Here is a 115,343-nt window from a genome sequence, read left to right as displayed (position 1 = left end):
ACGCGTTTCATGTTGGCGCACAAGGCGCCGTTCCCGGGAGTGGCCGCGCAGTTCAGCGTGAGCGTGCCAATCGGCATCAACTCACGGACTTCCGCCAAGAATGCCTGGTCAATCTGTTCGGTTCCAGGCCGCAACGTCCCGGCGCAGGCGCGCAGAAAAGTATTGGCTGTCAGTTGCTCGGCAACCAGCTCGTTGTCCGTCATCCAGAAAGCCAGCGAATAGATCCGGTGGCAGTATTTCTTGTAGGTGTCACTGTAAGCAGCGGCGTGTCTCTCCGCTGGCGGCGCTACGACTCTGGTATTGTCCAACGTTCCCTGGAAACTGCTTGCCATTGATTTGACCTACCTCGTTTTCTGTCCCCTGGGGGTCTTTTTCCTTGCGATCCTTTCAGTGGCACGCACCAATACACGAGTGCAATCAGTCTTCCCAAAGAACGCCAATGCCTATGATTTTTTGCAGAGGAAAACTAAGTGATTGATTTTGCAAGGACAAAACTGAAAATGCCCGGTTTCACGCACTTAATCCCCCGGGAGGAGCGTCGCCGCAGCAGCGCGGAATCCGCCATGTTGGGCATGGACGTACCACTTCTCGGCATGCTGGAGGCAAGTGCAGGAAAATGAAACTGAGTAAAATCTACCGCGTTTTAAGGCCCTAGCGGACGACAACAACTTCGCGCAGGTTATCGCGACCCAGGTAGAAGGTCTTGGAAGCAAAATCCTTGAACAGGTTTTCAATGTGGCGGTTGTTGAAGACCCGCTGCAGGCGCGAGTTGCTGCGCGACTGCAGTTGCAGCGTGTCCGCCTGGGCGATGTCATAGCGGTAGTAGGGCGACTCCGGCCCGGTATCGCGCGTGTGAAAGAAAGCCAGCAGAACGCCCCCAGGCTTCAACATGCGGTGGATTCGGCCTACGAGCGGCTTGACCAGGCTCTCCGGCAGGTAGTCGGGAGCGTCCCAGCATAAGATGGCGTCAAAGTGGTTATCGGGATAGCAGACGTTCTCCGCGAAAAACTTGTCCAAATCCAGCTGCTCGCTGCCGTCGTCAGCGCGGACCAGATATTCCGGCTGGCGCACTTCGCGCATGAGATCTTCGTTATAGACCCGCATTTCACGGTCGGTAAGAAAGGCAATGTTGGCGGGAGAAGTAGGCCCCAAATCCAGGACGCAGAGCTTCTGCTTGGCATCCGGGCTCAGAGTACGCAGAAATTCGCCCAGGCCGATAGACCGGCGGCTAGTCCACGAACCATTCCTGGCAGGAGCGGCAGGTCTGGTGGCCGATGGCTCTGGAGTTCGGAACCAGCGCATTAAGCTAAGATTGGGGGAGCTCATGCACCCCCAATCTTACCCTATTTTTGTCCTGAAAACTAACCCTAAAGGAACGCTTCGAAGTGTCCTTTAGGACGAGCTGGCGCTGTACGCGGGGGCAGCACCTACGCTCACACCAGAGGAACTGGAAACCACGGGTTTGCGGGAATCCGAGCGGTTTTCCTTGTTTTCCTTGATGTCAATTGCACCCTTAAAGTAGGCGCCATCTTCAATCACAATGCGCTGGGTGCTGACGTCGCCCACCAGCGAGCAGGACTTTTTGAGCTCCACGCGCTCGGTTGCCGAGATGTTGCCTTCCACCCGCCCGTGCAGGACGATGTCCCGGGCCGTGATGGTGGCCTTGATCTTGCCGTTAGGCCCGATCACCAGCTTGTGGTCGCGGAGATCGATGTTGCCTTCGATTTCCCCATCCAGATAGAGGTCTTCATTGCCGGTCAGTTCGCCGCGGATGACCACGGATTTTCCGATGTGACCCACGTCCGCACGGTCTGAATAAGAGGCGGCGGCTTTCTGGGTGTCTTTAGGGGTGTTCATGTTGGACGTTGTCGCGGTGGCGGCGACAGGAGACGCTGCGGCCGAATGCAAGGGCTGCTGCGGATTCGTGTTGAGGGGGTTGTTCTCTTCGGGTCTAGCTTTCCACATAGGACTTCCCATCCTTGGTTCGTTATTTGATGTCGCTTGCGCTCCAAACCGCTCCAGCACCCGTCTCCTACCCTGAGCTTGTTTCAGCTCCTGTAGCAGCGCCGTCCAGCACGCAAGCCGGCCGTACGGCTGAATCACTTCTCAATGCTGTTGTCGCTTGCGCTCCAAGCCGCTCCAGTACCCGTCTCCCAAGCTGAGCTTGTTTAAGCTCCTGCAGCAGCGCCGTCCGGTACGCAAGCTGGCCGTACGGCATTCAGATTTTTTCCCAACATCTTTTTTCCCAACATCATGGCTCGATTCGACCCGAACAAACGGGAGAATCCAGCGCAACCACTCCCCGTCAACCATGGACAATTCAGTATTTCCCGCTAGTTTAGCGTTCTTGATCGCTGGACTGTTAGTTACTCAAGGGTTGCTCCGCAGGGTGGCTCCTTGCCCCGGTTGTGCCTGGCTGGAGCCTTGCTTCTATGTCACATGAGTAAACGGGTTACCGTACAGTAATCCTCCGGGGCGACTTCGTCAATTGCTCTCTTCCTGTATTTCGGCCGATGCCTACCCCTGGTAACTCCCCGGAACCAAGCCACATATGTACATTTGAGTAATAGCTCTGCCGATAGCCTTGGTGAGCCGTTGCGGGCCGCCGTCCGGTACTCGGCTTCCGTGACTCTGGACTGCCTCCAGCTCCGGAAGTGGCTTAAAATGCAACTGGCGGCCCCGGAGCGGCGTCTAATGCAGTAGCGAAAAGCAAGCATTTATGGCCAGCAGAAATCTAATTCGGGTAGCGGTGTGGCTATGCGTGGCTGCCGCCCTGGCCGGGACGGCCTGGCCACAGACGCCGCAGTCCGCCGCGAACCACGCCCAGTCGCAGTCGGCGCCTTCGCCCGGACTTCCCCAGGATCCGGACCAGTACGTTCGCCAGGTGATCCAGCATGATCTTGACGTCCGCGCCGCCGACCATAGTCTCTGGCGCTACCGTTTTCATCGCGAATCCGACCGCATCGTATACGACCGCGACGTCATTGAGACCAAGGATGGCCAGCTCGCCCGCACTTTGCTCATCAACGGGCAGCCGCTTACCCCTGCGCAGATCGCCGACGACGAAGCCCGCCTGCAGCGCCTGATGAATGACCCCGAAGACCGCGCCAAACATAACAAGCGCCTGAAAGACGATGACGACAAGGCCAAGCGGATGATGAAAGCCATCCCCGACGCCTTCGATTTCAAATATGACGGCGCCGAGGACGGCCTGGTGCGGCTCCGCTTCACTCCCAACCCGCGCTATGACCCGCCCACCCGCGACCTGCAGGTCTTCCACTCCATGACCGGCACGCTGTGGATTGACCGCGCCGGCGCCCGCCTGGCGCGCATTGACGGCACGCTGACGGAAGACGTGACCTTTGGCTGGGGCTTGCTGGGCCGTCTGAAAAAAGGCGGAACGTTCAAAGTTGTCCAGAAGCAAGTGGCGCCGGGGCATTGGGAAATTGTGTCGCTGGACGTGAACATGACCGGCTACGCCGTGATCTTCAAGAACATCAGCGTGAAGCAGCACCAACTCCAGAGCGATTTCCGCCGCGTCCCTGACGATGTGACCCTGCCGGTGGCTTACGAGATGCTGAAGAAAGATCCTCTACCGTCGATGACCGCGGCAACAACCCGATGACCTCTGCGTAGCAACGTAGCCGCTACGTCTCCTTCCCCGCACCCACGACAATCTCAACGTAGAGACGTAGCGACCGCTACGTCTCACTCTCTGCATCACGAAAACCACAATTGAAAAACCATGTGTCATCCCGAATCCCCTGCGGCGAACCGCAGGCGAGCCATAGCGGGTGAGGGATCTGCTCCGCCGACCACCGTCTCCAAGGATGAATTGACGGAGGGAGTAACCATTCTGCTATTGTCGGATCGGTAATCCCACCCCCCACCCCTCCCCTAAGGCCTACGTTGCAAACAAACAACTTATCGCATTCGACCCAACGGTCACCCAACTGTTTATTGAGTAGTAAAATTCACCCCTAACCCGCAGCCCAGCAAATAGTTAGCTCTATTCTGGAAAACACCCGTTCCCGTGCTGAATGCTGAGCGCTAACTGCTGACTGCTTCTTAATTCAGTTGTCAAAGACCCGGACTCTCGGTTCGCGATTTGCAAATCAGATCATCATACCGTATTTTATTCGCTAACGCCAGCGCGAAAAAGGACAGTGTCAGCACGGGAGGGCTGGAATCTGTCGGGTGGTCCACGCTTTCGCCGCTTTTGGCGAAGCGTGGGAACGAGAGCGCCTTCCTCCCCTGAAGATAGGCACTACTTCTTCTTCTTCCCTTCCTTCTTCTCGTCTTTCTTCTCCGCCGGCGCTTCCTTCTCCAAACCTAAATCCACCAGGATCTTCGGCGTCTTCTCGCCGGAGACCAGCAGGTTGTGGCACGCGCTGCAATCCTGCGTAATCGTCTTACCGTCGGTGGTCGAGTGCGACTCATCATGGCAGCGGAAGCAGCCTGTGGAGTCGGTATGGCCCAGGTTGTTGGCGTACGTGCCCCAGGAAACTTTCATGTCGGGGAAGACGTTGCCCAGATAGATGGCGGCCACCGCGGCGCCGGAACGTTTCACTTCGTCGCCACGCTGGGCGTAGATCTGCGGATAGTTGGTCTTGTAGTAGTCCTCAAAAGCCTTGGAGATTTGCGCTGACGCCTCATCGCGGCCGGCGTAGGCCTGCTTCAGCAGCGCGACGCCCTGCTTCTTGGCGAACGGCAGCGCCGCGGAAACTCGTTTATCGGTCAGCGCGTTGTCCATGGCGCGTTCCGGCAATTCGTAGATGTGGGTAGGCCGGTTGTGGCAGTCAATGCAGTCCATCACCCGGATCTTGGTGGAGTCCAGCTTGGCGCCTGCGGCCGCGTACACGCTGGTGGTCCCGCCGGCGGTGTATTCCACCCAGGGAATGGTCTCGCGCTTGTCGTCCGTAGCGTAATAGCGGACAGTCACGCCTTCGCCCAGATGCCGTCCGTGGATCCCGATGCGATTCGCCCCTCCACCCAGATGCAGCATGAGCACGGTGTGGGTGAGCGTGTTCTGTTCGTCGTCAGCGTAGGTGGGGAGGTCGCGCAGGCGGTCTTCGTCAAACTTCTGCGGCCAGTGGCAGGTCTCACACGTTTCGCGCGCGGGACGCAAGTTGCGGACAGGCGCTGGTATCGGCCGCGGGTAGGTGTTGAACACCACGGCAAAGACCTGGCCGGCGCCGGAGAGTTTGCTGCGCACAAACCACGACGCGCCCGGCCCAATGTGGCAGCTCACGCACTCCACCCGCGAGTGGGGCGAACGCTGGTGCGCCGTAAACTCCGGCTGCATCACGGTGTGGCAGGTCTGGCCGCAAAAGGTAACGCTGTCCATGTAATTGACGGCGCTGTAAGCGAACTGGCTGGCCAGAATCACATTCAACACGGTGGTGACGGCAATGAAGCCCACCAGCTTCCGCAGTTCCGGGTTCTTGGCGTCCAGCGGCGGAAACTCCGGCGGCATCAGGCCCTTGGCCAGACGGCTTCTGCGGTTCCACCAGATGCCGATAGGGATCAGCAGCAAACCGAAGATGAACACGGCGGGCAGCAACAGAAACACGGCGATCCCGAAGTACGGGTGCATGGTCCCCCCGCGCATGGTGATGGGCAGAAAACCTATCCACAGCACCGTGGAGGCGGTAACCAGAATTACGCCGATAAGACTTACATAATTGTTCGAAAGATAAACGACCGATTTAACCCAGTCGCGCAGTTTGTTCATAAGGCCGAGTCTCCTGTTTTTGCGGCTGCGGCAAAACGTTCATTATGAAACGAACCAGTCTAGACCGCTGTGACCAAAATCACAAAAACGCTGGAAGTCGGCGCTGCAATGAAAGCACTCTTAGTTTGCAAAGCTTAGCGGTAGGCGAAAATCATGGCGTAAATGATCCAGACCACGATGCCGAAGCCCGTCCACAGCGCGATCCAGGCAAACACGCGAATCACTTTCACCACGATGGGCGGGTGCGGCTCCGCCAAGTGCCGCTGCAGTTGGCCGCTGGCCACCAGTTGTTCGTATTCGCGCGGCTTGTCGCGCTTCAACTCCGCCAGCGGCATGTGGCCGGTAAAGACCGTGGTGTCCATGGGAAATTTTTCCGGCCGCAGGTGCGTGTTGAAGAAGTGGATGGTGAAAATAAATCCCGTGGCCAGCAGCGCTTCGTCGCTGTGGATGATGGTGGCCACGTTGATGACCCAGCCCGGCAGGAAGCGTGTGAAGAAGATGGGGAACCACAACGTCAAGCCCGTGGCCCCGATGACAAAGATGCCCCAGAACACCGCGAAGTAGTCGAATTTCTCCCAGTAGGTCCAGCGGCCGTAGCGCGGACGCTTCCCGGCGCCGACAAACCATTTCATGGTGGCGATGAACTCGCGGAAATCCTGGCGGTTAAACAGCATGGTGTCCGGCCCAAACAATAGCTTCCGCCACGAGCCATATTCCTCCCGCTTCAGGCGGATGAGGTCAGAGATGTGCACGACGAACGCAGTGAACATCACGAAAGCGGCCACGCGGTGAATGACCCCGGCGGTCTGAAAGCCTCCCAGCAGATGCGAGAGTTTGGAGGCCCAACCGGTGTAAGAGAACTTCAAAGACATTCCGGTCAGCGCCAGAGTGATAAAGCTGACCACCATAGAGGCATGTAGCGCGCGATGCAGCGGCCGGAAGCGGACAAACTCCAGCTTCTGCGGCCTGGGCGACGTAACCGGCACATGTTCCTGCACCGGCGGGAGCTGGAGTTCGGGTTCTTTCGTGGGTACAGGCATCAGTGGTCCTCGCCGGAAGCAGAATCGCCGGAGGGCTTGGTTGCATCGCCGTTGGACCCGTTTTTCAATTCCAGGGCAGCCTGTTCAGCCACCAGTTCGCGGCGCATCTGGAAGGCGCGTGGCAACCACATCAATGTATGAAGGCCGCTGATGGCGAACGTGCCGACCAGCAACGCCGTCATGCCCCAGAACGTCCAGAACAGGAACGGATACTTCTTAGGATCGTGGTGCGTGGCGTGAGTCAGATAGCCGGCAAATCGCCGCGTGGCGCCGGTGTGGCACTTCTGGCAAGTCGCCAGAACGTTGGCCCGGCTCAGGTGCGACTGCGGATCACTTACCCGGCGGATATCGTGCGATCCGTGGCAGTCAAAGCATTTGGCCGTGTTGGTGTAGCCCAGGCGCGAGACTTTGCCGTGGTAGGTATCAAAATACGTGGCGGCAATGGCTTCATGGCAGCGCCCGCACCGGTTCATGATCTCCAGCCTGAACTGGTCCTGGTCGGCGCGCTGGATGGTGTGCGCGGTATGGCAGTCGCTGCAGACCGGAAGCTGCTTACCGGTGTGCGTCACCGATGCTGAATGGACGCTGTCCACAAACTGTTCCTGAATCCCGTGATGGCACACGCCGCAGGTGGTGGGCACGTTCTTGGGATTCACGGTGGATTCCGGATCCGACGCCGGCAGTTCGCGATGCGCCGTGTGGCAACTGGTGCAGGTGGCGGTGACGGTGAGGCCACTCTTGAGCAGGCCTTTGCCGTGAATGCTCTCCGTGTAGTGTCCGATGATCTCGTGCTGCTGGCCTTTGTAGGCCACGGCCGCCTTCTGCCCTTCGCGATGGCAGCTCGCGCAAAGCTTCGGGACGTTGGTGGGAAACGTGGCGGATTCGGTGTCGCGCTTGCCGAGAACATGGTGCGTTCCGTGGCAGACGACGCAGGTGGGCGCGTTGCGGTCCGCCTTGGCGAACTTCTGTCCGTGCACGCTGCGCTGATACTGCTGGCCGACCTCGGCGTGGCAGGCGGTGCAATCCACTTTCTTCTTTATGGTCTCGCACGGCCGCTCGCGCGATGCGTTCACGTCTGAGTGGCATTGGCTGCAGGCCACCTTGGCGTGGCGCGAACTGGCGTGCTCGCTCTCTTTGACGAACAGCAAACGGCCGTCGCCGGCCTTGAGGCGTTCGTCGCTGTGGCAGCGCAGGCAATCGGCATCCGCCGCGCCTTGCGCGTAAAACACCCGGCGGATCTTGTGCGGCGCGTGGCAATCGATGCAAGCCGGTAGTACGTTGGCTTGCTTCTCCCATAACTCGCCGCGAATCGTTTTGCGGTGCACCGCTTCAATCTGCCCGTGGCACTTGGTGCAGGTGGCGGCGATGTTCTTGCGCGAAATGGACGACTCCGGGTCCGTGTGCGGCAAAATGCTGTGCGCCGTGTGGCACGACGCGCAGTTGGGCGCCACGGTAAGGCCGCGCTTCAACAGCCCTTGCCCGTGGATGCTCTCAGAATAGTTTTCCAGAATGTCGTGCTCGGGAATGTTGCGCGTCTTTGAGACCGGCGTGCCTTCCTGGTGGCACTTGCCGCAGGTAAACGGGATCTTCAGCGGGGCCACCGGCGAGCGCGGGTCTTTTACCGGAACAATATCGTGGTTGCCATGGCAGCTCATGCAACGTGGCGCCAGCGGATCGCCGCGGGCCAGCGCCTTGCCGTGCAGAGATTTGTCATGTTTGGCCTTCTCATCCGCGTGGCAGGCGCCGCAATTCACTTTTGCCGGCGGGGGATGAGGAATGTCCTTGCCTTCCAGATCAGCGTGGCAGCCGGTGCAGGACAACGCGGCATGGACCGACGCGGCAAAGCGCTTGCCATCCACGTAAATGGACACAGTCTGCTTGCCGTGCTGGGTGGTCATGGTCTTGTCGCTGTGGCACGCCAGGCAGGTGTCGTCGTCGCCGGCGGCGCGCGCCGTCGCCACCAGCAAGAATGCCAGGCTGGCGATGAACAACGCCGCGTACACCAAGGTTCCCGGCCGCAAGCGCGGATTGACCGGTTGCTCCTCGGCGATGTTCGGCCTAATCACCCGCAGGCTCCTTGCGCGGAGACTTGCCGGTCAGCCAAGCAGAGTCCATGGGATAGACGTCGGGATCAAAGATGACAAAATAGAAATGCCACACCACAATGGCCAGCGACGCCAGCACCGCTTCGTAAAAATGGATGGACGTGGCGGCATCCAGGACCACTTTGGGCAGCCAGCGAAGCATGAGGTCATTGGCCCAAAGCATGACGCCGGTGACCACCATGATCGCCGAGCCCCATACCAGCGCCCAGTACTCCGCTTTCTCCACGTAACTATGCGGCGCGCGCGCGGGGACGCGGCTGCTTAGACCAACGTTGTAGGTAAAGTTCGCCGCGGCTTCGCGCAGGTCGCTGGCTTTGGGCCAGAGCGAACGCCAGTGATCGCGCAGGGGCTTGCTGAAGATCAGAGACAACAAGTGCGCCAGCGCCGCGGACATGAACACCACCGACGCAGAGCGATGAACAATGCCGCGGGCCGAATGCGAGTTCTCCCAAAGCAGCGCGGGACGCGCCCACCACTGGTCGGGAAACTTCAGGGCAAAACCGGTCCAAGCCAATACGATGAAAGAAATCGCCAGCGTGGCGTGTTCAATGCGCTCGAAGGGCAAGGTGCGCAGCGGCGCGTCTTGCGGGATAACAGCGCCGGCTTCCGCCGCGTTGCCGTTAAAGCGCAGACGCCGGAGTTTGCGCAGCCAGTCGCCGAAGTTGTGTAGGAACATGAACCCGATGGTCAGCGGAATCACCAGCAGGTAAAACCAACGCACCCAGCGCAAGGCCGCGCGCTCTTCATGTCCGTTCACCGTATGGATGGTCCCCAGCGCAAAGCGATTTCCTGCACCCTCATGGCATTTGCCGCAGGTCTTGGCCAGGTTGGCGGGATAAATCGTGGACTTGGGGTCCGACGACGCGCGGATGTTGTGCACGCCGTGGCAACTGGCGCAATTGGCCACAATCTGCGCGCCGGACTTGGACGCCAGGCCGTGGTAAGAAGCGTCAAAACTGATGATGCGGTCGCTGGGCAGGCCAAAGCGCCGGGACAGCGCTACGCTGTTGTGGCATCCCCCGCAAGTGTCGCGAACGTGGTTGGCGTTGACCGACGATGCCGCATCCTTGGGCGGCAGGATCGAGTGCTCGCCGTGGCAGTCCGTGCACACCGGCGCTTGCACAATGCCTTTGTGCACGGCACGGCCGTGGACGCTGTCGCCATATTCTTCAGCGATATCGGCGTGGCACGCCCCGCAGAGTTGGGGAACGCTGTTGCGAAACTGCGGCGTCTTGGTGCTTTCCAGTTCGTGCGCCTTGCCGTGGCAGACCGAGCAGTCCGGCGCGGCCGCGTTGCCGGCCTTGATCGCCTGGGCATGCGCGCTACGCGCGTAGTCCTTGGCCATATTCGAGTGGCAAGTAGCGCACGCCGGTTTGGGCACGCCTTCCGGATGCGGATACTCCTCATGTTTCAGGTGGCAGCTCTGGCACGCGACGGAGCCGTGCACCTGCTTTTTGATTTTGTCGGCGACATCACTATGGCAGGAAATACAGAGGTCGCTGTTGGGAGCGGGACTGGGAGCGGGATCGGCGCTGGGGAAGAGTCCGGCGGGAGCGGGGGCACTGAGGGCTATCAGGGTTGCGACTCCCCGCCCCGCCGCTGGCGCCACGCCGGCGCCATGACTTTGGGCCGCGCAGGCTGCCAAGACGAACAACAACCAAGCTCTAATCCCGTTCATTTTTCTCCGGTCTGCTTTCTTCGGGACTACTTGCCTTTGGTCAAGCCACGGGCAAACTTGACCAGGTCTTTGATCTGATCGTCGGTCAGCTTACCGTCGTATTTCGGCATTTTGTTCTTGCCGTTCTTGGTGATCTCGGTCCAAGTGGCGTCACTATTCTTGGCGACGTCTGGATCGCTAAAGTCCTTGGCCCCCATCTTCTGTCCGATGGCAGTAGCCTTGCCGTCGGCTCCGTGGCAGGAAGCACATTTGGTCTTGTACAGGTCGCCGGCCTGCGCGAAGGCGGTAGTAGTCAGCATCGCAGCCACGGCGCATGCGGCGCCGAAAGCCAGAATTTTCCGGAAGATTGCGTTCATCGTTTATCAGCCTCGTTCTTTCACAGATTGGATCTTCGTTGCAGTTCTTGACGCGGCCCGACCGGACCCCAACCGAAACGGTCTTGTTCGCAGTTGAGGGCGATGAAATCCCGGAAGAAGCGCCTTTCAGTCCGGTCCAAGCCGCGGGAGGCAGCCTTTCGGCTTCCTCCAAGTCTTCCTAACTTGCAACCAACCATCATGGGTGAAACTGCAAATGCTAGCTGTGACGCGGGTCACGGGCCGGCACGAAAACCAGTTAGGCTGCTGATTTCGCCCGCAGGACGTGTCTTAGGTCGAGGACGCGCAACAGCTGTGATGATGGTCACATGCGCCGTGTGGCCCAGGCCTTAAGATTGTTTGCTGTGACACTAGCTTTTTGAGGACGAGCGGACCATGAATGCTAATTTTGATCTGAATAAATGCCCTCTTATCGTGATCTGGGAAGCCACCCAGGCCTGTGATCTCTCTTGTTGCCATTGCCGGGCATGCGCGCAGCCGAAACGGCATCCCCTGGAATTGACCACGACGGAAGCCGAGAAGCTGATTCGCGACGTTGCCGACCTGCGGCCGCCCATCTTTATCTTTACCGGCGGCGATCCGCTGAAGCGCGCGGACATCTTCGATCTGGTCCGTTATGCCGCAGACCTCAACCTGCATCCCGCCATGACGCCCAGCGCCACTCCGTTGTTGACCAAGCATGCCATCGCTGAGTTGAAGAAGGCCGGGCTGGTCCGGCTGGCGGTGAGCCTGGACGGCTCCGTCCCCGAACTGCATGACACGTTCCGTGGCGTCGCCGGCTCTTACGCCCGCACCCTGCAAGCCATCCAGTGGGCCAATGAAGTGGGTCTGCCCATACAGATCAACACCAGCTTGCACAACCGCAACCTGCACGACCTGGACAACATGGCGGAGCTGGTGAAGAATTTCAAATTGGTTTTGTGGAGCCTGTTCTTCCTGGTGCCCACCGGCCGCGGCCAGACCAACGATCTTCCGACGGCGGAAGAATTTGAAGCTACCTTCGCCAAGCTTTACAAGTTTTCCCAGGAGATGCCCTTCCGCGTGAAAACCACGGAAGCGCAACACTACCGCCGCTTCGTTCTGCAGCAGCGCAGCGCCAAGAAGTCCAGCGCCGTCCAGGAGCTGACCGCCGACGCGGTACAAGGCATTCCCGGACTGCTGCCTATCAACGACGGCAAAGGGTTTGTTTTTGTCTCGCACGTCGGCGAGGTTTATCCCAGCGGGTTCCTGCCCATCAGCGCCGGCAGCGTGCGCACGCAAAGTCTCACGGAGATCTACCAGAAGTCAGAGCTGCTGGTGTCTCTGCGCAACACCGCCAACTTGCACGGCAAATGCCACGAGTGCGAATTCAAGGAAATCTGCGGCGGGTCGCGCGCGCGGGCCTACGCCGTGACGGGAGACCTCTTCGCGGAAGATCCCTGCTGCAGCTACATCCCGCAGGCCGTCGCCCGGGCAAGAGCGCACAAGCTGGCGATGATGCCGATTCAAGCAACGTAGTTTCAGACAACCCAAGTTTGGAGTAAGCCTGCTTGGTTAAAGCAATAAGGGCAGAAGGAATGAGCCACTTCTGCCCTGCTCGTTTTTCTAAGGGAGTGCGTCCGGGGCCGCGCTCAACAGGCGTCAATCAATTTTCTTGAGCTTGAGCGTCTTCATGCACGCCGAGATGGCTTGCCCGGCGTCTTCGTATTGGGTGCGGGCCAGTTGATCAATGAGGCGGGCGGTGCGCGGCGTCAGCTTGTAGGTCATGCGCATGAGCAGATCGGGATCGGGCGGCGCCACCGGCGGCCGCTTCTTCATGCGCACCAGGATTTCCGAGGCCACCTGCAAGGCCCGGCCCTGAGAACCGTATTCCTTGGCCACGCGGCGAATCTCCAGGATCACCGGAAACGGCAGGGTGTAGCTCTTGGGAATGGTGGGCGCAATGTCGCTTGGGCCCCGGCGACGAGGCTCCAGCTTGCGACTCTTGCCGCTTCCTTTGCCGCCTTTGGAGATACGTGGCGTCATCGCTTTCTGAAAACCGGAAAAACCGTCTTAGAGATACCCGAATCATGCTACCCGGAGGTAGCCAAGTCAAGAACAGGCCTTCGTGCCTTCGCAGGTCTCATGGGACAGACCAGCTCTCCGTAAGATTCCCAGGGAAAAACTCTTGATTTTATCAAACAGAATCACCTGTCGGCTGGTGTTTTCAGAAACCGTGGTCCTGCCACATCGTCCACTTCCAACATGAGAAAGGGCTTATCCTCTCCTCAAACTCGTGGTCATTCCCCACATCACACAAAAGGAGCAAAACATGAAACAAGTCGTTCGTATTCTCGCAGTTACGCTGTTACTGGTGGCCTGGGGCTCGATTCCTGCTTTGGCAGGCAGCCCGGTTCCGGCACCTATTAAGCCACCCTCGGATCCGATCTTGGTGGGCAGCCCCCTTCCAATGCCAATCCCGCCGGCCCCAGCTCCGGTTTTAACGGGCAGCCCGATTCCGGTGCCTCTACCGCCCCCAGCCCTTGGCCCTGCAAAGTAAGTTGTTGCTTGTGAGTGGCTGGTTTAAGCTGGCCACTCACAAGTATGGGGCGATTTGACTTATTCGTGAGTCTTACGGGAGATATCTTGCTCGTTGGCCTTGCCGTTCTCCTTGTACGGCGCAGGCTTTGCAGGAAATACCCCTTCTTCTGGGCCTATATTGCGTTTTCGGTCCTGGCCACGACGGCCGGCATATCTGTGAGCGGCAGTTTTCAGCTGCTGTTCAGAGTCTATTGGATCACCGAGGCTCTCCACTCTGTCTTGGCCCTCCTGGCCCTGCACGAAGCTTTCCACGACGTTTTCATCCAGGACTTTCGCGATTGGTGGTGGTTCAGGATGGTCTTCCCGGCGACAGTGCTTATGCTGAGCGTTGTCTTTATCGGAAACGCCCTGCTGCATCCCCCGGTGCAGACGTCGCCACTGGGCGTGGTGATCTACTCCTTTGGGACGGTCGTAAACTGCGTGGTGGGCGGACTGTTCTTGATGTTTCTGGTTTCTGCCTGGCTGCTGCTGGGCGAAAGCTGGCTGACCTACCCCTACGGCGTTGTAACCGGGTTCGCGGTTTCCGCGCTGGGATCGGTGGTGGCCTTCTGGGCGCGTTCTATTTTTGGAACAAAGTTTGATCTATTGGCAAAGTACGGCCCAGCAGTGGCATACATAGTGGCCGTCGTTGTCTGGATCGCGAGTTGCTATCTTCCAGCCGAACCTAAGAACCGGTGGGCGAACTTTACGGACCCGGAGGGCGGCGTGGCGACGGTGCGGCAGTACATGAAAGCCCTGAAGTGGATTGCGGGGAAAAGATAACGGGGTAAGGATAAAAGATAACGGGGTAAAGCTAACGGGGTAAAGACAAGCGGAGGAAGGATAAAAGACAGATGATCGTTGCCCTACTCGTTCTCGCGCTGTTGCTGGCTGCGGCTGTCGTCATTTTCCGCAAAGCGATGCGGCTTTCCGAGCCTTCCGCCAACGACGTCCCCCTGTTCCTGCAAAAGATTGAGATGGACGCGCTATACGGGGCCTTTCATCCCGAAGCCGAACAGCGCTTCCGCGACGCCTTGCCCGCGGATGAGTTCAAGCACGTGCAGTGGAAGCGCATCCATCTGGCAATCCATTACTGCAATATCCTCACGGTGAATGCCTTGATCTTTCAGGGCTGGACCAGATACGAGCGCCGCGTGAACTGGGAAGCGCTGGATACCCAAGCCCAGGAGACGTTGTTTTCGCTCCGCGACGCCTGCCTGCAATGCCGCATGTCCGCGTTTGTGGTCCGCCTGCGGCTGCGCTGGTGGCTGGTGAAGATGGCGCTGCTTCCCTTTCTCGCGCCGCCCAGCTTTGATTCCCTGCTGCGCATGGGCAGCGGAAGCATGATCGCCTTCTACGAAAACGCCAAGACGCAGGCCGAAGCCTTCAGTCATGCCTACGGCGAAGAATATCATCAGAAGCTGGCGCAGGCGCTGTAGATCGCGCGTCATCGTCGCCATTGCCGGGATGTCCTGTATCTTGCGCTTCTCTTAGCGCGCTCCGCTACGCAGGACTTCATTCAGTCGCGCTGCCCTGCTCGTCTTTCTGGCGGCTATTCTTTCTCACTTAGTTCCATTGAGCCATGTTTGCCAGAACATCTGGTGCACCGCTCTTCCTTTAACGAGCAAACCTCCGCTACGGCATCTTGATCTAACCCAAAGCGCTGCTTCTGACGACTCGCACGGCCGCAGGAAGGCCGGGCGGTCACAGGAGAATGCAAAATGAAAAAGACTTATCTGATCACCGCCGTCCTGCTGTTGTCCGTGGTGTGGGTAGCAGCGCAGCAAACTCCGTCCGCTCCGCAGCCCGCGGGACGGAACGCAACGCAAACTTCGTCGGCGAACCCGCAGACCTCCAGCCCGGAACAGTCGGCGCCGTCCAAGGATGATGCCACCATCCAGGGTTGCCTGGCCGGATCCAACGACAGTTTCACGCTGACCGATAAGGCGGGCAAAACCTACCAGCTCGAAGGCGACAGCGCCAAGCTGGGCCCGCACGTGGGACATGAGATACAGGTCATCGGCTCGCAGTCTTCGAATCAAAACTCCGGGGGCGGAGCAGGCTCTTCCGACGCACCGGTTGTGATCACCGTGAAGAAGATCAACATGCTGGCCAGCAGTTGTTCCAAGTAAGCCAACCAACACGACAGCTTCAGAGTGCAAAAACCCCAGCGTTAGAGCGGCGCTGGGGTTTTGAATTCTCAAATGAGATCTACAGCTTTCTATCCTATTCAGGCACCACGGTAATTGTCTTGAGCCAACACCGCTCCGGCCTGCCCGACTCTCCCACCAACCAGACGAAATGTAGCTCCTCAGTCACACTCATGTGCTCCCGTTTGATTGGGAGGTGATACACCACAGCATTTCCTTCCCGAGGCCTGGAAGCCGGTGCTGGAGTAATTACCATTGGTACTACTTGAACCGTGATATGGAGCCGGCTCTGTCCGGTGGTCCCGCCATTGCCAGCGTTCTGCGCAAGAGCGCACGTTGCGGCACAAAGAAGCACGAGTGTCGCTGCGATGTTCGATGCAACTCTCGTCATGAATGATCCGTGTCATTGCCAGCGGGATGATCCTCGTTCCCTGTCCAACCCGCTGGCAGGCTGCGTGCAGTGAATATCGCCCTATCCGATTTGAACTGGGGCAGGAACGCAGCGGAGAGAGGGACACCATACGGGTAAAATCGGAATTCCCTTTCCAGATACTGAAGAGCTGGAAATGACAAGCAGGCGTCAATGTAGTGGCGAACGCAAAGCGCAGTTTCCTGCTTGATGCCGCGGTCCACCGTGCCCACGATTCTCCAGGCGCTCTTGTCGCATTCACTACAATGTGGCAAAGTGGGTTCAAGCGCCGGACTAATTGAAAAAACTATCAATTCGTTACTGCCTAGTTGCATGGGCCACTCCAATCGACGCGTGCTCTCCTCTTTTTTCATCGCTCCAACGCGATGCGTGTTCACACAACAGTGAGTTCAGCCAGGCTTGGAAGTGCTGTTCTGGACCAATGTTGGTAAAACAAATCCCGGCACGGCCCGAAAGGTGAGACCAGATGACGTTGCCGGAAACTTGTATGATCTCGCCGCCGGGCACCGGGAAACGGATTTCAAGCGCCGCACCCTGCGGCAGCATTTCTCCCGTCTGCAGACAAAGGCCGGTCCCGCTTATGTTGACGATCGTTGCAGCCTGCAGAGGCTGGGTTTCACCTTGATCGGTCCATTTGCAGGACAGAGTGGCGATAGAAACGTGGTGCCGAAAATTCAATCGCCTTTCCCATGTAATGGGACCACAAGCAGCCCTGATGGTTCTCGCCAAGATATTGCTGGTAAAGGGCTTTTGCACCATGAACTGGATGCGCTTGCCCGTGACCTCATTCATCTTTCCAGATCCAATCAGGCCAATGACTATGCGGGGCGGTCTCATCGGCATGCGCGAGCCGGCCAGTTCCAGCACGCCGGAGCAATCCTGGTCATAGATGGCCAGGTCAAACGTCGCGTTGCCGCATAGCCGGGCAGCCATTTCCGCATTCGCCGCCAGGGTCACATTGAATCCGTTCGATTCAAGAAGCCTTCCGCAAAGGGACTGGATTGCTCGATCCTCGGAAGAAAGCAGTGCTGTAAGTGGTGCCGCAGAAACTCTCATTGACATCCCGCCCTCTCACTATCAGGTTCCGGAAAGGGAATGAGCTTCGCCAACTCCAGCGGATATTCGGGTCTCTTCATAGGATTTGTAGGAACTGGATTTGTAGGAACTTCCTTTATCGCCTGCTCCCAATGGCTCTTGCAGAGCGGAACTTTCCTGGCCTGTGCGCTGCTCGCGCTCAGGACAATGAGGATCGTGAAGTGCGCGGGGTGCTGGCATTGTTTGCAGGTTTCGCGAATCAGGAACAAGTGTTGCGGAACTGATGCCCCGATGAATTCGCCTTCGCTTAGTAACATGACTTGCTTTCCTCCGTGAACTCAGAGGAAAGTATCACGGCAAAATACTGAATAATGTGAGCTCTATCACACAATATCACGACTATAACTAAAGTAATAATGAAGTTCTAATGTTGATATTTAAAGTTACTAATATTTCGGGATTCCCTAAAAAAAGCTGTTTCTAATCTCGAGCGACTGAAAGTTGCAACGTGCCCTAAAGGACTTACGCCGCTTCGCGGCCTTCATTTTCGGAATTTGCCAATCTGTGAAAACTCTTATCAGTTCTTCTTGCACTTGGGCGCATCAATGCGAAGGCTCGCCACTAAGCAATTCGCCGAGCAGTTTTGTTGGCCGGAGCTGTTTTTGTCTCTCGCCCTTGAAGCAGGGGCAAGCCAACCCGTGGGGAAAACGGGCAGATTTGCTTTGAAAATTCTCTGGCCGTGCGAAGGCGCACTCCTGCAATTAACGACGCACTTGACTAGGTATTCACGTGCAGGCGGCCGTCGCGCAGGACGGTGCATTTGCGGTCGCGCCACACGATGGTGTCGCCCAGGAAGCCGCCCATCCACACCAGGAGTCCGAGAACGTCCTGAAGCGGCAGCAGCCACCACTGTCGGCGGAATAGAGGATCACGCAGGACCACGGCGGCGGTGGCCACAGCGGCTCCGGCGCGCAACACCAAGGTAAGCAGGACCAGGGGCCACGCCTTGGGCCAGGCGGCCCACAAGAGCAGCGCCAGCGGCAACGGATACGTGAAGATCTGTCCCCAATAGCCCATGGGACGCGAACGCCGCGTGCTGCGCGCCCAACGCAGGCGATGGGTGAGATTGGGCAGCATGTTCTGGCTGCCGATGCGGTGCTCAATGACGGAGGAGGAAAGAAGCACCTGGTGTCCCATTTGCGCGGCGCGCTGGCCGATGACGAAATCTTCCGCCAGATATTCCTGCAAGTAGCCGAAGCCGCCCATGGCTTCCAGCACGCTGCGGCGCACCGCCAGGGTGCAGCCCAGGGCGAAGCGCATTCCTTCCAGCATGCGGGCCACCAGCACGCCGCCCAGCAACTCTGTGTTCATGCCGATGGCTTCCAGGCGCGACCACACGCTCTTCCCCGCCACCGCAGCGTAGGGACAGGTGATCAACCCGATGCGTGAACCTTCGCTTTGGCCTTGGAACTCGCGGGCCAGATGCTGGAGCAGATCAGGTTTGACGCGCACGTCACTGTCACTCATCACCAGCAAGTCGTGTTTGGCTTCGCGCACCAGGCGGTCCAGGCTGTAGGCCTTGGCGTTAGGGATAGAAGACTCTCCAGTCACCACCAGCCGCGCGTTCACGCGTCCGGAAAATTCGTTCATGATGCGTTCAGTGAGCGTGGCCGCGGGGTCGTCCGCGCGATGAACGCCGAAGATGATTTCAAAATCCGGGTAGTCCTGGACAAAGAAGCTGCGGACGTTCTCTTCCAGGCCTTCGTCCTGCCCGCACAGCGGCTTGAGAATGCTGATGGCGGGCGCGGGGCCGGGCTGGGGCGCGGGCAGACCCACGGCTTTGTAGCGCTGCGCAGCGATCATGACCAGCACGCAATACACCAGCGAACCGGCCAGCAGGACGGACAAGATGGCTTCAATGATTACCATATCGCGTGCACGTTCTCCTTCTCCAAGGAGCTGCCCGCAGTCGCGCCGGACAAGTCATTAGTCAAAAGCAATTTGCCGCCGCTGCCGGCGACCTCACGCACTTTTTCGGTCCCCAGCAGCCGCTCCACCCGCGCCAGTTGCCCGGCGTCAGTGACCAGATAGCAGCGCGGACCCGCCGACCACAGTTTCACAAATTCACTATCGCCGATAAAAACCTGCGGCGCGCCGGGCGCGTAAGACCCGTATTCCAGATTGTTCTTGCGGCCGTTCAACAGCAATGCCGGGCGATCCGCGTAAAACATCACCGATGAGTACGGATAGTACGCGCCGTCCACGATCAACCGTCCCTCAGGCGCATGGAGCAGCGCTTCGGCCAGCGGGCGCGACCCCAGATACGGATCAAACACCGTCAGGGCCATGCGGCTGGCGTGGAACAGCACTACCATCATAGCCACTTGGGCGAAGATCGCGCGCCGTCCGGAAGACAGCCATGATCCTGCGGCGCCCACCAGAAACGCTCCTGCAGCCAAGCCGAGCGGCGCACGCAAGTAGGCAAAAGCGGGGATGGTGAGGTCCCCTAAGTGGCCGAGCGAAAGTGTATAAGCACTGGGGTCCTGCCGCAAGGCCCGTGATATATCACCGATGGCCGAAACATTCCGCACCGCATACAGCAAACCCCCTACGGCCACGACCGCGGCCGCCGCCAGCGCCCCCAGGACCCTTCGACCGTGCTTGAGCCAGATGCCTTCCTGGTCCTGGACTCCGTTGGCGTCGCGGGCGATGGCGCAGCCCAGCAGCAGAGCGAGCGCGGGATAGATGGGCACGGAATAATATTCCTGCGTGGTGGAAAAGGTGAAAAAGACCAACAAAAACGCTATCGCACACAAGGCCAGCAGACGGGTGCGGCTGTCGCGGGCTGCGGACCGGTAGTCCAGCTTCAGCGCCGCCGGCAGATAAACGGTCCAGGGGAACAGCCACACCAGGTTCAGCAGCCAGAAAGCGACGCGAGGCACGGTGTTGTAGTCCCGCGGATAGCGCTGGCCCAGGAAGCGCAAGACGTGCTCATTCATGAAATAGAACCAGAAGAAGCCGTGATACTCGCCGGGCGCGCTGTGCATGGTGGAAGCAAAGTACGGAGGCATACGCAGTGTGGCCAGAACATGCCAGGGCGCGGCGATGGCCAGGAAAATCAGCGCTCCACTCAGCAAGTGCAGCCGCCGCCAGCTTTGCCGCGAGAAAATCTGACGCGTCAATCCCAGGTAAAGCAGCGCAGCGCCGGCGGGAATGACCACAGCGATCAGCCCCTTGAGCAGCACACCCACGCCCAGGCTGGCAGCCATCACAGCGGCCCAGCGGCGGGGGTGAGACTCGTCGCCATCTTCATTCAGTGCGCGCTGAAAGGCCCAAAGGCCCAGACAAATGCACAGGGCCAGCATGGCGTCAGGAATCAAAATGCGAGTGAAGAGAAACAGGCCAACGCAGGTGGCCAGGACCAACCCGGCGTAGAATCCCGCGCGCTCGCCAAAGGCCCAGCGGCCGTAGCGAGCAGTAACCCAGCACAGCAACACTGCGGCCAGCGCAAAGGGGAGACGCGCCGCCCAATCATGAGCTCCGAACGCAAGATACGAGACGGCGATCAGCCAGTACGGCAGCGAGGCTTTTTCCATGTAGGCGATGCCGTCGAGACGGGGGACCACCCAGTCGCCGGAGTGGACCATGTTGCGCGCCAGCTGCGCATGGGCCGCGTCCACGTCGTCCATCAAGCCAGGCGGTGAGACCATGCAGCCGACGAACACGATAGCGGCTATGGCTACCAGCGCCAATTGGTAGCGCCAAGCCAGGGCAGGATTCGCTTCCGCCCCAGGGCGACCAGCGAGCTGCGGGGGCTCCAGGATTTCAGTAACAGCGCTAATGCGTGACCCCTTCTTGTTGCAGATGCGTTTCAGTTGTGTGCCCGGCACGTTTAAGGAGCGGGCAGAAGCTTTAGAACTCTTCCATCGCTACGGGTGGCGCCGCGCGTGTGACAGGCCGCCTTTGATCCAAAAAGCTTCGGGAAACAAGTCCGGGCGCAAACTCACCGGGCGGCAGCCTTTGGCAACATGAATCTTCTTATGTTTTGGGCGATTGAGTTGTAAAAAATTGTAAATGATGCGATGGCGCAATACCTATTGGCTTTCGCAGCGGGGCCGGGAGCCATTCGCCACTGCGCGAAAGCGCTCTCACTCTTGTCCGTTAGCACGATGCTGCTGTATGTCCGTAAGTAAGCCGCGGCTGGAAAAGCTGACAGCTTCTTCCGCCGCTAAGCGCAAGTGGGCGCCACATTCTGAGATTCGCGTAATCCCCCGGACAACGCTGCTCCAACGCCGGGAAAGTGCGTGAAAAAGCCCCGCCATGCGGCGGGGCTGATTTTGTCGAATCCGCGAGCGGCTCACGGCGCGGTAGACCCGCCCGACGTGCTGCCACTTGTGCTGGAAGTTGTGGTTGAGCTCGCGGGACACGGTCCCAGGTTCAAGCCGATCAACGCCTGGCAGAGATCAATTCGTCCGTGGCCCATCTGCTGCACTGCCTGGGCATGAGATACCGCGTTGGCGACGTCACCAGGATGCATTGTCGGCTTCGCCTGCAGCAGCATCGCCGCTTCGCCGGCCACCAGAGGGGCGCTGAACGAAGTCCCCCATCCCGCAGCGTAATTGCCGCCAGGATACGAGGTGATTACGCCTTCTCCCGGAGCCGCTACGTAAATAGCGTTGGTGGCGAAGTTGGTAAAGACGCTCTTGGCGTCCTGGTTGCTGGTGGAACCTACGCCGATCACATTGCCGTAAGCGGCGGGATATACCAGAATCTGCTGGCCATCGTTGCCGGAGGCAGCCACAATCGCCACATTCTTGCTCAAGGCGTACTGGATGGCGTTCTGCAGCGCAGGCGAGCTCTGGGTGATCTCAAAGCTCATGCTGATGACGTTGGCCCCGTGGTCGGCAGCGTAGTAGATGGCGCGGATAATGTTAAACAGGTCAGAGTTGCCGTCTGCGCTGAACGCCTTCAGCGGCATGATCTTTGCGCCAGGCGCGACCAGGTGGACCAAACCCGCCGTCATGGTGCCGTGGCCGAAGGCCTTGGGAACGATGCCTTCCAGGATGCCGGCGGTGGACTGGGTCAGGATGGCCACCGTGGACGCATTTAACTGGACCAGGTTCTGGCCTTCCAGGATGCCCGCGGTGGACTGGGTCAAGGACGCGGCCACCGTTGGGTCCAGATCAAGCAGCTCAGACGCTGAGCCGCTCAGGTTACGCGTGAAATCAAATCCAGGGACGAGCACCGGACTCAGCAAAGGATGGCTGGGGTCCACGCCGGTATCAATAATCGCAACCACAATTCCTGTGCCGCTAAGCTTGGAGCCCTGCGCGTCTGACAGGCGGACGATCGCGGCCGCTGTCTGTTGCACATAGTTACTCGGTACGCTGGCGCCGAAGTAGCTGACCACTGTCCGTCCCGGCAGGGTCTCAAGGATTCCGGCGGTGGATTGGGTCAGGCTTGCGATGGTAGCGCCGGAGAGCTCAGGTACGCCCAGGGCCCGGTTGGGCTCGAAACTGGTGACGGAGGAATCGGTAGCTATCGTGGGATCAACGGAAAAGGTGGAAACCAGGTAAACCCCGGCGGAGGAGCTGCTGGAGACCTGGGAAACTTGTGTCAAGCCATGTTTGCCGCACACATCGCTCACTTTGGATGGCGAGGTCACCAGGACAAACTTGTCCTGGGCCAGCAGGGAGGCACTCCCCAGCAAGCAAACAGCCTGCAAAATAGTTAGCAATAATCTGTGTTTCAACATTTTCCGTCAATCTTCTTTTCCGGCGGTCGTTCCGTCGCGACGCCGAAAGGTAAAACCCTGCCTTCTCAGAAGGCTGGCCTTGATGCGAGGACAGTATAGCCACAGTGTCCAGCCCTTGTTTCGGCTTTAATGTTGGGCAAACTCAGGGACGCTTTGGAGACGAAACTGCAACTAGAAATCAGCGGTTAAAGTATTTTACGAATAACCACTGATTGCTTATGTTTTTAAAGGTCTTATGCATGGTTTGTTGACATATCGTCAGCAGACGCTGGGCTTGCCGGAAGACTTTGGGGAAGGTGGACTGATCCAAGATTGGCCTTTTTTCGCCGGTTCAAGTGTCCTAAGGTTACCAGTGGATTAAAGACGCTAATAAATTTGTGCAGGTGAGCAAAAGTGGTCACAAAAGCGCGGAGAAGGTCAACGTGAAGGGGCGGAATTACGGCTTGGAGGAGCCACCGCTGGTACTGCCGCTGGTGTTGCTTCCGGATGTCCCAGAGATTGATGACGAGCCGCCTATGACGCTGTTGAGGGCCTGATAGAGATCAATACGGCCGTAGCCCATATCGCTGATCTGCTTGGCCTTGGAAAGAGCGTTGAGCACGTCACCCGGCTTGCTGGCCGGACGCGCCTGGAGGACCAGCGAAGCCGCTCCAGCCACCATGGGAGCGCTAAAAGAAGTCCCCCATCCCGCAGCGTAGTTGCCGCCGGGATAGGTGGTAATCACGCCTTCACCGGGCGCAGCCAGGAGCACAACTCCGGAGCCATAATTGGAAAACGCGCTGCGGCCATCAGCGTTGGTGGTAGAGCCTACGCCGTGTACTCCGCCAATGCTTGCCGGATAAACCAGGGTCTTCAGGCCGTCATTGCCGGATGAGGCAACCACTACGATGTTCTTGCCCAGCGCGTACTGAATTGCAGCCTGCAGGCTGGGCGAATTGGCCGGCATGCTGAAGCTCATGCTGATGACGTTGGCGCCGTTGTCAGCCGCAAAATAGATAGCGCGGATGATGTCGCTGGCGGTGGCCATGCCGTCAATCGTGAAGGCTTTGAGCGGCATGATCTTCGCCGTAGGCGCAATCAGGTGCGCAACACCCGCGGTCATGGTGCCATGCCCGAAATCCTGCGGAACCAAACCTTCCAGAATCCCGGCCGTGGACTGGTCCAGAATGGCGGCCGTGTACGAATTCAAGGGAACTACGTTCTGTGCTTCCAGAATGCCGGCGGTGGACTGCTCCAGAATGCCGGCGGTGGACTGTTCCAGGATCCCGGCCGTGGACTGGTTGATCAGGGCGGCGTCACTGAACTCAGAAGGAATGCCGCTGGTGTTGTGGACGAAATCGAACCCCGGCACCAGGACGCCGGCCAGAGCGGGATGCTGCGGGTCTACGCCGGTATCAATGATGGCGATGATCCCAGCGCCGGTGACTGGATACGCCGCGCGCGCGTCCGGGAGCCGAATAATCGTGGTGGCGGTCTGTGTAATGTAGTTGCTGGGTACCGTGCTGCCGAAAAACGTGACCAGGGTGCGACCGGGCAGAGTTTCAAGAATCCCAGCGGTAGACTGGGTCAGGACTGGACCGGTCAGGCCGTTCAGGGTCTCGGGCAGGGAGATGGGCGCGTTGGCCTCAAAGCTGGTGACCCGAACATCTGTTTCCACTTCGGTTTCAACGCCCGTCACATCCGAGGAGGCGGAAGTCACAACATAGACACAGTTCGTCCCATCATGGATTTCCCGGACCACGGTCAGGCCGTGGCTGGCTGCGAAACTCTGGACGTCAACGGTGGCGGGGATGGTGAGGACGTAGCTGGTCTGTGCCGTCGCGGGTAACGCGAGCGCCAGCAACGCGCCGAAAATGACGAAAAGACGCAGTGTCCTCATGTCTAGAACTTCCACTTACAGATTGTCTTTTGGCTCCAAAAAACTTAAGCCTGCGGCGCCTGCCCCAGCAAGACTTCTAATTCTTGCCCGTGAGATTCCAGCGGCACCAGCAGACGGAGATCAGTATCGGGGACGTACTCCATCTGAAATTCACCGAATGAGTTGCTCATGGAGCGGGCCAATTCGCGCTGGCCTGCCAACAGGATCACCGGCAGGTGGGCCATGGGATCCTCGGGGGCGTTCTGGTTGGAGATCTGTCCTACCAGAACCATGCTGGCCGAGCCTTTTTCATGCTCAAAGCGCAGATCAACCGAGTACTCGCCGGCATGGAACAGCACTTGGCGGCTGATCTGGTGCGTTCCGCGGACTCCTACCGGCTGGGGATCATTCAAACTGTCATACACCAGAGAGGCGAACATGCGCTGCAGCGGGGAGCGACGCGGCTCCCTTCCTATGCTGATCAGAGCTTTCACCTGCCGCTCTGTGCTCTCCGGGATCTGGTATGCGCCTTCACGGGCGCAGACTTTTGCAAATTTCAGAAATAGCTGCTCAATCTTTCCGCATTTGGAACATCCAGCGGCAAGATGGGCCAACATCTGCCCTTGTTGCTCGGGCGGAGCCAGGTTCCTGGCGTAATCAGCCCACTCAGTGATATCGAAATGGCGCGCGGCTTGAGGCATATCTTCTTTTTCGTCTCTATTAAATCCAAAGGGAACACAGCTTCCGGGTCTGTGTTCCCCTTTTTAGCAGTCGACGGATGAGCCTGCTTCTGTAATACAAGAGTCAGAAGCAGGGCTAAAAATATAGATATCTCAGACTTTACAAAGCTTTACTTATTTCCTTAAGAAAACTTACCAACCAAGCAAAACGCCGCCCAATAGTAAGGGTGAGGCCGCTTTTGCCTTAGATTAGCAACCGCACGCTGCAAGGCTTGTGCCTTGTTGGGCAGTTCGCGATACGCGGCATAGAAATCCCTCATGAATTCAGCCGTGCTTTGATCGTGAACTTCCCACAAACTCACCATCAGGGTCTGGGCGCCGGCGTACAACAGCCCGCGCACCAAGCCGATCAGTTCATCACCGCCAATGACCACGTTCATCCCGGTCCCGCAGCCGCTCAGGGTGACCAGTTCCGCATTGAACTGCAACTGGTAAAGGTCAAACAAGCTCAGCAGCGAGTTGCCCAGCCGGATGGAGGAGAACATGGGATTGTCCTGGCGAAAATAGCCGTGCGTAGCGATATGAATGTAGCGGCTCTGCGAACCGTAGGTGCGCAAACGCTCCTCGGTGGCTTCTTCGCCCAGGAACAGCCGCGCGTTGTCCATGCTGGCGGCAACGAACCGGCCTTCCTCTTCTATATAGGGAGCGCGCGCGTCGGGAACGGCCAGCACCAGGGTCTCTCCCGGTCCTTCCGGCAAAGCCTTTTCCTGGCAAATAGCAAAGATGCTGCCGCTGGGAGCATACGAAATGGAAAAATCATCAATCAGACAGCGGCGACCGTCCGACAATGCATGGAACGGCAAGTAGTGCAGAAAGCTGTGGGGAACTATCACCAGATTCGCCGCCTGGAGCTGGCTGCGGATGGGCCGGATGAGCAGATCGTACAGTTCCTCCAGATGGGCTTGCGTGGCCTGTAAGAGCGACTTTTCGCGGGGTTTGATGTAGTCATCGCCCAGGCGGAATTTCGCCAGTTGCAACTGCAACAGGCGGAGCTTGGTGCGCACGGCGCCGGCATCGGCCACCGGCAGAATCTTCAGGCGGTCGCGCGAAGCCAGGCATACGTAAAACTGGTTGCGCGCCAGGTAGAACTCCAACATCTGGGTATTGGGGGGCAGGACGCGCTGCAGCTCGGCGGCGGAAATAGTCTTGGCATTCTGCAGATTGGCGAACTCAACGTCAGTGCTTTGCAGGTGAGAAAAGGCCTTGACCAGGGCGTCTTCGTATTCGCGGCCCTGAAGACGCAGCTGCGCGATGCGCGCTTGGTGCGTGTCCCCTTCCGGACTGAGTTCCTGCAACTCGATTTGGTGATAGGTCCAATTCAGTTTTTGGCGAAGGTCGCGGTACTGGGCCATGGCCGGCGACTGTTCCAGCGTGCGGCCGGTGAGCGTGGAAGCGCGGAAAGCGATCAAGTCCGCCAGACTGCGCGATTTGGCCTGCTCTATGTATTCGAACGTGTCGTGCTCGGTGCAGGCCAGCGAGTGCACGGCCAGAGAAGTTACGACCAATCCTTCGTAAACCGTGAGTTTGTTCTTGAGAAACGCGATCTTCAGCTCTTCTTTGCCCAGGTGGCTGCGCAGGTCTTCCAGCTTGTGATAGGCCTTCTCATACGCCTGGCGGGCCAGCTCAGTGTTGCCGCTGGTTTCTTCCGCCTGGCCCAGCATGAAGTACGCCTGGTAAGTGGCCGGGGAATCAATATGCAGCAAGCGGGACAGCGCAGAGCTGCAATAACGGCGGGCTTCGTCGGCGTCTGAGCCGCGGACTTCAATGGCCGCCAGCAGCAATTCGCACAGCGCGGCTTTGGCCGGCAGCAAGGACGGACCGAAGTACTCCAGCGCCGAAAGCGCCAGGTCTTCAGCTTCGTCGTCTTGTCCGGCCTCGTAAAGCACCAGCGCCTTGTAGAGATCAATCAGCGCCGGCCAGAGCCGGTTCAGCTCTTCGATAAACAGCGCGCGCGCCTGATCAAAGACGCGCAGCGACTGGCGATAATGCCCCTGCTGGCTGACGGCGATGGCGGAAAACGTGGCCGCTTTGGCCGCCTCATAACGCATGCCCAGTTGGCGGAACGCCAGAAACGCCTGTTGTGCCAGCTCGGTGCCGCCTTCGGTCAGGTTCAGCTCCAGGTAGATTTCGGATTGGTCCAGATCGCAGAGCGCCTGATGATATTTGTCGCCCAGGGTGAGACAGAAGTTGCGCGTCTGGTCATACATCTCGATAGCGCGCAGGTATTCGCCCTTGAGATAGTGGAGATAAGCAATGTTGTAATCGGCTTCCGCCACCAGCAGCGAAAAGCCATGCTGTTCACAATGCCGCCGCGCCAGTTGGTAGGTTTCCTGGGCGAGCGCGAACTCGTTCAGGCTAATGTAGCAAACCGCAAGGTTCCTGAGGACGATGGCGATGTCCATGGGCTCGCCGCAGGTGAGGAAGTCGCGGTACGCGCTCTCATAAAGCTCCTGGGCTTCGCGGAAGCGGTCCTGGCGGTAATAGATGTTGGCAACGTTGCTGTCCAGTCGTGCCAGTCGCAATTGGTCGCCGTGCGCCGCGAACACCGCGCGGGCCTTGGCGCCCAGGGCCAGAGCCCGTTCATATTGACCATCGTAAATCAGGCTTTGCAGCGCTCCATTGATGGTCAGCGACGCGTCAAAATCAGACCCCAGCGCGTCAAACCCGGCAATGGAGGTCTCATACTCCTTGATGGCCTCGCGATAGTTGCCCTTGAGCGAGACCACGTGGCCCGTGGCGCGGGCGCACTTGGCGGAAATGTAAGGATCGTTGAGTTCCACGGCGATCCAGCGGCAGGCTTCCGCCAGGCGCTCTGACCGCTCCAGGTTGGCGCGAAGGTTGGCGATGACCCCGCGATACAGTTGGTCGAAAGTTTCGCGGCTGAGAAAGTCCGGGCGCTGCGCCAGCAGAGCGCGACGCTGCGCGGGATCAGAAAGCTCTGAGGCTTCGACGATCCATGGTTCCAGCTCCGCCGGACTGCCAATGCGGTCCACGATCAGAACCCCAGCTCCGCCAGGATCTTTTGCAGGCGATTCAAGCAGCGGCCGCGGATAAAGCCGATGGACCCGGTGGCCAGTCCCAGTTTCTGCGCCACTTCGTTGTAAGGCACCGGCGGCTGCTCAAAGAAGAGGAGCTGGACCAGTTGAGCGCACCGCGGCGAGAGCTTGACGATGGCGTCGCGCACCGCCTGTTCTTCCTGGATTTCCTGCAGCACTTCCGGCGCCGGGGCGATTTCTTCCGCCATCTCCTGCTCCATGGCGTCCAGCTCCACGTCCTGGCCGCGCTGCTGTTTCTTGAAATGAAAACACTTGTGGGTGGCCACGGTGATCAGCCAGGAACGCAGGGACTCAACCTTCCGCAGTTTGGAAAGATTGGTGAACAGGTCCACACACACGTTCTGAAAGACGTCGGAGGCGTCGTCAGGGCTCATCCGGTACTTGACGGGAACGGAGTAGATCAGCCGTTTGTATTTCTCAATGAGACGGTTCCACGCCCGCTCATCGCCGTTCAAGCACTCCTGTACCAGCCGCTCATCTTCCGCCGCTGCGTCCTTAGGCGTGGGTATGGATATCTCTTTGGCGTTGTCGTCCATTCAGCTTCAATGTTTTCCAGTGGGGGTGTGCCAAAAAAGTTCGTCTGCGTTCCAGAGAATATAGTTATCAATTATAGCTGGGCGCACATTACCCAAGTCCTGGTACGCTCCCACCAGGATACTCGGGCTGGCCAGGAAGACCACCGGCATCTCCGCGGCCATGACCTCCTGCACCCGGTCATACAGTTTCTTGCGTTGGCGATAATTCACGGTGACCAGCTGCTGCTGCATCAGTTTGTCAATCTCAGCTTCCCAGGGCGTGGCCGGCTGCTTTTCATCGAGACTCCAGAGATGGCTTTGTCCGCTGGAAAGCAAAAAGCTCATGTCGGAGTTGGGATCGGCGTCGCCGCTGCCCAGCCCCATCACCGCGGTTTCGTAGTCGTGCGACTGCAAAACGCGGTCCACCATGGAGCGGAACTCCAGTCCCACTACGTGTACGTTCATCCCCAGTTTTTTCAAGTCGTCCTGAATTAACGTCGCCATCTGGCTGCGCTGGACGTTGCTGGAGCTAACCAAAATGCTGAACTCCACCGCCTGCCCCGAGGAATCGAGCAACCCGCCGTCTCGATTCCAGGAGAAGCCAGCGGCCTGCAGGAGCTTGCGCGCCGCGGCTTCAGAGTGTTCTGTAGGTTTCAGCGCTGAATTGATCCAAAGCTTGTTGCCGCCGGTGACGTTGGTGGCCAGCGCCGCCCCACGGTTGCGATACACCAGCCGCAACAGCGCCGCGCGGTCCACGGCTGCGGACACCGCCTGGCGGAAACGCGGATCAAGAAACCACTTTTGCCGGCGGGCGACCACCGGAAGCTTGCTTTCCAGACCGGCATTCAAATTGAACAGAAGAAAGTTGTATTCCATGCCGGGACCAACGTCGAACAGCTTGTAGTGACGGGCCTGCTGCTCCGGTTCGAGGGCGGCAAAATTTTCCGCGCTGAGCGGGCTGATGGCCTGGGTCTCACCCGCCTGGAAGCGCGCCACTTGTGCGTCGCGGCTGGGCACGGTGAGGAAGACCAGTTCGTCCAGATACGGCAGCTTCTGGCCTTTCGCGTCCTTTCTCCAATAATAGGGATTACGTTCCAGGACGATTCGCTCGCCAGGGACCACCTGTTTGAGCCGGAAAGGACCGAGTCCGGCAATTTTGTCGGGCGATGTGGCCAGGGTCCAGGCTTTGGCGATTCCACCTTCCTGATAGTCCTTTTCCAAGAGGTGACGCGGCAGGATGGCCAGGCTGTCAAACACTCGTTCGGCCACGGCGTAGGGAGCGGCAAAGGAGAAGCGGACCGAATACGGCCCGAGCTTCTCCACCCGCATGGGCTGGCCGGCGACGATCAGCAGGTCGCGCTGCGGCGAATGTATTTTCTCGTCGAGATAGAGCTTGTAGGAGAAGACAACGTCGTCGGCATCAAAAGGAGCGCCGTCAGAAAATCGCAGGCCGCGTCGAAGCTGCACGGTAAGGCTCTTGCCGTCGCGCGTGGCGGTCCAGGATTTGGCTAGCGCCGGGACGGTCTTCTGCGAGTCGCGCTCAATGTGGACCAGATCGGCCGTCAGACGGCGAATCACGTCGCGCGACGGCTGGTCCAGAGCGGTAACTGGATTGAGGGTTTTGGGTTCAGATGACTGGGCGACAACCAAACGTCCGCCCTGCCGTCCGGTTTCCGCAGGCGGGCGAAGCATGTCGTCTTGACCAACCGCAGGCGAGCAGAAAGCTGCCGCCAAAGCCAGTCCGGCTAGTGCACATAGTGCGGTCCGCTTGATCGTCTCAGGCATCCCATTTACTCCGTCACAAAAAAATCTAGACTGCCGTTTTCAGTTTTTCCTGAAACACATCGGCCAGGGCCTGGCATGCCAAAAAGACCGGCGCCGGAGCCAGACCCGGCAATAACATCCACCAATAAGATGAAATTACGTGAAACTGCTGTGCGTTGGCCAGCATGTTGCCCCAACTGGGAAACGGTTCGCCCACACCAAGCCCCAGATACGAAAGAGTAACTTCCGCCATCATAAACAAAGGCACCAGCAGCGCCATCTGCGTGAGCACAACGCCCATGGCCGCGGGCAGGATGTGGCGGCGCATCAGGTAGAACTTGCCGGCGCCAAATCCGCGCGCCGCCAGAACGAAATTGCGTTCGCGCGCGCTCAGCACAATGCCGCGCACCAGGCGCGCGGGACGTCCCCAGCCGACCAGGCCGATCACCATCACCACCAAAGTGAACGCCGCCACCGCGCTCATCTGCAAAGGAAGAAACGCGCGCACAGAGATGAGCAGGTACAGCCAGGGCAGCGCGATGAAGATTTCGCCCACGCGCATGATGATGTCATCCAGCGGACGGCCGAACATTCCAGCGACCATCCCCAGGAACAGCCCCGCGGCTGCGGAAAAAACCGCGGCCAGAATGCCGGCAAACAGCGATACCTGACCGCCGTACAGCATGCGCGAAAACTGGTCGCGGCCAAAACCGTCTGCTCCCAGCAGGAAGATGCACGCGGGGGCGGCGACGCCGAACAGATGCGTGTGACCGCGGAAGATCCCAAGTACTTTGTACGAATCTCCAGCGACAAAGAGCCTTACGGGATAAATCCGCGATAGGTCTTCCTGGTACTCCGTCAGGCTGCCTTCGCGATTTTTTGTCGCGAAGACGAATGGGCGGATGTGCCATTTACCTTGGCCATCCACAAAATGCACGCGCGATGGCCGGGCGTAAGGATGGTCACGGTCCTGCGTGTCATAGCTGTATGGCGCAAAGAAGCCGGCAAAGATGACCACCAGGAGTAAGACCGCCAGGAACCAGGTGGCCCACGCGAGTTTGGTTGAGCGCTTCATGCTTGCACCCGTATGCGCGGGTCCACGGCATAGAGCAGGATGTCCGCAAAAAGGTTGCCGAGCACCAACAGCAACGTGGACAGCATGACCGCGCCGATCACGATAAACAGGTCGCGGCCCATAATGGCTTCCAGCAGCAGCGGCCCGATTCCGGGCCAGCTCATCACGACTTCCACCAGCAGTCCGACGCTGAGCAGCACGGCAACGGAGAGTCCAAAGAGCGAGATCAGCGGATTTGCCGCGGCGGGCAGCGCGTGGCGGAACAGCAGAGTGAACTTGCGCAGGCCGTGTCCTTGCGCCGCGCGCATGAACGGCGAATCCAGCACTTCACTCATGCTGGCGCGCACCTGGCGGAGAATGGGCGCGAGCGAACCGATCACGATCACCGCAACCGGCAGCGCCATGTGCCAGCCCAGGTCAGTGAATCGCGACCATAATCCCATTTCTTGCGCGGTGAGGGAATGCATGCCGCCCACGGGAAACTTGTTGGTCCGCATGGCAATCACCAGCGCCAGCAAAGCCAGCAAAAGATCGGGCAGGGCCAGCAAGACCGAGGTACCAGCCGACAAAAAGCGGTCAAGCCAGCCGCCTCGCCACGCCGCGGACAGAACTCCCAGAGGCACGGCGATCAGCCAAGAAATGATCAGCGCAGGGACGGTCAGCAGCAGCGTGTTCAACGCGCGGGGCCACAGCAGCGACGATGCCGACACGTTGTAAGCGAAAGAATATCCCAACTCACCCTTGACGACAGACATCAACCATCGGGCGTAACGCTTGGGCAGCGGTTGGTCCATGCCGTATTGGGCGCGCAAGGCCTTGACCGTTTCTTCCGAGATCTGCGGATTCAGTTTGGCGTCCGTGAAGAACTCGCCCGGAGCCGCTTGCTGCAGGAGAAACAGCAACAAGGACACGCCGAACAGAATCACCACGCCGTGGCCGAGCCGGAGAGCGAGATAGCGAATCATGCCAGGTTCTCCACGCCGGGCTCATGCAGGCGTTCCGCCGCGCGGACCAGCAATTGTGTGGCCGGCTCAGCGCTTTCGCGCATGCGTCGCGGCGTTGTGCGCTCCACGATTTTGCCTTCATCCATCACCACAACTTCGCGGGCAAACAGCGAAATGAAATTCAGGTCATGGGTGATAAACAGATACGCCAGTCCGTGACGCGATTGCAGGTCCAGCAGCAACTTGATCATTTGCGCCTGCAACGGCACGTCCAGGCCGGAAAAAGATTCGTCGAGGATGAGCAGCTTGGGATCGGCGGCCAGGGCGCGGGCCAGAGCCAAGCGCTGCCGCTGGCCTCCGCTGAATTCGCCCGCCAGCCGGCCGTACCAGTCGGGATCAAGCCCAACTTCTTCCAACAACTGCACCGCGCGCTGGCGGCGCTCGAGTTCTGTGCCGCGGCCGGCGACCACCAGCGGTTCGTAAATCAACTCGGCCGCAGTGAATCCGGGGTTCAGCGCGGTGCCTGCGTCCTGAAAAATCATCTGCACCTGGCGGCGCAACTCCGGGGTTGATGCCCGCGACGCTGAGCCTTGAAACAGGATTTCACCTTGGCCGGCGCGCTCAAAGCCGGCGATGCAACGCGCCAGAGTTGATTTGCCGGAACCCGACCGTCCAATCACCGCGGTTGACGATCCTTCTTGCAACAGCAGGTCCACGTTGTCGAGCGCACGCACCGCAAACTTTTTGCTGGAGAGAAAGCTGCGCTGAACGAATTGCTTGCTCAAGCTGAGGACTTCCAGTAGGGGCGTGGCGGCGTCGTTGTTGGTTGATCCCGGCGCGAGACGCGAAGCCGGCCTCGGAAAGGCCAACGTTCTTTCGGCGCGCAGCGTTTCTTCCGGCTGCAGCGTTTCTTCAGGATGCAGCGTTTCTTCAGGATGCATCAGGCTGCGGACGTAAGGATCGGAGTTGCGGCGAAGTTCGGCGATGCTGCCGGAAGCTGCCGCCTGGCCATCGCGCAGGACGATCACTCGGTCCGCCAGTGTGGAAAGCACGCCGGCATCGTGGGTGATGAACAGCATGGCCAGCTTCAGTTCGCGACGCAGGCGCTGCAACAGCCGCAAGACTTCAGATTGAGTCACAGCGTCCAGCGAACTCAAAGGTTCATCGGCAATGAGCAAGGCCGGCTGGCAGATGAGCGCCTGGGTGATGGCCGCGCGCTGGCGCTCACCGCCGCTGAGCTGGTGGGGATAGGCGCGTAGCACGCGCTCCGGGTCGTCAAATCCCACGTCGCGCAGCATGGCCAGGGCTTTCTCGCGGCACTGGGTTTCGTCCAGCTTGAAGTGCGCCTGCAGGACGTCTTGAATCTGGCGGCCCAGGGGCAACACCGGATTCAAAGCCAGGGCGGGCTCCTGCGAAATCAGCGCGATCTCCGCGCCGCGCACGCGCCGCAATTCGCCGCGCGATAGCGCCGCCAATGACCGTCCGCGAAACTGAACGTCTCCGGCGGTGACGCGGGCGTTGGCGGGAAGCAGGCGCAACAACGCTTGCGCCAGCGAACTTTTTCCCGAACCCGATTCGCCCAGCACGCCCACGCATTCCTGCTCGGCGATGGCCACGTCCACGCCGCGCAGCGCGTGCACCATGCTGCCGCTGGCGGCGGTGTAGTCCACGCACAGGCCGCGCACCTGCAGGAATGGCCCCGTGTTCAGGGAGACTGCGTCCAGGGAGGTCAAGATGGTTGCGTCCGAGCTCCTTCCGTCGATTTGGAGGCTTGGTGTCATTCAATTATGCCGCAGCGGGCAATCAGGCAGCAGTGACGACCCCCCTGCGTTCACTTTCCTGGTTTTTGGGTGCTCAACCCGCTCGGCCGGCCAGACCGAGGCACACTCTCACTTTTGAGACATCTGGTTCGCAATTGACGGAACAACCAATCTCAAGTGGCGGAGCGGCGCGGTCACGACGGAACGCCGCAGGAACCCAAATTCTTCTCCGAATAAATTCTTCTCCGAACAATCTTGGGCAGCCGACTGAAGCGGCTGTGGCTCCTTGCTTCTTTGGACAAGATTTTCGCAAACTTGTTGATGATAAACAAGTTACTTTTGGTTTATACCCCGTTCGCAGGAAAAGAAAAGAACGCGCGGAGAGCAGCTAGCGGACGAAAGTATCCGCCTGGAAGCTGCTTCGGCGGGGACCTCTCCGGGCGCTACTCGTAATGCAGTGCGACCATGGGGTCCACCTTGGCCGCGCGCTGTGCGGGGATGTAGCTGGCCACCAGGCCGACGGCGGCAAGCACCAGGGCGGTGGCGCCGTACGTCAGGGGCGAGGTCACCTTCACGCCGTAAAGCAGGTTGCCCAGCTCGGCCATCCAAATCCGAGCCAGCACAAAAGCCACAATAAGTCCCACTGCCAGACCAATGGCCGTGGTCAGTGCGCTCTGGCGAATCACCATCATCAACACGTGCTGCGGCTGAGCGCCCAGAGCCAGGCGGATGCCAAATTCGCGGACGCGCTGCCGGACGGAGTATCCGACTACGCCGTAGATCCCCACGGCACACAGGAGCATGGCCACGGCGGCGAAGACCGCCAGCAAGCTGGCCTCAAAGCGCGCCGCCCACAGCGCCTGCGAGATCACTTCTCCAATCGGCCAGACGTTGGTCAGAGGCAAGTTGCGGTCCAGGGCCTGCACCTCCGCCCGCGCCGTGCTGAGCACCGAGCCGGGATCGCCCTTGGTGCGGAAGAACAGTGTCACCGCGGTGCTGGGGTTTTGTATTAGCGGCAGATACATGTACGGCAGGGGCTGCTCTCCCAGCGAGTTGTATTTGGAGTCGCGCACCACGCCGATGACCTGCGTCCAACCGGTGTCTTTGAAATACTTAAAGCGCTTGCCGACGGGGTCCTGGTTCGGCCAGAACTGCTTGGCCGCAGTTTCATTGATGATGGCCACGCGCGGGCTGTCTTCGCGATCAGAACTGTCAAACCCGCGCCCTTTGACCATGGGAATGCCCATGGTCGGCAGGTAGTCCTGGGCCACCGTGCCCATCTGGGTGAATTTTCCGTTCTGCCCGTTGTTGGTGTCTTCGCCTTCCACAAACGTAGTGCGGCCAAAGCCGCCGTTGAACAGCGGAACAATGTTGGCCAGCGTGGCGGACTTCACGCCTGGAGCGTTTTGTACCGTCTCCAGCGCGCGACGCTGAAGTTCCTTGGCGCGCGCCGCGTCATAGTTCAGCGAGCCCGCGTCAAAACTGAGCATGGCAAGATTGCGCGTATCAAAGCCGGGGTCCAGTTCCTGGGCATGGCGCAAGCTCAACAGGAACAGGCCGGCGCCCACCAGCGCGATCATGCAAATGGCCACTTGCACCACCACCAGCACGTCGCGCAGCTTGAAGCGGCGGCCGCCGGTCAACTCTCCGCCCGCGCGCTCTTTCAATTCTGAAACCAAATCAGGACGCGAGGCCTGCAAGGCCGGCGCCAGCCCAAAGATGATTCCAGTGCCAATCGCGACGAAGAATGTAAAGAGCAGAACGTGTGTGTCCAAAGACAAATCCAGCGCCCCAGCCGGCAACTGCGAAGGACGGAACTTCCATAGCAAGTTTCGTCCGACCACCGCCAGTCCCAGTCCCAGCGCGCCTCCGGCGACGGCCAGCACCAGGGCTTCAGTGAGCAACTGCGCCACGATGCGGTTGCGCGACGCGCCCACGGCCGCGCGGATGGACATCTCGCGCTTGCGTCCTGAGGCCCGCGCCAGCAGCAGGTTGGCGATGTTGAAGCAGGCAATCAGCAGGACAATGCCCACCACGCCCATCAGGATGGCGCCGGCGGCCTGGAAAAATCCTTTGAAATTGGGATTCAGCGCCGATTCCAGCAGCGGAATTGCGACGAACGTTCGGCCCTTGTTGGCCAGGGGAAAATCGCGCTCCAGGTCCAAGGCAATGTTCTTCAGCTCGGCGCCCGCCTGCTGCACGGTTGCGCCGGGCTTCAGGCGCGCCACCACGTTGAAGCCGAGAAAGCGGCGTTCATTGAAAAACACCTTGGTCAGCCCGGTGATGATAGGGTCATGCATGGACATGGGGATCCACATGTCCGGCCCGCCGATGGAATTGGTCCCCTGAAAGCCCGCAGGGGCCACGCCGATGATGGTGAAGCCCTGCCCGTTCAGCAGCACGCTCTGGCCGATTACGCTGCGGTCGCCGGCAAACTTGCGCTGCCAGAAACCATGGTTCAGCACGATCACCGGGCCGGCTCCAAGCTCGGCGTCTTCCGCGGGCAGGAACGTCCGGCCCAGGGCGGGCTTCACGCCCAGAACGTCAAAATAATTTCCGGAAACCAGTTGAGCGAAATATTGGTCAGGCACGCCGTTGATGGTCATGCTCACGCCCGCGCCGGTGCTGAGCGTGACGCCGGAAAACGACTGCGCGCGTTGCTGAATGTCCTGCCCGTTGGGGAAGGACACGGGAAAATAGGTTATACCGTTGACGCCCAGATTTGCGTTGGTGAAGACCTCAGCCAGGGTCTCCGGTTTTTCCACCGGAATGGGATGAAAGAACACGGCGTTGACGGCGGTGAAAATGGCGGTGTTGGCCCCGATCCCGAGCGCCAAAGTTAGGATGGCGATGGCGGCAAATCCCGGCGACTTGCGCATGGTCCGCAAGGCGTAGCGGACGTCCTGGATCAGGTTGTTCATGGAGCCTCCAAAAGGATCAGTGTACGCTCGCGGGCGATCTATGAAGAGACGGCGGAGAGCGAGGAGGGTTAGCAGGGGAGAATGCTTCGTTTGTTTCCTGGCTTCAGACCTACCAATTCTAAAAATTCGCTCAGGTAATTCGGGGCAAATCTCGTTATTGTTTCATAAGAAGTGAAAGGAGCAACTAACGATGGCTTGCAATCTCAAACTGAGTCCCACTCCTGATGCGGACTTTGTTGGACCCGTAGACGCTACGTCGACCCTTACGCTGAAGGCACCGGCTGGTGTTGCTGCGGATATTGTCGTGCTCACCTACGCAGGAAAGCCCATTTCAGCGCCTCCGTTCAAGTTCACCATCAAGGCCGGCTTCATTCGGATGGTGGTGCTGGCGGAAGCGTCCTTGGCGGGCGCTCTGCTCCAACTATGCGAGGACTGTGGCGGCAACACGCAAGTGCTCGATACCTTCCATTTTGACCCAGAAAACCCCGCGGTGGGATACACAGTAAAAGGCGTTTAGGAGAGAAATTCATGACCAAACGTGCGATTCAGTTCCTGAGCTTGTTGGCTGCAACAACCTCGTGCTTTGCCCAGCAGGCAATTGACCAATACATCCGCAACCAAGGCGACTACAACGACGTCGTCCAGGCCGCTGCGGCTAGCCGCACGGACATGCAGGTAAAACGCATTTTGCCGGCGCGTTTGTCCATGAGGTTCGTCCAGTATGCCGCAATCAAGAATGATGCGATCAGCAAACAACTGGCTGAAAACCTGCTTGCGGACACTGAAAAGCTGTTAATGAACAAGCAGGCGGGAAGCCCGTCGGGCGCCTCCGGCATCACCAATGTGGTCTCACATGTTGCGGCCCCAGCACTTATTGGAGTAGGCGTGGAGTACGGCAACATCCTCCAGAACACCACCGGAAACACCACTACCTTGCGGGCCAATTTGCTTGGGGTTTCCAGATTGTTGCTTGGCGCGCAACAGTTCCCCTATTGTCCAGTGATCAACCAGCCCGGCTGTACCCCGGCTTCCCGATGGCTGCGAAGATTTTCTGGAGTGGCTGCCTTTGAAAACACGAATAACAACACTGCAGCCGGCGCCGCATCTATTCCGACCTCGACAACACCCGTCAGTGTGAATCTGTTCGGCAATGGATTTCGCATGGCGTCCTGGGGAGCGCGGTTTGATATCACCCACAACGACCCTCACGACCCGAAGTTCGTAAGCAGGTTTCCGGGCATCATCGCGCAACTTCGCACAAACGCCGCATCTCAGGCCTTGGCAGTCGCCGCCAGCCAGTTGTTCAGTGACGCTTCGACCGGAGCTGTGGATCCTGCGTATACCCAATGGGAGGGAACAGCAATCGCAGCCCTCAAGGCAGCTGCAACACCGGACGAGTTCAAACATACCCTGGAAACCCAACTCGATGCCCTGATTCCCATCATGATGAACGCTCATCAGGACTTTCCCACGCGTGTTGCCACGCTCATGAAGGCTTCTGAGAACTACTTTGCGCAGCGGGACGCCTTGCTGCAAACCATTCAAACTCACCAATTCAGCCTGGAATATACCAACCAGCATCCTCAAAACCAGCCGTCCACATCCAACGTCAGGCTGATCTACTCCCACCAGCCGTCGGTGGCGCCGACGCTGATCACTTTCAACGCCGCGGTGACATGGTACAACTCGCTTCCAGCGGCGCCGGCAGCCACCCGCCTGCGGGATGTTCAGGCGTCTGGGCAAGTTGAACGGCGGCTGGGCGTGATTCCCAATCTGGGGAACGCGGTAGCCACGTTCGCCGGTTATTACCAGTGGATGAAAGAGGACGCGCTGATCACGATTGGCCCCGGAAACGTGGCCCCCGGAAGTGGCATCGTGCTGCCTGACACCGCCGCCAAGCTGCTGGGAACCAAAGGCAACATCGGCGTGGTCCAGGGGAGGCTGACTTTACCGCTGAACAGCACGCTCAAGATCCCGATTTCAGTCACTTGGTCGAACCGGACTGAGCTCATCAAGGAGAGCGACGTTCGCGGACAGGTGGGCATTACCCTGGACGTGGATAACCTATTCAAATAACGGCCGCGGATTCGCCCCAGTGCGGATGGTGAAACGGGTCTTTGCAAATCAGCAAATAGCAATTGGCAACGAACGGATAGGTATTTGTGACTATTGGCACCCACGCACTGTTCGCAGGAGCTGTTACTTTTATTTTGGCTCACGAGTTTGGAATTGGCCGACATGCAATTCGTGCTCTGCGCAGTCGCAGGCTGCACGCAACTGGCCCACAGGAGGATTGCGAGAAGCGTGCCCGCGAGTTTCATTGGACCCTCCGCAATTGGCAGTGCAAAGAGACCGCCGTGATCTCCGCCTCCATTTCCTTCATGTAGTCTCTTAATAACTGGCTGCCAGTAGTGTGCGAGTGGAAAGCACGCTGCCATTTCGCGCTTGATTAAATGGCGAATAAATGGTAAAGCATAAGACTTTCGGCCAGCAGTTCTTGGCCTTCCGAAAGAGCAGTCCGCCCCAGGGCGGATGGTCGGATGGGTCTTTGACAAAAAGCAGCACCTAGCCATTAGCAGTTGGCCATTAGCAAGAGCTGGCAGCCCCCTCACTTCAGGGGTTCACCGTTCACAATCACATGTGTGGGATAAACTTTCTGTCTCACTTCAAGGGTGCACCTCAAAATCCTTATTTTTCGGGGATGAACGGGGATGGGTAGGGGCCAGGAAGAATCGCCGACATCGCCGTGATCGCACGTCATCGCGCGAGATCGGAAACCCAACCCCGGCGATGAATCGTGTAAGCCCTTTAGAATCCTAGTTGTGGGCAACCTGGGGGAGGGGCTAGGAGATTGCCAGAATTGCCAAGATTGCCAAAATCCACGGCTTCGCCGGGGACAGGTCGCCGGAATTGCGCGTGCATCGGAACAGCCACAGCGCTCAGGGTGTAGTTGGGCTAGGAAGGGGTTTCTCCGGCTGCAGCGATTTCAACTCTTCCAGGTTCTTCAGTGTCTTGGCCCGCTCTTCCGGTTTCTTCTTGTTGAAGTTGGGGGCATTGGGGTTCTGGTAGAAGGCCAAGATGTTCTCCCGCAGCGCGGGCGGCATGTCGGCAAACTTGGCTTTCGCCAGCTTGTCGAGCAGCTTGCCGTAAGCCTCGTCGGTCAGGCGGTATTCGCCTTCCGCGGTCAGCTTCCCGGTATCGAAGTCCTTGTTCACCAGCGTTAGCTTTCCCGCTTTCGCGTCCTGAAGATAGATTCGATACTGGTCCACCGTGCTGTTGATGCTCTTCAGGTACAGCGTCTCGGTCTCCGGGCTGGGCATCTTGAAACCGATGGCCTTGAATGGCCCGATCTTGGGGACGAGCATAAACAAAAAGGACAGCAAGTGCGCTCCGCATCCCGGTTTTTGATAGCTCTTGCCCCATTGTTTTTCATACTCGCTGCGCTTCAGGTTGTAGAGAAACTTCTTGCGGGCAAAGGTGGGGTCTTCTTTGACCATCTCATCTTTTTTCGTGAGCAGCGCAACCCGGGTCATCTGCGGAATCACGCCGCTGATGGAGCGGCGAAAGGTGCCGATGGACAGGTCCACGCTGCCGAAAACATCCCCCAGTTTGATGCCGTAAGTCTTGAGAAACGCGCGTTCCAGAACCGGCTTGGACACTTCGAACCCGATGAAGTCGTGGTAGGCATCTGACGTATAGCGCTGCTTGGACACCTGCACCACGTCAAACCCGAACTCGGTTTGAATGTGGGCTTTGGGATTTTGCTCGTACGTGACCAACGGCCCATACTTGGTTTTCAGCTTGGGGAAATTCTGAGCCACGGCCGCATTGACGTAGGGATGCCCGGTAATGTCAGAGGCGTAGTGTGACAGCGCTCCCAGGGCGAAGGCGTATTCATTGATGTCGCTGGCTTCTTCCAGGAGCGCAATGACAAAATCGCCGCTGCGAACATAGTGGACCATATCGCTGAAGAGCTTGTTCCCGAACGGGTAATATCCCATGTCCTGGATGAGACATCCGCCGTAGGCATAGGCATGGGCCTTTTTCAAGTCGTCTTCTGACGCGCCCGGATATCTCTGCAGCAACAGGGGCTTGATCTGGTCACTCCAGAGCAAGTCAATGAACTCTTCATGGGTCAGCACGGAATATCCGCTGCTGACTCCGCTAAGAGTACAAACGAGCACTAACAATGCCATCAACGATTTCGTAGCGTTTTGCATGAGCTCAATTCCAGTCTGGATCTTCCGCGACTTGGTTCTATTTTAGACCATTTAGATGCGGGTGATCTCGGTCCGGAGTGCTCACTTTGCCACTCAAAGCTTCTGAAGTTTCGAAACCCAGGGGTCGCGGTTCGCCCAAACCGTTTCCCCAGGGTCCAGCGAAATTTCAGAGCATACGCAGTTCGTGGTCCGCTAGCCGACGAAGACGTTTATGGCAATGCGAACGCCGGGATGGCGGCGGTTGTACATGTAATACCCATCGCCGTAGTAGTCGATGTACACATCATCGGTTTCGTACCAATCGTCCGACCACGTTTCCGGCCACGGGTCAACCAGACTGAACCAAAAGCCGCCGTACTGGAAGCGCGGAGACTCGCCGACTATCAACACAGGCAAGCTGTAGATACGGAAGCTGTGGACCTCACCAAAGGAGATGCTGAAAGTTGCTTCAGGAATGCGGTAGCCGGTGTAACCGCCGCGCTGCTGCCAAGTGCGGTGCTCCGACTCCCAGCTGCGCGCGCGATGCTCCTGCCAGGCGCCACGTTGTTCCACGGCGTGCGAGTGTTGCTCTTGCTGTGAAGGCCGGCTGGCTTGCTGCTGAGGCTGCTGCCGTTCTTCTTGGCGCGCGGGCTGCTTGCTCTGCTCTTGGGGTTGCGCCTGCTGATGTTGGGGTTGCTGCTTAGGCTCGTCCTGGCGCGCCGCCTGCTTGCCTTGGTCTTGCTTCTGAGGCTGCATGTCCGGCCTGGCTTCCTGCCGATTGTCCGGCTTTGCCGCAGGCTCTGGCTTCTCAGGCCTTGCCTCCTGTTGTTTACCGGGCTTGGCCTCTGGTTGTTGCTTTTCCGGCTTACTGTCTTTTTCGTGTTTGTCGGTCTGCTCCTGCTTATCTTTATCCTGCTTGTTGTCTTTCTCTTGGGCTCCAGCCGGAGCAGTAATTCCAAGAACCAGGAACAGGGCTGCGGTTGTACTGATGATTCCAATTCGTTTCACGGTATTGCCTCCATTACAGCGTTATTTCTGCGCGCGTCCATCGCCGGCGAAAGACGCGGCCATTTTGGTCTTACGATGATTCCCGAGCGCCATTTTCCAGGACCAGCAAACAGGCCGACGGCCAGTTTTGGCGGGCTACATGCACCGGCGTCGCCGCAATGCGGGAAACCTACACGGCTGTCCTGCAACGGGGAAGAACTACAACGACTTCAAATACTCCACCAGGTCCTTCTTCTCCCGTTCAGCAAGTCCCAGCTTCAAATGCTGGTCATAGTGGTTCACGACGTCGCCCAGTGTCGGGAAACGGCCATCGTGGTAGAACCCGCCTTTTTGGTGGCTCCAGAGGCCGCGCAGCGGCGTGGTCCGGTACTCCTTGGTGGGAGACCGGGAGGACTGGAAATCGTCAATGCCGATCTCTTGCGGCGTGTGCAGGCTCGATCCGGGTTCAATGTACAGGGGCGGCACGTGGCAAGTGGCGCATTTCGCCTTGCCCGCGAACAGGGCCTGGCCTCGGGAAGCTTCCACATTGTTGTAGCTACCCTTGGGCGCTTTGGGCGCGGGGATGGCCAGTTGATAAAACTGCAGGGCCGCAAGTTTTGAAGTGATGCGGTCGTCAGGGTTGCGAACCTGGTTGAAATGAGCTTTGGCGCCCACCGGGAACTGTCCGCCGGTCAGCAAAGGTTCGGAAAATGCGCCTTTGCCGTGCATCTGGGTATTGGCAACATAGGCATTCCAGTAGGTCACGGAGCCCCATCCGGTATACGTGCCATTGTTTACTCCGGCCTGGCCAAAAGCCGCGGGGAGCAATGTTGCCGCTGATTTCCCATCGGGACGGAACGCTTTGCCGTCCTGATCGAGCTCGGCGTCGTATTTGCCTGGGCCCCAGCTGGCCAGGACTTTTTTCACCGTGGGGACATCCACACCCAACAAATCTGCGACGGGCTGAAGGTCAGGAGACAAAGAGACAATGGCGCCAACATTCAGGTCACGATTGGCCCAGCCGTCCAGGCGATGACCAATGCCCGCGGTAAGAGAATCGTCCACGGTGGAATGGCAAAACGCGCACTGTATCCCGAGCGACTCCAGCTTGTCCTGCTTATTGAAGAAGCCGGTCACCCCAACCACAGAGTTCAGTTTGAGCAAGGCCAGCGTGGTTGCTGGATCGTCGAGATTTACTTTTCCCGCTTTGAGTTGTTCCACGAGGCTGGCAGGCAGAGCATCCACGTCAACTTTCAAGCCCACCGCCAGCGCCGTTTTTGGGCTCACGCCAGGGCCTACGCCTCCCAGCTTTTCGCCGGCAATGGCCTGGTGGAGATGCAGAGCGCCGCCCCAAAAGGCCTCGTCGCCGAAGGTGTCGAAGCGAAAGATTTGTCTGCCCTGATTGAACGTTTCGAGCATGTTGTTGCTGATGAGCAGGTCATTGGCTGACTGCTGTTGCTGCGAACCTGCTTTGGCAGATGCCTTCGCGGTTCCCTTCTTCGACTTAGCGCCCCAAGACAAAGCAACAAACACCAACACTAGCAGGCATACTCCCAACAGTGCTGCCGTTCTCTTCCAGTTACGCATACCATCCCAACCTTTCTTCTGGGCGCCAGCCCGGTTGAAGCGCTCAATCCGGAAATCAGCGCGGATATTGTTCAGGCAACTTCAAAGAGCTCCAGCCCGAAGGCGAACGCAACTGCTCACGGTTGAACAGTTGCGCGCTTGCACGGGATTCGAATCTTTTCGACTGCAAACTCTTTGCTTACTTACTCTCTTCGCGAGCTTCCTGCACTTTGGCTTTGTGGGAAGCGTGTCCCACTGCATTCATGAACTCTTTGGCAACGTCCGGTGTTGCAACCTTGCCGTGCAAAACGGACTTGAATGACGCGTTGTGTCCATAGACAGACTCAGTGGAATCGTTGTCTTGTTGGACGACCGCGCCTTCCAGGGTTATACCTGCAAAAAGTCCTTTGGAGCGCGAGTACGTCAGCATCTCGGTTTCCATCTTCCAATCGGTACCGGCGGACGCGTGACGGCCGACCGGGCCGGCTGCTGCCGATCCTTCACCGCTGATCTGGAACTTGCTGGAGAGCAAGCGTTCCATGCCCTTGTCATTCATGATCAACATGACCAGGTCCACGCCCTCTACGCCAATCTGCAGGCCCCAGCTTCCTCCGCCGATCGAGATAAAAGCAGGTGCGCTCCATCCCTCTGCCGTGCGGCAGGTTGCCACGCCGCGGCCATGCTTGCCGCCGAAGATGAACCCGCCCTTGATCAGGTGCGGAACCACGGCGATGCATTTGGCGTCGTTCAGCACTTCTTCGGGGATGCCCTTGTCCGGCTCGGCGCCCATCTGCTGCAGTACTTCCGTGGCCATCTTCAAGCGTTCAGCTACGTCCTTCTGCTGTTCGCCTGCCCAGGCAAAGCTTCCCAAACATCCCATTAACACCAACACGATGATCTTTTTCATATCTATTGCTCCTTGATTCCGTTTTCTGTCCAGTTGAATTTGATTTTTGATGGCGCCGGCGAGTTGCCCACCTGTCTGGTTGAGCTTTCCGGTCTGGGTTAGCTATCTGACCCGTATCATTTAACGAAGGGTTGCCCGACAAAACGGTTTCTTGTCTTCACAATCGCGGCGCCAGTCTGTCGCGTTCGGCCGGAAACCCATTCAGTCCTCTATTATGGTGTCACTTCACGGCGTGCAAATCTGGTCTACTTTGCACACTTTTCTGTCTTCCCAGGCATTGAGCCGAGCGGCCTTAAAGCAGATGGTCAGCTAGAAGACTTGGCGTGACCGAAGCATGACACACCGGCACGGCCCAGAACTGGTCAATCAAGCTCAGTATTGTTCCGTTGCATGTGCCATCTTTGTTGGGTGAGTCGCCGATGCCCGCTTTCTTTCGCGTCTTCGACTCGACGCAAGCGTTTTTACGTGCTCAACACGCGCGTTGGAGGGTCAAAGTGCTTTGGACAATCGTAGCAATTCTTTTGATTCTGTGGCTTCTCGGCTTCAGTTTCCATGTTGGGGGAGCCCTGGTCCACCTGATTTTGGTCGTGGCCTTGGTTGTTGTCGTCATTAACCTGGTGAGTGGACGACGCGGGTAAGCAGCCTTGGGGCCGGTCCGGTGGCATACCCTGCAGGGCCTCTCCCGCCATTCGCCGTTAATTGGTTAGCGAGCTTGCGCTCACGTGAGATTTAGTAAGGCAGGAAGGAAGAAGGAGCAATTCATGAAGAATTTGTTTTGGATCGGGGTAGTGCTGTTGGTACTTGGCGTTGCGTCCTTGTTTATTCCCTTGCCCCACACGGAACGGGAAGGCATGAAGGCCGGCGGTATTTCGCTGGGCATTGAAACGCGGCATGAAGAAAAGCTGCCGCCCATCGTTAGCGGGCTGATGATGGTGGCCGGCGCCGGCTTGATGATCGCCGGGAAGAGCCGTACCACCAGCTAGCGGCCGCGAGTCCTTTTCGGCGCAGCCGGAAGTCACTTCTGGTAGCGATCGTGGTGCCTCACCCAGCCCGGTCCGATTCCTGCTTCATCGCGCCCTTTGGGCGTCAAGTCGAGGTAATTGTAGGTGGCGTTCAGCAGGTCAATGCCGCGCGCGTAGCACGAGTAGGTATGGAAAACGGCGCCGCTCGCGTCCTGGTAGAACACGCTGACGGCCTCGCGGTCGGTGGAGTCTTTCTGGCCTTTGCGGTAGTTGTAGAAGGCCCCGCCGCTCTCCAGTTCTTGCGGTGTGAACGACGCGTAGTAGTCGAAATTGAAGTCGTTCGGAAACGATGAGACCCACTTGAAGCTCCATCCCATGCGCTTCTTGAAGGCTTCCAGTTTGGCCAGCGGCGCGCGGGAGATGGCCACAAAGCTGACGTCACGATGCTGCAGGTGAATTGGGACGCCGTTGAACGTGTCCGCCCAGTGCGAACACTGTTCGCATCCCTGGTCCCATTCGGGAGCAAACATGAAGTGATAGACCACCAGCTGGCTCTTGCCGGCAAAAAGCTCCGCCAGGGTCTGTTGCCCTTCAGGACCTTCGAACACATACTGCTTGGGAACGGCTTCCCACGGCAGTTCACGCCGTTGGCGGCTCAGCTCGTCGCGGAGCCGGGTGAATTCTTTTTCTTTTGCCAGGAATTCCATTCGCGCAGACAGCCATTCCTGATGCGAAACCACGCGGTGGTTCTTGAGATTGCCGCCGTCGCTGGCCATGCTTGCTCCTTTCTAGCAAATTCAACCAAATTTGAGGACGCAAAGGGTGCAATGGAGCAGGCTATTGCGGCTGACTCTCCGCCGGCTTCGCCGTCTCCAGGGCCTTCACAATCTCCGGCGACCACGTGGGCTTGCCGCGCGCCTGGCCGACAGGCATGGACTTTAACTGTTCTTCAATCGCTTCGTTATACGCCGCCAGGACTGAGCCATCGCACATGGAGTCAATCAGGCGCTGGCGGCCGAAGGCGGCTTCAACGGTCGTCGCCATACGGTAGCCGACGGTGTACCACGGCCCTTGATAGCCAAAGTAAGTAAAGGCCTGGGCATCAGCTTTGTCGCCGGTGAGCTCGCCTTTCAGCACGCTCATGAAGAAGCTGTCCAGCTCGATGCGGTTTTGGTAGAACCGGCCCATGTCCATATCCCACTTTTCGTGTTTCTCCTGGCTGGCGGTGGCGCGGGGATGCACGTCCGGCCCGCCGGCAGCGGCCAGCATGGCAAAGCCTTCACCAAAGGCGCTCACCCACTTGCGCAACATCTGTGCCGGCGCAGGCTGCTTGGCGGTGTCGGCAGCCACTTCTTTCGGCGGACAGGCCGTGCCGTAGCCGATGTGATGCAGCTCGTGGGCCAGCGTGTTCTCAAATTCCTCACGGGTCACTTCCGGGTCAAGATAAAGGAAGATGGCCGGGTCGGTGGCCACTTCAAACACAAAAGAGTTGTCATGCGGTTTGATGGAAGGATAGATGGTAGCGCGGATGGTGGCCGACTCGGGCAGATAGGCCAGCGCAAGTTCCGCGGGGACGGTGACGTCGGCCTGCTTCCAGGAATCCAGGGTTTCCTGCAGGCGCTCTGCCTTCGCCAGGAGTTCCGGCGAGAGCACGAATTTTTTGAAGTCATCGTCAGTGAATGCGCGCTTCATAGCGGCTTCGCGCTTCTTCAGGCGGCGATAGCCTTCCGAGGAGAAGAGTTTTTGCCAGTCGGCGTCAGTGATTTCGGCGCTGGCGGCGGGCGCGGCATCGGGCGTGTCGGCGGTTTTGGCTTCAGTCTTGGCTCCAAGTTTGGACAAGATGGCCAGCACGGCTTCCGGCTCGTCGGTGACCATGCGTACCTGGACGCGCTGAGCAGCGGATGGGGCAGCTTGTGCATCCGCTTGCGCGGCGGCAGGAATTGGAGGAATGAACAGCACACTCAGGATTGCAGGAAGCAGCATTTTCACTTAGACAGGATAACGCGAAGGCGGGTTAGTATGCGCGGGTTCCGCCTGCCATCAAGAGAATTAGGGATTCGCGACTGGTATAAAATGCCGCCAGCCCAGGCGTTTCGTCCGCCACATGTTATAGGCGCACCCATTTTTATGGAGACCCGAGCGTCGCTCACCGATCTTATGAACACCCCATCTACTCACACCGGCTCTGCTCACACCGGATCTACGCACACAATGATGAACACGCCGCTTACGCTCACCGCCATCCTGGAGCGCGCCGGACGATACTTCCCTCACGTTGAGGTAGTTTCGCGGGTGGCGGCGACGGGGCTGCACCGCTGCACCTGGGGCAACGTCTACCAGCGGGCGCGCCAACTGGCGGAATGCCTGTCCACCGCGGGCCTGAAGCGGGGCGACCGCGTCGCCACCCTGATGTGGAACCACTACGCGCACCTGGAAGCCTACATGGGTGTTCCCGCAGCGGGCGGAGTTCTCCATGCGCTGAATCTGCGGCTACATCCGGACGAGATCGCCTACACCGCCAACCACGCGGAAGACCGCTTCCTGATCTGCGATGACATCCTGCTGCCAGTGCTGGAAAAGTTCAAAGACAAGGTGAAATTTGAGCGGATATTCGCGGTGCGGCATGGCGATGCGGCCAGTCCTCAGCCCGGCGGAATCGCTGAAGCCGCGCGGAGCAGCGCAGAGTTGTCGAGCGGTTCTAAAGAACGTTATGAAGACTACAACGCCTGGCTCGCCACCGCCACCGGCAGCTACCAGTTCCCCGATCTCAGCGAACAGGACGCCGCCACCATGTGCTTCACCTCCGGCACCACCGGCAATCCCAAGGGCGTGCTCTACTCGCATCGCGCACTGGTGCTGCACACGCTGGGCCTGGCCATGGCCGATTCCAGCGCCATCTCCCAGCACGATTCCGTCCTGCTGATCTCCCCCATGTTTCACGTAAACGGTTGGGGGCTTTGCTTCACCGCGGCCATGGTCGGCGCCAAAATGGTATTGCCCGGGCCTTTTCTGGACGCGGCCAACCTGCTGGACCTGATCGTCAGCGAGCAGGTCACCATGAGTTGCGCGGTGCCCACCGTCTGGCTGGCCGTGCTGGCGGAGATGGACAAGCGCGGCGCGGAGTGGCGTCCGCCAATGGACGTCCGCATCCTTTGCGGCGGCACCGCCCCGCCGGAGAGCCTGATGCGCGGCCTGGACCGCCACGGCCTGCACCTGAACCACTCCTGGGGGATGACGGAAACTTCCCCGCTGGCGACTACCGGCCATCTCAAACCGGCCATGCTCGCCTGGCCGGCGGACAAGCAGTACGCGCAGCGCAAGAAACAAGGCTGGCCAGTGCCGTTTGTGGAAACGCGCATCGCCAACGACCAGGGCATCGCGCCGTGGGACGGCCAGACCGTGGGCGAACTGGAAGTCCGCGGGCCGTGGGTGGCCGGCGGTTATTACAACGCGCCTGACACCAAAGACCGCTGGACCGCCGACGGCTGGTTCCGCACCGGCGACGTTGCTGCCATTGATCCCGATGGCTGCGTCCGCCTGGTGGACCGCAGCAAGGACCTGGTGAAATCCGGCGGCGAATGGATCAGCTCAGTTGATCTGGAAAACACTTTGATGAGCCATCCCGCGGTGCGCGAAGCCGGCGTGATCGCCGTGCGCCATGAGAAATGGCAGGAACGTCCGCTGGCCGTGGTGGTGCTGAAACCCGGCGCCAGCGCCAACGCAGATGAGTTGCGCGAATTTCTTGCCGCCAAGTTTGCCAAATGGCAGTTGCCGGACGACTTTGTGTTCGTTCCTGAGCTGCCGCATACGTCCACCGGTAAATTGCTCAAGGCCGAACTGAGAAAAAGATATGCCGAGTGGCAGTGGCGCGAATAGCGCTGCTCAGGCGAGAGAATTCTGCGGTTTGACCGCTAGCGTGTTCGGATATACTCCGCTGCAACGCTCACATTGGAAAACGCTGAATGGCCTCGCCTCCTGTTCAATCCGATTCGGCTGCCCACCAGGAAGCTACTTCCTGTCCCAACTGCGGTAAGGAATTGCAGGGAAAGTACTGCCACGACTGTGGCGAGAAGAAGGTCCACGGCCACGATCTCACACTAAAGCATTTCTTGCAGCACGCGCTGCATGAGTTCACTCACCTGGACTCCAAGGTGTTCGCCACGGTGCGCTATCTCTTCACACGCCCCGGGTTCCTCAGCCAGGAGTTTGTCGCCGGGCGCAGATTGCGCTACATGAAGCCGCTGAGCCTGTTCCTGATTGCCAGCGCGGTGTTCCTGGTGGTTGGTTCCTTCGTCATGCTTTCCGGCTTTGACGTTCGCCAACTGTCCAAAGCGGACAAGAAGGGCCAGTTGGACGCTGCCTGGGAAAAGATTGCTGCGAAAAAACATCTCCCCAAGGAGGTGATCGTTGATCGCGTCCAGGAAACCATGCACAAGGTGACAACCGCGCTTCAGTTGGCTGACGTGCTGGCCATGGCCGGGCTGCTAGCCTTGTTGTTTCGCGGCCGCTATTTTGTCGAGCACCTGGTGTTCTCGCTGCATTACTTTTCGTTTACCTATCTGGCCGCGGTGCTGGCCGCGCCTCTCTATGCAATCGTAACGCCGTTCACCTGGCAGTCCTTTACGCTGTCAGTGTGTTCCACGCTGGTGTTCTTTACTTACTTGACGATTGGCTTGCGCCGGTTTTACGGCCACAGCGCGGCCGCGACTGTTGTGAAAGCCATTGTTACGTACACGATTACTCAGGCTGTAATCATTTCCACCTTGATTGTTGCTTTTGTTGTCGCCGTCGTCCGTGCTGCAAAATCCTGAACCAGCGCCCGGACGCGGCAGGCACCTCGTCAATAAAAAAGCGCAGCGTGCTGCTGCGCTTTCACGGCTGGTCGTTTATCGCGAAGAGGAATTTGCCGCCGCTAAAAGCGTATCCCGATCCCAAAGCTGGCAATGGGATAGAACTTGACGATGGAAACGTCCTTGTTCAGCTTGGTTTGCTCGTTCAGGATCTGGGCCTGGATGGTCGGGTCGGTGGCCGCGTTCACGCACGCCAAACCCGTCACCGGATCGCACGCCGTGCCGGCCAGGCTGAGCGTGGTTTTAGGCGCACCCTGGAACACGATGCCGAAATCGTGAAAGATGGTGAAGTGATGGTTGTGCGGAATGGGGTTGCCAAAGCCGAACATGACCATTGGCGCGCCCTTGTTCACCGTCAGCTTGCCCGTCCCGTGGATGGGATCAGCCGGGCTGCTGCGCACGCTGATGTTGCCCAGGTCAAAATTTTGCCCGCCGGGCACGTTGGCCGTGGCGATGATCTGGTTGTTGTTGTAGATGAGAGCGCCGGGGCTGATGTGGAACAAGTCGCCCAACGGCGTGATGTCCACCAGGACTTCGGCGGAACGATATTGCAGCGTGGCGTCATAGTGCACGCCGCTGGCGTTGAATCCGTGGCTCACGTTCAAGCCGTTGAAGCCGCCGCGGACGTTGAGAAACCGGTTGATGGAAACGCCGGCATCCACGCCGGCTCCCAGCGAAGAGAATTTCAGGACCAAGCCAAAACGTGGCTTGAACACCAGGTCTTCGCCGACGATCGGCAGCGGCATGGCCGCGGGCCGGGGCTCAGGAGCGTTGGGTAGAGCGTCGCTCGCGACTGCGGGAACTGCGGTAGGCGAACTGTCATCGCCCAGCGCACTCGCCGGACGGGCGGCGGCAAAAGCCATTACCAACATTAAGGTGGTAAACAGAAATCTTGGTTTCACGGTACTCCTTGCCCCGGGGATTCTCGGGCAGCACCTTCCAGATTTAGGGGCTGTTTTTCCCGTGATTATGTTCGTCAATCCAAGGCGGTCAAATGACGATGGGACAAAGGCCAGGTAACCGCCGGAAGGGGCCTGAGATCGCCGCAATCGGAAAAGCAAATGCTCACCACGGAGGCACGGAGACACGGAGAAAAGCAAAAGGGGCAAAATGGAGTAACGGCGTCAGGAGCCTTGAACGAATGGCTAACGGCTAACCAAAAAATCTAACGACCAATTACCAAATACCATTTATTTCTCCATGCGATGTGGCAAGGAAGGGGCGAACCATTTACTATGTCCAGCGTCCAAAGAGTTCCCTGCTGGACCTATATTCAGGCCAAGGGGTAGTGCAATGAAAAAGATCAGTGTCACAGTGAATGGGACTACGCGCCAGAGCGAGATTGAACCGCGGCTGCTGCTGGTCCACTATCTGCGCGATGTTCTAGGCCTTACCGGCACGCACGTGGGCTGCGAGACGTCACTCTGCGGCGCGTGCACCATCATGGTGGATGGACAAGCCGTGAAGTCCTGCACCGTGCTGGCCGCGCAAGCCGACGGCTCCAACGTCACCACCATTGAAGGCTTCGCCGACGGCGGCACGCTGCATCCCGTTCAGCAGGCGTTCTGGGAGCATCACGGGCTGCAATGCGGATACTGCACGCCCGGCATGATCGTGGCCGCCACGCAGATACTGCAGCGCAACCCCGATCCCAGCGAAGAAGAAATCCGGCAAGGCCTGGAGGGCAACCTCTGCCGCTGCACCGGATACCAGCACATTGTCCAGGCGGTGCAGTGCGCCGCCAAAAAGATGAAGTCCAAGCCAGCGGCTACGGCCCGATAAGGCGGCCTTTGAGGTGAAGACATGGCGGAAAAGTTTGTAGGCAAAAGCGTAAAGCGCACTGAAGATCCCCGGCTGATCCAGGGCCTGGCCCACTACGTTGACGACATCAAACTGCCGGACACGCTGCACGCCGTGTTCGTGCGCTCCATCTACGCGCACGCGCGCATCAAGAAGATTGATACCAACGCGGCTTCGAAGACCGCGGGCGTGGTCGCGGTGTACACCGGCAAAGACATCTCGCAAAAAATTGGCCCGGTGCCGTGCGGCGCGGCGATTCCTGATATGAAGGTCCCGGACCATCGCGTGCTGGCCACCAGCAAGGTCTACTGGGTCGGACATCCTGTGGCCGTGGTGATCGCCGAGAACAAATACATCGCCCGCGACGCTGCCGACCTCATCCAGATTGATTACGACGAACTGCCGCCGGTGCTCGACGAAGAAAAAGCCGCCGACCCCAAGAGCCCGGTCATCCACGAGCAATTTGGCAGCAACATCGCGTACAAGCTCACCGCCGGTGAAGGCGACATTGAAGCGGCGCTGAAGTCCGCCGACAAAATTGTGAAGCAGAAGATCTATCACAAGCGGCTGGCGCCCATCGCCATGGAGACGCGCGGCGTGCTGGCCCGCTACTATCCTGGCGAACAGGAGCTCACGCTGTGGACCTCCACCCAGATTCCTCACCTGGCGCGCACGCAAATCTCCATCATGCTGGGCATGCCGGAGAACAAGCTGCGCCTCATCGCTCCGGAAGTGGGCGGCGGGTTCGGCTCCAAGCTGAACGTTTACGCCGAAGAAGCGGTCATGGGTTACGCGTCTATGCAACTAGGCCGTCCGGTGAAGTGGATTGAAGGCCGCCGCGAAAATATCCAGGGCACCATCCACGGCCGCGGACAGGTTGGCTACGTGGAAATCGGCTGCAAGAAAGATGGCACCATCACCGGCTTCCGCTACAACGTATTTGCTGACATGGGTTCGTACTTCCAGCTGCTCACGCCGGCCATCCCCACGCTGACTGGGCTGATGCTTTCCGGCTGCTACAAAATTCCCGCCATCCAGATGAATGTGACGGCCTGCTTTACCAACAAGATGTCCACGGACGCCTATCGCGGCGCCGGACGTCCGGAAGCAACCTATGTGATCGAACGCGCCATGGACCTGGTGGCCGCCGAACTCGGCATGGACGTGGTGGAAGTCCGCCGCAAGAACTTCCCTGCTCCCTTTGGCGGCGACAACATGTTCAAAACCGCCACCGGCCTGTTCTATGACAGCGGCAACTATCAGGCCGCGCTGGATAAAGCCCTGAAGATGGCCGACTACACCAAGCTGCGCGAAGAGCAGAAAAAAGCCCGCGCGGAAGGCCGCCTCATCGGCGTGGGCGTTTCCACGTACGTTGAAATCTGCGCCATGGGTCCCTCACCCGCGCTGCCTGCCGGCGGATGGGAGTCGGCCACCGTGCGCATTGAGCCCACGTGCAAAGTTACCATCATGACCGGATCTTCTCCGCACGGTCAGGGACAGGAAACCTCGTTCTCGCAGATCGCCGCGGACGAGCTGGGCGTGACCGTGAACGACTGCACGGTGATCCACGGCGACACGGCAATCGTGCAGTATGGCATCGGCACCTTCGGCAGCCGCGCAACGGCCGTCGGTGGCACCGCCGTGTACATGGCGCTGCAGAAGCTCAAAACCAAAGCCACCACGCTGGCCGCGCATATGCTTGGCGTCGACGCAAAAACCGTCACCTTCGCTGACGGCAAGTTCTCCAGCGGCGGCAAGAGCGTGACCATTCAGGAAGTCGCGCTGAACGCCCACCTGGCCAAAAACATTCCGGCGGACATGGAACCCGGGCTTTCCGCAACATCGTTTTTTGAACCCAAGAATTTCACGTTCCCGTTTGGCACGCATATCTGCATCGTGGAGATTGACCGCGAGACCGGGGAGATCCACTTCAAGCGATACATCGCCGTAGACGACTGCGGCAAACAGATCAACCCGCTGCTGGTCCACGGACAGGTGCACGGCGGCATTGTGCAATCGCTGGGCCAGGCTTTGTTTGAGCAAGTTGTGTATGACGATCAGGGCCAGCTGGTCAGCGGCTCGCTGATGGATTACGCTGTGCCCAAGGCCGCGCAATTGCCGTGGTTCGAACTGGACAGCACGGAGACGCCGTCGCCGGTGAATCCGCTGGGCGTGAAAGGCGTGGGCGAAGCCGGCAGCATCGGCGCCACGCCGGCCATCGTCGCCGCGGTGGTGGACGCGCTGGCGCCCTTCGGCATCCGCCACATGGATATGCCCATCAAGCCTGAGCATGTCTGGAACATCATCAAGAAGGGCAAAGCGGGCGCGGCATAACAGGAGGAGAACATGATTCCGGCAAACTTTGATTACATCGCAGCCAAGAGCCTGGACGAAGCACTCTCTCTCCTGGCCAAGTACAAAGACGACGCCAAGATTCTGGCCGGCGGCCACAGCCTGCTGCCCGCCATGAAGCTGCGCCTGATGCAGCCCAAGGTGCTCATTGATATCGGCAGGATCAAAGATCTTTCTTATATCAAGGAAGAAGGCGGCCAAGTGCGCATCGGCGCCATGACCACGCACTTCCAGATTGAAACTTCTGCTGTGCTGCAACGCGTGTGTCCTCTGTTGCCGGAAACGGCCACCCACCTGGGCGACATGCAAGTGCGCAACAAAGGCACCATCGGCGGCAGCGTTGCTCATGCAGACCCCGCGGCTGATTGGCCCGCTGCGGTCATCGCGCTGGGCGCGGAGATCGTGGCCGTCGGCCCCAAGGGCGAACGCGCCATCAAAGCCGACGACTTCTTTGTGGACATGCTCACCACCGCTCTGCAACCCGGCGAACTGGTCAAGGAAATCCGCTTCGCCGCGGCGAAGGGAAAAGTCGGGCAGGCATACATGAAGGTCCGGCATCCGGCGTCAGGCTTTGCCGTGGTCGGCATCGCCGTTACGCTCACCGCCGACGGCGGCAAGTGCAGCGCATGTGGCGTGGGCGTAACCGGAGTTTCACCCAAGCCCTATCGCGCCAAAAGCGTGGAAGCCGGACTGAAAGGCAACGCGCTTGACGCTAAGACCTTCGCAGCCGCCGCTGCACACGCCGCCGATGGCGTGGACACCAACACTGACCTCTACGCCTCCGGCGACTATCGCAAGCACCTGGCGGAAATTTATACTCGCCGCGCGCTGGAAACGGCAGCTTCGAGGATCAAGTAAACCGATTTTGCCGACGCCGGTACGTTCAGTGAGGGGGAGTCGTTCATGACTGAATCGGAGCTCATTTGGGCAATATTTGGCTTTGTGGCGTTCCTGGCACTGATGATGCTGTTCCCTATTTGCATCCGGCTCGGGCACATTCGGGATCTGCTGCGCAAACAGCAGGAGCCGCATGCCCCAGCGCGGCAAGGCCCCGCAACTCTGGAAATAGGCGCGCGTGGCCCGGTGAAATAGACAAGTAATCGTGAAATCCAAATTACCCGATTACGAAATTACTCAATTACCCGATTTCGTATGACCATCGACGGCACCCACAAAATCAACGCCTCGCGTGAGCGGATCTTTGATCTGCTCACCAACCCCACTCTCTTGCAGAAGTGCATTCCCGGCTGCGAGAAGATGGAAAAGACCGGCGAGAACCAATACAACGCCCAGTTGTCGGTGGGAATCGGGCCGATCAAAGGCCAGTTCACAGCAACCGTCACACTGCAGGATTTGCGCCGCCCGGAGCATTACGGCCTGGCCATGGAAGGCAAAGGCCAACCGGGATTTGTAAAAGGATCAGGCCAGTTGACCTTTACTGACGATGACGGGGCAACTTCCGTCCACTTCACCGGAGAAGTCCACGTAGGCGGATTGCTGGCCAGCGTGGGCCAGCGCATGATCCAGGGCGCAGGCAAGATGATGGCGGAACGCTTCTTCGTGGCTCTTGAAAACGAAGCCAAGGCCAGCCAGAAAGCTTCCTAAGTCGCCAAACTTACTTGTTCATGATTGTTTGCCCGTTCGCGAATCTGCGCCACTGACTGCGTGAACAAAACTTCGCCATCGCGGAACACCGGACGCAACCGGTCTTCCCAATCCGTTTCTCCTGGCCGGGACCTGCGGGTTGACCACTCGCCGTTCAAGAAATGCAGCGCCAGGCGCCCGCGCTTGGAGACTTTGTCGTGGCCCTCCACCGGATCCTTGAAGACTTCGCGGTCCCGGCCGTTCACGGTGACGTTGGAGCACTTGAAGGCGAACTTCTGTGTATCGCGGTTGAGTTGTTGCAGCAGTGCGCCGCCCATGCCGAACGTGATGTTGTCCGCCGCCCAGCCTGCGCGGCTCATGGCCACCAGCGTGTCCTGGATGGTCCAGTAGTTCACGCCGTCGCCCTGGATCACGCGCACTTTGGGGTTCAGCACGCGATAGCCTTTGGCGTTGATCTGGTAGCTGAACTTCTCTCCCAGAATCTCCAGAACCTTGAGCACCGTCTCGCGCGGATTGCCGGAGTCTGGCCGCACCACCAGCGTGCCTTCGCGCGCCAGCACTTTGTCATGGAGCACGTCGCCCCACAGCTTCTCGCAAGCGTCATAGACGTTGTAGGAGTCGCTGACCACCGCCACAATGCCCGCGGGAAACTGCGTGAGCATGTTGTTGTACGCCAGCACCTCATTCTCGCGTCCCCAAGCGGTGATGGTGGAATGTTCCGCAGCCGGCACGCTGAAGCCTTCCATTTCGTTCGACTGGTAATAGTGTTGAAGCACGCGGATGCCTGCCACCGTGTCCGTGCCCTTGAAGTTGATCAGGTGCGCCGCCGCGCCGATGCCCGCGGTCTCTTCGCTGGAGGCACCGCGATAGCCGAAGTCATGCAGCTTGAAGTCAATCAACGCCGGATCGCCGGTACGCTCCAGCGCGGTCAGGAAAACTTTGCGGATCGCCCGTGAAAGCGTGGCCACGGTGATCGGATACCAGACTTTCAGCAGCAGCGTCTCCAGGTAATTGGGCAACCAGTAGCATTTGGGATCAGTATTCTCAATGGTCATCAGGACGTTTTGCACGTCCACGATGCTGCCTTCTTCGATTGCTTTGATCTCCACCGGCAGTCTGCCGCGGTGTTCGCCGACAATGTGCATCCAGCCTTCGGCATTGAACATGCCCGGACCAAGATGCTGGTCCACGAACTTCTGGGCCTCATGCACGTCGTCTTCGCGCACGACCGCGCCGGCAAGGTACTTCAGCAGGTAATACTGCAAGCCAAAGAACACAACTTGGCCGAACATGCCGCCGCGCGATTCCAGATAGCTATAAACGCGCTCCGTCCCCGGCGGATACTGCTTCCAGTGGGTGAACTTATAACTGTCGGTTTGCAGGATGAGGTTGTGCGCTTCTGGAGCCGGCATCGCCTTGCATGGTCTCATGCAGGATGATTGTGCGCAACTTCAGGGTTAGCGATGGCTGTTCAGCTTGGCCAGTTTCCCGTCAATTTCACTGAGGGCTTGCCGCAGGGATTGCGTGTAGCGCTCGTTGGTGGAGGATTCAATTTGACGCAGCACGTAGGCGCGGGAAAGCTGCAGACTGGCAATTTCGTGCTGGACTTTCTTTTCCTCGTCGCTGCGCGCCCGGCCAGGTCCGGCAGCCTTGTCGTTTGCGCTATCCATCTGGGACTCAACCGATTTGCTCTCCCAACCTCGGGCCATGTTCTTGATTATAAACCGCGGTTCTATGAAAAAAGCGGCCCGGTTCGTGGCCGGGCCGCTTCTCAACGTGCGTTGCTGAACCTGCCGATCTTACATCTTGTTCTTCAACGAGTAGCCAATGGAAACCGCGAACCGCTGCACGCGCGGGCCGCTGAATTCCACGTTGTTCCTGACAAAATACAAATGGGCTTCAGGGCGGATGAAGATGCTGTTGGTCACGTAAAACCTGAGGCCGCCGCCAACGTGGGTCATGAAATGGTTGCTGCTGACAAAATTGGTGCAGCCGCTGAAGGTGCCGCAGGTCAAGAACGGCGTGTAGAATCGCAGACTCTCCAGTCCCACGCCTCCCTGCAACTCCGCCTGGACTTTCTTCCCCAGTTCCGGAGCATAGACGGCGTTGAAGTCGTAAAGAATCGGGCGATAGGGCTGCAGAAAGATGTCAGTGTTCTGACTGCTGCGCCAGGAAACTGCCATGCCAACGCCCAGTCCCTTGTGGAAGAGAAAATCCCCGCTTAGGGTTGGATAGGCTCCGCCGCTGATCGTCTGTTGGAAATGGTTGATGGTGGTAGCGGTAGGCGGATCACCGTCCGATGCAGGCTGGCCGGTAATCGTGCCTACACCGAATGCCAGATCCACCTGTTGGGCCTGGACCGCGCTGGCTGCAAACAAAACCATGCAAAAAGCCGCAACTGCTAACGATAGTCTTTTCAAGGTAGTCTCCAAGCAAATAAGGCTTAGCCAGGCGGCACGTTGTGCCGGCCCAACCTTTACCTGTCTCTATGATCCATCTGAATGCGATTATCCTCCCCGCTGCAAGGGAAAGTCCAGCCATCGGTTAGCACCCGGATAGAAGGAACCAAACCAGATACCAACACCCTTCAGAGATGAAAGTTTCGGGCCATAGGTTGGCCGCTGAGAAGGCGGAAAAGGACCTGCTGTTATGCTGGAAAGTGATCATTACTTGCCTGGCAGTCCTCTTTGATCTGGACGGCGTCCTGGTGGATTCCACGCCGGCCGTCTCCCGCGTCTGGGGGCGCTGGGCGCAACAGCATGGGCTCGATTCTCAACGGGTCATCGCCACCGCGCATGGACGCCGCAGCATTGAGACCATTCGCATGGTCGCGCCGCTTCTGGATGCCGAGCGGGAAAACCTGACGGTCGAACGCCGGGAGATCGCTGAAAGAGAAGGTGTGACGGCTTTGCCCGGCTCCGCCGCCCTGCTGCATGCTTTGCCCGTGGACCGCTTTGCGATTGTCACGTCCGCCACGCGGGCTTTGGCCTTGGCACGGCTGGGCTACGCCGGCCTGCCTGCGCCCGGCCGATTGATCACCGCTGATGATGTTGTTCGGGGCAAGCCTTCACCGGAACCTTATCTCAAAGGCGCGGCGCTCCTGGGCGCGGCTCCGGCTGATTGCCTGGTTTTTGAAGACACGCCCGCTGGAATCCAGGCGGCGCGCGCCGCAGGGATGAAAGCGGTCGCATTGCTAACCACCTATCCCGCACAGGACCTCGCGCAAGCTGACGCGCTGGTGGCGTCGCTGGCCGAGGTGAAGATGGATTTCGACGGGCGATTGCTGCGATTCAAGATCGCTCAAGGTTGAGCGAAAGGCCGGCCGTCATGCGGGACCAGCCCAGGATCGTTCCGCGCTATTCCCCGTCTGCTCAGTTCCCGTTTACAATCTCCCTGACTTTATTTCAGGAGAAAAACTCATGCAACGCAATGCAAGCGCGCACTGGAGCGGCGGTCTGAAAGACGGCAAAGGCACACTCACTTCGCCCAGCGGGGTCCTTAAACAGACGCCGTATTCATTTGCCACCCGTTTTGAAACGCAGCCGGGAACGAATCCGGAAGAACTCGTCGCCGCGGCGCACGCCGGATGCTTCAGCATGGCCCTCTCCGGCCAACTCGGCGCCGCCGGCATGACCGCGCAATCCATTGACACCATTTCCACAGTGACTCTGGAGAAACTGGACTCCGGGTTCGCCATCACCACCGTGCATCTTCAAGTGAAGGTGAAGATCCCCGGCGCCGACAAAGCCAAGTTTGACGAAGCCGCCAAGAACGCCAAGGAAGGCTGTCCGATATCCAAGCTGTTTAACGCCAAGATCACCATGGACGCGCAGTTGGAAAGCTAGAAGCACGCGACCGCGCTTCCCGGAGGAAACTTGTGAACAAACGATTCATCATCTCCCTCATCGTGATGTACGTGATGGTGCTGGCACTGGGGTTTGTGGTTCACGCCCTGCTGCTCCACTCTGATTACGCCCAAATCCCCAACGTGATGCGGACCGAAGCTGATTCGGCGAAATACTTCCCGTATATGTTCACAGGCCAGCTCTTTTTCGCGGTGGCCTTCACCTGGATCTATCAGCGCGGCAAAGAAGATAAGCCCTTCGTGGCCCAGGGCCTGCGCTACGGACTGGCCATGGCGGCGCTCACCGTGGTGGCCAAGTTCCTGATCTATTACGCGGTGGAGCCGTTGCCCGGAATTCTGGTTTGCAAGCAAATCATCTTTGACTCCATTGGGATTGTACTGATGGGCGTGGTCCTGGCGGCCCTCAACAAATAGCGCGCGCGGACGAACGCCTGCCGCCGATGGTCGCTTACTCCTGCCCTGCGTAGAAGCGGTGTCTGCTCACGACAGGCGGAGAGGCTCGTCTAATCCTGCGTCTGCCGTGAGTCTTTGGCCCATAGATCAATCCCAACGTTCTGGAGACGTGTATCATGCGGAAATATTTATCGGCGGCCGTGTTGATGGCCGCAACTTTCTTCTTTCAAGCGACTGACGCCGCCGCGCAATCGGCTGTGGTGGATGTGCCCCGCGGCAGCCAGCACGCCACGGTGATGCAGCGGATCGGCATTACCAACATCACCATCAACTACCACCGCCCGCTGGTCAACGGTCGCAAAGTCTGGGGCGGCCTGGTTCCCTACGGCCAAGTCTGGCGCGCCGGCGCCAATGAGAACACCACCATCGAATTCACGGACCCGGTCACTGTGGAAGGCCAACCTCTGGCCAAAGGGATTTACGGCCTGCACATGCTGCCCGGCGAGAATGAGTGGACCGTGATCTTCTCCAAGATGAACTCTGCCTGGGGCAGCTTCAGCTACGACCAGAAAGAAGATGCGCTACGCGTGACGGTAAAGCCGCAACCATCGGAAATGCATGAAGCCGTGACCTACGACTTTGATGATCCCAAGCCTGATGCCGTCACCGTAACTCTGCGCTGGGAGAGGCTGGCCGTCCCGTTCAAGATCGGCGTGAATACGCATGAGATTGTTACCGAGAGCCTGCACCAACAGCTTCGCGGACTGGCCCAGTACACATTTGAAGGCTGGGACGATTCAGCCAACTACTTCCTGGCGGAAAAGTACAACCTGGAAGAAGCCCTGAAATATTCTGACCGCTCCATCGGCGTGGAAGAGCGCTTTGACAACCTGATGACCAAAGCGTCCATTCTGGACGCGCTCAACCGCAAGACGGACGCTGAAGCGGCGCGCAAACGGGCCCTCCCGCTGGCCAGTGCGCAACAGCTCCACAATTACGGACGCCAGCTCCAGATGCAGGGCAAGCAGGAAGAAGCGTTCAGCGTGTTCCACGAAAACATGAAGAAGAACCCCAACCACTGGACCGCCCACAATGAAGCCTCCCGCATCGCGGTGGCCAAGGGCGATTTTGACGGCGCGGTAAAGGAAATGAAGCTCGCCAAGGACGTTGCCCCGGAGCAAATCAAGGCCCCGCTGGACGGCATCGTCAAGCGGCTGGAAAAGAAAGAGGACATCAACAAGTAAGTTCACGTGCCCGACTTTGGGCGCAAGGAACGGAGTGTCCCGCAGTCCTGTCATCACCTAACCTCTTGTTGTCAGGGCAATGTTTTCGACCAAGCCTGACGACAAGGAGTTAGAACAGATGACAGGATTTCGTATTTTTGCGATTGAAGATTCCATTGCCGATGCGGTGCGTGAAACGTTGAAATCTCCGCAGTACGGGCACCCCGCCCACGTGGAACCCGCCACAGGCTACGGACCTTGCCGCAGCTGCCTCCGGCAATTTCAGACCGGCGAACAACGGATTCTTTTCACGTATAACCCTTTCGCGGGGCTGGACAAGTATCCTTCTCCCGGGCCGGTGTTTATCCACGCTGAACCTTGCCGCGCGTTCGACGCAATCTCCGAATGGCCGGCTGAACTGCGGAGCTTGCCTCTTACGTTGGAAGCTTATGGACCGGACCGGCATATTGTCGCGCGGGCCAGACCGGAACCGCACAGTCTGGAAACGTCCACGCAAGACCTGCTGCAAACGCCGGGAACCAAATACATCCACGTCAGGAATACAGAAGCCGGTTGCTATATCGCCCGGATTGAAAGATGGGAAGCGGCTGGCGGTGCAGGGATTCCAGCCTGACTAAGGCAACTGGATTCTGCTCTGCGGTATGATGGTCAGCGATTACGCACCTCTTTCCGTGGAGACGAATCAATCATGCACCGTGCGTTTCGCACGCTTCTTTTGCTGGTGTTGACGGCTGTTGCAGCGCCGCTTCCTGGCTCTGCCCAGGCCATCCAGATCCCCAACGATCCCGGTCCGCTGGCTAAACAGGTCCGCTCAGAATTTCTACAAGCCTGGAACGCTTACAAGCAGTACGCCTGGGGGCATGACGAGCTCATGCCGCTCACCAAGAGTTCGCATGACTGGTACGGCGTTTCGCTCTACATGACGCCGGTGGACGCCCTGGACACCATGGTCCTGATGGGCCTTAACGATGAAGCCGACAAGGCCCGCGAGCTGATTGATAAGGACCTCTCTTTCGACCAGGACATTTCCGTCAAGACCTTTGAAGTGACCATCCGTCTGCTGGGCGGGCTGTTGAGCAGCTACCAGCTCACCGGGGACAAGCGGCTGTTGGAACTGGCGCAAGACCTGGGCAACCGACTGCTGCCGGCCTTCAGTTCGCCCACCGGCATGCCTTACATGTACGTGAACCTCAAAACGGGAAAGACCAGCGGCGCAGTGAGCAATCCGGCGGAGATCGGCACGCTGCTGCTGGAGTTCGGCACGCTGAGCAAGCTGACCGGGAACCCCGCCTTTTACGACAAAGCCAAGCGCGCGCTGACCGAGCTTTACAGCCGCCGGTCGAAGATTGGCCTGGTGGGTTCCACCATCAACGTGGAGACCGGGGCCTGGGTGGACACCACCAGCCACATCAGTGGTGGCATTGATTCCTATTACGAATATCTTCTCAAGTCGTGGCTGCTGTTTGGCGACAAAGATTGCGAGAAGATGTGGAAGTCCAGCGTGGACGCCGTGAACAAACATCTGGCGGACAACACGCGCACCGGCCTGTGGTACGCACAGGTGGACATGACCACGGGGAAAAAAGTCTCCACGCACTTTGGCGCGCTGGACGCTTTCTTCCCCGCCGTGCTGGCCCGTGACGGCGATCTTGACCGCGCGCGCAAGCTGGAGGACTCAGCTTACAAGATGTGGACCACCTTCGGCATTGAACCGGAGGAGATGGACTACACCACCATGAAGATCGTCTCGCCCGGATATCCGCTCCGTCCCGAGGTGATTGAGTCCGCCTACTATCTTTATTTCTATACCAAGGAAGACCGCTACCAGGAGATGGCCGCCACTTTCCTCAGCAGCCTGGTGCGCTATTGCAAATCAGAATCCGGCTACGCCGCGTTGCGTAGCGTGGAGTCCCGCGAAAAAGCTGACCGCATGGAAAGCTATTTCCTGGCCGAAACTTTGAAGTATCTTTATTTGTTGTATGCGCCGAGAGAAACCGTAGATTTGAACAAAGTGGTCTTCAATACGGAAGCCCATCCTCTGAGAAAAACCTGGTAGCAGACCATTGCAGAAACCTCCCAAGGAAAAAGGCCGGGCAGTTTGCGAGACTGCCCGGTAAGTGTTTGCTCGTTTGTTATCTACCTACACCTGAGAAGAGAGGGTTGTACTTTGACTTGTCAGTCCGGCCGTTTAACCGGATTTACAGCTAGGGTCGCTTGCGTTCAAATCACCGCTACTACAATTGCGCTTTGATGCTTAGCTGTACCACTCAGCATTGGCTCATCGCTACCGGCGCTCCCGCTATCTGTCTCTTGCTCAACTTTGCCCTAACATCTGATAGCCGGCGCTCAACTTAGCTTTCCCGTCTGCCTGTTCATAATGCAGGCGGGCTGCCAAACGCATGCAGTCGCAAGCTATTGAAAGCAATGGGCAACGGTCCGCGCAAGGAACAGCCGCCTGTGACACAATGTCACAGGGCTGCGACAGCGTGTCTCGCCACCAAGCTCTTTTGGGTCATAAGAGGAGAATCCATGCGGGAAAAAACTGTGGTCATTACCGGAGCCACTTCCGGCATCGGCTTGGTCGCTGCCGAGGAACTCGCCAAAAAAGGCGCGCGCCTGGTGCTGGTGGCGCGCGATAAGACTCGCGCCGAGCAAGTGTTGTCAAAGCTGCGTGAGCTGGCGCCGGACATCAATCACACCGTTCATTACGCCGATCTCTCGCGCCTGCAGGAGATGAAGCGCGTGGCTGCGGAGATTGCCGCCGCCGAACCGCGCATTGACGTGTTCATCAACAACGCCGGCGCGTTGTTCAATTCGCGCCAAGTCACGGAAGACGGCCTGGAACTCACCTTTGCCCTCAATCACATGTCGTACTTTGTGATGGCCCATGGCTTGCGCGAGCGCCTGGTCGCTTCGGCGCCCTCGCGGGTCATCAACACCGCGTCCGACGCGCACAAAGGCAACCAGCTGGACTTCAACGATTTGCAGTCCTCCGGCAGCTATCGCGGCATGAAAGTTTACGGGCGCTCCAAGCTCTGCAACATCCTGTTTACCCGCGAGCTGGCGCGGCGATGGGCGGGAACGCACGTAACCGTCAACACGCTGCATCCCGGCTTTGTGTCCACGCGTTTCGGGGACCAGAGCGGCGGCTTCTTTTCTTACGTGGTGCGTGCCGCGAAACTTTTTGCCATCTCGCCGGAAAAAGGCGCTGAGACCATTGTGTATCTGGCGTCGTCCGACGCCGTGACCCGCGTGAGCGGCCAGTATTTCTACAAATGCCGCGTCGCCACGCCGACCAAAGAAGCCCAGGACGACGCTGCCGCCCAGCGGCTTTGGGCGGAAACCGCAAAGCTGGCGGGAATCGGGATATAAAGACCGCCAACCTGCTCGATCTCAGGTTGATCTTCCGCGCTTTCGTTCGTCAAAAAAAAGTGCGCGGACCCTCTTGACAATTCCTGCTAATGTACTAGCATGTGCTAGTGCACTAGCACAATAGTGAGACTCATCGGAGCCCCATGCCACAAGAAAAGCGCAGCGAACAACCTCTCCAACTGGGCCGACGCGAGCGCCAGATTATGGACGTGATCTACCGCCGCGGCAAAGCCTCTGTCTCGGAAGTGCGCGGTGATTTGCCGGACCCGCCCAGCTACTCGGCCGTCCGCGCCATGCTGGGTTTTCTGGAAGACAAGGGCTACTTGCGGCATGAGCAAGAAGGCCTCAAATACGTCTACCTTCCGGCGCAGGACACAGGCCAGGTCCGCGAGTCCGCACTGCAGCATATGGTGAAGACTTTCTTTGGCGGATCGCCGGAGCGGGCCGTGGCGGCGTTGCTGGAAATGTCAGACGCCAAACTTTCCGCCCGCGAGAAACAGTACCTGTCACAGATGATCAAGAAAGCGCAGCAGGAGGGCCGGTAAACATGAGCACGCTTGTTTCTATCTCCGCACTCATTCTGGATACAACCGTGAAAGCAACCGTGCTGCTGGCGCTGGCCTGGGCTGCCGGATGGCTCCTCAAGCAGCGTTCTGCATCCGCGCGCCACATGGTGCGGACCATTGTTCTCAGCGCTTTGCTCCTGCTTCCTTTCTCCGGACATCTCTTGCCCGCGTGGCACGTGAAAGGCATTCCGGATTTCATGCCGGCGACTGCTCTGCAGCCTGCGACCGCGAGTACTTTGCCAGCGGACGTTGCACCCGTCGCGACTTTTCAGGCAGAGCATTTCGCCGTAACCTCTCTTTCGACAGACAGGACCATGGCTTCACCCTCAGCCGACGCCGCCGGTACTCTGCCCCACAACCGCAGAATCGCGCGCGTTGCCAAGCCATCGCCTCCCGCCAGAACGTCACATGAAGTCCAGACCTGGAGAGCGGTTGACACCTCTGCCCCAACTTCGGCCGTCGCGCGACCGGCGCTCGCCGCAGTCTCCTCAATTCCCGTAGAGCAGAAATTTACTGTGAACTGGCCGGCTCTTGCGCTGGTATGGCTGCTTGGGACTTTGTTGTTTGCTACTCGATGGATTGCCGCAGTGCTCCGCGTGACCCGGCTGGTTCGCCGCGCTACTCCGCTCTACCACGAAGCACCCGTATACCAGGCTGACGAATTGGCGCGCGCGCTGGGAATCCGGCGCCGCGTCGCACTGCGCGTGAGCGATGAAGTGGATGTTCCCCTTGCAGTTGGAACGCTGCATCCCATCATCATCTTGCCGCCCGACCATCACGAGTGGTCAGAGTTGCGGCGGACCGCGATTCTCAATCATGAACTCGCGCACATCGGCCGCCTGGACTCTCTGGCGCAGGCTGTGGCGCAAGTGGCCGCCGCTCTGTACTGGTTCCATCCTCTGGTATGGCTCAACGTCCGCGCCATGCGCGCCGAACGCGAGCATGCTTGCGATGATCACGTGCTGGCCACCGGAACCAAGGCTTCTGACTACGCGCATGAATTGCTGGACATTGTGTCTGAACTTCGCCGGCCGCAGTTGAACGCAGCGCTGGCCATGGCCCGACGCTCGCAGCTTGAAGGACGCGTCCTGGCCGTGCTGAACCCAGCAGCGCGCCGGGGCGCGGTTTCCCGCGGCAGCGCGATCGCTATCGCCGCGCTGGTCCTGGCGGTTGTGCTGCCGCTGGGCGCCATGCGCCCCGCGCAGACCAGCACTCCTGCCGCCCCAATTGGCGCGCAGAAAGCAAGCTCGGGAACCGCGGCTTCGACACCGGCCGTCGCCGCAGACCCGAGCAGCGCGAGCGCACCGTTGGCTGTGTTGGACGGTTCTGGACCGGTCTTGGCGGAAGCTCCTGTCGCTACAACTTCAGATGATGGACGCCTCGCCGAGTTGCGCGCTCGCCTGGCTGAGCTGCAAGCCAGGATGCAAGACAAACAAGGCAGTGCCGAAGAATTGCAGGCGCGTGTTGCTGACCTTCGCGCGCAACTGGCCCTCCTGGATCAATTCCAGCTGGTTGAAGCCGAGCGCGCGGCGCTGGTCGCGCAAGCTGCGCCAAGCGCTCCATCAGCCCCTGCTGTTCCTGCGGCCCCAGGAGTTCCATCTGCGCCCGCGGCGCCCGCAGCGCCCTCAGCTCCCGCGGCTCCTGGCGCGGGTGATCTCAACGTCTGCGGCACGCGCGCCAAGCTCCATCACATGAACATGGAGAGCAACAACAATGGCGGCTACAGGCGCTGGACCGCCAGTTGGTCAGGCGACGACTGCAGCGTTGATCTTCGCTCCGAAGGAGAGATCACTTTCAACGCTGACGCCATGGAGATCCAGAGCATCTCTTCCGGCGGCTACTTTGAAGTGAGTGAACGGAAGGGTTCAACTTTGCGTTACATAAAAGTCACTCCTTCGAGCAGCGGGCTGCAGTACGTCTATAAGATCAATGACAAGCAGCAGCCGTTTGAAGGCGAAGCCAAGACCTGGTTCTCCAGTTTCTTGCTGGCTTTGGAGCGCAGCACCGGCTTCGCGGCCGATACGCGCGTGCCCAGGCTGCTGGCCAAGGGCGGCCCCAATGCTGTCCTGGATGAAATCAACAACCTGCAGGGCGACTTCGTCCGCGGGCGCTATTTCCGCAAACTGCTGGAGCAGCCCAAGCTGCCGGGACCCATCGTTGTTCGCATCATCAACCAGGCCGGCCAGCAGATCACCAGCGACTTTGAACTGGCCCGCGTGCTCATGGAAGTGAGCAAGCAATACGACCTCGCCGACGAAGCTTCCCGCAGCGCCTTTCTCAACGCGACGGGCAAGCTCAAGAGCGACTTCGAGCACTCGCGCGTACTGATCGAACTGCTCAAGCGGCCAAACCTTTCCAAAGAGAACGTTCGCCTGGCGCTGGATTCAGCCGCCAGCATCAAGAGCGACTTCGAGAAGTCACGCATTCTCCTCTCGCTGCTCAACCTGCCCTCGTTTGACCAGTCCTACCTGGACCTCTATCTCAAGATGGTTGCTTCCATTAAGTCTGACTACGAAAAGTCGCGTGATCTGCTGGCTCCCATGCAGAAGTACCAACTGGCTCTCAATCAGACCAACCAGATCATGGACGCCACGGCGACCATCAGCTCCGATTACGAGAAGTCGCGCCTGCTGCTGGTCCTGACGCAAAAAGGCAAGTTGGACGAAAAACAGACCGCCAGCTACCTGAACACGGTGGACTCCATGAAGTCCGACTTTGAGCGTTCTCGCAGCTTGCTGGCCTTGCTGGAGAGCACCAAGCTCAGCAACGCCAACCTGGGGAAACTGATTGATGCCGCCGGCCGCATCAAGAGCGATTTTGAAAAATCACGCGTGCTGCAGGCCGTAGCCAGGAAATATCCGCTGGAAGGCGCCTTGCGCGAGAATTACATCAGGATCGCGGACTCCATCCGCAGCGAGTTCGAACGTAACCGCGTGCTGGCGGGCATCGTGCACAGGGCCACGCTGTAACTTTATTCGTGTTCCTTCGCGTGCATTCGCGGCAAACTGCATCATGGTAACGATAGGGCTCCCTCGCTCCGCTCGGGATGAAGAAAGAGCTAGGGCGTAATCGCAATCACCCTCAACGGGCTCCCTGATCCATTCACTATCTTCAGCGGAGCGGCGATCACCACCGCGCCGGTGGCCGGAAGCTGGTCGAGATTGCAAAGTCCGGCCAGGCCGAACTTGCCGCTGCCGTGCATGATGTAGTGATTGGGAAATGGCGGATCAAACATCGCCGCGCGCCCGGCGTCGGTGCCCACGGTTTCCACGCCCACGCCCAGCACGTCGCGCTCCTTGGACAAGAACTCTGAACACTCTTTCACGAAACCCGGCGTGTGCGGTCCGTCTTTTTGCAGATTGATGTACCGCTCGGGATCGGTGCGCTTGGACCATCCGGTGCGAAACAGCACCCAGGCTCCGGCGGGAATCCGTCCATTCTGCGACTCCCACTGCTTCACCCGCTCCACGGTGAGCAGGAAGTCGGGGTCTTTAGCGACGTCGGCCACCACGTCAATCACGCACGCCGGGCCGACAAACTTCCGCGGATTGATCTTGTCCACGCTGTTCTCCGGCAGGTCTTTGCCGCTCACCCAGTGGATGGGCGCGTCAAAGTGCGTGCCGGTATGCTCGCCGGTCTCAAAACCGTTCCAGTACCACGCGGGACCGCGATCGTCATAGCGGGAGATCTCCCACATCTTGAACTGCGGCGTGTTCGGCCACTGCGGCGGCAAGGGCAGCAGCGGCGTCTGCGCGCTGAGCGGTTGCGTTAGATCCACCACGCGAAGCGTGCCCTGGTTCAACTGCGCGACAAGTTCTGTGAGGACGTTGGCCATGATTGGGCTCCTTTTACGACGCAACGAACACTTCTACCACGGAGGCACTGAGACACGGAGAACAACACGGCAGGCAGCTTCAAATCCTTGATCAATCTCACGACGCACGGTGCCAAACTCGCGGACTCGCCGGAAAAGTCGCCGCCACAAATGCAAATCCCCTACTTCCTCCGTGCCTCCGTGTCTCCGTGGTGAGATTTTGCCGCCAGATTCTCAATATGCCGCTTGAACTGAAACCTGTTTTCCAGCAACGACAAGCCAGTGACGTATGCCTTCGGCCCCACGGCTTCCACTTTGGCTACGATGCAGCTTAGATCGTTGGCCCGCATCGCTTCGTCAAAGGCCCGCGTGAACTCCTCCATGGTAGTCACCGTTTGTGCGTGGGGGACCCCGGAAGCGCGTGCGATGCCGGCCAGATCGCTGCCGGTTGACGTCGCCGTGGGAAATCCGCCGACAGACAACAGGCTCTCATTATCAAAAATCACGTGGACAAAATTCCTCGGGCGATAGCGCGCCAGCGTGGTAAAGCCGCCCAGGTTCATCAGGACGGAGCCGTCGCCATCGAAGACCACAACTTTCTGGTCAGGCAGGCAAAGCGCCAGACCCAGTCCGGTGGAAGAGGCCAGCCCCATGGCGTGCTGCAGGTAGAAAAAGTTGGGCCGGTGGCCGATGGACTGCAACTCCGCGGCCACGGCGCCCATGATGGTCACCACCAGGCAGTTATCCAGCTGGCTGTGAATTGCCCGCATGCATTCCACGCGTTGCATCATCACGCTTCCTCCCACATGAGGTCGCGCATGAGCAGCAGCGCCACGGGATGCAGCCGACTGTAGGCCAGGGTCTGTGCGTCGGCGATGCGTTTCTCCACTTTGGCCGGGTCGTCGAGAAAGTCATAGGGGATTCCCAGCGAATGCAGCACAGGTTCGGTGACGCTGCCGCCCTGGGTCTGCCAGGGATCGCGCTCGCCAAAGTGTCCGCGATAGCTGATCAGCATGAGCAGCGGCATCCGGTACAGTTGGGCAAAGCTGACAATGCCGTTCACGCTGGCCAGGAAGCCGTGGTTCTGCATGAGCATGGCGGACTTGACTCCGGCAAAATGCGCTCCGGCGGAAATTCCCACGCCTTCTTCTTCTTTGGCCAGACGGACCAGGATCATCTGCGGGTCGTCTTCCGCCATTCGGATCAGGTGCACCAGCCAGGTCTCCGGCAGAGCGGACACCAGCCCGATGCCGCATTTCTTGAGGGCATCGTAGACCACGCGCGAATTGTTCAGCGATACGGGCATAGGAAGAAGGAGGAGTTTACAAGAAATCAGGCGAAGCGCAAAGCAGGCGCGTGACTGACGTCGTCCGCCGCACGAGATTCGCGCTTTCCGCCGCCCCGGGTGCAGCCTGCGTTGTAAAATGAAGATCTCGGAGACCCCATGCCACCTACTACCACTGCTGCCGAACTCAAGTCCTGTCCTCTTTACATTGACGGGAAACCGGTCATTTCCCGCGGCCCCAAAGACATTCAATACAACCCGGCGACGGGCGAGGCCGTGGCAGAGATACCGCGCACCACGCCAGAGGAAATTTCCGCGGCGGTGGCGTCAGCGCACAAGGCGTTTCCCGCGTGGAGCAAGACTCCGGTCATCCAGCGCTGCAAAGTACTGTTCAAGTATCGCGAACTGCTGGAGGCGCACGCGGACGAATTGGTCGCGCTGATCGTCGAAGAAAATGGCAAGACCCTGGCCGAAGCGCGCGGATCGTTCGATCGCGGCATTGAGTGCGTGGAGTTTGCCTGCGGCGCGCCTACTTTGATGATGGGCGAAACCGTGGACCGCGTCGGCACCGGCGTGGACGGATGGTCCACGCGCAACGCCATCGGCGTATGCGTGGGCATCACTCCGTTCAACTTCCCTTTCATGGTCCCCATGTGGATGTTTCCCATGGCCATCGCCTGCGGCAACACGTTTGTGCTCAAGCCGTCCGATAGAGTCCCGCGCACCGCGGTCCGCATGGTGGAGCTGGCGCATGAAGCCGGGTTGCCGGCCGGCGTACTCAACCTGGTGCATGGCGCCAAGAGCACGGTGGACCAGTTGCTGACAGACGCGCGCGTGAAGGCGGTGTCGTTCGTCGGCTCCAGCGCGATTGCGCGTTACATTTATCAAACCGCCGCCAACAACGGGAAACGCGTGCAAGCCCTGGGCGGAGCCAAGAACCATTCTGTGGTGCTGCCGGACGCGGACATGAAGTCCACCGTTGCGGCCATCATGGGATCGGGCTTTGGCTGCGCCGGTGAGCGATGCCTGGCCACCAGCGTCGTGGTGGCCGTGGGCGAAGTGGGCGATCCGCTGGTGAAAGAGCTGGTCCGCGCCGCCGACAACCTCAGCGTGGGTGCGGGATGCGAACCCAAGACGCAAATGGGCCCGGTCATCACCGAGGAATCCAGGAAACGGATTCTCAGCTACATTGAACTGGGCGAAAAGGAAGGCGCGGTGCTGGCCCGCGATGGTCGCAAAGACGCCGTCAGCAAGGGCGCGGGGTATTTCGTCGGCCCGACCATCCTGGACAAAGTGAATCCCAATTCCCGCGTAGCGAAAGAAGAAATTTTTGGTCCGGTGCTTTCGGTGGTCCGGGTGAAGGACTTGCAGGAAGCTCTGGAAGTGATTGGCAAGTCAGAGTACGGCAACGCGGCGTCGGTGTTTACCCGCTCGGGCGGCGCGGCGCGCGAGTTCACCCAGAACGTGGGCGCCGGCATGGTGGGCATCAACGTAGGCGTCCCGGCGCCGGTGGCGTTCTTTTCATTTTCTGGCTGGAAGAACTCGTTCTTCGGCGACTTGCATGCTCTGGGCAAGGACGCCGTGCACTTCTACACCGAGCAGCGCGTGGTAACGTGCCGCTGGCCGGAATAGGCGACGCCCACCGGAATGACATTGCCTTTCAATCGTCAATTTTTGGCAATTCCGGCGATTATGGCAATCTTGTTGCCGCCCTACCCCCCGGCCTCCAACGGGAAATATATACTTGACGAATCAAAGAATCAAGAGGATGATGGGGGTACGCCTGATGACGAGGGTGAACTTGATGGGTATTTTTCCGTCCCCCACGACGATCCTCCAAAGTGGCTATTTATGTATACCGCATACCTAGACGAAACCGGACAGGACGCCCAAGACTGGGTATTCATTGCTGGCTTCATGGGCAAGAAGGAGCATTGGGGCGCTTTAGTATCGCCATGGAAAGAAGGCCTTGGGCCGCAACGGAAGAGCCTCCACATGGCAGAATTGCGATTCAAGAAGGATAAGGATAATGAAAAAAACATGCTTGAGCGTCTATCGAATATTCCTGTCCAGTCTGGTTTGATTCCAGTTATCGGCGGAATCTGCGTTCACCATTTCAAAGACTTGCTTATGGGAAATCCATTTTTGGAGAAATTACACAATGGCTATGTATCAGCATTGATGCCGCTGGTTATACAGGTACTGGATTGGTTGCCGTCAAATGAGAGAGTGGAGATTGTATTCGAGCAACAAGATCGTTATTTTGGTCTGGCCGATTTCGTTTTTAGTGAAATGATTAGACACGGAGCAATGCCGTACACTCTCGATGGAAAGCCAAAACTGGCAAAATGGAGTTCTGTTCCGAAGGGGAGCACTTGCCTTACAGAGCCCGCCGACTACTACGCTTATGCGATAGCGCAAGATACCAAAGACAGAACGTCCATACGGGCGCAATGGACCAAGCCGATTCTCGATAGTATAGATACTGTTCAGACCGTTGGTCGCGTGATGGACAGAGGTGAGGCAAGAACTGCGATAACGCGTCTACTAAAACAAGTGAAACTGGAAAACATCTTACTCCCTGGAAGCGATGAGGCGTTTGAAAAATTCAGGGAATTAAGTAATCGCGTGTCTAAAATTCCATTAGAGGAACGACAGAAGATCGAAAAGGAAATAGACGATGAAGAGCCGGGAATTTGAAAATTTTGACCGCGCCATGGAGCAGCTTTTAAAAGTGCCCCATAGCGAGATCAAGAAACAACTGGATGCGGAAAAAGAGGAAAAGCGAAAACGCAAGGCCGCTAAGAAGCGAAGCAAGGAAAACAAATGACTACAGAAACCAGAACTACCATTGAACTGAAAGATATATTGGCAGTCGAGTTTGAGTGTCCAAAATGTCATTCCCGCGTCACAAGGCCCGTCACTGAAGATAATGTATATTCCGCAGAGGTGCAGTCGCGGATGTGATCCGCAATGGATGGTGGCTGAAAGCAGGGACTATACCGATCTTCTCTTTTTGCTGAATATGATTGGAGCGTATTCAAAAATGGAGAATCGCCCTTTCTCTCTTCGATTTGAGATTAAGGGTTTGGCTAACATGCGCGCATAGGGCTTACCATCTGACGCGCCGCTTCCCGCGATTCTGACGGCGGTACTTAGTTGGCTTGCGTTTCCAAGCCCCGTCCGATTAGTTGCTGATAGGTAATACGTTTGCCAGCCACACCGGACAGGGCGATATCGAATCGCTCACGGTCAGTCAATTTGACCTTACCGTCTTTGCGATTGTTGAAACGGAAAGACTGTTCATCAAGGTAACGGAACAAATGAAAAGGCTCGACAGAAACGTAAGTTCCATGCAGACCGCGCTTCACCAAAGACCAAAAGTTTTCAATGCCATTGGTATGCACTTTTCCGCTCACGTAAGTCTCAGCGTGGTTGACGATCTCATGCAGGTACTCTCTGTAGAGTCCCCAATAGCCGTAAAAATCGTCAGTGTGCAGAGTTGCGCCGGACTCGACATGCGCCTTAACCAAAGTCTGCAAGGTACGCATAGAGCGGTTTTCGATCACCTGAGTTTTTACTTTCCCGTCACCTTCCAACATTCCAGCGACAATGACCTTGTTGTCAAAGCCCATATTGTCCAGTTTGGCTCTCTTGATCTTGTGCATGTTCCGGGCTTTCCCGCCGATGAAAGTCTCATCCACCTGGACAGGACTTCCGCTTCCACCAAGTTTCATCAAAGAGCCGTTCTGCATTGCCAGCCGGATGCGGTGAAGCATGAACCATGCCGACTTCTGAGTTACGCCGATAGTCCGGGCGATCTCGCAAGAGGAAACTCCGTTGCGGCAATTGGAAAGCATCCACATCACAGGCAGCCACTTCTCAAGAGGAATCGGAGAATCCTCAAAGATGGTTCCGACCTTTGCGGAAAATTGCCGCTTGGGATGGACGCTCTTGCATTGCCACTTGCGCTGAGTCTTCAGGAACACAACATCCTTGCGGCCACAGGCAGGGCAGGCGACTCCATTTGGCCACAACTTATTAGCCATGTAGTCCAGAGAGTTATCAGGGTCGGAGAAGTAAACGACCGCATCCTGCAAGGTCTTGATTCGCTGAGCATTACGTTTCATAAGAGAAATTATCGGCTATTCTGTCTGATTTGTCAAGTATATAATTACCCCTCCAACTAGGATTCCAAAAGGCTTACACAATTCATCCCCAAGAATCACAATTCATCCCCAAGAATGCTGTGGAGCGCAGGTGCCCTCGCCTGCGTCGTTTACCGCCGAGGCATTAACCACAGAGGTAATCCCACCCCCACCCCTCCCCTAAGGCCCGCGTTGCAAACAAAACCGGTTATCGCATTCGACCCAACGGTCACCCAACTGTTTACTAGCCAGTAAATTTTCTCCCTAACTTACTGATGTCATAAGCCTTAGCGGCCCTTTGGCCTTGAACCCGTTTTTTGGCTTCTTGGAGCCAATTGCTAAATTGTCAAAGACTGATTTCCCGCCCGCCTGAGCGATGGGCTTTGCCAAAAGCTAAAAGCTGGTGGCTAGCGACTAATTTACCATTTATTCGCCTATGTGTCCACCGCGAAATCGTACACTGCCCATCGTCACCGACCCTGGCAAAGATGCTCCTGACCGAATGCGGCGCATCCAGACCGAAGCGGATACTGGACTCGGCAAGGCGGAGGAAGATGTCCGCGCTAGCTATATCCATTCGTTTGACAATTCTTTTCATCTCCAAGTCGGTGAGCCTGCCTTCACGCGGATCGTGAACCAGATCGGCTCGAGAAAACCAGAGGCTCGTATTTTCAAGGATGTTGGCGAAACGTTCGTGGGAAGCCCCTTTTTGCTCCCCCGCGATCGTCTCAGCTTACGCTACCTCTACTTCAAGAACAGTCAGGCCGAAGCATTGCTGTTTTTTCTCCGGAATTTTCAGCCCAACGCAAGCAGCCGAATTATGTGGGAGCAAAACTGTCACCCACGGTGTCCAACTTGCAGCAGGGTGAGACCCTGGCAGAGTCACACCAACAGTTTCCGAAGAGGAGATTCAGAATCGTGTTTATCGCAGCTCTCGCCGCTACCGTGTTCGCCAAAATGCAAATGACGGCTGTTTGGTTGTTCCAGAACCATGGAGAAATGCGCTTTGATCTCTGGGGTATGTGGACCCAGATGAACTGGCCGGCCCGCACCGTGGTGATAATCCTGTTGGTGATGTCCGCCTGGTCCATCGGCGTGATGATTGACCGCTGGATTGCCTACAACGCGGCCCGCAAGCAGTCTCGCCAATTCGCACCGGCGGTGGCCGGGGCGCTGCGTCAAGGCAGCCTGGACGAGGCGATCCGTTTGGCCGAGCGCAGCAAAAAGAGCCACTTGGCCAAGGTTGTGACCTCGGGTTTGCTGGAATTCCGCATGCAGGGCGAATCCACGGAAGTTCCTGAGGAGCAGATTGAAGCCAGCAAGCGCGCTCTGGAACGCGCTGAGGCCATTGTCCACGCTGAACTCGAGCGCGGCTTGAGCGGCCTGGCTACCATCGGCTCCATTGCTCCGTTCGTCGGACTGCTGGGCACGGTGATCGGCATCATTGATGCGTTCCGCACCATCCAGGAACATCAGGGCACCTCAATCGCCACCGTCTCCGGCGGCATCTCTGAAGCTTTGGTGACCACCGCCCTCGGTCTGTTTGTCGCCATTCCCGCGGTGATGATGTTCAACTACTTCACCAGCAAGCTGAAGGCATTTGGCGTTGAGATGGACAACTCTTCCAGCGAACTGGTGGACTACTTCCTCAAAAGAACCAGGGTTGGCCGGAACTGAACGGAGGCGTCTTGGTGCGAAGACGCGGACAGCGGAACCTCCAGCACGATCTGACGCGGCGTTCCGGCCGGGCACATCCCTGACACTTTTTCCTTAGGGTTGAGGGGACAGGGTGCAGGGGAAGGGGACGCTTCCCCTTTCCCTCTGACGGACAGCCCACGCAAAAGGGGACTTAATCAAATTCGTGGGGAGCCTCCCGGCTCCCCACAATCGTTCGCTTACACAACCGCCGTTTCCAAGATAGTCAGGTGCACGACTCGCCCATCAATCTCAACAATCTCCCCGACATACCTTGCAGCCGTGATGCCGAAGATGGCCACCGGCGGCTCGCCGTTGCCGGGTTTGTGTTCGTAGATCAGGTTGGTTTTGTAGTCCAGTCCCAGCACCTGGCGGACGGCGTTGACCGCGTTCTCCGGTTTGTACTCGAACACCTGCGTGTTGTCCGGCCCGCGCAGCAGTTCCGTCCCCATGCGCTTGACCGCGTCTTTGTGTATGGCCTCCCATGACGCCGAGAGGTCAAACAGTTCAATCGTCTTGCAGCCGGTCTCGGTGATCAATGCCAGGCCAACCTGGTTGTCATGCAGCCGCGCCTTGGACAGCATGGCGTCAAAGTTGCGGGCAAAGGCATCGAACTCCTGTTTCAAGTTGTCCGCGCCGGAGCCAAACACGCCTGCGTCGTGCCTGGCGGGCGAAACCGGCGGTGGAGCCATCGGCACGACGTCCGGCGGCGAGACCACATCAGCCACAAACATCTCTGGCTCAGGCCTGCTGGCAACGCGGGCGATGATTCCCGGCGCCTGCTTTGGCACTGAAGGCGCGCTCTGTGCCGCGACCGCGCCTTCCGGCGAACCCGACATGGTCCGCATGGACGCCGTGGTGTGGCGCACCGCGTTCCACATGGTGTGCTGGTCTTGCGGCCGGTAGCCCGCCGCGTACAGGGACGAATCCACTTCCAGCGGCGTGATGCCGCCATACTTGAATTCGGCCCCTGTGCGGATGCCGTGCGTCTGGTGGACGCAGCGCACGTCCAGCGCTACTTCCGTCCCGGGAAACAGGACGGCGCTGCGCGTCAGCGCCCGGCTCTGCGTTCCTTTGCCTTCAAAGATGGTCCCGGAGCGGACGAAAACATTTTTCTTCGACGCGTTCTTCAGGTTGATCCTGTTGATGGTCCCGCTGTCTGAGACCAGCACATTTTCCGTCTCCGGCAGGGTGACATACTGGCGTTCCAGCGAGGTCTCGCGCAAGATGGGCAGAATACAAGCGAGTGAAGATTCGTTCGGCCGCTCGGGCTTGCCGAACCTAAATCCCATGGATTCATCAGAAACTGCTCGCAGGATGGTAGACGAGGATAGAGCTTTGGGTGTCATAAAGGTTCTCCTTTTTTAAGGCGGATACTTCCGCCTGGTCTTGCAAACACAGTTTACACCCAGAAGTTGGTTGTCTGCTGGACTTGTCGTTGCCCGCCAGCCCGGCAAGCGACTTCCGCTCCCGTCTATCTCACCACCGTCTATCTGACCACCAGTGTTGCTGTAGTCGTGTGGCTCTGGGTCCCTGAGGTAGCTGTGATCGTGAGAACAAAGGTACCGGATGGCGTGCCCGATGACCCGCCTCCCGAAGGTGGTCCGCTTGTCGATGAACTGCCCCCGCCACCGCAGCCAATGCTGAAGACCACGAGCGCCACGGCAGGTAATGCCATCGCCAGCCGCCGGCGGCCTTTCAACATGAATGCCAGCAGCATGGTCATCAAGCCGGCGAACAGAATCATGGACCAAGGCGGCGCCGGCGAGCTTGGCGGAACCATCCATGCTGAAGCGCGCGCGGTGGTGTTGACGGCAATCTGTACCGTTGTGCTGGCGCCGGTGGGCGTGACTGAACTCGGCGATACACTACACGTGGCGGCTGCAGGCGCTCCGGAACATGTGAACGTAATGGTCTGATTGAAGCCGTTCAGCGGCGCTATCGCCAGGCTATAGGTAGCCGACTGTCCTGCGTTGATCGTCGCCGAACCAAGCGTTGCGGGCAGCGAAAAGTCCGGCGGCGGGATATTGACGATGACCGAAGCTATGGCGGTAAACGCACCATTCACGGCGGTGATGGTTGCCGTTCCATTGGCCACCGCACTCACCAGTCCTGTAGCGCTGACGGTGGCAACTCCGGCTTTGTTGGAGCTAAACGTAGTTCCAGGAACGCTGCTGAAGTCTTCCGAGGAACCATCCGACAAAGTGGCCAGAAAATGCAGTTGCAGCGTGGAGCCATGGACCGTAAGCGTAACGTTGGAATCGTTGGCGATTGACACCAGCCTTACGGCCACCACGGTGGGCGCACCAGGCACCGGCGGCGTGTTCGTGACCAGGCCATTGGTGAAGCCCGGAATGGCCTCCCAGTTTCCTTCCGTATCGTCGTTGAAGACCAGCACCTGGGTAGGCACCAGGTTGCCATCCGGGTCAACCGCGCTCCCGGTAAATGTATAGTTGATCTTGCTTCCGTCAAAGCTGGCCTGAGCCAGCTTGGACTTGGTGCGTGCATACACGTACTGGGCCATGTCTTGCATGAAGATGTGGCGGGCCCCTCTCGCGTTCAACCAGGCGGAAACATCATGGATGATCTGCTCTGACGCATTGTGATACGTCGTGTTAGCTGGCGGCGGCGCCAAGGCACACTGTGAAAACGCATCATCGTTGTTGTAGACCTCGGCCGGCGCCATGCTGCTGAAGAGCCGCCACGAATACCACTCAAACCTGGCGGTAGCAAAACCAGTCCCCTCGCCCTGCGCGTTACACCAGCTCATGTCGGGAATTTGCGCTACGCTTGGATCCAGGGCGCCCGAACCAGTAAGAAAGAACTTCTGCGCCGGGAGGCCGGCCCGGCTGCCGATGGTCAAGTCGTCAGCAAAGAAGAAAGAATAGGACTCGTCAGAAGCAAATACCGCGGCCGGCTTTGGCGGCAGCTGATAAATCCAGTAGGGACGGGCTTGCAGCCGTTCTTCCTGATAGCCGGGCTGCGCCGGGTCGGTGGTGTATGCAAAGCCGGGTTTGATGGTGGCGCCGATATAGCGCACACTGAACGTATTCGCCAGATCAAAACCGATGTTGTTCGAAAGGTTATAGAAATGGCCTACCCACCACTTGGAAAAGAAGGGGATGGTGTCGCTCCCGCCGTCTCCCTGTTGAAACTGCTGGATCGCCGCCACGTTGGCTTGCCACTCGCTGTCGGTCAGGGGTCTTGAAGTTGCATCCAGGCCGTGCCAGAACAGATCGCCCATCGCGCTGTTTCCAAAACCATGCGGGCTTATCTGGAGCTTACCGGCATTGATGTCCGTAATCACGTTGGCCCTGTCGGCATCGCCTGCGGGCATAAAGTTGAGATTCACCGAGCCCGTGACCTTCCAAGGTCCGCCGGTTCCCCCGGCAGCCGCATTGCCAGTAAGAGCGGGGTCATACATCTCGCGAATGCGTGTGTCCCAATTGCTGTCCAGGTTGTGGTCCATGCGCAGCGACCAGAAGCGCGGATAGCCGCGTATCACGAACGGTTTGCGCGCGGCCCACACCAGGCTGCGCCAGAACAGATCGTCAACGCCCATCAGGAAGCCAAAGCGGTCGGCTTGGAGGTAATCCAGCGTGCCGAAATTGACGGCCCGGCCTGCGCCGAAAGTTGTGGCGATGATGAGAGGATCACTGCCCAGTTCTGCTATCACCGTTCCTTGCGCCGGTTGCAGCACGGTTGCGGTGACTGTTTTCAACGCGCCATTTTGGTCGGCGTGGAAGTTGTAGACAAAATCACCTGCGGGCTCCAGGGTCTTCATCTGCAGCCCGGCGATGAAATGGGGCGTTGCGCCTCCCGCCGTTACCGCCAGCGGAACAGTAATCGCAGAGCCAGGCGTGCCGGACGAAGAGCCGGTCGCGTGAAATATCGCCTGGATGTGGGTAGCGGTACCTATTGCGGAATCCGAGTCAAGGTTGACGAAGCCCGAGCCTCCATTCACGGCCGCAGTGATCGCGGTTTGCCACGCCGCAGGCAGGGAAAGTCCGGAATGCCCCGCGATGATTAGTTGCCGGTTATTGAGGTCCACGGGCGGCGCCGCGGTGGAGACGTCAAACAGCTCGTAAGGAACCTGAAAATTCTCCAGATAGCGTTCCGTATAGCGTTGAAATTCGCCGGGGTTAGCTGGGTCCACGTTGAATGCTGCTTGGTTCGAGGAATTGACCAGCACGGCCGCAGTCAAGTTGACGTTCTGCGCAAGTACCGCGACGGAACTAGCAATCCATAAAGAAAGAATCAGTCCTAAACGTATGATTCGTGGGCCCACCGTGCACCTTCCTTACAGGAGCCCGGCTCTTCTCGTCGCGAACATGACTGTTCTGGTGTCGTTTTGACTTCCCGGAAGCGGTGTCCTGTATTGAACACTTTTTCATCCTGCACCAACCGCTTCCACCACCTTGCCCCGCTAACTTGCTTGGGCTCCCGGCATATAGAAGGGCAATCTTGATGCCGAACCCGCAGCCCTTGCGTATAGATCGGCTGTTCCGGTATCTCTATATTATTGATTGGCTTGAGAAAATTTTTGCAGACCAGGTGCAAAACCAAGACTCAGTGGTCTCGATTTAAGTGCAAATGTTTGCATATTTAGGCAGTGCTTTGCAGGAAAGCTGCCAAAGAATATTGGTGGAGCTAGTCGGGATCGAACCGACGACCTCATCGTTGCGAATTCTCCGGCCTGAAAAAGACAAGCTGAAACCGAAAAACTCGCGGTGATAAAAAGGGGCAGTGTTTATGCTGGTACAAGCATATTCCCTGCCCTCTCCGTTTGCCTGGACAACCCTTGGTATGCTCCGAAAATAGGGGTAGGGAACGCGATAGTTACGACACAAGTTACGACACAAACCTTGGAACGCTTGACACGTCCCGAAGCCGTTTGGGAGACTCCGGGGAATCCTGCCGTCCCATAACGGCAGGAACCCAGACACAAACGAAACGGAAGACCGTAACCAGACGGGCAGCGCCCGGTGTATTGAGCACCGAGCGCACCCTAACCAAAAATCACCTTCCAAAGAAAGGCGACCCATGGCTGTCCTTGATGTTACCCAAAAGGCGGAGATATACGAAACCCTGTCATCTCTCAATATGGCCTTTGCTGGGATCGTTCAGCACCTTCAAACGCTACAGCGAACCGGACTGTTCAAATCGAAAGCAGCAAAGTTGTTCCCGAGTTTTGCTCTTGAATTGCAAGCCGAATTTAACCAAGAATTTCTCGAAGACCTGCACCAGATTGAGCTTGACGATTGGGGTCGTCACGGGAAAGTCCGGCAACGCTGGGAAAAGGAACTCCGCGACCCTGACGATGTTTTGCTTCAGGCCGAAGAACGCAAAAAGCAGCTTGCCAAACAACGCAAGAAACCGAGCCGCTAAAAACACAACAACAACCTAACCAGACAGACCCGCCGGAAAAGGCGGGTTTCCTATTGATGGGTGTTGCGGTCTAAATGCCTCTTTGGCGTTCTCTCCATCCTCTGAGCACTCAGCCTGTCCTTGGTAGATCAGCCATAGGCCACAGGGATACTCTCTGTGACAGGGATGTTACCTATTCCTCGGACTCGTGAACCTGTGACAGGGATGTTACCGATACCGGGATGATCTCTGTCACCGGGATCATGCGTATGGAGAAACAAATCGCCATAGCTGTGAGTCTAATCATCAGGACAAGAAATTCAGCGCAAAATGTCATTCCATCACTCGCAAGAACCACGCGCAATCGCGCCAGAATCCCCTAGGAGAGACTCGAAGGGGCTGGTCAATCCTGTACGTTGCCCAAGCGGACTCTTTTGGAGACCTGTCCGGGGGCGGGCAACTTGGGAGAGTTTTGCAGGCGCACCGATGATTGAGTTTTGGGTTCCAAGAGAGCTGCCCCGTGATACGCGCGCGTGTATGGTACAGCTTGACCACTACGTCTTTCCTGCTTGTGAAGCTGGCCATATTGACCCCTCACGTTCACAGAGTAGCTGGCGAACCGCATGGCGCAACATGAGGGCCGCTGCGGGACTCCCCAAGCTTCGATTCCATGATTTGAGACATCACGCCATCACAGAGCTTGCAGAGTCTCAGGCCAGTGATTCCACGGTAATGAGTATTGCGGGACACGTCTCACCCAAGATGCTTGCCCACTATTCGCACGTTCGGGTAGACGCAAAACGCAAGGCGCTGGATTCATTGGCAAGCAGGCAAAACACGTCAAGACCGCAGGGTTACGACACAAAGAACGACACAAACCCCACCTTTGCAGCAGAGTCCAACTCCGCCACTAGCACACAAGTACCTGATTTATCTGGGTTTAACTTGGTGGAGCTAGTCGGGATCGAACCGACGACCTCATCGTTGCGAACGATGCGCTCTCCCAGCTGAGCTATAGCCCCACATGCGAAGGAAGTTTCTTCGAAGATGATTTTACCAGCGTTGCGCGCTGGGGCAAAATCTGGCGGGGTCGCCCCGCAAATGCGATCAGCGCGCGCGGCCCAGCATCCGGGCCAGGGCCCCGGGGAAAAACCGCTTCATGTAGACCAGCATTTTCTCACGGCCTGCCGCCACGACAATTTCTCTCTTTCCCCGGGCCACGCCCTGCAGGATCTGCCGCGCACATTCGTCCGCGGGCATGCCACGGGCCAGTTCTGGGTCCATCTTGGCGTGCGACGCGCCGTCGCCCTTGAGCGCGGAGAGGCTGATCTCCGTCCGGATGTATCCGGGGCAAACCAAAGTAACGCGGATGCCGTTGCGCTCTTCTTCCGCGCGCAGCGCTTCAAAGAAGCCGTGCAAAGCGAACTTGGTGGCGGAGTAGCCGGAGCGCAGGGGCACGCCGAACTTTCCCGCTACACTGGAGATCACCACGAAATGCCCGCTCTTGTTCTCCAGCATGGAAGGCAGGACGGCGCGGGTCAGCGCTTCCGGTCCGAAGAAGTTCACCTCCATCAGCCGCCGATAGACGCTCTCAGCGGTGTCTCGGGTCAGCGAGCGCTGGGTGATGCCGGCGTTGAGCACCAGAATGTCCACGCCTCCGAACATGGCCAGGGCCGCACGCGCGTTGTCCGGCAATTGCTCTCCGAGGGTCACGTCCATGGGCAGCACGCGCGTGTTGGGTTCGCCTCCACACGCAGCTTGGACGCGTTTGAGCTCGTCTTCGCGACGCGCAGAAAGAATGAGCCTGGCGCCCGCATGGTGAAACGCCATGGCCAGGGCTTCGCCAATACCCGAAGATGCTCCGGTGATCCAGACGCGTTTGTCTTTGTACAGAAACGTCATCTCACTTGGCTCCGGCGATCTCCACCGTGGCCGCGTAAACGAACTGCACGAATTTTCCGAAGCCGGCGATTTCCACGCGCTCGTCATTGCCGTGGACGCGTTTGATGTCTTCCGTGCTCATGAGAGTGCCAATGTCATAGGCCTGCACGCCGCGGGCGCGAAGCTGCGCGGAATCGGTGGCGCCCACCTGCATGATGGGGATGGTGGGCACGCCGGGAAAGACCTTTTGCTGGGCGTGCTCCAGAGCGTGAAAGCCGTCCGTGTCCAGGCCCGAGGGCGGCGTCGCCGGACGCTGATTGGCATTCTCGGCATCAACAATCCTGATGGCCGGGTCGCTGATCAGCTTGGTCAGTGCGGCTTTGAGCGCGTCCATGTTTTCGTCGGGCAGGGCGCGGACATCAAAACGGGCTTCAGCTTCCGCTGGAATCACGTTGGAACGGAACCCGCCCTTGATAATGGTCGGAACCAGGGAGGTGCGCAGCATGGAGTAGTACCCCGGCTCGTAAGCGCGGAGTCTCTGCTGGACTTCCGGGTCTTCCACCTGAGCATAGAGTTTTGCCTTCTGCGGCGGGCTGATCTGGGCCATGAGCTGGAAGAAGCGCCGCGTGGTTTCATTCAGGCGCATGGGAGCTTCCCAACTGGCGACCCTGCTGACCGCCGTAGCCAGGTGGGCGATGGCGTTGTCCATGCGCGGCGCCGAGCCGTGGCCGCTGGTACCCTGCGCCACCAGCGAAAATCCCCGTGGGACTTTTTGCGTGGTGGAAACCGCAACATACTGCACGCGTCCGTTCTCCTCCGGCACGTTGCCGCCTTCGTTCAAGGCGTACTCGCAGGCGATTTCATCCCAGTGCTTCTCCACCATGAAGTCAATGCCGAACTGCGTGGTGCCTTCCTCGCCGGCTTCGGCAAGGAGGATCACGTCGCGGTCCAGCGGAATTTTGAGACGATGCAGCAACAGGAACACTTCCAGGTTGGCGGCGTCCATGCTCTTGTCGTCAATGGAGCCGCGGCCGTAGAGGTAGCCATCTTTGATGATGGCGGCAAACGGGTCCATGGACCATTTGTCGCGCTCCACGCCCACGACGTCCAGGTGTCCCATGAGCAGCAGCGGTTTCTTCTTGCCGTTGCCCTTGAGGCGCGCGACCACGTTGCCGCGACCCGGCGCAGATTCGTAGATCGTCGCGGAAATGCCTTCCGCGGCCAGCACGCTCTTGATGTATTCGGCGGCGCGCGTCTCATTCCCTGGAGGGTTGCTAGTATCAATCTTGACCAGTTCGCCGAGAAACTTTACGGCCTCGGCTTGTGCTTTCTCGAAATCCGGCGTCGGCTGCTGGGCGAATGCGACGCCCACCGCAACAAGGCACATTAAAACCACGGAAATCGTACGCAGAATGTTTGAGGACATAGCGAAAGAGCTTAGAACCTGCGCTGCCCAAAGACAACCCTAATCCTCAAGGCAACTTCTCAATTACAATCTGAGGTTTCGACATTTTCATCAATTTCCCAAAGGGCGGTGATTGCACGTGCTTTATGCTTCCAAGCTACTGATGCTCTTTATGGCTGTACTCCCTTTGGTGGGCCAACAGCCCGGCCCTGGCCGTTCGGACCTCGACCGGCGCATTGAGCGCCAGGTGCGCGCGTATGCCGGAGTTCCGCCGGACGCCAAAGTGACCGTGGGCGAGCGCACTGCGAGCACGTTCAACGGCTATGACAGCGTGGCGGTGGCCATTGAACAGAACGGAACCAAGAAGGTCTTCGACTTCCTCCTCTCCAAAGACGGCAAAAAGCTGCTTTACGTAAAAGAGTTTGACCTGAGCGAGGACCCTTACGTCCGGACCATGAAAAAGATTGATACCACGCACCGGCCAATACGCGGCGCGCCGGATGCCAAGGTCACCATCGTGGTCTATGACGACTTCCAGTGCCCTTTCTGCGGACGCATGTACGTGACGCTGATTAACGAAGTCATGGCGCGCTATCGCGACAAAGTGCGCTTGGTGATCAAAGACTTTCCGCTCATTGACGTTCATCCCTGGGCCATGCGCGCGGCCGTGGATTCGCAATGCCTGGCGCAGCAGGACAGCGAGGCTTACTGGGAGTTCTCCGATTACGTGCACACGCACCAGCCGGACATTACCCAGAAAACCAATGCGCACGCGGCAGGAGCTGCGTGGCCGCTGGATTCAACCGCCGTGGAAATTGGGCAGAAGCACGGAGTCAACGCGGGGATGCTGCAGTCGTGCTTGGCGTCCCAGGACCAATCGCAAGTGCGGGCCGCGATGCGGGAAGGTGAAGAACTGGGTGTGAGCGCGACGCCGACTTTCTTCGTCAACGGACAAGAGAGTGAAGGCATCTTGTCCGTGGAACAATTACGCGCGCTGCTGGACCGGGCATTGAGCGAAGCGTCAGCGCCCGCAAAGTAAACTCCGGCCGCCTACGTTAGCTCCAATTTGCCTGCGGTCTCCTGGAGAAGCGATTCGATTCGACTGAGATCAGTTACGCCTGCCGGCAGCCCGCCCTGAGCCATGTCCGCTGATCCGCCGCCGCGCCCGCCGAGCTGGGCCATCACGTCTTTGAGCAGCGCGCCCATGTTGGATTTCATTCCGGCGCTCTGCGCGAAGACCAGCGTGAGTTGGCCGGCGCCGGCCGCCAGCAGGGCCACTACGCCGGCCTTTCCGGCAGTCAGTTTCTGCGCCAGCAACTTGATGAAGACCGCGTCGCGCTCCGGGAAAACTGCCGTGACGACGCGCGCTGAAGTCGCCGTGCCGGCCAGCATACGCTCAGCCTGAAATTCGGCCAGTTCTTCCAGAAGCTTGTGCTGGGCTTTGCCGGCGGACTTGGCTTCATCCAGCAATTTGCGGACTTGTTGCGGCAACTCGTGAATATGAGCGGATAGCAGCGCGGCGGTTTCTGTCAGCGACGAATAGTCCTCGCGCGCTGCAGCCACGGCACGCAGGCCGCAGACGAACTCAACCCGCACACCTTGCTTAACTTTTTCCAGTTTGCGCACCAGGATGCCGCCGATCTGTCCTGTGGCGCGCACGTGCGTTCCGCCACAGGCGCACAAATCAAAATTCTGGATGTCAATCAGCCGCAAGTCGCCGACCTGTTTGGGCGGAAGCTTGCGCAAGCCTAGCTCGCGGGCTTCTTCCAGCGGCACAAAGCGAATCGCGACGGGACGGTCTTCGGCGATGATCTCATTCGCCAGGCGCTCGGCCTGCTGCGCTTGCGCTGATGTAAGCGCGTTGGTCTCCAAATCAATCGTGCAGCTCTCCTCGCCCATGTGAAAACTGACGGTGGGCATGTTGAACAAACGGATGAACGCCGCTGAAAGCACGTGCTGGCCGGTGTGCTGCTGGACGTGGTCCAGACGGCGGGCCGCGTCAATGAAACCGTGGATCGCAGCTCCTGGCGCCAGTGCCGCCGAGGCACTCTGTTCAGCTGAAACGAAGTGTAGGACGCGGCCATCTTCTTCGTCGGCGACTTCGATTACCTTTACGTCGCTTTGATCAGGAAGCACGAGCCGGCCGGTGTCGAATACCTGGCCCCCGCTGGTCGGATAGAACGCCGTGCGATCGAGGACCACAGCGTGACGGCCATCGCGCTGCAGTGTTTCGACGACCTGGGCGTCAAAGTCGTAGAGGAAGGAATCGTGGTAGTAGAGACGGTCAGTCATAGCGGATTGCCAAAATTGCCAGTATTGCCAAAATTGAAGATTGGAAAACCAACTCTTGGTGGCCGCACAGCTACAGCAATTTCGGCGATTTTGGCAATCCTGGCAATTCTGGCAATCTTCTAATAAGGCTGAATAATCCCTCCAATATTCCTGTTCGCCGGCGCCGCCATGTGCGACTTGGGTTGCACGGCGCTGATCTTCAGAGCTTCAGCCGTAACGTCAATATATTTCAACCCGGAGCCAGTGTTGAAGAGCACAACTTTGTCCGTGGGCTTCAGGAAGCCCTGCTGGATCAGCATCTGGTAGGCGGGCAGGCAGGCGGCGCCCTCGGGCGACGCGAAAATCCCTTCCTGGCTGGCCCACTCTTTTACCGCCAGGAAAATCTGCTCGTCGGAAACGGAGATGGCCGTGCCGCCGCTCTGCTTGAGGATGTCCAGGATGATGTAGTCGGCATACGGCTTGGGTACGCGGAGTCCCGCAGCAAGCGTATGCGCGTTCTGCCACATCTCGGCGACGGGCTTGTGCTCATTCCACGCTTTGGTCACCGGCGCGCATCCTTCGGCCTGCACGGAAATCATCTTGGGACGCTTTTTCGCCGATGCCTTGCCCGTCTTCTGTTGATCAAACCAGCCCAGTTGCTCCATTTCTTCAAAGGCTTTCCACATGCCGATCAAGCCCACGCCGCCGCCCGTCGGATAAAAGATAGCGTCAGGCAGCTCCCAGTTAAGCTGCTCGGCGACTTCATAGCCCATGGTCTTCTTGCCTTCCACACGGAACGGCTCTTTCAACGTGGAGATATCAAACCAGCCTTCGGCCTGCTTGCGTTCGTTGACCATGCGCGCGCAGTCAGAGATAAGGCCGTCCACCAGCGTGACTTTGGCGCCGTAGGCCTTGCACTCGACCAGGTTGGAGAGCGGGACATCCTGCGGCATGAAGATGTTGGCTTCAATCCCGGCGGCGGCGCTGTACGCTGCGAGCGCGCTGGCGGCGTTGCCGGCGGAAGGCACTGCCAGCTTCTTCAATCCATATTGCCGGGCCATGGTCACGGCGGCGCACAAGCCGCGGGCCTTGAACGATCCGGTGGGATTGAGACCTTCATCCTTTATATAGACGTTCGAAATGTGGCGGCTCCGCAGCAGCGGGGTGAAGCCTTCACCCAGAGTTACGGGCTGGTCGCCGGGCAGAACGTCATGGTAGCGCCACATGGTGGCGGGGCGTCCGCGCAAAGAGTCAGGCGTGAACTTGGCCTTAAGCGCAGCAAGATCATAGCGGACGTAAAGCGACCCGCCGTCCTTGGGACAAATGGTCTGCGGCTGCTCGCCGCTGAGATGATCTCCGCACTTGGAACACTCAAGGTAAGCGATTTTCGCCATGGGTAAAGAGTTTAGCAAAAGAGCGGCTAGCAACTAGCTTTCGGCGCGTGAGAGGTCGAGAATGGTGAGGCCTGCAGGCTAATCGGAGGATGGCGAGCACATTCCGCTAGTCGTGGTATCTCTTCTCTCCCGCCGGTATCTCCACCTGCAAGCGGTTACCCGGTGACGGCAGCGGACACGTGGTGTACGGGTTGTACGCACACGGCGGGTTGTAGGCTTTGTTGAAGTCGAGTTCTACCTTGCCGTCTTTGGGCGGGTCAGTGTCCAGGAAGCGGGCGGCCGGGTAGGTATCTTTGCGGCTGGTCAGGTCGCGGAAGACGAATTCCATGGCGCCGTCGTCATCTTTCTCCCCTTCCAGCCGGTACTCTTTTCCGTTGAGAGAAAACGTGGCGTACCCGGCAATGATGAGGTTTTCTTTATCGCCGAGCACGGTTTGAATCGGCACCTGCCGCGGCGCGTCGTAGGGCGTGTAGCGCGCGGTGACGCGATAGGCTTCGTCGATCGGGAACCAGCGCAGCCCGTGAAATTCTTTGCGCAGTTTGCTGTTCTTGTCCTTCATGCGGATGGCAAACCGCTCGCCGCTCTTGTGGACGTAAAGCACCACGCCGCTGATGACCAGCCGGTCCTGGCGGGAATCGGGTTGCAGTTCGACGCCTTCGATGGGCTGGCCGCTCGGCGGCGCGCTGCTCGCGGCTGAGGGGGGCGGCGCCGTCCTGTTCGGCATTTGCCAGGCGATGTGCGTATCAGAATTTACGTGCACCACGGTTTTGCCCGCGTGAAAATCAAAATAGCCGGCCGTCGCCGGTCCAGCCCCCGCAGGCAGAACGATGTCACCGTGCGGATCAGTGCCGAAACGGTTCTGGCCTTCATGCAGCCAGAAAAGTCCGGACACGGTGAGCCATCCGTCATCGCTGGTGAGTTTGGTCTCGTAGTCCTGGCGCCACTTCTCCACCGATTGCTTGTAAGAACCATCCGGCGGCGCCAGACAAACCACCATCGCCAGAAGCACCAGGGCCACCGAGTCGCGCAAACTGAAATGGGGGAAGTTCATCGTTGTTACTTTTTCTCAGCGCCAGCTTCCTTGAGCGACTTAGGATCTGACAAGTTCCGGGGTGACGCTTTCTGCAACGCGTTCACCAGCAAGTGGCCGGCAGAGGTGGTAGCGACTTTGTGGCCGACGACCACATCGTGGGCCGAGACTTTGCGGCCGTAGACCTTCTCTGTCGCGCTGTTGTCAGCGCGCAGGGTGGAGCCTTCCAGTGAGACGCCGGCGAAAAGTCCGCGCGAGCGCGAGTAGGTAAGGATCTCGGCGTGCATGAGCACGTCCGTGGCAGCCTGTGCATCGCGGCCCTTGGGGCCGATGGCCGCTGCGGCATCAGCGCCCAGCTTGACCTTGCTCTTCAAAATGGACTCAAGGCCTTTGGGATTCACCACCAGGAGAACGAAGTCCGTAGCCTGGCCGCCGAGTTGGAAGCCGATGTTGCCGCCTTCCAGCGCGAACATGGCCGGAGGTCCCCAGGGACCGGTGAATGTGGCGCCGCTGCGGCAGGTCATGGCGCCGCGTCCGTAGCTGCCTCCGATTCCAATGGCCACCTTTTTCACCGAGGGAAAAACCAGCACGCATTCGGCGCGGTCCAGAATGCCCCGGGGAATGCTGTCCGGAATGTTGAGAATTTCAATCATGACTTCGCCCGCGTGCTTCAGGCGGTCAGCTTCATGTTCTTGTGCGAGAAGCGTGGTGGAAAGCAAGAGTGCAGCGGCTGCGCCAAGTAGAATGCGTTTCATTTTCTCATCTCCGTCTTCTTGGCCGGACCTGGCGCTGGCGAATGCGATACAACCAGGACACTGATGCGCGGGGCATACGGCCAACGTCTTTCGTCTCAAAGGCCCACCCAACGCGATATTGTAAACTGGTTGGCCTTACGGGAGGTCATGGGAATGCTTCTTCTTCGCAAACGTGCGGTCTTGCTGGCATTGATGTTGGCTGTTCTTGTTTCGTCGAGCAACGCGCGCGTGGCTCGCGTGGAGATCTTCTCGCGCGTTGACGTCCAGGAAGGCAAACCGTTTGGCGCGGTGGGCGCGTACGAGCGGATCATCGGACGCGTGCATTTTGCCCTGAAACCCGGCGACCCGCACAACTTGCAGATCGTGGACCTGGACAAAGCGGACCGCAATCCTGACGGCGAAGTGGAATTCTCCGCCAACTTTGAAGTGCTCAAACCCAAAGACATTTCTAAGGGCAACAACGCGGTGCTGTTTGAAGTGTCAAACCGCGGCGGCAAAGGCATCGTCTTCCTGATGAACGGCACCGAGGGCGAATTTGGCGACGGCTTCCTCATGCGCCAGGGATTCACCGTGGCCTGGCTGGGATGGGAGTATGACGTGGAAGACCTGCCGCAGCGCATGCGGCTGACGGCGCCGATCGCCCACCTGGCGGCGGGAAAAGAAATTCGCGGCTTGGTGCGCGGCGACTTCACTCCGTCAGAAAAGCGCATGGACTGGCCGCTGGGCCACATTCTTCTGGGTCCGAACGGCGGAGTCAGCTATCCGGTAGACGGCGTTTCCAATGCGCAAAACGTCCTCACCGTGCGCGACACGCCGACGGGCGCGCGGCAAGTCATTCCCCGGGCGCAATGGAGTTTTGGTCGCGACGTCAAGGGAACCACCGTCGCCGACCCGCGCTTTGTGCACTTGGCCTCAGGATTTGTTCCAGGCAAGATCTATGAAATCGTTTATGCCGCGAAGAATCCCGTCGTGGCCGGCGTGGGCCTGGCTGCAGTGCGCGATTTTCTTTCCTATTTGAAATATGACCCGCAAGCGGTAGCTCCGGTGAAGCGCGTCTATGCCGCCGGGATTTCCCAGACCGGACGCTTCCTGCGCCACTACCTGTACCAGGACTTCAACGCCGACGAGCAAGGCCGCCAGGTGATGGACGGCGTGCTTTCCCACGTGGCCGGCGCGGGGCGCGGCAGCTTCAATCACCGGTTCGCCCAGCCATCGCGAGACAGCCAGCCCATGTCCAGCATCTTTTATCCCACGGACCTGTTCCCTTTCACCGACCTGCCGCAGAAAGATCCGGATACGGGCGAGACCGCTGGGTTGCTGGACGCGGCGACGAAATCGAAGACCGCGCCGAAGATTTTCTTCAGCAACACGTCGTATGAATACTGGGGACGTTCCGCCGCGCTGATCCACGTCACGCCGGATGGCAAAGCCGACGCGCCCATCGGGCCGAACGTGCGGATCTATTTCTTTGCCGGCTTGCAGCATTTCTCGCGCGGCTTCCCGCCGGGCAAGAACATGCCGGGGGCGCCGGAATACACGGCGCAGCAGATGCACAATTCGAATCCGATCCAATGGTACTGGCGGGGTATGATCACCAACATGGACCGCTGGGTCAAGGATGGCGCCGAGCCGCCGCCAAGCGTGTATCCCAAGATCGCTGACGGCACGCTGACGCCGCTGGCCAAGTGGGCCTTCCCGAAAATCCACGGCGTCAACACGCCCACGGAATTGAACCTGGCCTACCGGCTGAACTTTGGCCTGCAGTGGAAGCAAGGGATTGTCAGCACGGAACCTCCGCACGTGGACGCGCCGTTCCCGGGATTCGTTCCCCAGCCTGACGCCACCGGCAACGATACAGGCGGCGTCCGCCTGCCTGAACTGGATGTGCCACTGGCGACGTACACCGGCTGGAACCTGCGTGATCCTGCGATCGGCGCGCCCGAGCAGCGCGTGAGCTTCCTGGGCTCGTTCATTCCTTTGGCGCGAACCGAGCAGGAGCGCAAGCAGGCGGGCGATCCGCGGGCGTCCATTGCCGAGCGTTACGCTTCACGCGACGACTACTTGAGCAAATTCAAGAGCGCGGCCGAGAAGCTCATCCAGCAGCGCTTTGTGTTGCAGGAAGATCTTCCAGCCATCCTGGCGCGCGGCCAGAAAGAATGGGAAGTGATTGTGGAAGGTAAGTAAGCAATTGGCAAAGAGCAATTGGCAATTGGCAAGAGCATAGAACCGCAGAGAGCGCAGAGAACCTTACCGCGGATTTGCGCGGACAATCGCGGATTGGGCACTCCCATCTTCAGGAAAGTTAAATCGCGCGCAATCCTGTGCAAACACCCCTCGGTTTGCGATATCATTCGCGGTCACCTTCCTACTACCTGCGGGAGCATGTCGAATGAAAACACTTCTCAGATTGATTGCCGTTGTTTGTTTGTCGCTGTTCTTCCAGGCCGTTCAACTCACGGCGCAGGATAAGCCTGCCGCCCCCAAGCCCGGGGCCAAAGCCAAGCCGGCCGCGGGCGCAGCGAAAAAGTCGTCGCCAGACAGCGCCAAAGCCGCTGAGGGCGATGCCGCCAAGTCTGATGCGGCGAAAGCTGACGCTAAGCCAAAAGACCCGCTGGAGAACCTGCGGTTCCGCAACCTTGGACCGGCGGTAGGCGGCGGACGCGTGACGGCCGTAGTCGGCGTGCCGGGCAAGCCCAACATCTATTATGCGGGCGCTGCCGGCGGCGGCGCGTGGGTCACGCAGGACGGCGGACTTTCCTGGAAAGCAATCTTTGAGAAGGAAGCAACGGCGTCCATCGGCGCGATCGCGCTGGCTCCCTCCAATCCCAGCCTGATCTGGGTGGGCACGGGGGAAAAGAACATCCGCAATGACGTGGTCACCGGCAAGGGCGTTTACTTCTCGCCGGACGCGGGCGCCACGTGGAAATTCATGGGGCTGCGCGATGCCGGACAGATTGCCGATATCGTGATTGATCCGCACGATCCCAACACGGTGTTTGTCGGCGTGCAAGGACATGCCTGGGGACCCAACGCCGAGCGCGGCGTCTTCCGCACCACAGACGGCGGCAAGAACTGGCAGAAAGTCCTGTTCGTGGACGAAGAAACCGGCGTGAGCTCGCTGATCATGGATCCCGGCAATCCCATGGTGTTGTTTGCCGGACTGTGGCGCATGCAACGCCATCCGTGGGCGCTCGATAGTGGCGGCGCAAGCGGCGGCGTTTTCCGTTCCGTGGACGGCGGCACGACGTGGAAGAAGCTGACCGAAGGCCTGCCGGAAGGCGCGACGGGGCGCATTGGCCTGGGCGCGGCGCCCTCGAACCCGCGGCACATCTACGCTCTGGTGGAAAACAAGAAAGGCGTGCTGTACGACTCCAACGATCTGGGCGACCACTGGAAGATGGTGAGCAACAACCATCAGCTTTCGGCACGCCCGTTCTACTTCAGCGAGCTGCGCGTGGCGCCGAATGAAGAGAACAAGATTTACTTCCTCTCATTCAACATCATGTTGTCTGAAGATGGCGGCAAAACCGCGCGGCCAACGTCGCGAGGCGTGCACGTGGACCATCATGCCATGTGGATTGATCCGGAGGATCCCAACCGCATCATCAACGGGAATGACGGCGGCGTGTACATCAGCTCGGACGCCGGCAAGACCTGGCGCTACCTGGACAACCTGCCGATCGAGCAGTTCTACATGGTGGCCGAGGACGACAGCTCTCCTTACACCCTGTGCGGCGGCCTGCAGGACAACAACGGCTGGTGCGGCCCATCGAACAGCTTGAGCCGGGGCGGGATCACCGGCTTTGAGTGGTACACGGTGGTGGGCGGCGACGGCGAATATGTTGTCCCGGCGCACGGCAAAGACACGCACATGGTGTACGCGGACTCGCAGAGCGGGTTCATCCAGCGGGTCAACAACGAAAACGGTATGTCCAGCTTTGTGCGGCCGTATCTTTTCGGCGTGCAGGCGATGAAACCCGCGGACCTGAAATACCGCTTCAATTGGACGTCGCCTATTGCGGTCTCGGCGACCGATCCCAACGAGCTTTACATCGGCGGCAACGTGCTGTTCCACTCCACTGACGCCGGCGCGCACTGGACTCCGGTAAGCCCGGACCTGACGCGCAATGACAAGACCAAGCAGGAGCCTAGCGGCGGCCCGATCTGGCTGGACATGAGCGGCGCGGAAACTTTCGGCGCGATTCTTTCCATCTCCATCTCCCCGGTTGATCCCAAAACAATTTGGGTCGGCACCGATGACGGCGTGGTGCAAGTCACGCGCGATGGCGGCGCCAACTGGACGAACGTGACGGCGGCCATCCCCGGACTGCCGCAGTGGGGTCGCCTGCAGCAGATTGAAGCTTCTCCGCATGACGTGAACGGCGCGTACATCGCGGTGGACTTCCACGAAGTGGACAACAACAAGCCCTACGTGTTCAAGACGCACGACGGGGGCAAGAACTGGATTCCCATCGGGCAAGGCCTGTCGCAGGACGATCCGGCGCGCGTGATCCGCGAAGATCCGAACCGCAAAGGCTTCCTGGTGCTGGGCACGGACACCAGCTTGTACACCTCGGCCGACGATGGCGGCCACTGGACGCAACTGAAGTCCAATTTCCCCACCGCTCCGGTTTATGACGTCAAGTTCATCAAAAGGACCCACGACCTGGTGGTGGCCACGCACGGCCGCGGACTCTTTGTGATGGACGACATCACTCCGCTGGAAGAGAGCGGCGGCGGCGTTGAACTTGCCCAGAACGAATTCCGTACCTTCCCCATGGCCCCGGCCGTGAACTGGCATTTCTGGAACAAGCATGGATTTGCGTCGGGCGGCTATTCCGCGCCCAATCCTATGACCGGCGCGGTGATCACTTACTACCTGTCGAAGGAAATCAAAGCCAACCCCGAGCAGCGGCGCAGGCCAGGCGGAGAGGGGCCGGTGAAGATCACCATCGCTGACAGCAGCGGCGCGGTGATTCGCACCATGTACGGGCCATCGAAGTTCGGCATCAACCGGGCATCGTGGAACCTTCGCTATGACGGCCCCAAGAGACTCAACTTCCTGCCGCCGCGCGAAGGCGATCCAGAAGAGGAATTCTTCTTCGATCCCAACACCGGCCCCACCGCGCTGCCGGGCACGTACAAAGTGTCAGTCACGGTAAACGGCAAAACGGAAACGCAGACGGTGGAAGTGCAGACCGATCCGCGCTTCAAGTTTGACGATGGCGCCATGCGCGCCCAGCTCAAACTGGGACTGGAGCTGCGCGACGAAGTCTCCGCGCTGAATGAAGCGCTGAACCGCCTGGCCAGCCTGCACAAACAGATCGGCAGCCTGCAGGAAATGCTCAACCAGGAAGAAAGCGCCGACGGCGCAACCAGCGTCGCTTACAAACCGGTGCTGGAAGAAGCGCGCGCGCTGGACAAGAAGATCACCGAGATGCAGAGCGCGCTGTACAACACTGACGTCCAGCCCGGCGGGCAGGATGACATCCACTACCTGCAGAAATTCCATGATCGCCTGCAGGGCGCGATGCGCGGCGTGATGGGCGGGTTCGGCGAAGCGCCGCGGGATATCCAGGTGGCAGAAGCGGCCGAAGTCCGCAAGCTGCTGGAAGACCACCTGCAACGCTTCAACTCGCTGCTGAACACGGAAGTGGTGGCGTTTAACAAGAAAGCCGTGGAACACGGATCAAGCACGCTTTTCGCCGGCGGTCCGGTGCAGATCAAGTCCGGGGCGGGCGCGGCGTCGAGCGCCGGGACGGGCAATGAGGAAGACGATCAAGACCAGGACTAAACCTTGAACCGTAAACAAAGAAGGCGTGACCTCAGAGCGGCACGCCTTTTTTGCTTGTCATCTTCATCGTTGTCAAATTGCCGGCGCTAGGAACGCAAAATCAACCAAGAAAGGGATGGACTATGACCAATTTCAATGTAGCAGCATCTTCTCGTCGAGGCCGCGGACTGATCGCCGTGCAGGTTGTCGCGATTCTGGCTGCCACCGTGGCGCTGAGCGTAGTCGCGTCTCACACCATGGCATCGCGAGTGCACGCTGCCGCGCAGGCATCCGTAAAAGAACGCCTGGTAGGAACGTGGAAACTTGTCTCCCGTGAAAGCCGGCTGGCGACCGGAGAGATTATTCCCGACCCGGCGCTTGGCGCCAAGCCTTCCGGCGTACTGATCTACGATGCCGCAGGCCACGTGGCAGCTCAACTCAGCCGCCAGGGACGCACCATGGACATCTTCAAGGACGAATGCGCTGAGATCACCGCTGTGAAGACTTCGCCCAATACGGCCAACACGGTTTTCGGTTATGACGCTTATTTTGGGACCTACACCCTGCACGAAGCTGAGGGCTACGTAATGCACCATCTGGAAAGCGCCCTTTGGCCGGGGAATATGGGCAAAGACATCAAGAGGTCCTTTACGCTGCAGGGCGACGAATTGACCATTACATTCACCACCACGCAAGACGGGAAAGCTGTCTTGCGGACGCTGGTGTGGCATCGCTGGAAATAATGGCAAAAACAAAGCCACCATGGAACCCGGACGCGCCCTTGCTGCGTATCTAACATGGGGACCCGTGCTTGAATCTAAGACAACAAAATTCGCTAACAAACCTGCGCGAGCGAGGTCTAACAGAGTTTCATGCTCATGCGCCAAGCGGTAATATCTTTAACTAGACAGTCATAAGATAGGCATTCGTTACCGAAAATTCGCACGGTCCTCAACCAAATCAAGGAGTTACCCAAGTGACAGCAATTCGCAGAATTCTGATGTGCGGGGTTTGCCTGTTCGCAGCAGCGGCGCTCGGCCAGACAGCAGACGAGTTGGTCGCCAAAAACATTCAAGCCCACGGCGGCCTGGACAAAATCAAAGCCATTCATTCCGTTCGCATGACCGCCAGCTTTGATGCCAGCGGGTTCAAAGCCGCGGTAGGACAGGAGCAGAAACGTCCTGACATGGTTCGCGAAACGTTTACCGTGCAGGGAATGACGCAGATCCAGGCCTATGACGGCGCGTCGGCGTGGCAGATTTCGCCTTTTGGCGGGCGCAAAGACCCCGAGCTCATGGGCGAAGAAGAGACCCGCGGCATGGTGGAAGACGCGGACTTTGACGGTCCCCTGGTGGACGCCGCGGCCAAAGGCAACCAGGTTGAATACATGGGCATGGACCAGGTGGATGGCGACGACGTGTACAAGCTCAAATGCACGCTGAAGAACGGCGACATCTTCTATTACTTCCTGGACCCTGACACCTACCTGGAAATCAAAGTGGAAAAGCAGCGCTTCATCCGCGGCGCGGTCCGCGAAAGCGCCATTGTGTTTGGCGCTTACAAGCCGGTGAATGGAGTGATGTATCCCTTCTCCATCGCCAGCGGCCCCAAGAACAATCCGGAGTCCGGCGGACGAATCACGGTGCAGAAGCTGGAAGTCAACGTTCCGGTGGACGACAAGCAGTTCAAGATGCCGGCCGCGCCGCCTGCTCCAGCGGCACAGCCCAAACCGGCGCCAGCGGCCAAGCCCAAAGCTTAACGCCCTGGAACCAGGCCCGGATGACAACATCTTTCCCCAACAAGAGAGGAAAATCCCTGATGATGAACCGCTGCTTCTGCTCACACAAACTGCTACGGATTTCCAGCACGCTGGTGTTCTGCCTGGCTGTGCTGACGACGGCCTGGGGCCAGACGGCCCGGCCAGCGAAATTTGATTCCGGCACCATCTCCGGCCTTCCTGCCCGGAACATAGGCTCGGCCACCATGAGCGGCCGCATCGCCGCGGTGGATGCGTACGATGAAGACGGCAAAGTCACGGTGTTTGTCGGCGCGGCCAGCGGCGGCGTGTGGAAGTCCATCAACGGCGCCACCACGTTCCGCCCGGTGTTTGACCGCGAAGACGCGCAGTCCATTGGCGCAGTGGCCGTGGACCCCACGAACCACAAAAATGTCTGGGTGGGCACCGGCGAGAGCTGGACGCGTAACAGCGTGTCCATTGGCGCGGGGATTTACAAATCCACCGACGGCGGCGAGAACTGGACCAGCGCGGGACTGAAAGACTCTGAGCACATCGCCAAGATCCTGGTGGACCCCGCCGACAGCAACACCATTCTGGCCTGCGCCACCGGACATCTCTGGGACGACAACAACGAGCGCGGCGTTTACAAAACCACTGACGGCGGCAAGACATGGAACAAAGTCCTTGCCGGGGCCAACGGTTCCAGCGGATGCTCCATGCTCTCACGCAGCCTGCAAGAGCCCAAGACCATCTACGCCACCATGTGGGACTTCCACCGCCAGGGCTGGACCTTCCGCAGCGGCGGGCCAGGCAGCGGGATTTTCAAATCCACTGACAACGGCAACAGCTGGACGGAGATCACCACCGGCAACAGCCAGGGCCTTCCGGAAAAACCTTATGGACGAATCGCCATTGCGGTGGCGCCGGGCAAGCCGAACGTTGTTTACGCCATGGTGGAGTGCAAGCAGAGCGCGCTCTATCGCTCTGACGACGGCGGTAAGACGTGGGCCAAGCGCGACGCCAGCGCGTACATGGTGTGGCGTCCGTTCTATTTCGGCAATTTGATCGTTGATCCCAAGAACGAAGACAAAGTCTTCAAAGTTGATCTGGGCCTGTTGCTCAGCGTGGACGGCGGCCGCAGTTTCAGCTTTACCGCCAACGCCCACGGCGATTTCCACGACGTGTGGATTGATCCCAGCAACCCCAACATTGTTTACGCGGGCGATGACGGCGGATTCTGGACCAGCATTGACGGCGGCTCGCGCTGGAGCCACGCTTTCAATCTTCCAGTTTCGCAGTTCTACCACGTCAGCGTGGACAACGCCGATCCTTACCACGTTTACGGCGGCCTGCAGGACAACAGCTCGTGGATCGGCGATTCATCGTATCCCGGGGGCGTTAGCAACTCGCGCTGGGAAAATATCTACGGCGGCGACGGTTTCTGGGTGTTTGAAGATCCCTCCGACCCCAACTACGTGTACGCGGAAGCGCAGGGCGGCTCCATTGGCCGCGTGAACCGCCGCACGCTGGAGTCAGTGAGCATCGAACCCCTGCCCGACTACAAAGAAAAGAAGCTGCGCTTCAACTGGAACACGCCCATCCACATGAGCCCCAATGAAAAGGGCACCATCTACATGGGAGCGCAGGTCCTGTTCCGCTCGCGCGATCACGGCCGGTCTTGGGAGCGCATCTCGCCCGACCTGACCACCAACGATCCGGAAAAGCAGAAGCAGGAAGAATCCGGCGGCATCACCGTGGACAACTCGTCGGCGGAAATGCATACGTCCATCTACTCCATCAGCGAGTCGCCCAAGAACGGCCAAGTCATCTGGGTGGGCACCGATGACGGCAACCTGCAGGTGACGCGCGATGGCGGCAAGACCTGGACCAACGTGGTGGACAAAGTGCCGGGGCTGGGCAAGAACTCGTGGGTCTCCACGGTGAAGGCCAGCCTGTACAACGAAGGCACAGCGTACGCTACGTTTGATCGCCACACCTTTGGCGACATCAAACCCTACGCCTACAAAACCACGGACTTCGGCGCCACCTGGACCGCGCTCGGCGTGCAGGAAAGCGGCGTACGCGGATACGCTCACATCATCACGGAAGACACGGTCAACGCCAACTTGCTTTTCCTGGGGACAGAGTTCGGCTTGTGGATGTCCATTGACGGCGGCCAGCATTGGGCCCAGTACAAAGGCAGCGGCTTCCCGGCGGTCGCCGTGCGCGACATTGTGGTCCAGGCGCGCGAATCGGACCTGGTCATAGCCACGCACGGCCGCGGCATCTGGATCATTGATGACATCTCTCCGCTGCGCAAGCTCACGCCGGACTTCATGGCCAAAGACGCCGTCCTGCTGGATGCGACGGCGCAGCAGTATCTCAACACCAACGGCGGCTGGGCTGAAGGCGATTCCACGTTCTACGGGCCGAACCGCAACACTGACGCGTTTATCACTTATTACCAGCACGGACGCCACATCTTCGGCGACCTGAAGATTGAAATCTTTGACGCCGACGGCAAACTGGTGGACACCGTGGATGGTCCCAAACACCGTGGCCTGAACCGCGCCACGTGGTCCATGCGCTTGAAGCCTCCGCTGGTCCCGCCTGCGGCGCAAGCGGCCTTCGGCGCGGCCACCGGTCCGCGCGTCCTGCCGGGAACTTACACGGTGAAACTCACCAAAGGCGATCAGGTGTACACTTCCAAGCTGAACCTGGTGCTGGACCGCCGCGCCACCTACAACTTGGAAGACCGCAAGGCGCAGTTCGAGCTAGCCACGAAGCTATACAAGCAACTGGGCCGCATGACCTACGGTGTGGACGCCATCACCGCGCTACGCGATGCCGCCAATGACCGCGCCGGCAAGCTGGCGCAGACGGACCCGCTGCGCAAGAGCGTGCAGCAGCTTGCGGACAGCGCGGACGGGCTTCGCTCCAAGATCGTGGCCACCAAAGAAGGCGGCGCCATCACCGGAGAGGAACGCATCCGCGAATACATGACCACCGTGTACGGCGAGGTCAACAACTACGATGGCCGTCCCACGGCGCAACAAGCGGCCCGCGCCGATTCCCTGGGACGCGAGCTGGAAGACGTGATCCACGAGTTTGAACAGCTCACCGCTGCGCAACTCACCAAGATCAATGATGGATTGCGCAAGAAGAAGCTGGAGGCGATCACGCCCCTGGCCCAGCCGCAATGGGAGAAGATGCACGCCGGCGATTCCGGCGGGCAACCCGGAGCGGCCATGCGCCGAAGCGGATGGGTGGAACGCGACTAAGAACCTGTTTTTGAAACCATAGAGGAGTTCCCGCTTGCGGGAGCTCCTTTATGCTTTGGTCGCGCCCAGATCGCCTTCGTAGTTCAGGGCCGCAATGCCCAGGAAGCGGGCGGATTCGTCCAACTCTTCTTCAATGCGCAGCAACTGGTTGTACTTTGCGATGCGGTCCGTGCGCGACGCCGATCCCGTCTTGATCTGCCCGACGCCCGTGGCCACCGCCATGTCAGCGATGAACGTATCTTCGGTTTCGCCCGAACGGTGGGACATCACGCAGGTGTAACCGTTGCGCCGCGCCAGATCAATGCAGTCCAGCGTTTCGCTGACCGACCCGATCTGGTTGACCTTGATCAAAATGGAATTCGCCGCGCCTTCATCAATCCCGCGGCTGAGGCGCTCAGTATTGGTGACGAAGATGTCGTCGCCCACCAGCTGGAGCTTGTCGCCCAGCTCGTCCGTGAGTATGCGCCAGCCTTCCCAGTCGTCTTCGGCCAGGCCGTCTTCAATCGAAACGATGGGATACTGCCGCGCCCAGTCCGCCCAGAATTTCACCATATCTTGAGACGACTTCACTGACTTGTCTGACTTTTTGAAAACGTACTTGCCTTTTTCCTTGTCGAAGAATTCGCTGGCTGCGGGGTCCAGGGCGAGGGCCACATCTTGTCCGGGGCGGAAACCTGCCTGCTGGATGGCTTCCAGGATCAGCTCAATCGCTTCCACGTTGGCTTTGAGCGACGGCGCGAAGCCGCCTTCATCGCCCACCGCGGTGTTGTATCCACGCTTCTTCAAAACGCCCTTGAGAGTATGGAAAACCTCAACGCCCCATTGCAGCGCGTCAGCGAACGTTTCCGCGCCCACGGGCATGGCCATGAATTCCTGAAAGTCAACGTTGCTGTCAGCGTGCGCGCCGCCGTTGAGAATGTTCATCATGGGCACCGGCAGAACGTTGGCTCCGGCGCCGCCCAGGTAGCGGTAGAGTGGGGTCTTCAGCGCGGCCGCACAGGCCCGCGCGCTGGCCATGGAAACCGCCAGGACGGCGTTCGCGCCCAGCTTGCTTTTGTTGGGCGTGCCATCCAGTTCAATCATGGTCTGGTCCAGCCGGCGCTGGTCGGTGGCGTCCAGTCCATTGAGCGCGTCAGCGATCTGGAGATTGACGTTGCCCACGGCGCTGAGCACGCCTTTGCCCATGTAGCGTTGCTGGTCGCCGTCACGCAGCTCAACCGCTTCGTGCCCGCCGGTGGAGGCGCCGCTGGGCACAGCCGCGCGGCCCATGGAACCGTCCCCGAGAAGAACTTCTGCTTCCACCGTAGGATTGCCGCGGGAATCCAGGATTTCACGCGCGTGGATGTCAACAATGCTTAAGTCCATAGCCCGCAAATTATACCCGAGAGCAGCGCTTGCGACGTGTGACGTCAATCGCCCGCGACGCGTGACACTGTCGCCGATCAAGGTTTCGCGCCAAGCGTTCTTCTGTTATGTTCATGGCTTCTGTTATGTTGTTTGCTTCGCTTGATTGTTTGCCCCAGGAGCTTTTGCTTATGACCGTTCCGCCACAACAACCCAATATTCAAATCACCAATGCGCCCGACTATCGCGATGGCTACGCCAACTCCATTCAAGTGCGCGTCAGCGTGTGGGACTTTCTGCTGATCTTCGGGCGGCTGCATCCGGTAAGCGCGGACCAGGTGGAAGTCCACAATTTTCAAGGCGTCTATTTGAGCCCGCAGCAAGCCAAGGCGCTGTTCACCGTGCTGGAACAGAACATTGTCCAGTACGAAAAGACGTTCGGCGAAATCAAACTGGATCCCGGGTTGGCCCAGCCCTCCGGCCAGATCAACTAGCCGCGCACGCCGCATGAGCGCCCCTCTCCAGCGCCGGCAGCCGGCTGCGTTACAGATTTTTCCCGTGATCTTCGTGGCCGTGTTCCTGTTGCACGCGCCCTTGCTGCGCCTGCCTTTCTTCTGGGATGAAGCGGGGTACTACGTTCCCGCCGCGTATGACCTGGTCCATTCGCACGCGCTGGTTCCCACCACCACGCTCGATACCGGACATCCTCCGCTCTCCGCCGCGTATCTGGCGTTTTGGTTTTCCGTGAGCGGATGGAAGCCCGCCGTTGCCCGAATTGCCATGCTCTTGCTGGCGGCCTTCGCGCTCACCAACGTTTTTCTGCTGGCGCGACGCGTCGCCAATACCGGAGTGGCGGTGGCTTCCACGATCGCGACCGCTGTGTATCCGGTCTTCTTTGTGCAAAGCTCACTGGCCCACGCCGACCTCACTGCCGCTGCGTTTACCCTATGGGGCATCCGTCTGGTGATGGAGCAGCGCGTGGGCATGAGCCAACTGGCGTTCTCGCTGGCCGTGTTGAGCAAAGAGACGGCCATCATCACACCGCTGGCTTTGGGAGCATGGGAGCTTTTTCGCAAAGACCACGTGCTGGACAAGATTTCGGATCAAAGCAAATCCTCCGCTTCCGCCGCAACAAGCCCAAGCCGCGTTTCCCGCGCGGCGATCTACCTGCTCCCGGCGATTCCTCTTATCTGCTGGCTGATCTACCACCATCATGTGACGGGCAGGTTCCTGGGCAACGCCGAATTCTTTCAGTACAACGTGACGCAAGCCCTGAGTCCGCTGCGTATTCTTCTGGCAATGGCCATGCGCGTGTGGCACCTGCTGGGAGCCATGAACATGCTGGCGCTGACCGCGGCCACGCTGGTGGCCATGCGCTTTCCCCCGGTGATGGACGCCGCCGGCGACGGCGAATCCATAGAACGCCCGCGCATCACCATTCCCGTGCAACTGCAATTTGCCGTGATCATGCTGGCGCACGTGGTCGCGTTCTCCCTGCTCGGAGGCGCCTTGCTCACGCGCTACCTGCTCGCCGCTTATCCGCTGGTGATCATCCTCGGCATGTCCACACTGCGGAGGCGCGTGCAACGCTGGGAATGGCCGGCGGCAATCATGATCATCTGTTTTGTGATGGCGCTGCTGTTTGATCCGCCGTACCGGTTCGCTCCGGAGGACAATCTGCGATACAAGGACTACGTGAACCTGCACGTCAGCGCGGCGCGTTTTCTTGCCGACCACGAAAAAGATGCCACGGTGCTGACCGCCTGGCCGGCCACCGACGAACTCACCAAACCTTATCTGGGATACGCGGCGCGTCCGCATCAGGTGGTGGCGGTGCGCGACTCTACCGCGGAAGAAGTCCTCAAAGCGCGGACGATGCGGGCCAACTTCCAGCAAACCAGCTTCCAACAAACCAGCTACCAGGTGGCATATTTATTTTCCACCAAATATGAGGCGGCGCCGTGGTTCCGGTCAGAAGCCTGGGAGCGGTTGAACCGGAAATTCTTTGACTACCACCGCGATCTCTCGCCGCAGGCCGCCGCCGAACTGCTGGGTGGAAAAGTGGTGTTTGTGAAGACAAGCAAAGCCGAGTGGGTGGAGATCATTGAGATGGAGCAGCCGTCAGTGGAGGCGGCCGGCAGGAAACCAGAACCGGAATGAAATCCTGCCGGGCCCGCGTGCTCATCTACGTATCCGTCTCAAAAAGTTTTGCGGTTAGAACATCATCCTGGCCAGAGCGAGATGGACAGGAGGGTTGTACCACAGATAAACCATGAAAGCGGACGTGACCACATCCGCCACCCGGAAGTGTTTTACTTGTAAATTCATCCCCTGGACTCCCTTTACAACTTCAGCTGGCCTTGGCCTCCAACTGTGCATGCACGTTGGCGAAAGACCGCTGTGTGCCGGAGCCGAGAACCCTCATCTTCTTCCAGTCGTAAGCAAATTCCTTGCCGCAATCCAGGCAAACCACGTACGTGCCCGTCTGCGAAGCCGCTTCCGAATGGCGATGTTCTCGCTTGCTGGTCAGGGGGAAGGTCGTATTTCTATGCCAGCACCCGAATAACGCGTCAATGATGTCCACAGTCTCCTCCAGATCCTGAGATCGCTTGCTCTTTTGGAAGTACCAGCCTCTTTGCGCTTCATCGGCAGGTCCGTCGTTGGGTCTTGCTGCCTGCGTCATGTAGCCTGCGGTATTTCCCTTACCTATCTAGTGTCCTTAAACCCGGTTTCGTTTCATCGGTTGTTCGATAATTGGTCCGAAAAGCATGACAAAAACTGTCATTCCGGCGATTTCACCGCTGTTTTCAATACGTAGAACGCCGGGGAAACGGATTTGTTGCGGAGGCGAAAGACAAGAATGGTTAAGACCAAAGGATGTCCTCATAATGCCCTGGTTTGCGCGCTTGGCCCCGCTGTTAGTTGGAACGGGCTGGGTCCGGATGCCGGCTCAGCGCTTGCTTGAGGCGGAGAAGGCGCGTGTAAATCCTCCCGGCCTTGCTGGCCACGACACGACTTTGAGGGATAACGGGGGAAAATGTCGAATCCAAGAAGCTTTTGATTATTGTTTGCCTCTGCAAAAACCTACTGCTAGAATGAAGCCGCCCCCTCCCGAAATAGGTACGAGATGACAACTGGAAAACTGTACGCCCTTCTGTCGTTGTTAGAGGCTGCTGAAAAAAAACTCCAGATACAATCTAGCCTCGACGCCATCGAAACTGCGCTTACCGATCTGACCAGCTCACCGGCAGAACCGCAGCACCAAGAAGCACTTGCCGATGCGCTCGCCTCACTCGAGGCTTCTGCACCTAAGTTGCGCGACGCAATCACGCCAACCCAAGCTGTTGATATCAACGCTATGGGTGGTGGGGATTTCTTTGATCCAGCCATGTCAAATAAGGTCAAGAACGCAGTGCAGACGAACGCGATGACTCCATCTGTGGCTCGCGACTACGTACAAGACCTGACCTCGAAAAGAGCGGGCTTTCTTGAGACTGTTCGAGGAGCAATTAAAAATCTAAAAACCCTCAAGCTCCAAGAGGCCCCCCTAGAGACTGGCTCCGCCGATATAGCGTTTTTGATTCCACGTGACATATTCAGTAATCACATTGGTTTGCTGGCCAAGGAATTGAGTTTCATCAATCGCTTAGTTGAGCACGTGAGCGAAGCTGTGACCGGTGAAGTTCAGCCCGCTGTACTACAACAGTTATCGTCTTCAGACCCGACAGTCGCAGTCTTGGCAGCCGTTCCTGTCATTTTGGCAATTGGCAAAGTTGTGGACATGTTTCTTGACTCGTGGAAGAAGTTCGAAGAGATCAGGACCATGCGGGCGAAGTTGAGTGACATGGGCCTTAAAGGACGAGCGCTGGAGGAACTGACGGAACACGTCGAAACCAGTATTGATGAGCTCGTTGAGGAATCAACCAAGCTGGTGCTGACTGGCTATTCTAAGGATGGGCGAAAATCCGAACTAGAAAATGGCGTTAGGACAGATATTCGTCGCCTCTTTGGGCAGATCGAGCGAGGCTTGAAGGTCGAAATCCATGTGAACACCGAGAATAAAGAGGGCACGGATCAGAACGTTCTTAGCGAACTTGAAACATTGTCGAGCAGCTTGACATTTCCTGAACCTGCAAAACATCCAGTGCTTCTCAGCTCGGGCGAAATCCTGGAGGGAGAATTTACTGTGACCAAGAAGACGACCACGCAAAAGAAAACCGTGGCGAAAAAAACAGTGGCACATGCAGATCGAAATGAGCCTAAGGCGACGAGCTGAGTGGAGGGGCCGGGCGGAGGCGAACCGCCGACCTAGAGTTTAGGAAACTCTTGCTCTAACGTCGGAGTCCGGGGGCCGGCCAACAAAAATGCCGAGCCTGAAATCCGGCTCGGCTGTTGGAATCTTCGTTTAGGTTTTTACGCGGCCTTTCCTTTGCTCGGCAGCGTTTCGATGGCTTTTACCACTGCGGTTGCGTAAGCGACAAACGCTTTTGCCTGTGCGAGCGTACCTTGGAGTTCTTCAGGCGTTGCTTTTGCAAGCGCCTGGTGCAATTCTTCAATCGATGGTTCATGTGGATGGTGAATCAGGTAGTAAATTTCCAAGGCTTTGCCTCTTAGGATCAACGCGGCCGGATCAATGGCCCGATACTCATCTATCTCCATACATTCCTCCTTTTCATTAAAGGCGTCAGCAACTGCTGATAAAGGCCTTTAATGGAGGGGCCGGGCGGAGTCGAACCGCCGACCTAGAGTTTAGGAAACTCTCGCTCTATCCAGCTGAGCTACGGCCCCAGTGAATCTTCTTCCATTTTATACACCGAAAGATGGGGCCTCGTCGGATTTTTGGCTTGCACCGCCGATTTGGCCCTGCTATTCTGACTTTGCTAGTAGTTGTTTAGCTCCCGTTTTTCAGCTAGTTCACCATGTATTGTGCCCTCCGGCTGGGGCAAAGCTAAGGATAACGATCTGGCCGTCGCCAATCTCTTTCAGCCGGGAAGGAGATTTGCGTCTTGGCAGCCCGTTCCCGTAATTCCGATCCTCTCCCCAATCCTCATCGGATTTTCACCCTGATAAAGGTGTACGCCGTGGAAGCTGCGGCCACGATCGTGTTCTTGTGGTGGTTGGCAAGAGAAGTGTGGCACACACTCACGCACTGACCCCACAGACCCGCGGAGCAGATCCCTCACGCTGCGCCGGCTCACCAAGGCTCGCCGTTGCGGTTCGGGATGGCACGTGGTACTGGATGCGGTGCAACTTTCGACTCCGTGCCGCGATTGGTTCGCGCGGCACTGCGCTCAAGACGACACATCCTGAGGCATGTTTGTAGGTTCAGGGCAATTCTGAGCGGTTCAATGTCCTTCTGCTCGGCGCCGCTGTCCTTCTTCGCACTTTACACAGGGCGAATGGATGGTAAAATAGAGAACAACCAGCCTTTAGCACCTAGCCATTAGCCTTTGGCTGAGCCCCGAAAATCCGGGGATTTGGCCCTGAACCCTATTGACTTTGACGCGAGCATGGGCTGAAGGCCCCGGCCGCCCAGGCGGCGGGAAACAGGTCTTTGAAAACCAAGCATTTAGCAATCAGCACTCAGCATTCAGCCAAGGCAAAAGCCCCAGCGACCCTCAGCCGATTGATTGGGATGCGATTGGGATCACCCGCGGCTAAGTCCTTTGTTTATTGGGACCATTGGGATGAATAGGGAGGGGTGGGGGTATACCAATCGCCGAGATCGCCGACATCGCTCGTCATCGCCGAAATCGGCAAAGCAGATTCCTCACTCCGTTCGGAATGACAAAATCATCGCCGGGGATGACTTGAGTTAAGGGCAATAATATACTTGGCAACTCCGCAGCTCTGACGGATAATTTAAGGGCCGTGACAGGGCGAAGAAAAAGTGCTTGATTTTCAGTAGGAATCCCGTACAAAATGAGTCTGCGACCTATTAGCAGTAGGTCGCAGACAATTGAATCGATATGTTGGGGTAGCGAAGCACTCATATAATCCCACCGCTCGTATTCCATTGTCAACCAAAAAGTTTCGCCGGTACTTGTGCCGGTGAGTCCTGGCCTATGTTGTATTTTGATGGGCTGATTGGCTCCCCAGCAGTGCGCTAACACCGCCGGGGAGTGTTACGAACCAGGGATTATGTTGCATCCCCTTTTGGTGAAACATCTTGGAAAAGAAAATTGTTCATCGCGATTCCGTTGACGGTCAGTTCGTCACTGAACGTTACGCTGACCAACATCCACGCACAACTGAGCGGCAGCATGTTTATGTGCCTGCTCCGAAACCTGCCCCTAAGAAAAATTAAGGGACACAAACCATAACACAAACTCCCCCGCCGGAGTATCGGCGGGTTTTATTTTGATCGTGCCTTTTGTTCCTTCTTGCGCTCTCTCCTGCGCTTTTCCTTGGCCTCTTCTTTGAGGATCACATCTTTTGGAACCTTCAGGATCGTGCGAAGCGCATTGTCCATGCGCTCTGCGGGCGTCCTGCCCTGAATCTCTGGCGCTGGTAGTGGTTTCATGTTGAGCACCTTTTATTCATTTGGATCAGCCTTCGCAATCTTCCGTTTTGATTTCTTCAAGGTGTAATGTGCCTTCGAGTCTCTCTCTATTCCCTTGTCATGGTGCCAGTCAAGAATGCCTTTCTTGACCATCCTCTGAAGAAGCGTCTTTGCGGAATGCCATTCACGCTGTGTCAGACGCTGTACCTCGCTGACATTGATTCGTCCGTGATCTGCGAGACGATTGACGACCATTCGCTCATGTTCATTGAGCTGCCGGGCGGTTTCTTCGCCAACTATGTTGCTGACATCGGCTACAACCCAAGCTCGGCGCTGCTTAACATTATTTCTGAGAGTAACTCTTACAAACGTATTGAATCCGCTTTCACTTTCCCTGAATTCTGGGCTTGGCAATCTCATGCGTGACATACTGTCCCGCATTCTTCGAGTTCCCTCATTCGCGGCCTTGACAAAGTCAAGGAAGAACATCGCTCCCATCAAATGGGGGTTCCGTGGATGGCTGTATTCGTAAATATTCTCAGGCGTCACAAAAGGCGGAAAACCACCAGGACTTTCAACCAGTAGCCGATCATCAAACATTCGGATGAATATGTTTTGATTCTTCATGCTGTAGGAGCGATGAACGCAGGCATTCACGATAGCCTCATACCACGCCCCCGGCGGATACTCAGGGTCGGTATAAAACTTTCCGTCAATAGAAGACAACTTAGAGAAAGTACGCAATTGGGTCTCAACGAGCTTTGTAGTTTCGCGTATCAAGGTTGGAACGTTGCCTTCAATGGTGAGGTCTTTAACCGCGTTAAAATTGCTGCCCGTTTGTTCGTGCTCACCCTCGAATCTCAGGAAACGAGTCTTGCAGCCGGGAAACTTAAGCAGTGGATCACGGGCGAACAGCAAGGCGCATGCGACATTAGGCTTAAATTTTTTTGCCGAATAAGTTCCCAGGCGGCGATTTACAAGTATCTCTTGATTAGAATGGGGCTGAGTGAAGGCAACCTGTTCCCGGACTTTCTCGCAGAAGCGTCCAATCAGTTCAAGATCGAAATCATCTGGGAATTTAAGGTCGATTGGTTCTTGCTCAAAATCCACCTCACCTTTTTCGTGCTCTAATTCTCTAATTTCCTTAGATGGTATTTCGTATTTTGATTCTCCTCGGCGTCTAAACGCTTTGCCTGCATTGGTCTTGACCACCTTGTCCTTGTTATAAAAAATCCTGAAAAGCAAGACGTAGTCATCCACTCCGTCAGTTCGCTTGAGCGTGATTTTTTTAATCTCGTGACGGGCGTCAGGGCAGAAATTATTGCCAGCGCATTCTAGTTCATTGATTCGTTCTTGCGTAACGCTTACACATCCTTTGGATACCGTGCCGTCATCCTCCATGCCGATGACAACAAGACCGCCATCGGGTGGCGTGTTGGCCCACATCGAGAAATAATCGCCCATGGCACGCCCAGGGTAGCCCGCTGGTTTCTTCTCGATTCTGCGATCTTCCTTTATCGCAGACAGAATCTCCACATCACCCTTTTCATAAATCTCGTCCGGCGTTGAAAGGCGAATACCTGCTGGTTTCGGGAAATCGATCTCATATTGGTCGTCCGATGGCGGCGCAATCACCATAATTAGCTCCCGAGAAAACCCTCGAGGGTGCTAATTATCTCACTGATTAGGCGAGGTTTACAGGAAATAAAACAGAGCTATAATTTAGACCGCTTCCCGCGTTTCAAGCGGTATGGGCTATAAATTCTCTGAAAGTCCCACCTTGCCGGTCAGTTCCTTATAGGTTACCCGCCGACCGGCGACCTGAGAAAGCAATGTATCAAAACGCTGACCGTCATTCACTGGCTTCTCTTTGCTCCCGCGATTGTTAAAACGGAATGCTTGCTCATCGGCGTAGCGGTCGAGATGGAACGGCTCAACTGCAACGTAAGTGCCGCGCAAAGTGCGTTTGAAAAGAGACCAGTAATTTTCGATTCCGTTCGTATGAATCTGCCCGTTCACGTACCCTTCAACGTGATTGATAACGTCATGTGCGAATTTATCAGCAAGGGCATATTTATAGGACGGGAAATCATCGGTAATGATGTGCGCTCCTGCTTCAACGTTGTTCAAGATTTTCTCTTGCAGAGTGGTTCGCTTCACATCGGGAATGACCATCGTCCTTACCTGTCTCATGTTCCTGTCCAGCATTCCCATGACGATAGTTTTTCCCGGTGCGCGCTGATTCTTGCTCCGGTCATTGCCAGCGATTGCAAGAATCCGCGCTCTGCGGGACTTGTGCATCCGGCGAGGGTCAGGGCCAACAAAAGTTTCGTCCGCTTCCACCGGGCCACCCTCAGTTCCGAGTTTCATAATCGAGCCGTTTTTCATTGCCAGCCGGATTCTGTGAAGCATGAACCATGCCGACTTCTGAGTAACGCCGATTGCGCGATGGACTTTGTAGGAGCTAACACCGTTTTTGCAATTGCAGATCATCCACATTGCCAGCATCCACTTATCCAGGGTGATAGGCGATTCCTCAAAGATGGTTCCTGTTTTGCAGGTAAACTGTCTCAGGTCGTGGTGACTGCTGCATTGCCAGCGGTTGTGCTTGGGCTGGAATTTGACGTTCACGCTTCCGCAACGTGGGCAGCTCACGCCCTCAGGCCAGCGGCGAGCAACAAAGTACTCGCGGCAACGGTCAGGATCGGAAAAGTAAACGATGGCCTCTTGGAGCGTCTTTAGTTCGTTTGCCATGCTTCAAGAGTACGCTAAATCTTTGGAGTTGTCAAGTATATTATTGCCGAGTTAAGTCCTTATTTTCCGGGGATGAACGGGGATGGGGCTGGCCGCGCGGAGCGCGGCATCGGGTGATCTGGTGATCGGGTCATCGGATGATCGGAAAGGCAAAACCTTTGCCGCAGATTGACGCAGATGACGCTGATCGGGAAAGGAAAGCGAGAAAAGCGCACCGCCAAGCGGCGCCACACGGTCGTCGCATGCCGATTGGCCCGCGGAGCAGATCCCTCACACTGCGTCGGCTCACCAAGGCTCGCCCGTCGCGGTTCGGGATGGCACGTTTGGTAGCCGGTGCCACACGGTCATCGGAAGCCCGCGCTCGTCTAGAACCCCGCCGGCCTCTCCCCCGCTACGCCGAAACTCTTCTCCAGTGCCAGGCCGGCGCGGACCACGGTCCCTTCGTCGAACAACCGGCCGATCAGCGTCACGCCGTGCGGCACGCGCCGCGGCGGTGAGAATTTGGGCAGAGGGTTCGCCGGGTCGGGCGCCCAGTCGGTGCGCGCCTCTGACACCTGGACAAATCCCGCGCGCAAGGTGAGTGAAGGATGTCCGGTAAAGTTGGTGATGGTCAGCATCTCATCGCGCAGGGACGGCACCAGCAGCAAGTCCACTTGGGAAAAGACGCGCGCCATCTCCTGGGCCACTTTGCGGCGCAGGCGGTCGCACTGGACAAAGTCCACCGCGGAAAGGAAGCGCGCCTGGCGGAAGACATTGGGCCAGGCGTCCGGCACCTGGACCTTCAACTGGTCAAGCTGGTGGTTGAGCGTGATTTCCTCAAACGCGGCCGCGGCTTCGGCAAACAGGATCACGTCCAGCGAGTCATACGGCCAGTTGGGGATCTGGACTTCCACCGGCACCATGCCGGCTTTCTTCACCGTCTCCAGGGCGGCGCGGTCCACGTCCGTAGCGGGATTTTCTTTCATCCAGCCGGGCAGGTAACCCACGCGCAGTCCGTTTACCGGCGCGCTGGCGTCGTAATCCAGTTTGCTGGGGACGCTGGAAAGGTCGCCCGCGTCCGGGCCGGTGATGGCATGAAGGACGAGCATAGTGTCTTCCACGCCGCGGGTCATGGGGCCCAGCTTGTCCAGCGACCAGCAGAGCGTCATGGCGCCGGTGCGCGGCACGCGGCCGTATGTGGGACGCAGCCCGGTAACCCCGCAGCGCATGGATGGGCCCACGATGCTGCCGCCGGTCTCGCTGCCCATGGCAAAGCCGACCAGCCCCGCGGCCGTCGCTGCGCCGGGGCCGGCGCTGGATCCGGAGGAGCCTTCTTCCAGCAGCCACGGGTTCATGGTCTGGCCGCCGAACCAAATGTCATTGAGCGCCAACGCGCCCAGGCTCAGCTTGGCGACCAGCACCGCCCCGGCGTCGGTGAGTCGCTTCACGACCGCGGCGTCGGCGGCGGGAACGCGGTTGCGGAACGGCTCGGCCCCGTAGGTGGTGGCGATGCCCGCTGTGTCCAACAGATCTTTGGCGCCCCAGGGAATGCCGTGCAGCGGCCCGCGATATTTGCCCGCGGCAATTTCCTGGTCAGCTTTTTTCGCCTGGGCCAACGCCAGGTCGCGCGTGAGCGTGATGACGCAGCGCAATTTCGGGTCGAAGCGCTGCAGGCGGTCGAGATAAATCTGCGTCAGCCGCTCGGAGGTCAGCTGGCGTTTTTCGATCCAGCGCGCCAGGCGCGTCAGCGGGGCGAAGGCAATGTCGGCGTCGCTTGCCGGGAGCGGTCCGGGATCAGACTTGCTCCAGACAAAGTGGTCGCGCAGCGGAAGCCTTTTTTCGCCGGGCAGAATCGGGTCCCACTGCGAGTACGGAGCAACCGTCGGCTCAATGGCAACTTTGTGCGGGCCGGTGCGCCGCTCATAGACCGGGGCCATCGCGCTGCGCCAGTTGCCGGCGGCCTGGCTGCGCTCCGCGGCAGTCAACTCCACTTGCATCAGCCGCTCGGCTTCAGCAAACGTGGAAGGCGACACTTCAGGACCCACCGGCGGCGCCGTGCCAAACGCCGGCGGCGTTCCCGGCGTGGGTTCGTTGGGCTTCACTGCGGGAGGCTTCTGTTCGACGGCCTTCTGCGCGGGCGATGTCTGAGTGGACGGTTCCGCGGATTTCTGCGCGTCGCCACGGGACGCGACCATCGTTCCCAACACGCCCAGCGTTGCCTGGGTCAAAAATTGTCTGCGCGACTTCGACATTGATTTCCTCCGCCGCAGATTATAGCTGGGCGGCTGGAATCAGGTGCGAAGCAGGCCTGCCGTCCGCGAACCGCAGACCGTCAGGTTTCCAGGCGAGTCAGCAATTTGCGGCTGCGGGCTTTCATCGCCGCCGTGCCGGTGCGGGTAGCTTCGCGCAGAATCTCCAGCACTCTGGGCCGGAGCCCCAGGTCGTCCTGCGCCAGGTCGGCCAGACCTTGCAGGGCGAAAGTCTTGACAATGGAGCTGCGGTCTTCCAGATAACGGTTCAGCAAAAACGCCACCAGCATCCGCTCCCGAGCATTCAGCGGAAGCCGAGGGACCATGGCCGCCAGATGCCAGCGCAACTCCTGCTGCCTGGCCTCCGTCATCAAGCCCAGCAGTTCTTTCTTGTAGGGCCCAAGGAGTTCACGCTTGGTTCGCGTGACTTTCTCGGCGGCGTCCGCGGCGCGCATGCGCACCGGCGGGTCGTCAGACCACAGACCTGCAATCAACTCAGGAAACAGTCTGGCATCTTGCAGCACCATGGCGGCTGCCT

General features: G+C 58.5%; 91 protein-coding genes, 2 tRNA genes and 1 pseudogene (2 of these 94 running past the window's edge). 40 read left to right on the top strand and 54 right to left on the bottom strand.

The genetic code is table 11. The features are described from left to right. On the bottom strand, positions 1 to 332 hold the 5' portion of the coding sequence (locus LAO20_11310; protein ID MBZ5532009.1) for a hypothetical protein. Its footprint begins 184 nt before the window's first position; only the first 332 of its 516 coding nucleotides appear in the window; its start codon is at positions 330 to 332; its stop codon lies off the left edge, out of view. 138 nt (positions 333 to 470) lie between these two features. Here LAO20_11310 and LAO20_11305 point away from each other — a divergent pair, with 138 nt between their 5' ends. Beyond that, positions 471 to 620: a hypothetical protein gene (locus LAO20_11305; GenBank protein MBZ5532008.1), complete on the top strand. Its 150-nt coding sequence runs from the start codon at positions 471 to 473 to the stop codon at positions 618 to 620. A gap of 31 nt (positions 621 to 651) precedes the next feature. On the opposite strand, the gene LAO20_11300 is transcribed toward LAO20_11305, so the two are convergent. Both LAO20_11300 and LAO20_11295 read right to left on the bottom strand, forming a co-directional pair. Then, positions 652 to 1,326, bottom strand: coding sequence for a class I SAM-dependent methyltransferase (locus LAO20_11300; GenBank protein ID MBZ5532007.1), 675 nt, complete (start codon positions 1,324 to 1,326; stop codon positions 652 to 654). 66 nt (positions 1,327 to 1,392) lie between these two features. Continuing rightward, positions 1,393 to 1,965 carry a polymer-forming cytoskeletal protein gene (locus tag LAO20_11295; GenBank protein ID MBZ5532006.1) on the bottom strand — a complete coding sequence of 191 codons (573 nt, stop codon included), beginning with the start codon at positions 1,963 to 1,965 and terminating at the stop codon, positions 1,393 to 1,395. A gap of 754 nt (positions 1,966 to 2,719) precedes the next feature. Between LAO20_11295 and LAO20_11290 the strand changes: the two genes are divergently transcribed. Further along, a complete protein-coding gene (locus LAO20_11290; GenBank protein ID MBZ5532005.1) occupies positions 2,720 to 3,625 on the top strand; it encodes a hypothetical protein in 906 nt (301 codons plus the stop codon). A gap of 642 nt (positions 3,626 to 4,267) precedes the next feature. Here the strand turns inward: LAO20_11290 and LAO20_11285 are convergent. The 5 genes from LAO20_11285 to LAO20_11265 all read right to left on the bottom strand — a co-directional run bounded on the left by LAO20_11285 (position 4,268) and on the right by LAO20_11265 (position 10,856). After that, on the bottom strand, positions 4,268 to 5,734 hold the full coding sequence (locus tag LAO20_11285; GenBank protein MBZ5532004.1) for a NapC/NirT family cytochrome c: 1,467 nt from the start codon (positions 5,732 to 5,734) through the stop codon (positions 4,268 to 4,270). A gap of 134 nt (positions 5,735 to 5,868) precedes the next feature. Further along, positions 5,869 to 6,774, bottom strand: coding sequence for a cytochrome b/b6 domain-containing protein (locus LAO20_11280; GenBank protein ID MBZ5532003.1), 906 nt, complete (start codon positions 6,772 to 6,774; stop codon positions 5,869 to 5,871). Beyond that, a complete protein-coding gene (locus LAO20_11275) occupies positions 6,774 to 8,840 on the bottom strand; it encodes a hypothetical protein (GenBank protein MBZ5532002.1) in 2,067 nt (688 codons plus the stop codon). Before LAO20_11275 ends, LAO20_11280 begins: the two co-directional genes overlap by 1 nt. Then, positions 8,833 to 10,557, bottom strand: coding sequence for a cytochrome b/b6 domain-containing protein (locus LAO20_11270; protein MBZ5532001.1), 1,725 nt, complete (start codon positions 10,555 to 10,557; stop codon positions 8,833 to 8,835). Before LAO20_11270 ends, LAO20_11275 begins: the two co-directional genes overlap by 8 nt. A gap of 26 nt (positions 10,558 to 10,583) precedes the next feature. Further along, positions 10,584 to 10,856: a cytochrome c gene (locus LAO20_11265; protein ID MBZ5532000.1), complete on the bottom strand. Its 273-nt coding sequence runs from the start codon at positions 10,854 to 10,856 to the stop codon at positions 10,584 to 10,586. A gap of 450 nt (positions 10,857 to 11,306) precedes the next feature. Between LAO20_11265 and LAO20_11260 the strand changes: the two genes are divergently transcribed. Next, positions 11,307 to 12,428 carry a TIGR04053 family radical SAM/SPASM domain-containing protein gene (locus LAO20_11260; GenBank protein ID MBZ5531999.1) on the top strand — a complete coding sequence of 374 codons (1,122 nt, stop codon included), beginning with the start codon at positions 11,307 to 11,309 and terminating at the stop codon, positions 12,426 to 12,428. A 123-nt stretch (positions 12,429 to 12,551) separates the two neighbouring features. On the opposite strand, the gene LAO20_11255 is transcribed toward LAO20_11260, so the two are convergent. Continuing rightward, positions 12,552 to 12,935 (bottom strand): hypothetical protein, encoded by a 384-nt coding sequence (locus LAO20_11255; GenBank protein ID MBZ5531998.1) that lies wholly within the window; start codon positions 12,933 to 12,935, stop codon positions 12,552 to 12,554. Positions 12,936 to 13,646: 711 nt separating this feature from the next. Here LAO20_11255 and LAO20_11250 point away from each other — a divergent pair. From LAO20_11250 to LAO20_11240, 3 genes are all read left to right on the top strand, one after another. Then, positions 13,647 to 14,252, top strand: a complete 606-nt coding sequence (locus LAO20_11250) for a hypothetical protein (protein MBZ5531997.1) — start codon at positions 13,647 to 13,649, stop codon at positions 14,250 to 14,252. 71 nt (positions 14,253 to 14,323) lie between these two features. Then, positions 14,324 to 14,908 (top strand): hypothetical protein, encoded by a 585-nt coding sequence (locus LAO20_11245; GenBank protein ID MBZ5531996.1) that lies wholly within the window; start codon positions 14,324 to 14,326, stop codon positions 14,906 to 14,908. A 282-nt stretch (positions 14,909 to 15,190) separates the two neighbouring features. Continuing rightward, complete coding sequence (locus tag LAO20_11240) at positions 15,191 to 15,601, top strand: hypothetical protein (protein MBZ5531995.1); 411 nt, start codon at positions 15,191 to 15,193, stop codon at positions 15,599 to 15,601. A 745-nt stretch (positions 15,602 to 16,346) separates the two neighbouring features. Here LAO20_11240 and LAO20_11235 read toward each other — a convergent pair. From LAO20_11235 to LAO20_11175, 13 genes are all read right to left on the bottom strand, one after another. Continuing rightward, positions 16,347 to 17,111 carry a PilZ domain-containing protein gene (locus tag LAO20_11235; GenBank protein MBZ5531994.1) on the bottom strand — a complete coding sequence of 255 codons (765 nt, stop codon included), beginning with the start codon at positions 17,109 to 17,111 and terminating at the stop codon, positions 16,347 to 16,349. Positions 17,112 to 17,861: 750 nt separating this feature from the next. After that, positions 17,862 to 19,007, bottom strand: coding sequence for a bacteriohopanetetrol glucosamine biosynthesis glycosyltransferase HpnI (hpnI, locus tag LAO20_11230; GenBank protein ID MBZ5531993.1), 1,146 nt, complete (start codon positions 19,005 to 19,007; stop codon positions 17,862 to 17,864). Continuing rightward, complete coding sequence (locus LAO20_11225) at positions 19,007 to 20,773, bottom strand: glycosyltransferase family 39 protein (protein MBZ5531992.1); 1,767 nt, start codon at positions 20,771 to 20,773, stop codon at positions 19,007 to 19,009. The genes hpnI and LAO20_11225 overlap by 1 nt, the downstream gene beginning before the upstream one ends. 668 nt (positions 20,774 to 21,441) lie before the next feature. Then, on the bottom strand, positions 21,442 to 22,839 hold the full coding sequence (locus LAO20_11220; protein MBZ5531991.1) for a S8 family serine peptidase: 1,398 nt from the start codon (positions 22,837 to 22,839) through the stop codon (positions 21,442 to 21,444). 436 nt (positions 22,840 to 23,275) lie between these two features. Then, complete coding sequence (locus tag LAO20_11215; protein ID MBZ5531990.1) at positions 23,276 to 24,718, bottom strand: S8 family serine peptidase; 1,443 nt, start codon at positions 24,716 to 24,718, stop codon at positions 23,276 to 23,278. A 44-nt stretch (positions 24,719 to 24,762) separates the two neighbouring features. Next, a complete protein-coding gene (locus LAO20_11210) occupies positions 24,763 to 25,398 on the bottom strand; it encodes a hypothetical protein (protein MBZ5531989.1) in 636 nt (211 codons plus the stop codon). A 161-nt stretch (positions 25,399 to 25,559) separates the two neighbouring features. Beyond that, positions 25,560 to 28,430 carry a CHAT domain-containing protein gene (locus tag LAO20_11205; protein ID MBZ5531988.1) on the bottom strand — a complete coding sequence of 957 codons (2,871 nt, stop codon included), beginning with the start codon at positions 28,428 to 28,430 and terminating at the stop codon, positions 25,560 to 25,562. Positions 28,431 to 28,432: 2 nt separating this feature from the next. Further along, a complete protein-coding gene (locus LAO20_11200) occupies positions 28,433 to 29,029 on the bottom strand; it encodes an RNA polymerase sigma factor (protein ID MBZ5531987.1) in 597 nt (198 codons plus the stop codon). A 6-nt stretch (positions 29,030 to 29,035) separates the two neighbouring features. Beyond that, positions 29,036 to 30,793, bottom strand: coding sequence for an ABC transporter substrate-binding protein (locus LAO20_11195; protein ID MBZ5531986.1), 1,758 nt, complete (start codon positions 30,791 to 30,793; stop codon positions 29,036 to 29,038). Positions 30,794 to 30,818: 25 nt separating this feature from the next. Further along, the gene (locus tag LAO20_11190; protein MBZ5531985.1) at positions 30,819 to 31,847 is read right to left on the bottom strand and encodes an ABC transporter permease; all 1,029 of its coding nucleotides are present in this window, start codon (positions 31,845 to 31,847) and stop codon (positions 30,819 to 30,821) included. Continuing rightward, positions 31,844 to 32,812, bottom strand: a complete 969-nt coding sequence (locus LAO20_11185) for an ABC transporter permease (protein MBZ5531984.1) — start codon at positions 32,810 to 32,812, stop codon at positions 31,844 to 31,846. Before LAO20_11185 ends, LAO20_11190 begins: the two co-directional genes overlap by 4 nt. Continuing rightward, complete coding sequence (locus tag LAO20_11180; protein MBZ5531983.1) at positions 32,809 to 34,524, bottom strand: ABC transporter ATP-binding protein; 1,716 nt, start codon at positions 34,522 to 34,524, stop codon at positions 32,809 to 32,811. Before LAO20_11180 ends, LAO20_11185 begins: the two co-directional genes overlap by 4 nt. 470 nt (positions 34,525 to 34,994) lie before the next feature. After that, positions 34,995 to 37,472: an ABC transporter permease gene (locus LAO20_11175; protein ID MBZ5531982.1), complete on the bottom strand. Its 2,478-nt coding sequence runs from the start codon at positions 37,470 to 37,472 to the stop codon at positions 34,995 to 34,997. Positions 37,473 to 37,662: 190 nt separating this feature from the next. Here LAO20_11175 and LAO20_11170 point away from each other — a divergent pair, with 190 nt between their 5' ends. Both LAO20_11170 and LAO20_11165 read left to right on the top strand, forming a co-directional pair. Beyond that, positions 37,663 to 37,989 carry a hypothetical protein gene (locus tag LAO20_11170; protein MBZ5531981.1) on the top strand — a complete coding sequence of 109 codons (327 nt, stop codon included), beginning with the start codon at positions 37,663 to 37,665 and terminating at the stop codon, positions 37,987 to 37,989. 11 nt (positions 37,990 to 38,000) lie between these two features. Continuing rightward, positions 38,001 to 39,548: a hypothetical protein gene (locus LAO20_11165; GenBank protein MBZ5531980.1), complete on the top strand. Its 1,548-nt coding sequence runs from the start codon at positions 38,001 to 38,003 to the stop codon at positions 39,546 to 39,548. Positions 39,549 to 40,411: 863 nt separating this feature from the next. Here the strand turns inward: LAO20_11165 and LAO20_11160 are convergent. The 4 genes from LAO20_11160 to LAO20_11145 all read right to left on the bottom strand — a co-directional run bounded on the left by LAO20_11160 (position 40,412) and on the right by LAO20_11145 (position 45,131). Further along, a complete protein-coding gene (locus LAO20_11160) occupies positions 40,412 to 41,692 on the bottom strand; it encodes a zinc dependent phospholipase C family protein (GenBank protein MBZ5531979.1) in 1,281 nt (426 codons plus the stop codon). 192 nt (positions 41,693 to 41,884) lie between these two features. Beyond that, positions 41,885 to 42,679 (bottom strand): hypothetical protein, encoded by a 795-nt coding sequence (locus tag LAO20_11155; GenBank protein ID MBZ5531978.1) that lies wholly within the window; start codon positions 42,677 to 42,679, stop codon positions 41,885 to 41,887. 198 nt (positions 42,680 to 42,877) lie between these two features. Continuing rightward, positions 42,878 to 44,245, bottom strand: a complete 1,368-nt coding sequence (locus LAO20_11150) for a hypothetical protein (protein ID MBZ5531977.1) — start codon at positions 44,243 to 44,245, stop codon at positions 42,878 to 42,880. A gap of 178 nt (positions 44,246 to 44,423) precedes the next feature. Further along, positions 44,424 to 45,131 carry a lipid-binding SYLF domain-containing protein gene (locus tag LAO20_11145; protein MBZ5531976.1) on the bottom strand — a complete coding sequence of 236 codons (708 nt, stop codon included), beginning with the start codon at positions 45,129 to 45,131 and terminating at the stop codon, positions 44,424 to 44,426. A gap of 494 nt (positions 45,132 to 45,625) precedes the next feature. Here LAO20_11145 and LAO20_11140 point away from each other — a divergent pair, with 494 nt between their 5' ends. Continuing rightward, positions 45,626 to 45,769: a lmo0937 family membrane protein gene (locus tag LAO20_11140; GenBank protein MBZ5531975.1), complete on the top strand. Its 144-nt coding sequence runs from the start codon at positions 45,626 to 45,628 to the stop codon at positions 45,767 to 45,769. Positions 45,770 to 45,892: 123 nt separating this feature from the next. Beyond that, positions 45,893 to 46,114, top strand: coding sequence for a hypothetical protein (locus LAO20_11135; protein MBZ5531974.1), 222 nt, complete (start codon positions 45,893 to 45,895; stop codon positions 46,112 to 46,114). A 32-nt stretch (positions 46,115 to 46,146) separates the two neighbouring features. Here LAO20_11135 and LAO20_11130 read toward each other — a convergent pair whose 3' ends face one another. Continuing rightward, a complete protein-coding gene (locus tag LAO20_11130; GenBank protein MBZ5531973.1) occupies positions 46,147 to 46,869 on the bottom strand; it encodes a DUF899 domain-containing protein in 723 nt (240 codons plus the stop codon). A gap of 61 nt (positions 46,870 to 46,930) precedes the next feature. Continuing rightward, on the bottom strand, positions 46,931 to 48,076 hold the full coding sequence (locus LAO20_11125; GenBank protein ID MBZ5531972.1) for a hypothetical protein: 1,146 nt from the start codon (positions 48,074 to 48,076) through the stop codon (positions 46,931 to 46,933). Between the two features lie 228 nt (positions 48,077 to 48,304). On the opposite strand from LAO20_11125, the gene LAO20_11120 reads away from it, so the two are divergent. Continuing rightward, on the top strand, positions 48,305 to 49,969 hold the full coding sequence (locus LAO20_11120; protein MBZ5531971.1) for a long-chain fatty acid--CoA ligase: 1,665 nt from the start codon (positions 48,305 to 48,307) through the stop codon (positions 49,967 to 49,969). A gap of 86 nt (positions 49,970 to 50,055) precedes the next feature. Then, on the top strand, positions 50,056 to 50,904 hold the full coding sequence (locus LAO20_11115) for a DUF3667 domain-containing protein (protein ID MBZ5531970.1): 849 nt from the start codon (positions 50,056 to 50,058) through the stop codon (positions 50,902 to 50,904). 101 nt (positions 50,905 to 51,005) lie between these two features. Here the strand turns inward: LAO20_11115 and LAO20_11110 are convergent, their stop codons facing one another. After that, positions 51,006 to 51,845: a hypothetical protein gene (locus LAO20_11110; GenBank protein MBZ5531969.1), complete on the bottom strand. Its 840-nt coding sequence runs from the start codon at positions 51,843 to 51,845 to the stop codon at positions 51,006 to 51,008. Between the two features lie 391 nt (positions 51,846 to 52,236). On the opposite strand from LAO20_11110, the gene LAO20_11105 reads away from it, so the two are divergent. The 4 genes from LAO20_11105 to LAO20_11090 all read left to right on the top strand — a co-directional run bounded on the left by LAO20_11105 (position 52,237) and on the right by LAO20_11090 (position 56,700). After that, positions 52,237 to 52,725, top strand: coding sequence for a (2Fe-2S)-binding protein (locus tag LAO20_11105; GenBank protein MBZ5531968.1), 489 nt, complete (start codon positions 52,237 to 52,239; stop codon positions 52,723 to 52,725). Between the two features lie 21 nt (positions 52,726 to 52,746). Continuing rightward, entirely contained in the window at positions 52,747 to 55,077 is a 2,331-nt protein-coding gene (locus LAO20_11100) for a xanthine dehydrogenase family protein molybdopterin-binding subunit (protein MBZ5531967.1), read from the top strand. Positions 55,078 to 55,089: 12 nt separating this feature from the next. Next, the gene (locus LAO20_11095) at positions 55,090 to 55,953 is read left to right on the top strand and encodes a xanthine dehydrogenase family protein subunit M (GenBank protein MBZ5531966.1); all 864 of its coding nucleotides are present in this window, start codon (positions 55,090 to 55,092) and stop codon (positions 55,951 to 55,953) included. 294 nt (positions 55,954 to 56,247) lie between these two features. Then, complete coding sequence (locus tag LAO20_11090) at positions 56,248 to 56,700, top strand: carbon monoxide dehydrogenase subunit G (protein MBZ5531965.1); 453 nt, start codon at positions 56,248 to 56,250, stop codon at positions 56,698 to 56,700. Here the strand turns inward: LAO20_11090 and LAO20_11085 are convergent. The 3 genes from LAO20_11085 to LAO20_11075 all read right to left on the bottom strand — a co-directional run bounded on the left by LAO20_11085 (position 56,697) and on the right by LAO20_11075 (position 59,084). Beyond that, positions 56,697 to 58,112, bottom strand: a complete 1,416-nt coding sequence (locus LAO20_11085) for a nicotinate phosphoribosyltransferase (protein MBZ5531964.1) — start codon at positions 58,110 to 58,112, stop codon at positions 56,697 to 56,699. The genes LAO20_11090 and LAO20_11085 overlap by 4 nt on opposite strands. 45 nt (positions 58,113 to 58,157) lie before the next feature. After that, positions 58,158 to 58,370 (bottom strand): hypothetical protein, encoded by a 213-nt coding sequence (locus tag LAO20_11080; protein MBZ5531963.1) that lies wholly within the window; start codon positions 58,368 to 58,370, stop codon positions 58,158 to 58,160. 129 nt (positions 58,371 to 58,499) lie between these two features. After that, positions 58,500 to 59,084, bottom strand: a complete 585-nt coding sequence (locus LAO20_11075; protein MBZ5531962.1) for a hypothetical protein — start codon at positions 59,082 to 59,084, stop codon at positions 58,500 to 58,502. Positions 59,085 to 59,293: 209 nt separating this feature from the next. On the opposite strand from LAO20_11075, the gene LAO20_11070 reads away from it, so the two are divergent. From LAO20_11070 to LAO20_11030, 9 genes are all read left to right on the top strand, one after another. Continuing rightward, complete coding sequence (locus LAO20_11070) at positions 59,294 to 60,010, top strand: HAD-IA family hydrolase (GenBank protein ID MBZ5531961.1); 717 nt, start codon at positions 59,294 to 59,296, stop codon at positions 60,008 to 60,010. 109 nt (positions 60,011 to 60,119) lie between these two features. Then, positions 60,120 to 60,545 (top strand): OsmC family protein, encoded by a 426-nt coding sequence (locus LAO20_11065; GenBank protein MBZ5531960.1) that lies wholly within the window; start codon positions 60,120 to 60,122, stop codon positions 60,543 to 60,545. A gap of 32 nt (positions 60,546 to 60,577) precedes the next feature. After that, entirely contained in the window at positions 60,578 to 60,979 is a 402-nt protein-coding gene (locus LAO20_11060) for a hypothetical protein (GenBank protein ID MBZ5531959.1), read from the top strand. Between the two features lie 185 nt (positions 60,980 to 61,164). Beyond that, positions 61,165 to 62,202 carry a DUF2911 domain-containing protein gene (locus tag LAO20_11055; GenBank protein MBZ5531958.1) on the top strand — a complete coding sequence of 346 codons (1,038 nt, stop codon included), beginning with the start codon at positions 61,165 to 61,167 and terminating at the stop codon, positions 62,200 to 62,202. A 118-nt stretch (positions 62,203 to 62,320) separates the two neighbouring features. After that, positions 62,321 to 62,815 (top strand): DUF1203 domain-containing protein, encoded by a 495-nt coding sequence (locus LAO20_11050; protein ID MBZ5531957.1) that lies wholly within the window; start codon positions 62,321 to 62,323, stop codon positions 62,813 to 62,815. 75 nt (positions 62,816 to 62,890) lie between these two features. Next, positions 62,891 to 64,258 (top strand): glycoside hydrolase family 47 protein, encoded by a 1,368-nt coding sequence (locus tag LAO20_11045; GenBank protein ID MBZ5531956.1) that lies wholly within the window; start codon positions 62,891 to 62,893, stop codon positions 64,256 to 64,258. Between the two features lie 473 nt (positions 64,259 to 64,731). Further along, entirely contained in the window at positions 64,732 to 65,574 is an 843-nt protein-coding gene (locus LAO20_11040) for an SDR family oxidoreductase (GenBank protein ID MBZ5531955.1), read from the top strand. Between the two features lie 143 nt (positions 65,575 to 65,717). Further along, complete coding sequence (locus LAO20_11035) at positions 65,718 to 66,119, top strand: BlaI/MecI/CopY family transcriptional regulator (GenBank protein ID MBZ5531954.1); 402 nt, start codon at positions 65,718 to 65,720, stop codon at positions 66,117 to 66,119. Positions 66,120 to 66,121: 2 nt separating this feature from the next. Continuing rightward, a complete protein-coding gene (locus LAO20_11030; protein MBZ5531953.1) occupies positions 66,122 to 69,109 on the top strand; it encodes a hypothetical protein in 2,988 nt (995 codons plus the stop codon). A gap of 89 nt (positions 69,110 to 69,198) precedes the next feature. Here the strand turns inward: LAO20_11030 and LAO20_11025 are convergent, their stop codons facing one another. From LAO20_11025 to LAO20_11015, 3 genes are all read right to left on the bottom strand, one after another. After that, positions 69,199 to 69,975, bottom strand: coding sequence for a cyclase family protein (locus tag LAO20_11025; GenBank protein ID MBZ5531952.1), 777 nt, complete (start codon positions 69,973 to 69,975; stop codon positions 69,199 to 69,201). Between the two features lie 161 nt (positions 69,976 to 70,136). Next, positions 70,137 to 70,742 carry a thiamine pyrophosphate-binding protein gene (locus LAO20_11020; protein MBZ5531951.1) on the bottom strand — a complete coding sequence of 202 codons (606 nt, stop codon included), beginning with the start codon at positions 70,740 to 70,742 and terminating at the stop codon, positions 70,137 to 70,139. Between the two features lie 2 nt (positions 70,743 to 70,744). After that, complete coding sequence (locus LAO20_11015; GenBank protein MBZ5531950.1) at positions 70,745 to 71,260, bottom strand: sulfopyruvate decarboxylase; 516 nt, start codon at positions 71,258 to 71,260, stop codon at positions 70,745 to 70,747. Between the two features lie 138 nt (positions 71,261 to 71,398). On the opposite strand from LAO20_11015, the gene LAO20_11010 reads away from it, so the two are divergent. Genes LAO20_11010 through LAO20_11000 form a run of 3 tightly spaced genes read left to right on the top strand, consistent with a single transcriptional unit; the run spans position 71,399 to position 74,069 of the window. Next, a complete protein-coding gene (locus tag LAO20_11010) occupies positions 71,399 to 72,871 on the top strand; it encodes a CoA-acylating methylmalonate-semialdehyde dehydrogenase (GenBank protein MBZ5531949.1) in 1,473 nt (490 codons plus the stop codon). Positions 72,872 to 72,886: 15 nt separating this feature from the next. Next, the gene (locus LAO20_11005; GenBank protein ID MBZ5531948.1) at positions 72,887 to 73,939 is read left to right on the top strand and encodes a hypothetical protein; all 1,053 of its coding nucleotides are present in this window, start codon (positions 72,887 to 72,889) and stop codon (positions 73,937 to 73,939) included. Then, positions 73,920 to 74,069, top strand: coding sequence for a hypothetical protein (locus LAO20_11000; protein MBZ5531947.1), 150 nt, complete (start codon positions 73,920 to 73,922; stop codon positions 74,067 to 74,069). The genes LAO20_11005 and LAO20_11000 overlap by 20 nt, the downstream gene beginning before the upstream one ends. Before the next feature lie 325 nt (positions 74,070 to 74,394). Here the strand turns inward: LAO20_11000 and LAO20_10995 are convergent, their stop codons facing one another. Next, a complete protein-coding gene (locus LAO20_10995) occupies positions 74,395 to 75,369 on the bottom strand; it encodes an IS1595 family transposase (GenBank protein MBZ5531946.1) in 975 nt (324 codons plus the stop codon). 975 nt (positions 75,370 to 76,344) lie between these two features. On the opposite strand from LAO20_10995, the gene LAO20_10990 reads away from it, so the two are divergent. Continuing rightward, positions 76,345 to 77,064 carry a MotA/TolQ/ExbB proton channel family protein gene (locus LAO20_10990; GenBank protein ID MBZ5531945.1) on the top strand — a complete coding sequence of 240 codons (720 nt, stop codon included), beginning with the start codon at positions 76,345 to 76,347 and terminating at the stop codon, positions 77,062 to 77,064. Between the two features lie 218 nt (positions 77,065 to 77,282). Here LAO20_10990 and LAO20_10985 read toward each other — a convergent pair whose 3' ends face one another. After that, positions 77,283 to 78,431 (bottom strand): hypothetical protein, encoded by a 1,149-nt coding sequence (locus tag LAO20_10985; protein MBZ5531944.1) that lies wholly within the window; start codon positions 78,429 to 78,431, stop codon positions 77,283 to 77,285. 140 nt (positions 78,432 to 78,571) lie between these two features. Further along, on the bottom strand, positions 78,572 to 81,238 hold the full coding sequence (locus LAO20_10980; protein MBZ5531943.1) for an Ig-like domain-containing protein: 2,667 nt from the start codon (positions 81,236 to 81,238) through the stop codon (positions 78,572 to 78,574). Between the two features lie 887 nt (positions 81,239 to 82,125). On the opposite strand from LAO20_10980, the gene LAO20_10975 reads away from it, so the two are divergent. Next, positions 82,126 to 82,470: a hypothetical protein gene (locus LAO20_10975; GenBank protein MBZ5531942.1), complete on the top strand. Its 345-nt coding sequence runs from the start codon at positions 82,126 to 82,128 to the stop codon at positions 82,468 to 82,470. Between the two features lie 309 nt (positions 82,471 to 82,779). Continuing rightward, positions 82,780 to 83,238, top strand: a pseudogene (locus LAO20_10970) (tyrosine-type recombinase/integrase). A gap of 157 nt (positions 83,239 to 83,395) precedes the next feature. Here LAO20_10970 and LAO20_10965 read toward each other — a convergent pair. The 3 genes from LAO20_10965 to LAO20_10955 all read right to left on the bottom strand — a co-directional run bounded on the left by LAO20_10965 (position 83,396) and on the right by LAO20_10955 (position 85,756). Continuing rightward, positions 83,396 to 83,471, bottom strand: a tRNA-Ala gene (locus LAO20_10965). Between the two features lie 85 nt (positions 83,472 to 83,556). Beyond that, the gene (locus LAO20_10960) at positions 83,557 to 84,351 is read right to left on the bottom strand and encodes an SDR family oxidoreductase (protein ID MBZ5531941.1); all 795 of its coding nucleotides are present in this window, start codon (positions 84,349 to 84,351) and stop codon (positions 83,557 to 83,559) included. 1 nt (position 84,352) lies between these two features. Continuing rightward, positions 84,353 to 85,756 carry a M20/M25/M40 family metallo-hydrolase gene (locus tag LAO20_10955; GenBank protein ID MBZ5531940.1) on the bottom strand — a complete coding sequence of 468 codons (1,404 nt, stop codon included), beginning with the start codon at positions 85,754 to 85,756 and terminating at the stop codon, positions 84,353 to 84,355. A gap of 151 nt (positions 85,757 to 85,907) precedes the next feature. On the opposite strand from LAO20_10955, the gene LAO20_10950 reads away from it, so the two are divergent. After that, positions 85,908 to 86,774 carry a DsbA family protein gene (locus tag LAO20_10950; protein MBZ5531939.1) on the top strand — a complete coding sequence of 289 codons (867 nt, stop codon included), beginning with the start codon at positions 85,908 to 85,910 and terminating at the stop codon, positions 86,772 to 86,774. Positions 86,775 to 86,785: 11 nt separating this feature from the next. Here LAO20_10950 and LAO20_10945 read toward each other — a convergent pair whose 3' ends face one another. The 4 genes from LAO20_10945 to LAO20_10930 form a co-directional block, all read right to left on the bottom strand. Next, positions 86,786 to 88,027, bottom strand: a complete 1,242-nt coding sequence (locus LAO20_10945) for an alanyl-tRNA editing protein (protein ID MBZ5531938.1) — start codon at positions 88,025 to 88,027, stop codon at positions 86,786 to 86,788. 119 nt (positions 88,028 to 88,146) lie between these two features. After that, positions 88,147 to 89,400, bottom strand: coding sequence for a threonine synthase (locus LAO20_10940; protein MBZ5531937.1), 1,254 nt, complete (start codon positions 89,398 to 89,400; stop codon positions 88,147 to 88,149). Between the two features lie 106 nt (positions 89,401 to 89,506). Further along, entirely contained in the window at positions 89,507 to 90,451 is a 945-nt protein-coding gene (locus LAO20_10935; protein MBZ5531936.1) for a DUF1684 domain-containing protein, read from the bottom strand. A gap of 5 nt (positions 90,452 to 90,456) precedes the next feature. Then, a complete protein-coding gene (locus LAO20_10930) occupies positions 90,457 to 91,185 on the bottom strand; it encodes a lipid-binding SYLF domain-containing protein (protein ID MBZ5531935.1) in 729 nt (242 codons plus the stop codon). Between the two features lie 192 nt (positions 91,186 to 91,377). On the opposite strand from LAO20_10930, the gene LAO20_10925 reads away from it, so the two are divergent. The 5 genes from LAO20_10925 (at position 91,378) to LAO20_10905 (ending at position 101,977) form a co-directional block, all read left to right on the top strand. Next, positions 91,378 to 93,369 carry a hypothetical protein gene (locus tag LAO20_10925; GenBank protein ID MBZ5531934.1) on the top strand — a complete coding sequence of 664 codons (1,992 nt, stop codon included), beginning with the start codon at positions 91,378 to 91,380 and terminating at the stop codon, positions 93,367 to 93,369. 205 nt (positions 93,370 to 93,574) lie between these two features. Continuing rightward, positions 93,575 to 96,979 carry a hypothetical protein gene (locus LAO20_10920; protein ID MBZ5531933.1) on the top strand — a complete coding sequence of 1,135 codons (3,405 nt, stop codon included), beginning with the start codon at positions 93,575 to 93,577 and terminating at the stop codon, positions 96,977 to 96,979. A gap of 122 nt (positions 96,980 to 97,101) precedes the next feature. After that, positions 97,102 to 97,701, top strand: coding sequence for a lipocalin-like domain-containing protein (locus tag LAO20_10915; GenBank protein ID MBZ5531932.1), 600 nt, complete (start codon positions 97,102 to 97,104; stop codon positions 97,699 to 97,701). Between the two features lie 233 nt (positions 97,702 to 97,934). Next, positions 97,935 to 98,717 carry a hypothetical protein gene (locus LAO20_10910; protein MBZ5531931.1) on the top strand — a complete coding sequence of 261 codons (783 nt, stop codon included), beginning with the start codon at positions 97,935 to 97,937 and terminating at the stop codon, positions 98,715 to 98,717. Positions 98,718 to 98,779: 62 nt separating this feature from the next. After that, positions 98,780 to 101,977: a sialidase gene (locus LAO20_10905; GenBank protein MBZ5531930.1), complete on the top strand. Its 3,198-nt coding sequence runs from the start codon at positions 98,780 to 98,782 to the stop codon at positions 101,975 to 101,977. A 48-nt stretch (positions 101,978 to 102,025) separates the two neighbouring features. On the opposite strand, the gene eno is transcribed toward LAO20_10905, so the two are convergent. After that, complete coding sequence (eno, locus tag LAO20_10900) at positions 102,026 to 103,342, bottom strand: phosphopyruvate hydratase (GenBank protein ID MBZ5531929.1); 1,317 nt, start codon at positions 103,340 to 103,342, stop codon at positions 102,026 to 102,028. A gap of 170 nt (positions 103,343 to 103,512) precedes the next feature. On the opposite strand from eno, the gene LAO20_10895 reads away from it, so the two are divergent. Together LAO20_10895 and LAO20_10890 are read left to right on the top strand one after the other, a co-directional pair. Then, on the top strand, positions 103,513 to 103,815 hold the full coding sequence (locus LAO20_10895) for a DUF3467 domain-containing protein (protein MBZ5531928.1): 303 nt from the start codon (positions 103,513 to 103,515) through the stop codon (positions 103,813 to 103,815). A gap of 13 nt (positions 103,816 to 103,828) precedes the next feature. Continuing rightward, a complete protein-coding gene (locus LAO20_10890) occupies positions 103,829 to 105,481 on the top strand; it encodes a glycosyltransferase family 39 protein (GenBank protein MBZ5531927.1) in 1,653 nt (550 codons plus the stop codon). A 190-nt stretch (positions 105,482 to 105,671) separates the two neighbouring features. Here LAO20_10890 and LAO20_10885 read toward each other — a convergent pair whose 3' ends face one another. After that, positions 105,672 to 105,905 (bottom strand): hypothetical protein, encoded by a 234-nt coding sequence (locus LAO20_10885; protein MBZ5531926.1) that lies wholly within the window; start codon positions 105,903 to 105,905, stop codon positions 105,672 to 105,674. A 543-nt stretch (positions 105,906 to 106,448) separates the two neighbouring features. Here LAO20_10885 and LAO20_10880 point away from each other — a divergent pair. Continuing rightward, complete coding sequence (locus tag LAO20_10880) at positions 106,449 to 107,597, top strand: hypothetical protein (GenBank protein ID MBZ5531925.1); 1,149 nt, start codon at positions 106,449 to 106,451, stop codon at positions 107,595 to 107,597. 137 nt (positions 107,598 to 107,734) lie between these two features. On the opposite strand, the gene LAO20_10875 is transcribed toward LAO20_10880, so the two are convergent. The 7 genes from LAO20_10875 to LAO20_10845 form a co-directional block, all read right to left on the bottom strand. After that, on the bottom strand, positions 107,735 to 107,980 hold the full coding sequence (locus tag LAO20_10875) for a hypothetical protein (GenBank protein MBZ5531924.1): 246 nt from the start codon (positions 107,978 to 107,980) through the stop codon (positions 107,735 to 107,737). Positions 107,981 to 108,032: 52 nt separating this feature from the next. Continuing rightward, a tRNA-Arg gene (locus LAO20_10870) sits at positions 108,033 to 108,109 on the bottom strand. 1,567 nt (positions 108,110 to 109,676) lie between these two features. Then, entirely contained in the window at positions 109,677 to 109,853 is a 177-nt protein-coding gene (locus LAO20_10865) for a hypothetical protein (protein MBZ5531923.1), read from the bottom strand. Between the two features lie 3 nt (positions 109,854 to 109,856). After that, positions 109,857 to 111,461 (bottom strand): putative DNA binding domain-containing protein, encoded by a 1,605-nt coding sequence (locus tag LAO20_10860; protein MBZ5531922.1) that lies wholly within the window; start codon positions 111,459 to 111,461, stop codon positions 109,857 to 109,859. A 117-nt stretch (positions 111,462 to 111,578) separates the two neighbouring features. Beyond that, positions 111,579 to 112,577, bottom strand: coding sequence for an IS1595 family transposase (locus tag LAO20_10855; GenBank protein ID MBZ5531921.1), 999 nt, complete (start codon positions 112,575 to 112,577; stop codon positions 111,579 to 111,581). 365 nt (positions 112,578 to 112,942) lie between these two features. Then, positions 112,943 to 114,808, bottom strand: coding sequence for an amidase (locus LAO20_10850; GenBank protein ID MBZ5531920.1), 1,866 nt, complete (start codon positions 114,806 to 114,808; stop codon positions 112,943 to 112,945). Positions 114,809 to 114,888: 80 nt separating this feature from the next. Next, a protein-coding gene (locus LAO20_10845) for a hypothetical protein (GenBank protein MBZ5531919.1) crosses the window boundary here: on the bottom strand, positions 114,889 to 115,343 show its 3' portion. 67 nt of this gene lie beyond the right edge of the window; 455 of the gene's 522 nt are visible here — the last part of the coding sequence; its start codon lies off the right edge, out of view — the gene reads right to left on this strand; it ends in the stop codon at positions 114,889 to 114,891.

It is taken from the genome of Terriglobia bacterium (assembly GCA_020072815.1).
In the GTDB taxonomy this organism is placed as follows: Bacteria; Acidobacteriota; Terriglobia; order Terriglobales; family Acidobacteriaceae; genus Angelobacter.
This window is presented reverse-complemented; position numbering and strand designations above follow the sequence as displayed.

Bases quoted from the DNA above. Each gene is read 5' to 3' on its own strand.
- LAO20_11300 (MBZ5532007.1), bottom strand. From the start codon at position 1,326: ATGAGCTCCCCCAATCTTAGCTTAATGCGCTGGTTCCGAACTCCAGAG.
- LAO20_11295 (MBZ5532006.1), bottom strand. From the start codon at position 1,965: ATGTGGAAAGCTAGACCCGAAGAGAACAACCCCCTCAACACGAATCCG.
- LAO20_11290 (MBZ5532005.1), top strand. From the start codon at position 2,720: ATGGCCAGCAGAAATCTAATTCGGGTAGCGGTGTGGCTATGCGTGGCT.
- LAO20_11285 (MBZ5532004.1), bottom strand. From the start codon at position 5,734: ATGAACAAACTGCGCGACTGGGTTAAATCGGTCGTTTATCTTTCGAAC.
- LAO20_11280 (MBZ5532003.1), bottom strand. From the start codon at position 6,774: ATGCCTGTACCCACGAAAGAACCCGAACTCCAGCTCCCGCCGGTGCAG.
- LAO20_11270 (MBZ5532001.1), bottom strand. From the start codon at position 10,557: ATGAACGGGATTAGAGCTTGGTTGTTGTTCGTCTTGGCAGCCTGCGCG.
- LAO20_11265 (MBZ5532000.1), bottom strand. From the start codon at position 10,856: ATGCTGACTACTACCGCCTTCGCGCAGGCCGGCGACCTGTACAAGACC.
- LAO20_11260 (MBZ5531999.1), top strand. From the start codon at position 11,307: ATGAATGCTAATTTTGATCTGAATAAATGCCCTCTTATCGTGATCTGG.
- LAO20_11255 (MBZ5531998.1), bottom strand. From the start codon at position 12,935: ATGACGCCACGTATCTCCAAAGGCGGCAAAGGAAGCGGCAAGAGTCGC.
- LAO20_11245 (MBZ5531996.1), top strand. From the start codon at position 14,324: ATGATCGTTGCCCTACTCGTTCTCGCGCTGTTGCTGGCTGCGGCTGTC.
- LAO20_11240 (MBZ5531995.1), top strand. From the start codon at position 15,191: ATGAAAAAGACTTATCTGATCACCGCCGTCCTGCTGTTGTCCGTGGTG.
- LAO20_11235 (MBZ5531994.1), bottom strand. From the start codon at position 17,111: ATGTCAATGAGAGTTTCTGCGGCACCACTTACAGCACTGCTTTCTTCC.
- LAO20_11225 (MBZ5531992.1), bottom strand. From the start codon at position 20,773: ATGGACGACGTGGACGCGGCCCATGCGCAGCTGGCGCGCAACATGGTC.
- LAO20_11220 (MBZ5531991.1), bottom strand. From the start codon at position 22,839: ATGTTGAAACACAGATTATTGCTAACTATTTTGCAGGCTGTTTGCTTG.
- LAO20_11215 (MBZ5531990.1), bottom strand. From the start codon at position 24,718: ATGAGGACACTGCGTCTTTTCGTCATTTTCGGCGCGTTGCTGGCGCTC.
- LAO20_11210 (MBZ5531989.1), bottom strand. From the start codon at position 25,398: ATGCCTCAAGCCGCGCGCCATTTCGATATCACTGAGTGGGCTGATTAC.
- LAO20_11200 (MBZ5531987.1), bottom strand. From the start codon at position 29,029: ATGGACGACAACGCCAAAGAGATATCCATACCCACGCCTAAGGACGCA.
- LAO20_11195 (MBZ5531986.1), bottom strand. From the start codon at position 30,793: ATGCCTGAGACGATCAAGCGGACCGCACTATGTGCACTAGCCGGACTG.
- LAO20_11190 (MBZ5531985.1), bottom strand. From the start codon at position 31,847: ATGAAGCGCTCAACCAAACTCGCGTGGGCCACCTGGTTCCTGGCGGTC.
- LAO20_11185 (MBZ5531984.1), bottom strand. From the start codon at position 32,812: ATGATTCGCTATCTCGCTCTCCGGCTCGGCCACGGCGTGGTGATTCTG.
- LAO20_11175 (MBZ5531982.1), bottom strand. From the start codon at position 37,472: ATGAACAACCTGATCCAGGACGTCCGCTACGCCTTGCGGACCATGCGC.
- LAO20_11170 (MBZ5531981.1), top strand. From the start codon at position 37,663: ATGGCTTGCAATCTCAAACTGAGTCCCACTCCTGATGCGGACTTTGTT.
- LAO20_11165 (MBZ5531980.1), top strand. From the start codon at position 38,001: ATGACCAAACGTGCGATTCAGTTCCTGAGCTTGTTGGCTGCAACAACC.
- LAO20_11160 (MBZ5531979.1), bottom strand. From the start codon at position 41,692: ATGCAAAACGCTACGAAATCGTTGATGGCATTGTTAGTGCTCGTTTGT.
- LAO20_11150 (MBZ5531977.1), bottom strand. From the start codon at position 44,245: ATGCGTAACTGGAAGAGAACGGCAGCACTGTTGGGAGTATGCCTGCTA.
- LAO20_11145 (MBZ5531976.1), bottom strand. From the start codon at position 45,131: ATGAAAAAGATCATCGTGTTGGTGTTAATGGGATGTTTGGGAAGCTTT.
- LAO20_11135 (MBZ5531974.1), top strand. From the start codon at position 45,893: ATGAAGAATTTGTTTTGGATCGGGGTAGTGCTGTTGGTACTTGGCGTT.
- LAO20_11130 (MBZ5531973.1), bottom strand. From the start codon at position 46,869: ATGGCCAGCGACGGCGGCAATCTCAAGAACCACCGCGTGGTTTCGCAT.
- LAO20_11125 (MBZ5531972.1), bottom strand. From the start codon at position 48,076: ATGCTGCTTCCTGCAATCCTGAGTGTGCTGTTCATTCCTCCAATTCCT.
- LAO20_11120 (MBZ5531971.1), top strand. From the start codon at position 48,305: ATGATGAACACGCCGCTTACGCTCACCGCCATCCTGGAGCGCGCCGGA.
- LAO20_11115 (MBZ5531970.1), top strand. From the start codon at position 50,056: ATGGCCTCGCCTCCTGTTCAATCCGATTCGGCTGCCCACCAGGAAGCT.
- LAO20_11105 (MBZ5531968.1), top strand. From the start codon at position 52,237: ATGAAAAAGATCAGTGTCACAGTGAATGGGACTACGCGCCAGAGCGAG.
- LAO20_11100 (MBZ5531967.1), top strand. From the start codon at position 52,747: ATGGCGGAAAAGTTTGTAGGCAAAAGCGTAAAGCGCACTGAAGATCCC.
- LAO20_11095 (MBZ5531966.1), top strand. From the start codon at position 55,090: ATGATTCCGGCAAACTTTGATTACATCGCAGCCAAGAGCCTGGACGAA.
- LAO20_11090 (MBZ5531965.1), top strand. From the start codon at position 56,248: ATGACCATCGACGGCACCCACAAAATCAACGCCTCGCGTGAGCGGATC.
- LAO20_11085 (MBZ5531964.1), bottom strand. From the start codon at position 58,112: ATGCCGGCTCCAGAAGCGCACAACCTCATCCTGCAAACCGACAGTTAT.
- LAO20_11080 (MBZ5531963.1), bottom strand. From the start codon at position 58,370: ATGGATAGCGCAAACGACAAGGCTGCCGGACCTGGCCGGGCGCGCAGC.
- LAO20_11075 (MBZ5531962.1), bottom strand. From the start codon at position 59,084: ATGGTTTTGTTTGCAGCCAGCGCGGTCCAGGCCCAACAGGTGGATCTG.
- LAO20_11070 (MBZ5531961.1), top strand. From the start codon at position 59,294: ATGAAAGTTTCGGGCCATAGGTTGGCCGCTGAGAAGGCGGAAAAGGAC.
- LAO20_11065 (MBZ5531960.1), top strand. From the start codon at position 60,120: ATGCAACGCAATGCAAGCGCGCACTGGAGCGGCGGTCTGAAAGACGGC.
- LAO20_11055 (MBZ5531958.1), top strand. From the start codon at position 61,165: ATGGCCGCAACTTTCTTCTTTCAAGCGACTGACGCCGCCGCGCAATCG.
- LAO20_11050 (MBZ5531957.1), top strand. From the start codon at position 62,321: ATGACAGGATTTCGTATTTTTGCGATTGAAGATTCCATTGCCGATGCG.
- LAO20_11045 (MBZ5531956.1), top strand. From the start codon at position 62,891: ATGCACCGTGCGTTTCGCACGCTTCTTTTGCTGGTGTTGACGGCTGTT.
- LAO20_11040 (MBZ5531955.1), top strand. From the start codon at position 64,732: ATGCGGGAAAAAACTGTGGTCATTACCGGAGCCACTTCCGGCATCGGC.
- LAO20_11035 (MBZ5531954.1), top strand. From the start codon at position 65,718: ATGCCACAAGAAAAGCGCAGCGAACAACCTCTCCAACTGGGCCGACGC.
- LAO20_11030 (MBZ5531953.1), top strand. From the start codon at position 66,122: ATGAGCACGCTTGTTTCTATCTCCGCACTCATTCTGGATACAACCGTG.
- LAO20_11025 (MBZ5531952.1), bottom strand. From the start codon at position 69,975: ATGGCCAACGTCCTCACAGAACTTGTCGCGCAGTTGAACCAGGGCACG.
- LAO20_11020 (MBZ5531951.1), bottom strand. From the start codon at position 70,742: ATGCAACGCGTGGAATGCATGCGGGCAATTCACAGCCAGCTGGATAAC.
- LAO20_11015 (MBZ5531950.1), bottom strand. From the start codon at position 71,260: ATGCCCGTATCGCTGAACAATTCGCGCGTGGTCTACGATGCCCTCAAG.
- LAO20_11010 (MBZ5531949.1), top strand. From the start codon at position 71,399: ATGCCACCTACTACCACTGCTGCCGAACTCAAGTCCTGTCCTCTTTAC.
- LAO20_11005 (MBZ5531948.1), top strand. From the start codon at position 72,887: ATGACATTGCCTTTCAATCGTCAATTTTTGGCAATTCCGGCGATTATG.
- LAO20_11000 (MBZ5531947.1), top strand. From the start codon at position 73,920: ATGAAGAGCCGGGAATTTGAAAATTTTGACCGCGCCATGGAGCAGCTT.
- LAO20_10995 (MBZ5531946.1), bottom strand. From the start codon at position 75,369: ATGAAACGTAATGCTCAGCGAATCAAGACCTTGCAGGATGCGGTCGTT.
- LAO20_10990 (MBZ5531945.1), top strand. From the start codon at position 76,345: ATGCAAATGACGGCTGTTTGGTTGTTCCAGAACCATGGAGAAATGCGC.
- LAO20_10985 (MBZ5531944.1), bottom strand. From the start codon at position 78,431: ATGACACCCAAAGCTCTATCCTCGTCTACCATCCTGCGAGCAGTTTCT.
- LAO20_10975 (MBZ5531942.1), top strand. From the start codon at position 82,126: ATGGCTGTCCTTGATGTTACCCAAAAGGCGGAGATATACGAAACCCTG.
- LAO20_10960 (MBZ5531941.1), bottom strand. From the start codon at position 84,351: ATGACGTTTCTGTACAAAGACAAACGCGTCTGGATCACCGGAGCATCT.
- LAO20_10955 (MBZ5531940.1), bottom strand. From the start codon at position 85,756: ATGTCCTCAAACATTCTGCGTACGATTTCCGTGGTTTTAATGTGCCTT.
- LAO20_10950 (MBZ5531939.1), top strand. From the start codon at position 85,908: ATGGCTGTACTCCCTTTGGTGGGCCAACAGCCCGGCCCTGGCCGTTCG.
- LAO20_10945 (MBZ5531938.1), bottom strand. From the start codon at position 88,027: ATGACTGACCGTCTCTACTACCACGATTCCTTCCTCTACGACTTTGAC.
- LAO20_10940 (MBZ5531937.1), bottom strand. From the start codon at position 89,400: ATGGCGAAAATCGCTTACCTTGAGTGTTCCAAGTGCGGAGATCATCTC.
- LAO20_10935 (MBZ5531936.1), bottom strand. From the start codon at position 90,451: ATGAACTTCCCCCATTTCAGTTTGCGCGACTCGGTGGCCCTGGTGCTT.
- LAO20_10930 (MBZ5531935.1), bottom strand. From the start codon at position 91,185: ATGAAACGCATTCTACTTGGCGCAGCCGCTGCACTCTTGCTTTCCACC.
- LAO20_10925 (MBZ5531934.1), top strand. From the start codon at position 91,378: ATGTTGGCTGTTCTTGTTTCGTCGAGCAACGCGCGCGTGGCTCGCGTG.
- LAO20_10920 (MBZ5531933.1), top strand. From the start codon at position 93,575: ATGAAAACACTTCTCAGATTGATTGCCGTTGTTTGTTTGTCGCTGTTC.
- LAO20_10915 (MBZ5531932.1), top strand. From the start codon at position 97,102: ATGACCAATTTCAATGTAGCAGCATCTTCTCGTCGAGGCCGCGGACTG.
- LAO20_10905 (MBZ5531930.1), top strand. From the start codon at position 98,780: ATGAACCGCTGCTTCTGCTCACACAAACTGCTACGGATTTCCAGCACG.
- eno (MBZ5531929.1), bottom strand. From the start codon at position 103,342: ATGGACTTAAGCATTGTTGACATCCACGCGCGTGAAATCCTGGATTCC.
- LAO20_10895 (MBZ5531928.1), top strand. From the start codon at position 103,513: ATGACCGTTCCGCCACAACAACCCAATATTCAAATCACCAATGCGCCC.
- LAO20_10890 (MBZ5531927.1), top strand. From the start codon at position 103,829: ATGAGCGCCCCTCTCCAGCGCCGGCAGCCGGCTGCGTTACAGATTTTT.
- LAO20_10880 (MBZ5531925.1), top strand. From the start codon at position 106,449: ATGACAACTGGAAAACTGTACGCCCTTCTGTCGTTGTTAGAGGCTGCT.
- LAO20_10875 (MBZ5531924.1), bottom strand. From the start codon at position 107,980: ATGGAGATAGATGAGTATCGGGCCATTGATCCGGCCGCGTTGATCCTA.
- LAO20_10860 (MBZ5531922.1), bottom strand. From the start codon at position 111,461: ATGGTGATTGCGCCGCCATCGGACGACCAATATGAGATCGATTTCCCG.
- LAO20_10855 (MBZ5531921.1), bottom strand. From the start codon at position 112,577: ATGGCAAACGAACTAAAGACGCTCCAAGAGGCCATCGTTTACTTTTCC.
- LAO20_10850 (MBZ5531920.1), bottom strand. From the start codon at position 114,808: ATGTCGAAGTCGCGCAGACAATTTTTGACCCAGGCAACGCTGGGCGTG.